Source organism: Bradyrhizobium sp. NBAIM01, from assembly GCF_020194115.1.
In the GTDB taxonomy this organism is placed as follows: domain Bacteria; phylum Pseudomonadota; class Alphaproteobacteria; order Rhizobiales; family Xanthobacteraceae; genus Bradyrhizobium; species Bradyrhizobium yuanmingense.
Map to the genome: position 1 here is coordinate 1 of NZ_JADYVU010000008.1, position 113,222 is coordinate 113,222.

Genomic DNA, 113,222 nt, shown 5'->3' on the forward strand with positions numbered 1-113,222 from the left:
CCCCGCCACCGGCGCTTCCTCCCCCGCCGCCACCTCCCTGCCCGAATGCCGCTCCGGCGGAGGCGGTCACCAGCACGGCGAGCAGCACCAGACCTGTCCTGCTCATCGACTGTCTCTTGGTGCATCTGTTGAGGTCGAGCATCATCGATCCTGCTGGTAGCCCTGGTTGGTCGTGTTCTGCTTGATGTTGCCGTGGCGGCCCTGGGTATCGAAATTCTCGCGGCCCGGCTCCCGTTCTGTCGGCTCGACGGCCGGATCGGAACCGGGTCCCTTGTTGCTCCGCTGTTCTTCGGGGACTGGAGGCATCTTTGACATGTGCTGCTCCTGTGTCGATGGTTCGCAATGTCGAAATAGAACAATGAGTTGTCGCAGGGGTCGTTCCTGCGCCGATCGCCGCAGCGCGAGACAGGGAACACCGCGCTGCGTCCCGGGTTGATCAGAGGGTGCTGCCGCAGCCCATCCTGCGAGCTCGACAGGGAAACTCTCGACGGGGAAAGACATGCCAAAGGCGACTGAACCTGAAACCGATCCGCGAGAGACACCGCTCGACGATCCGCGCCGGAAGACCGATATGCCGACGCACCGGCAGACGGATAAGCCTTGGCAAGGCAATCCCGAGAAGGAACAGATCGATCCGGAACGGCCGCCGCTGGATCTGGAGCGGTGGCAGAAATCGAAGACGCACTAGCAGCGGAGGCCTGCTGGCGTGTCGAGATCGTGAATGACCGGCCGCAGCGGCCCGCCGGAGTGCAGTTCCATCGTTGCCAGCGTAATCGGCAGCTTGAAGCGGCGCTTCCCTGCGCTGCCTGGATTCAGATAGAGCACGCCGTTGACGGTTTCGATCCGCGCGCGGTGGGAATGCCCTGAGACCACGACATCGATCCCGAGCTCGGCAGGATCGATCGTCAGCTCGTTAAGGTCGTGCAGGACGTGGAAGCTGCGGCCGCCGAGGCGCAGCGTTTGTGTTTCGGGAAAGCGTTCAGCCCACGTGCCCCGGTCGACATTTCCCCTGATCGCGGTGACGGGTGCGATGCGGCAAAGCCCGTCCATCACCGCCTGGGCGCCGATGTCGCCGGCGTGGATGATGTGCGAGACGCCGGCGAGGCAGCGCTCCGCCTCGGGCCTCAGCAGTCCATGCGTGTCGGCGATCACCCCAATCATGAACGTCATGTCAGATCACGGCTTCAGTGCACTACATCCAGCGGCATCCGGCCGATTTCCTCACCATCCTCATTCGTGACGAGGATCGAGAGGTGGCGGCCCTTGAGCTCGGGACGCTCCTCGAGCAGGCGCCGCGCAATCTCTTCGGCGACATCCAGAGCCTTGATGTCGTCCGGCAAATCGGCGCCTCCCTCGTCGGCTACGGTTTCAGAATCCACCAAATCAAAATGATAGCGCGGCAACGTCTGGTCCTCGGGTGTTCCCGCAGGAACGCGCGGTCTCAGGGCTTCGTTCCGGCGCCGGAGCCATCTGCGGTCCGGCAGGCGGGCATCGCCGTCGGTCCTCGGCGCGAGATTGCCGCGGACTCACGCGCGGCGCCGCCGCGTCCTCGCGCGGGGTCTGGAACGGCCCGCCATCGATGCCGCGAATGCCAGGCCGGCAGCGATCCCGAGCACCACGAGCCCCTTGCTGAGCACAGCGGCCGGCGGAACCTGCTTCCGCACCAGCCAGCCGCCGTCGACGGACGTGCCCTGCGGACCCGCTTCGAGCAAGGTGCCTTCGTTCCTTGCTGCTGGACGCGCGCGCGACAGCAGCCAGCGGAATGCGGCTCCGATGACATTCTCGGTGATCTCAGGGGCAATCGCATAGGCCAGTTGCCCGGCGCGCGCCGGCCACCCCACGGCCACCTCGTCACGCGGCGCGCGGACGAGGCTCAGGAGGGTCTGGGCTACATCTTCGGATTGATAAAGCAGCGGGCCAGGATCGAGCCTTCGTCCGGAAACGTTGGCGCCGTGGACGAAGCCCGGCGTATCGATAATGGACGGAAAGACGCCACAGACGTGAATGTCGGGATGAGCCCGGAGCTCCTGACGCAAGCTTGCGGTGAAGCCGCGCAGGCCGAACTTGCTGGCGGTGTAGGCTGCGGCAAAGGGCGTCGGCGCCCAGCCGCCGAGCGAGATGTTGTTGATCAGGACACCGCGGTTCTGGCGGAGGAAGATCGGAAGCACCGCGAACGCGCCATGCATGGGGCCGAGCAGATTGACCTCGATGGTCCGGCGATGGAGCGCGATGTCGGCATCCTGATAGGCCCCGAACACGCCCGTGCCGGCGTTGTTGATCCAGACGTCGATGCCGCCGAAGGCCTCATCCGCCTCACCGGCCAGACGCTGCACCGCCTCCGCGTCAGTGACGTCGGTCGGCACGGCCAGGGCCCGGCCTCCGAGCGCCTCACAATCCGCAGCAAGCCGCATCAAGACCTCGCCGCGGCGTGCGGCGAGGACCACGCTTGCGCCCTCGCGGGCAAAGGCCAGCGCCGCGGCGCGGCCGATTCCACTGGAGGCGCCGGTGATGACGACGCGCGTGCCGACCATCTGCCCGTGCTCGCGTCCCGAGACGTCCGCGGGAAGCAGCCAGCGCAGGGATCGCCGCAGGCGTGCCGTTCCCTGTGTTTCGAACCAGTCGCCATGCGCAAAGATCACCCGCTCCGGAGCCAGCTTCACGAGCCGCTCGCCCGCAGCCCGCGCCGAACGGCCGCCGAGGCGGAGCAGCAGCCGCAGATAGACCGGGGCCTTCCCGTCCGGCTTGGCAATGCCGAGCAGGCTCGCCGCGGCTGTATTCGAGGCGCTGAGGTGGTGGGGATCGAGGTTCTGCACGATATCCGTCAGAACCAGCGTCCGGCTCCGCCTGTCGAACAGTTCGACCTCCGAGAACATCGGAGCATTCACCGACACCGTTTCGAGGTCGGCGGCCCATTCCTCCGGCGTCGTGTCTCCAAGCTCGCGATCGACGCGGAGGCCGGCCGCCCGCACCTGCCTGCGCGCCGCAAGGCCGCGCGCAGCAAAGATCGCGGCCTGCGGCAGCTGCCTTTGCCATTCTGGCAGGAACATCCAGTGCGCAATATTCGGCGCCAGCAGGTATCTGATCGTGCCCAGCCGCTCCAGCTCTTGGCGCAAAGCCGGCGAATATCTCACCGGCGAATGCAGCACGAGGTCGCCGTTCGACAGGCGGATGACAGTCATCCGCACGGGCAGTTGCAGGCCGGCGGCGTTGATCGGCTTGTCGTTCACGATCCAGATATCGTCGGTCACCTGCGACAGGCTGGCAGTCGACACACCGGCGTCGGAACTTTGCATGAGCGTCTTTCCATTGCGAGGGCGTTGCACCAAAGCGCGTGGGCGGCGCTCGTTCCTCATCAATGTCTTGGAAAGAACGTCTGGAAATCACATCGCCGCGGTCGTTCGACCTCCTTCGAGCCGCACCCGTAGCGCGTTGCGGGCGTCGGCGATGACATCGACCCAATCGCCCGGCCGTGTTTGATGAAACAGCCGCAGGCTCGGGTACCAGAACGAACGCGCACCGGATTGGGGCCAGCGCCAGTCGCAATCGGCATGCAGCAAGACCCAGGCCTCGCATCCCAGCGCGCCCGCAAGGTGTGCCACCATGGTGTCGACACAGATGACGAGATCGAGCTGCCGCAGGCGATGGCCGAGAGCGACGATATCAGGCGTGCTGATGTCCCGTGCCCCGATCGCCGCGAGCACTTCGGTGCTGGCGCCGCGCTGGAGCGAATGGAGCGTCACGCCGGATCCAGCGAGATTGCGCAGCAAGACGGCCGGAACCTCCCGCCGCTTGTCCCACTCACCGACTTTCCAGACCAGGCCGACGGCCAGCCCTTGTTCTCGCCGAAGCGGCTGAAGGGCGATTGGAGGCAGCCCCAGATAAGGAACGCGGATCTCGACCTGGTCGCGGCGCGCTCGGATGGCGTGCGGCACCTCCATGATCTCGATGTCGACCTCGAAAGCGCTCTCGGGCGCACCATCATGCAGCGGGATGGCGCGATCGACGCCCGCTGCGCCCTCGACCATCGGCAGCAGCTCGGGTTGACACCACAGGGTGACGCTGCGCGCAATCGCGCGAAGCGGCTTCATGAAGCGCAGGAACTGGATGGTGTCGCCGAGCCCGTGATAGCAGCGCACCAGCACGTGCTTATCTTTCAGGTCCTCGCCGCGCCAGATCCGCTGGAGGTGGCGCGGGCCAGTGTGCTTGGGCGGATGCGCGATCTCCAGCAAATCACCATCGTTGATGGTCCAGGCGCGTGCGAAATCGCCCGCCCTGATCGCTTCCGCCCAGCCGCCCGCCATCTCGCGCGGTCGCTAGTGTCGCACGAACTTGTGGAATCGACTGAGCTTGCCGTCCTTGGTTCGATCCTGATGCAGGAACGCGATGCCGGCTTCATCGAACTTCTCGAAGAACGCGTCCCAGCTGATGCGATCCAACGCTTCATCCGGCGGATCGAAATCAATACGCAGGATTCCGGCGTGGCCACCCTCCTCCGTCGCCTTCACGGTCGCCGGTTTCCCGCCGCGTTCTTCGGCCCATTTCTGGATGACGTTGTGATCGGTGGTCTCGTGGGCTTCGCTGTTCTGTGCCTTGGATGTCATGTCACACCTCGTTCACTAGGCGGGCGATGAACGCCGCACCGCATCGAACCATTGGCCGACAAACGCGGGCCGGAGTGATTGGTTCTTCGCGGCAGATACGAAACGGTCCGCGTGAGGCGAGCATCATCTTCTTCATCTTCATCATGAAAGCCGTTCGTTCCGAGCAGGCGGTGCGGGATTTTATCCCATGTTAAGCGCGTCGCATTTTCTCGCGATGAATCGGCCGAGGCGTGCCGCCCGCCATCTCCTTTCCAGGAACGAACATACCTTCCACACGTTCGCCGACGTACTTACACCGACTCTTGCACCGACGCCGCGCGTTTTCCGGAGGGCTTCATTCCATGCATTCTCGTCTCCAACACAGGCGCCGCGTGCGCGTCGGACTCGTCGGCGTCGGCAATTGCGCGAGCTCCTTCGTCCAGGGCCTCACCTACTACCGGAACGCCAAGTCGAACGAGCCGGTCCCGGGGCTAATGAACGCGGATCTCGGCGGTTACCATATCAGCGATATCCAGATCGCTTCGGCGTTCGACGTCAACGCCAACAAGGTCGGCCGCGACGTCGCCGATGCGATCTTCGCCTCGCCCAACAACACGCACCGTTTCTCCGACGTCGCGCCGACAGGCGTGATCGTGCAGCGCGGACCGGTCCTGGACGGCATCGGGCATTATCTCACCGACGACGTTCCGATTGCGGACGTGCCGGAGGCCGACGTGTCCGAAGTGCTGGCGATGTCCCGCACCGACGTTCTGGTCTCCTATCTTCCGGTCGGCTCGCAGCGCGCCAGCGAATGGTATGCGGCGCGCGCCATCGAGGCCGGCTGCGGCTACGTCAATTGCATTCCGGTCTTCATCGCCTCCAATCCCGAATGGCGGCGCCGCTTCGAGGAGGCCGGCCTGCCGATCGTCGGCGACGACATCAAGAGCCAGGTCGGTGCCACCATCCTGCATCGCGTGCTCGCTAACCTGTTCCGCGAGCGCGGGGTGCGGCTCGACCGCACCTACCAGCTCAATGTCGGCGGCAACACCGATTTCAAGAACATGCTCGAGCGGGAGCGGCTGGCCTCGAAGAAGATCTCCAAGACCCAGGCCGTGACCAGCCAGTTCGACGTCCCCATGGACCCCGACAACATCCATGTCGGACCGAGCGACCACGTGCCGTGGCTCACCGATCGCAAGCTCGCCTTCATCCGCCTGGAGGGAACGACCTTTGGCGGCGTTCCCCTGAGCGCCGAGGTCAAGCTCGAGGTCTGGGACTCCCCGAATTCGGCGGGCGTCGTGATCGACGCGGTGCGCTGTGCCAAGCTCGCCATGGACCGCGGCCAGGCCGGAGCGCTGACCGGCCCTTCGAGCTATTTCATGAAATCGCCGCCGCAGCAGTTCACCGACGAGGAGGCCGGACGGCGGACGCGCGCCTTCATCGACGACAAGGCGTTTGCGTGATGGCTGGGATCATCCATCTCGTCCGCCACGGTCATCATGCCCTGCTCGGCCGCATCCTGTGCGGCCGGATGAAAGGCGTCGCGCTCGACGATCTCGGCTGTGAGGAAATGGCGCGCTGTGCCGGCACCATCGCGGCGCGGCCATCGCTCATTCAGTCCAGCCCGCAACGGCGCTGTATGCAGTCGGCATGCATCCTCGCGGCGCATTTCAGGCTGCCGGTCGAGATCGTTCCTGCCCTCGACGAACTCGATTATGGCGAATGGACCGGGCGATCGTTCGACGAGCTGGCGCCGGATCCCCGATGGTCGCGCTGGAATGGGCGACGCGGCACCAGCCGCCCGCCCGGCGGCGAGAGCATGCGGTCGCTTCAGAACCGCATGGTCGCTCATCTGGAGCAGCTGCGCGGCGACCGCAATCTCGACGCGGTCGTCCTCGTCAGCCACGCCGAGCCGATCCGTGCCGCGCTGCTGCACTATTCGCGCATGCCGCTCGATCAGTTTCTTTCGATCGAGATCGATCCTGCCAGCATCAGCACGCTCCGCGCCGACAGAAGGGGCATGAAGATCACCGGGATCAACCAGCGGGTGCCGGCGTGAAGATCGTCATCTTCGGCCTGACAATCTCGTCTTCCTGGGGCAACGGTCACGCCACCTTGTGGCGCGGCCTCTGCAAGCATCTCGCGCGTTCGGGACACAGCGTCGTCTTCTTCGAGCGCGACGTGCCCTATTATTCCGGTGCCCGGGATCTCTACGAGCTGCCGGGCGGCGCGCTCCGACTGTTCGCGAACTGGGACGATGTGCGGCAGGCGGCAAGCGCGGAGGTCCGTGACGCCGACGTTGCGATCGTGACCTCCTATTGCCCCGATGCGATCGCCGCGACCGAGCTGATCCTTGCTGAGGATCGTGCCGTTCCCGTGTTCTACGACCTCGATACTCCGGTCACGCTGGCAAGGCTCATCGCCGGCGAGGCCGTTCCCTATATCGGCCCGCGCGGCCTGCGGGACTTCGCGCTGGTGCTCAGCTTTACCGGCGGGCCTCACGTTGCGGACGAATTCCGCAACAGGCTCGGCGCGCGCGACACGCGGCCGCTTTATGGGCATGTCGACACAGACATCCACCATCCGGTCGCGCCGCAGCCGCATTATCGCGCCGATTTGTCCTATCTCGGCACCTACTCCGAAGACCGCCAGCACACGCTCGAGGCGCTTTTCGTTGCGCCCGCGCGGGCGCGCCAGGATCTCCGCTTCCTGATCGGCGGCGCGCAGTACCCGGACGATTTCCCATGGTCGCCCAACATTTATTTCGTGCGGCACCTGCCGCCGTCCGAGCACGCGCCGTTCTTTGCCTCATCGCGGCTGACCCTCAACGTCACCCGCCGGGCCATGGCGGAGATGGGCTGGTGCCCGTCCGGCCGGCTGTTCGAGGCCGCGGCCTGCGGTGCCCCGCTGCTGAGCGACGACTGGCCCGGAATAGCGGACTTCTTCGCGCCCGGAGAAGAGATCCTGATCGCACGCGACGAGCACGACGCGCTTGCCGCACTCGCGATGCCGGATGCCGAGCTCAGGCGCATGGCCCTGCGCGCCTATGAGCGCACCATGGACCAGCACACATCCGACAAGCGGGCGCGTGAACTGATCTCGATGCTCGAGCAGATTGCGTCGAGCCGCATCAGCCGGCAACAAATCGAGGAGGCCTGATCATGTGGGGCATCGTTCCGGCCGCGGGCCGCGGCAGCCGTATCCAGCCGCTTGCGTTCTCGAAGGAATTGCTGCCGGTCGGCAGCCGGCATGACGACGGTACCGACCGTCCCTGCGCGGTCTCCGAATATCTGCTGGAGCGCCTCATCCTCGGCGGCGCGGACAAGATCTGCTTCGTGATCTCGCCCGGCAAGTCCGACATCCTCGAATATTTCGGCGACCATTACGGCAGCGCCGAGCTCGCCTATGTGGTGCAGCCCGAAGCCTCCGGCCTGTGCGACGCGGTGTTCAGGGCAAGCACCGTCGTCGGGCGGCACGAAGACGTCATGGTCGGCTTGCCCGACACGGTGTGGTTTCCCAAGGCGGCCCTGCAATCCCTGCCCGAGGCAGACCTCTCGTTCCTGCTGTTCCCGGTCGAGCACCCCGAATTCTTCGATGCGGTGGTGCTGGACGGCGAGCAGGTGACGGAGATCCAGGTCAAGCAGCCGAATGCAGCCTCGCGCTGGATCTGGGGTGCTTTCAAGATGTCGGCCCACGGCTTCCGCCAGCTCCAGGCGCTGTGGCACGCACGCGAACGCCGCGACGAATATTTCGGGACGCTGGTCAATGCCTACCTTTCGGCCGGCGGCAACGGCATCGGGGTCAAGGCCGGCGAATCCTACGTCGATGTCGGCACCATCGACGGCTATCGCACGGCAATGGCCCTGCTCGCCGAGGGCGTCGAGGGCCGTTCCAAGTCGCGGACCCGCGCCTCATCGGACGGGGCCCGGCCGGTCTCAATGAATAACGGAGCGATTGCATGACCAGAGGCGCCCTCTCCCGCGAGGAAATCCGCCAGCGCGTCGATGCGCTGGGGCCATGGTTTCACAATCTCGACCTCAAGGGCGTGCCGACAGCGCCGTCGCACTTTCTCGGCGACTACCCCAATGTGAAGTGGCAGCGCTTCTCCGGCATCATTCCGGACCGGCTCGAAGGCAAGACCGTGCTCGATATCGGCTGCAATGCCGGCTTCTACGCCATGGAGATGAAGCGGCGCGGCGCCGAACGCGTGCTCGGCCTCGACACCGACGAAGAATATCTGGCCCAGGCCCGCTTCGCGGCCGAGGTGAACGGGCTCAGGATCGAATTCCGCAAGATGTCGGCCTATGATGTCGGGCAGCTCCGCGAAAAGTTCGACCTCGTGATCTTCATGGGCGTGCTCTATCATCTGCGACACCCGCTGCTGGCGCTGGACCTGATCCATGAGCACGTCGCCGGCGATCTCCTCCTGTTTCAGTCGATGCTGCGCGGCGACAGCCGGGTCGATGCGATCGAGAAGAATTACGACTTCTGGACCACCGACCAGTTCGATTCCTCCGGCTACCCGAAGCTGCACTTCATCGAGCACAAATATGCCGACGACCCCACCAATTGGTGGGTGCCCAATCGCGCCTGCGTCGAGGCCATGCTGCGCAGCGCCGGCTTTGCGATCGCGGCCCATCCGGAAGAGGAGGTCTATCTGTGCAAGCGCACGGTACGGCCGCAGGCTGACGGACCGGTTTATCCATCACGGGAGGCGGGTCGATGATCGAGGCTGCCAAGATCTGGAACGAGCCCAACAACAAGTCGCATTGGGACCTGCTGATCGACCCGGACTGGGCGATGTTTGCCAACTTGGCGCTCGCGGCCGGCAAGGCCATCCGCAGCGCGCATCCGACCTTGCCGCGCGTGCTCGGCGGCATTTCGCCGATCGACCCGTCCTTCATGCGCAGCATGCAGGCGCGTGGCGTGCTCGATCACGTCGACGCCGTCGCCGTGCACGGCTTTCCGCTCGACTGGAATTTATGGCAGATCGGAGAATGGCCGGCCAAGATCGAGGAGATCAAGGCTGTTACCTCGCTCCCGGTCTGGGTGACCGAGGTCGGCGTCTCCTCGTTCGGCGCCGAGGAGGTGCAAGCCTGGGGCCTGTCGCGCACCGCCGACCTTCTGATCGGCCGCGCGCCGCGCATCCACTGGTACAGCCTCTATGATCTCCCTTCGGCCTGGGAGGCGACCACGCGGCACAAGGAGGCCGAGGGGTCCTCCTATTACCGGCATTTCCACATGGGCCTGCTGCGCGAGGATGGAACGCCGAAAGCCGCGGCGGAGCTGTTCGGCCAATACGCCGCCGACATGGGCCTCTGCCAGTGGTTTCATTTCGAGGACCATCGTCTCGATGACGCCGTGCGCTGGATGCGACGGTTCGGCGTGCGGCACTTGCGGACCGGCCTGTCATGGGCCGACAGCTTCCGCCCCAACGCACTGGACTGGTTCGACCGCCAGATGGATGCGCTGGCCGAGTTCGAGATCACTGTGACGTTCTGCTTCACGCCGGAACACCGCGGTCTCGAACCGCATCACACCAGCCCGCCGCTCGACGTGAACGAGTTCGCCGATTTCTGCGCGCAGATGGTCGAGCGCTATTGCACGAAGACCGGTCTCGCCTCCTCTAGTGGCGTCTCCCCGCCGATCAGGGAGCCGACATGCGTGCCCTGATCCTGGTGATGGATTCCGTCGGAATCGGCGCCGCGCCCGACGCCGCCAATTACGGCGACGAAGGTGCCGACACCATCGGCCACATTGCGGATGCATGCATGGCCGGGCGTGCCAATAGTCCGCAGCGGGAGGGGCCGCTGTGCCTGCCAAATCTCGTGGTGCTCGGCCTCGGCGAGGCCTGCCGCCTTGCGACGGGGCGCGTCCCGCCCGGGCTCGACGGCCGGGTTCAGGGTGCGCGCCATGGATGCGCCAGCGAGATATCGAGGGGCAAGGACACGCCATCCGGCCATTGGGAGATCGCCGGCGTGCCTGTCGCGTTCGACTGGGGCTATTTTCCAAAGATCCAGCCCTGCTTCCCGCGCGATCTCGTAACAAAGCTGTGCGAACAAGCCGGACTGCCCGGCATCCTCGGCAACTGCCACGCCTCCGGCACCGACATCATCGCCGAATTCGGCAAGCGCCACATGCGCAGCGGCGAGCCGATCTGCTACACCTCGGCCGACAGCGTGTTCCAGATCGCGGCGCACGAGGAGACGTTCGGGCTTGAGCGGCTTTACGACGTTTGCACGATCGCGAGACGGCTGGTCGATCCCCTGAACATCGGCCGCGTCATCGCGCGTCCGTTCGTCGGAACGGACGCAGGCAATTTCAAGCGCAGCTCGCACCGGCGCGATTTCTCGGTTCCGCCGCCCGAGCGAACCATCCTCGACCTTGCAGAAACTGCCGGCCGCGACATCGTCACGATCGGCAAGATCGACGACATCTTCGCTCATCGCGGCACCGGGAGAAACCTGCGCGGCGACGGCAATGCAGCGCTGTTCGATGCCACGCTCGATGGGCTTGGAGGCCTTGCAGAAGGCGGGCTTTTGTTCGCCAACTTCATCGATTTCGACACGCTCTACGGCCACCGCCGCGACGTCGCCGGCTACGCAGCGGCGCTCGAAGCTTTCGACGCCCGCCTCCCCGAGCTGCTGAGCCGGCTGCGAAGCGACGATCTCCTCATCATCACCGCCGATCATGGCTGCGATCCGACCTGGAGCGGCACCGATCATACGCGCGAGCAGGTCCCGATCCTGGCGTGGACCGCGCAGTCAACGGCTCCGATCAGCCGACGCGCCGGCTTTGCCGACATCGGCGCGACGGTTGCAAGACATCTCGACCTGCCGGCGCCACTTCATGGCGCGCATTTCTAGCCGGGATTCTAGCTGGGATTCACTTGGGTTATTGATCCAGGTTAGAGAAACTTTCGTTTGTAGGTTTCGCAGGAACGAACATTCCTTGCACCGCTTCTAACTCCCAGACGTGACTGGCGCGCAGGTCGCCCGACCAAGCAAAGGCGCGCTTCAACTCTCATCATCGGCTGGTCCCGAACGGATCGGTCCCATGCGGCACGGAGCGGTGAATGACGCGAGTATTGATTACCGGAGGCGCGGGATTCATCGGTTCGCATACGGCCGACGTGCTGCTTGCGGCTGGCTATGAGGTCCGCCTTCTCGACAATCTCTCTCCGCAGGTCCATGGCGGCAACCGTCAGCGGCCCGCTTATCTCGCGGACGATGCCGAGCTCGTGGTCGGCGACGTCACGGACAGCGTCGCCGTCGAACAGGCCTTGCGCGGCGCCGACATGGTCCTGCATCTCGCCTCCGCCGTCGGCGTCGGCCAGAGCATGTACGACATCGAGCCCTATGTCAGGACGAACGAGCTCGGCACCGCCGTGCTGCTGCAGGCGCTGGCGAAGCGACCGGTCGCACGGCTGGTGGTGGCGTCCTCGATGAGCATCTACGGCGAGGGCCTGTATCGTGATGCCGTCGGCAACGTCGTGGCTTGCGACGAACGACCGATCGGGCAGCTTCGCCAAGGAGAGTGGGAACTGCGGGATCATGCAGGCCATACGCTCGATCCCGTGCCTACGCCTGAGACCAAGCAGCCGTCTTTGAGCTCGATCTACGCGCTGAACAAATATGCGCAGGAGCGGATGTGCCTGATCACGGGCAAGGCCTACGGCATTCCGACGGTCGGCTTGCGCTTCTTCAACGTGTTCGGTCCGCGGCAAGCGCTGTCGAATCCCTATACCGGGGTGCTGGCCATCTTCGCCGCGCGGCTGCTCAATGGCCGGCCGCCGCTCGTCTTCGAAGACGGTCTGCAGCGGCGCGACTTCGTCCACGTGCACGATGTCGCCCGCGCCTGCCGCATGGCGCTCGAATCCGACCACGCCCAGGACGTCTTCAACGTCGGCTCGGGCCAGAGCCGCACCATTCTGTCGGTAGCCGAGGATCTTGCCCAGGTGATGGGACGGTGCGAGATCGCTGCCGAGATCACACGGAAATACCGTGCTGGCGACATCCGGCACTGCTTCGCCGACATCGGCAAATCACGCGACCTGCTCGGCTTCGAGCCGCATGTCGCGTTCAAGGACGGGCTCGAAGAGCTCGCCGGGTACCTCGCCGACCAGATCGCCGACGATCAGGCGGAGCGGGCGACCCGTGAGCTGCTGCAACGAGGGTTGGTCGCGTGATGAGTGAACAAGACAACAGACCCGTCCTGGTCACCGGCGGCTGCGGCTTCATCGGCTGCAATCTCGCCGACCGTCTGGCCGAGCGCGGCGACCGTGTGCTGGTGCTGGACAATCTCGCCCGCGCCGGCGTGCGCGAGAACGCGCAATGGCTGAAATCCCGGCATGGCGACCGCGTCGCGATCACGGTGGCCGATATCCGCGACCCCATTCCGGTGATCGACGCCGTGCGCGAGGCACGCGCCGTGCTGCACCTCGCGGCCCAGGTCGCCGTCACCGACAGCGTCAGCGATCCCTCGGCCGATTTCGAGATCAACGCCCGTGGCACGCTGAACGTGCTCGAAGCCGTCCGCCTGCACAACGCCTCGGCCCCGGTGATCTTCGCCTCGACCAACAAGGTCTACGGGCGCCTGATCGAGGACAGCGAGATCGCGCTCACCGGCCGTCGCTACACGCCGGTCAACGATCTGCTCGCCGGCGGCATTTCGGAGAACGCCCCGCTCGATTTCTACAGCCCCTATGGTTGCTCCAAGGGCACCGCCGATCAATACGTCCACGATTATGCCCGGGTGTTCGGGCTGCAGACCGTGGTGATGCGCATGAGCTGCATCTACGGGCCGCGGCAGTTCGGCACCGAGGACCAGGGCTGGATCGCACACTTCCTGCTCAGCGCCATAAGCGGCAATCCGCTGACGATCTATGGCGACGGCAAGCAGGTCCGCGACGCGCTGCACGTGTCGGACGCGGTGAGCGCCTGGCTCGCGGCGCTCGACCACATCGCGCTGGCGCGCGGGCGCGTCTTCAATCTCGGCGGCGGTCCGGCGAATGCGATCAGCCTGCTCGAGTTGATAGACCGCATCACCGAGCTGACGGGCCGCAAGGTCAGCTATCGCTTTGCAGACTGGCGACCGGGCGATCAGCCCTGGTACGTGACCGACACGCGGGCGCTCGCCACCGCGCTCGGCTGGACGCCGCAAATGCCTCTCGCCGATGGCCTGCGCTCGCTCCACACCTGGCTCGACAGCCGCTTCGGATCACAGGACAGAAGCGAGGCCCTGGCATGACGCGGGTCGCCCTCATCAATCCGAACTGGGACTTTTCGGGCAGCATCTATTTCGGCTGCCGCTCGCCTCACCTGCCGCTCGAGCTCGGCATCTCCCAGCACTATCTGAAGGCGGCCGGCCACGACACGTTGCTGCTCGATGCGCATATGTTCGATCTCTCCCTCCGCGACATCGAGGCCGAGCTGCGCGCCTTTCGTCCCGGCCAGATCGTCTTCACCACCGCACCGACCTATCTGTTCTGGCGCTGCGCGCCGCCCGAGCTGCGCGTGCCGCAGCAACTCGCCATCGCGGTGCGGGACCTTGCGCCGACCCTGATCGCGGTCGGCCCGCATGGTTCGAGTACGCCGAAGACCGCCCTGAGGAAGCTTGGCGTCGATATCGTCGTGATGGGCGAGTGCGAGGCGTCCCTGCTGCGTCTCGCCAATGGCGAGCGAGACTTTCCCGGCCTGTGCTTCGCCGACGGTGCTTCGCTCCGGGTCAATGGCGGTCCGCAGGCGGTCGCGTTCAGCGATCAGCCAGCGCTCGACTGGCCTGACGAGATGATCCGGCGTCACCATCACCATCATCACCGCTTCGAGGCCGAGCCGACGGCGCCCGGCGCCGAGGTGGAGGCCTCGCGCGGCTGTCCCTTTAACTGCACGTTCTGCGCCAAGGAGAATTTCCGCAACGCCTATCGCAAGCGGCCGCCCACCGTCATTCTCGACGAGATCGATCGTCTGCGCCGCCATGGCATCGAGTACGTCTACTTCATCGATGAGATCTTCCTTCCGAACCGCGAGCTGCTGGAGGGCTTGACGACGCGCGGGCTGAAGTTCGGCGTGCAGACGCGGATCGACCTCTGGAAGCCCGACATGCTCGCCCTGCTCGGGCGCGCCGGCTGCGTCTCGATCGAAGCCGGCATCGAGAGCCTCACCGTGGAAGGGCGCGCGGCCCTCGCCAAGAATTGCAAGATGACGACGGATCAGCTCGCCGACCGGCTGGTCGAAGCCCGCCGCCACGTCCCCTTCGTGCAGGCCAACCTGATCGAGGTGCCCGAGGACGACGATCCCGTGGTGCAGCGCTGGCGCCGCACCATGCAGGATGCCGGCGTCTGGGCCAACGATCCGGTGCCGCTCTATCCCTATCCCGGCTCTCCCGACTACCGCAGGCTCTGGGGCGAGCCCGACGACGTCGCCTGGGAGCGCGCACACCGGCACTATCTCGCGATGTTCGACCAGTTCAGCGACGTGCAGAACGATCGCCCGGTCCCGCTCGACAGCCTCGAACTCCAGGTGGCCTCATGAGCCGTGGCGCCGACATCAGGATGATGATGACGACCGACACGGTTGGCGGCGTGTGGACCTATTCCTGCGCCCTCGCCGCCAGTCTCGCTGCGTCCGGGGCCGACGTCACGCTGGTGACGCTGGGCCCGCGGGCACGGGCCTATCAGCGTCAGATGCTGCACGAGACCACCGTTCACCTGATCGAGACGGACCTCGCACTCGAATGGCAGGACCCGGAGGGCCAAAACGTTTCCGACGCAAGGCGCGTGCTTGCAAACCTGGAAGCCAGATTGATGCCCGACGTTGTGCATCTCAACAGCTTCCGCGAGGCGACCTTTGCCTGGCAGGCCCCGACAGTGCTGGTGGCGCATTCCTGCGTAAATTCGTGGGCACTCGCCTGCCACGATACGGCCTGGCTTGGCGAGCCCAAATGGCGCCGCTACAGCGAGCGGGTCGCCGCCGCGCTCGACGCGGCGCAGGCCTGGGTCTGTCCGAGCCGGGCCTTCCACGACGACATCACGGCGATCTACCAGCCGCGATCGCGCGGCGCGGTGATCTGGAACGGAATTTCGCCACGCGCCCCGTCTGGGCGAAAGCAGGACCTGATTTTCGCGGCAGGACGGCTGTGGGACCGAGCCAAGAACATCGAAGCGCTCGCCGCCGCCGCGCCCAGGCTGGATTGGCCGGTCGAGGTGGCCGGTCCTATCGAAGCACGCCTGCCAGCGGGTATCACCTGGCTCGGAGAGCTGCCGCACGCGGCGCTGGAGACGCGCCTGCAGCATGCAGCGATCTTCGTCAGCCCCGCACTCTATGAACCGTTCGGTCTCTCGGTGCTGGAAGCCGCCGCCGCCGGCTGCGCGCTGGTCCTCTCTGACATCCCGACCTTCAGGGAATTGTGGCGCGGCGCCGCCTTGTTCGTCGATCCCGCCGACAGCGAGGCGCTGCACCGGGCTCTGGCAGATCTTTGCGCTGACGAGATGGGCCGCGCAAAGCTGCAGCGGGCCGCCTATGAGCAATCCCTGACCTATTCGCTGACGCGCATGACGAGCGCCTATCTCGGTCTCTACCAGGATCTGATCGCATCGCGCCGGACGAGCGCCGCGGCCAGCCAAATCGAGGTGCGCGCATGAAATGCGTCCTGTTCTATCATGCCTTCACCTCCTGCTGGAACAACGGCAACGCGCATTTCCTGCGAGGCTATGCACGCGAGCTCCATGCGCTTGGGCACGAGGTGGTCGTGTTCGAGCCCATCGACGGCTGGAGCCGCCTGAACGCCATTCGCGAAGGAGGGAGTCATGCGATGGAGGACATTCCCGCCCTCTTCCCCGGCATCGACATCCGCCGCTACGACACCAGCCTCGATCTCGAGCGGGCGCTTGATGGCGCGGATCTCGTCATCGTGCATGAATGGAATTCGCCCGATCTCATCGCGCAGATCGGGCGCAGGCGGGTGCAAGGCGGGTCCTTCACCCTGCTCTTTCACGATACCCATCACCGTGCGGTCAGCGCGCCCGACGAGCTTGCGCAATTCGATCTCGACGGATTCGACGGCGTGCTCGCCTTCGGCGAGGTGCTTCGGCAGATCTATCTGAAGCTCGGCTGGGCAGACCGGGTCTTCACATGGCACGAGGCAGCGGACGTTGCGCTGTATCACCCGTTGCCCCAGGTCGAGCGGACCGACGATCTGGTCTGGATCGGCAATTGGGGCGACGGCGAGCGCAGCGCCGAGCTGAACGAGTTCCTGGTCGAGCCCGTGGCGGAGCTGAAGCTCCGCGCGAGCGTCCATGGCGTCCGCTACTCGGATGACGCACTCCACACCATCAGGAGCGCAGGCATCCGCTATGGCGGTTGGCTGCCGGCGCACTGGGCCCCCGTCGCGTTCGCTAGCGCGCGCGCGACCATCCATGTGCCGCGCGGGCCTTACGTCGCCCTGCTTCCGGGCATCCCGACCATCCGCGTGTTCGAGGCGCTGGCCTGCGGCATTCCCCTGGTCTCGGCACCCTGGTCGGATGAGGAAGGCCTGTTCCCCGAGGGCGCTTATCTCAGCGTTGCCGACGGCGCGCAGATGAAGCATGCGCTTCGTATCATCATCGACGATCCGGAATTCTCTGCCGCGATGGTGGAGACCGGACTGAAGGTCATCCGGGATCGTCATACCTGCCGCCACCGCGCCGAGCAGCTCATCGACATCGTCACCGACCTCAGGGATTCCAGCCGTTCGGCACGGCCTCAGCACGACATCGGAGCCGTTGCATGAAGATCTGCTTCTTCGGATCCAGCCTCGTCTCGTCCTACTGGAACGGCGCTGCCACCTACTATCGTGGCATGCTGAAGGAGATCGCGGCGCTCGGCCACGAGGTCACCTTCTACGAACCCGACGCCTTCGACCGCCAGTCGCATCGCGACATCGACGAGCCGGATTGGGCCAGGGTGGTGGTGTATCCCGCGACTGCGGACGGCTGGCGCCGCGCGCTCGACACCGCCGCACAATCGGCCGACATGCTGGTCAAGGCCAGCGGCGTCGGCGTCTTTGATCTCGAGCTGGAGAACGCCGTCGCCGCGCTGCCCTCGCGGCTGACGCGGATCTATTGGGACGTCGATGCTCCCGCCACGCTCGAGGCGATGGAAAGCGATCCGCAGCATCATCTGCGTCGCGCGATCCCATACTACGACATGGTCCTGACCTATGGCGGCGGCGAACCCGTCGTCTCCGCGTATCGATCGGTGGGCGCGCGGGACTGCGTGCCGATCTACAACGCACTCGATCCCTCCACGCATTTTCCGTCACCGCCCAATCCGCGCTTTGCCTGCGATCTCAGCCTGCTGGCGAACCGCCTGCCCGACCGCGAGACGCGCGTCGAGCATTTCTTCCTCGACGTTGCACGCCATCTGCCCGAAAAGTCCTTCGTGCTCGGCGGCTCCGGCTGGGACGACAAGGACGCCTCCGCCAATCTGCGCAAGGTCGGCCATGTCGGCACCGCCGATCACAACGCGTTCTTCGGCTCCGCGCTCGCCACGCTCAACGTCAATCGCGACAGCATGGCGCGCTATGGCTTCTCACCGCCGACGCGGGTGTTCGAAGCGATCGGCGCCGGCGCGTGCCTGATCACTGACGAGTGGGCCGGCATCGATCATTTCCTCGAACCCGGCCGCGAGGTGCTGGTGGCCGCCGACGGAGCCGAGGTGGCCGAGCACCTCACCGCGCTCGATCCCGAGCGGGCCCGGTCGATCGCCCGCCGCGCCCGCGCACGCATCCTCAGCCAGCACACTTACCGGCAGCGCGCCCGCCAGTTCAACGATCTCTTCGTCGCCCACAGCTCCCGAATCGAGGCAGCAGAATGAACCTCTCCATCGTCGTCATCGGTCTTTCGGTCACTTCGTCCTGGGGCAACGGTCATGCGACGACCTACCGCGCCCTGATCGAAGCGCTGGCGCGACGAGGTCACCGCGTCACGTTCCTGGAGCGGGACGTGCCCTGGTATCGGGATCACCGCGACCTGACCAAGCCCTCTGCCTGGACTGTCGAATTGTACCAATCTTCGAAAGATGTTCCGCGCCAGTTCGGCAAGCTGATCCGCGGTGCCGATCTGGTGATCATCGGCTCTTATGTTCCTGACGGGATCGCGCTCGCCGAATGGACCACGACGCACGCGAGGGGCATCACCGCGTTCTACGACATCGACACGCCAGTCACTCTGGCGCGGCTCGAGCAAGGCCTCGACTATCTCTCGGCGGCAATGATCCCGCGCTTCGATCTCTATCTGTCGTTCACCGGCGGACCGGTGCCCGGCATGATCGAGCAGAGCTACGGCAGTCCGCTCGCGCGTGTGCTTTACTGCAGCGCAGACGCGGAGATCTACGCGCCGAAGCAGGCGCCGCCGAAATGGGCGCTCGGCTATCTCGGGACCTACAGCGAGGACCGGCAGCCCGTTCTCGAGGAGCTGCTGCTGGCACCGGCGCGCACGCTGCCGTCGGATCAATTCGTCGTCGCCGGCGCGCAATATCCGGACAATATCGCCTGGCCCGCCAACGTTACGCGGATCGAGCACCTCTCGCCGAAGCAGCACCCGGAGTTCTACGCGGCGCAGCGTTTCACGCTGAACGCCACCCGCGCCGACATGAAGGCGCTGGGCTTCTCCCCGAGCGTGCGGCTGTTCGAGGCGGCGGCCTGCGGCACGCCCGTGATCTCGGACCGCTGGCCGGGGATCGAGACGATCTTCGCGCCCTCGAAGGAAATCCTGCTGGCAGCCAGCCCGCGCGAGGTTGTCGAGATCCTGCGCGACATGCCGGACGAGCAACGGCGCACGATCGCCCACAACGCGCGGCGGCGGGTGCTCGCCGACCACACCCCCGACCATCGCGCGCGGCAGCTGGAGACCTATTACGCCGAGGCAGCCGCGCGGCGCCGCCGCAAGACGGCGCCACTCCCCGTCGTTCGCCCCATGCAGGTCGCCCAACTCTGAAAGGCCACGTCATGACGCTCCAGACCCGCATCCACGCGTCCCGCCGCTCGCCGACGGTCCTGGTCGCCGGCGGCGCCGGCTTCATCGGATCGCATCTCTGCGACGCGCTCCTGCAACGCGGCAGCATGGTGATCTGCCTGGACAATTTGTTCACGGGAACCACCGACAACATCCGGCCCCTGCTCAACCATCCGAACTTCCGCTTCATCGAGCATGACGTACGCGATTCCATCGAGATCGAGGGCGAGATCGACCGGATCTACAGCCTCGCCTGCCCGGCCTCGCCCCGCCATTATCAAGTCGATCCGGTCGGAACGATGAAGACCTGCGTGCTCGGCTCGATCAACCTGCTCGAACTGGCGCGGCAGAAGGGCTCCCGGATTCTTCAGGCCTCCACCAGCGAGGTCTACGGCGACCCGGAGGTGCATCCGCAGCCGGAATCCTATCTCGGCAACGTCAATCCCGTCGGGCCGCGGGCCTGTTACGACGAAGGCAAGCGGGCCGCGGAGACGCTGATGTTCGACTATCGGCGGATGCACGGGACGGAGATCAAGGTCGCGCGCATCTTCAACACCTACGGCCCGCGCATGCTCGAGAATGACGGCCGCGTCGTGTCCAACTTCATCGTGCAGGCGTTGCGTGGCGAGCCGATCACGATCTACGGCCAGGGCACGCAAACCCGCAGCTTCTGCTTCGTCGACGATCTTGTGCGGGGGCTTCAGCTCCTGATGGAGAGCCCCGCCTCGGTCAGCGGTCCGTGCAATCTCGGCAATCCGCACGAGGTCACGATCGAGGCCATCGCCCGTGAGGTGCTCGCATGCACCGAATCTGCGTCCCCGCTGCGCTTCGAGCCCCTGCCGAAGGACGATCCCAGGCGGCGCAAGCCTGTGATCGACGCCGCCGAGAATATCCTGGGATGGCGTCCGAGGGTGGCATTGAAGGACGGCCTTCAAGCGACCATCGCCTACTTTGCGCTCCGTCTCGCCGGGGAATCGCCCACGCTCGTGCCGGCCATCGCCGCGCGCAGGACGCGCCCTCCAGCACGCGGCCGCCTGACGATGTCCGAGCAACCGTGAAGGCAAATCCTTTGACAGGCTAGCCCAGTGTGCTCGCGCAACAGGCCTAAAACATTCCGGCCACAGTGACCCGAAACGCCATCGGCTCGACCGGGTGCAGCACATAGTCCATCACGCCGTTCCCGCAGACTGCGGCCGGTGCGGCATTGGCGGCGCAGAGATTGTAGAGCGCATCGGTCTTCAACAGCGAGCCATAGGCATAGGTGATCTGGTTCGCCTTGCTGTTGAACAGGTTGAGCACGTCGAACTGGATGCGCCAGCCGTTCTCGCTGCGGTAGCCGAGCCGCGCGTTGGCGATGCCGGTCGGCCGCGAGCGGAACGCATTGTCCTCGGTCAACGGGCTCGCGCCGATGTAGCGCCAGCGCGCGCTGCCGAACCAGCCGGTCTTCTCGCCAAGCGTTATTCCGGCCGATGCCACCATCGCCGGGGCGTTGGGAATGTAGTTGCCGGGCGCATTGCCGATTTGCGCCTCGGGATAGCCGGCGAGCGAGGCATAGACCGCGGCCTGCTCGCCGTCATGGCCACGGAAGCGCGCATGCGTCATTGCAAGATCCACATCGATGTCGATCCAGGACCGCGGCCGGTAATGATTGGTCCACTCGAAGCCGTAGCGGCGGCTGGCGCGGGTTGCCGAGGTATCGCCGGCATCGCCGGAGAACAGGATCTCGGAATCCTGGTCCAGGATGAAGAGGCTGAGAGAGCTCTCGAGGCCGGGAACGATCCTGCTGCGAACCCCGACCTCCGCGCCTCTGGTGCGCACCAGGAGCGGCGACGGCGTGAGCCTTGTCGCGGGATCGGTGGGATCCTCCGTCGTGGTCGCACCGCGGGCATCGTTCGAGTGCATGCCGTAGCCGGCGCCGAGGAAGAATTCCGTATGATTGAACGGACCAAGCACCATCCTGAATTTCGGGCTGCCGAGCGCGGCATCGGCGCGACCGGAATTTGCGGCGTTGAACAGAGAGATGACGTCGGCGGCGTAATAATCGCCGCGCCAGCCCAACGTCGTCCTGAGCCAGTCGGTCCAGCGCACCGTGTTTTCGGCAAAGACCCCGACGCTGCCCTCGCCGACCTTGTCGCTGCGGATATTGCCGATGAAGCCGCGACGGAACGTATTGGTGAGCGCGAGGTCGATCGCATCATAACGCGATTGCAGACCGAAGGTGGTCTGCATCGGCAGGCCGGCCAAGGAGCCGTCCAGCGTGCGCGAGACATTGGCGCCCGCCATCAAGCGGTCGTCGTGCTGGTGGAACTGGTCGCCGAGCACGGGATCGTCAAGGAAGTAAGTGAAATTATTGAAGAGGTCGAGTTGGCTCTTCACCAGATAGGCGTTGGCCTTCCATGAACCGATGTCGTCGGTCTGCGCGATGCGCCCGGACAGCGCAAAGCGGTTGGCATGACCGCCGTCGCTCGGATCTTCCGAACCGTACCGGCCGAGCAGGCCGCTGGTGACGGCGCGCTGCGGCACCTGGTCGGTCGCATTCCATTTGTTGACGTAGGCCATGCCGGTGAGCGACATGCCGTCGGTCGCGGTGCCCTGGCTGTAGCGCACGAGGCCGTTGAGCTTTCGCAATTTGTCCGGATTGTCCCACGGGCCGTCGTAGGTACCGATCTCGCCGGCCACCAGCAGCGAACCGTCGCCAACTTTCGCGGAATCCATGCCGAGCAGACGGCGGTAACCGAAGCTGCCGGCGCTCACCTGCGCCAGCCGCCTTGTGCTGTCGATCAGGCCGATGTGAACGCTTCCGACCGAGGCGAAGTCGCCTTCGTCGGCGAAGTAAGGTCCCTTGCGCACGTCCATTGCGGCGATGGTTTCCGGGATCAGCCAGTTGAGATCGGCATAGCCCTGGCCATGTGCGTGGGTGCGCATGTTGACGGGGACGCCGTCGACGATGATCGCCAGATCGGTGCCGTGGTCGAGATTGTACCCGCGCAGGAAATACTGGTTGGCTTTGCCCTCGCCGGAATGCTGCGTCACGATCAGACCGGGCACGGCTTCGAGCGCCTCGCCCGGCCGTGTGAAAGGGCGCGCGTTGATCTCGTCGCCGGAGACAGTGATCTCGCTGGCCATGCCGGCTGCGGCCCTTGCACCCGAGCCGGCACTGCGCGGATCCGACGCCTGCGCCGTCGCGGAAGACACGAAGATCCGGCGGCCGGCCGCGGGCGATCTGGCGGCACGGCGCGATGCGGCCGTCATCTTGCGCCCGGACGCGGCGCCACCACTGACCTCGACCGGCGGCAGTTCGCGTGAGGCGTCATTGCTCTGTGCAAAGGCGCGGCCGTCATCCGCGAGCAGCGCCAAGACCGAGAGTGCCGTCAAAGCGCCGCCGTGACGACCGTGCTCAGGCCGCCTCGGTCGCATCGGTGCATTCCAAAACTTTCGTGTCGGCGCGGCGAGGCTCGTTCCCGAACATGCGGCGATAGAGCACGACCGAGACGAGCCATGCGACCGCAAACAGCGCGATCACGACAAAGCCGACATTGGCAAGCGACTCGTTGAGGTCCTCGACCAGCACCCATGCGCCGCCGGAGAGACCGAGCCGCTCGCCGATCAGGCCGAGCGCTTCGATCCCGCCGATGAACAGTGCAACCGCGACGGAGGCGCCGGTGATCGTGAGATTGTACCAGAGCTTGCGCAAGGGATCGACGAAAGCCCAGCGATAGGCGCTCACCATCAGCGCGGAATCGGCAGTGTCGACCAGCGCCATGCCTGCAGCGAACAGCGCGGGGAAAACCAGCACATCGGCGAGCGAGGCGCCGCGCGCGGCTTCGCTGGCGGAGATGCTGAGCAGGCTGATCTCCGTCGCGGTGTCGAAGCCGAGGCCGAACAGGAAGCCGAGCGGGTACATGTGCCAGGGCTTCGTCACCAGGCGGAACATCGGGCCGAGCAGCCGGGCCAGAATACCGCGGCTGGCAAGCAGCGCATCGAGCTGCGCAGCATCGTGAACGCCCTGGTCCCGCGCCGCGCCAAACGTCCGCCACAGGCCGACGAAAATGACGAGGTTGATCGCGGCAACCGCAAGCAGGAACAGCGCCGAGACTGAGGTGCCGATGAGACCGCCGATCTCCTTGAGCAGGCTGTCGCCGCCGAGGCTCACGACGCCCAGTGCCAGCAGCATGGTCGCCACCACGACGACGGTGGAATGGCCGAGCGCGAAATAGAGGCCGACGCTGCGCGGCGTCTCGGCGCCTTGCATCAGCTTGCGCACGACGTTGTCGATCGCGGCAATGTGGTCGGCATCGACGGCATGACGCAGGCCGAACACCCAGGCCAGCAAGGCCGTCGCCATCACCGTCGGCCGGTCGCCGAACAGCGTGAAGGCCCAGGCCCATGCGGCGATGTTGGCGGCGACGAGCCCGCCAAGCAGCGCCACCGTTCCGGGCTCGACCGCCCGCAAAGTCCGCATCGCTGCTCGTTCCATTCGCTCGCCCTTACAGTATGACGTTTATCAAAATTTCTCATACTGGCAAGAGCAAGAGCCGGACCAGTTTCGGTCTGCCCCCTGACGAGCCGACGGAATGCGAGCCAAATGGCGGGCCTGATGGAGGAATTCCGCGTCAGCGGGATCACCGCGCCGATGCGGGATGGGCGCTCGCATTGGCAAGCAGATATCCAGTTTGACGCCGAAGTTGACGGTCGTCAGGGGGAGCTCGACCCACGCAACTGGAACCCGTTGCTGTGAAGCCGCTCACATCCGATTCGACGATCCCGATGTATTCATCGTGCCGGGTGGAGATGGCAGACGGAGACGCGCATGAAATTCCTCATGCTCTCGCTAATCGCAGCCATGCTTCTCGCCGGTGCGGCCAATAGCGTGTTCAGGCCGCATGCAGTACCTCACTTCGGTCAGCCCGGCATGGCGTCCATTCAAGACATGCAGACGGGCCAAGCCGACAAGCTTCCCGAGCAGGAGCTGCAGGACCGCTCCGTCTTGTTTGCGAAAGAGCCGCGGTAGGCCGGCAGGTCCGCTTTATTCGGCCGCTGCGGTCGCGGGTTGCCGCTGCCCGTCGTTCGGTCCCGTTCGCGCCATCTGCTCGTCGAGCCAGAGGCTGTGGTGCTCGCGCGCCCAGTTGACGTCGACTTCGCCCGAGCCCATGGCCGCGAACGCACCTTCCATGCCGATGGTGCCGATATAGATGTGCCCGATCATCGCCGCGACGAACAGGACCGCCACAATGGAGTGGACGATCTGGGCCATCTGCATGCTTTCGATACCCGTGCCGTAGAACGGGAACATCAGCGCATAGCCGCTCGCCGCGACGAGCCCACCACCGATCACGACGATCCAGTAGATCATCTTCTGGCCGCCATTGAAGCGATTGGCCGGCGGATGGTCATGCCCGATCAGGCCGCCACCCCGCTTGGCCCATTCGATATCCACCTTGCTGGGAATGTTGCCGCCGATCCACATCAGGAAGATCAGCACGACCCCCAGCGTGAACGGGAAGCTCAGATAATTGTGGGCGTATTTGGCCCATTGCGACCATTCGGAAAAGGCCTCGAAACCGATCAGCGGCAATAGCAGTTGCCGGCCAAAGGTGACGTTGAGGCCGGAGATCGCCAGGATGATGAAGCAGGTTGCCGTCATCCAGTGCACGAAACGTTCGAAACCGTTGAAGCGCACGATGGTGCGGCCCGAGTGGCCGCTTTCCAGCCGAACCATGCCGCGGGTGAGATAGAAGATCATGATCAGGGCGATCATGCCGATGATGGCAACGCCGCCGATCCAGGGCAGCGTCACCATGCGGAATTCCCGCCATTCCCGCCCCTGCGGCTGCTCGAGAACGCCGGACCGCTGATCCGGAATGCTGACACGCCCTTGAATCCGGTTCAGCTCCTGCAGAAGCTGCTGCTCCTTGACCGAGCTTGCAGTCGGATTGACCTGCTGAGCACTCGCAGGCGCCGCCATCGCCAAGAGAAGCAGCGTGCAAACGCCGAACGCCAGGCGAATGAACCTTCCAAATGACGCCATCACGTCCTCCCCGGTATTTGCGCGCCCTTCTGTTGCCACCTCAGGACTCGATCGCCTCGCGATAAGCGGTCTTCCAGCCCCATGCACCCGAGCCATAGCCGCGCTTCATGACGCGCTCCTTGTAGATCTGTGCGATGATCTCGCCGTCGCCCGCAAGCAACGACTTGGTCGAGCACATCTCAGCGCACAGCGGCAGCTTGCCTTCGGCCAGCCGGTTCGCACCGTACTTCGCATATTCCTCCTTGCTGCCGTCGGCCTCAGGGCCGCCGGCGCAATAGGTGCACTTGTCCATCTTGCCCCGCGAGCCGAAGTTTCCGACCTTTGGATATTGCGGCGCGCCGAACGGACAGGCGTAGAAGCAATAGCCGCAGCCGATGCAGAGGTCCTTGGAGTGCAGCACCACGGCATCGGCCGTGGTGTAGAAGCAGTTCACCGGACAGACCGCCGCGCAGGGCGCGTCCGTGCAGTGCATGCAGGCCATCGAGATCGAGCGCTCGCCCGGCTTGCCGTCGTTGATGGTGACGACACGCCGCCGGTTGATGCCCCAGGGCACCTCGTGCTCGTTCTTGCAGGCGGTGACGCAGGCGTTGCACTCGATGCAGCGATCAGCGTCGCAGAGAAATTTCATCCGAGCCATGTGCGTGCTCCTCTCAGGCTGCGACGATCTGACAAAGCGTGACCTTCGGCTCCTGCATGCCGGTTGCAGGATCGTAGCCGTAGCTCGTGATCGTGTTGGCGCTCTCGCCCAGCACGATCGGATCGGTGCCGGCAGGATAGTTCTTGCGCAGGTCGTTACCGCCGAGCCAGCCGCCGAAATGGAACGGCATCCAGGCGACGCCCTTGCCGACGCGTTCGGTCACCATCGCCTTCATCTTGGCCCGCGAGTTGTTCTCAGCGCCGCTCACCCAGACCCAGCCGCCGTCCTTGATGCCGCGATCGGCGGCATCAGCCGGGCTGATCTCTATGAACATGTCCTGTTGCAATTCGGCGAGCCACGGATTGGTGCGGGTTTCCTCGCCGCCGCCTTCGTATTCGACAAGACGCCCGGAGGAGAGGATCAGCGGGAACTGCTTGGCGATTCCCTTCTCCACCGCCGCCTTCTGCACCGAGAAGCCGATGTTGGGCAGACGGAACTGCTTGGCATCGGGCAAGGTCGGATACTTCTCGACGAGGTCGACGCGCGGCGTGTAGATCGGCTCGCGGTGCACCGGGATCGGATCCGGTAGACCGAACGCATTCATGCGCGCCTTGCCGTTGCCGAAGGGCACGCAGCCATGCTTCAGCGCGACGCGCTGGATGCCGCCGGAGAGGTCGAGCGCCCAGGACACCGCATCCGGATTGGCCGGGTTGACCCGCTGGATGGTCGCCATCTCGGCCTCGGTGAGATCCGTGTCCCAACCGAGCTTCTTCAGGCTCGCCAGCGTGAACTCGGGATAGCCGTCCTCGATCTCCGATCCCTTGGAGAAGGACTTGTCGGCGAGCAGGCTCACCTTCCGCGTCGTGCCGTCGGGCAGCTTCTCCTCGCGCTCGATGCCGAAGCGCGGACGGAATGCGCCGCCGCCGTCCATGACGTGCAGATTGTTGTTGTAGAGCAGCGGCGAGCCGGGATGCTTCACCTCGGGCGAGCCCCAGCACGGCCAAGGCAGGCCATAATAATCGCCGCCGACTTCCGGATCGTCCTTGGGGGCGCGCATCGTCACCAGGTCGAACTTGTGCTGGTTCTTCATGTGCGCCTTGATGCGCTCCGGCGACTGGCCGCAATAACCGGTCGACCAGCTTCCACGGTTGATCTCGCGCAGCACGTCCTCGGGGACCGGAAGGTTGTTCTCGACCTTGATGTTCTTGAACATCTTGTCGGCGAAGCCGAACTTCTTCGCCAGCAGATAGATGATCTCGAGGTCGTCCTTGGATTCGAAGATCGGCTTGACGATCTGCTCGCCCCATTGCATCGAGCGGTTGGAGGCGACGCGCGATCCCGCGCATTCGAACTGCGTCGCCACGGGCAGGATATAGACGCCGTCCTTGCGTCCGGCCTCGACCGCCAGAGACGCCCAGGTGGTCGGGTGCGGATCGGCGATCACCAGCAGCTCCAGCGCCTTCAGGCCCTTCAGCGATTCGGGAATGCGCGTGATGCTGTTGCTGGCGTGGCCTTGCACGAACACGGCCTTGACGTTGTCCTTCTGTGCGACGTCGGCCTTCGGCAACAGCGCGGCATCGAACCAGCGCGTCAGCGGGATGCCTGGCGTCTCCATCTGCTTCTTCTCGTCGAAGCGCGAGACGAGATAGTCGTAGTCGACCTCCCAGACCCGGGACCAGTGCTTCCAGGCGCCCTCCGCGAGGCCGTAATAGAACGGCAACGTCACGATATCGAGGCCGACATCGGTCGCGCCTTGCACGTTGTCATGGCCGCGAAGGATGTTGGCGCCGGCCCCGGCCTTGCCGACGTTGCCCGTCATCAGCAGCGCGATGCAGCTCGCCCGCACGTTGGCGGTGCCGACCGTGTGCTGGGTCTGGCCCATGCACCAGATGATGGTCGCGGGCTTGACCGTCGCGAACGTCTTGGCGACACGCTCGAGCTGCGCGGCGGGCACACCGGTGACGCGCTCGACCTCCTGCGGATTCCATTTCTCGACCTCTTTGCGCAGGTCGTCGAAGCCGTAGACGCGCTGGGCGATGAATTCCTTGTCCTCCCAGCCGTTCTTCAGGATGTGCCACATCATGCCGTAGAGCACGGGAATGTCGGTGCCGGGACGGATGCGGACATATTCGGTGGCATGTGCCGCGGTGCGGGTCAGGCGCGGATCGAAGACGATGAAATTCGCCTTGTTGAGCTCCTTGGATTCGAGCAGGTGCTGCATGCTGACCGGATGCGCTTCCGCCGCGTTGCTGCCGATGAACAGCATCGTCTTGGAGTTGCGCATGTCGTTGATGCTGTTCGTCATCGCGCCGTAGCCCCAGGTATTGGCGACGCCGGTGACGGTGGTGGAGTGGCAGATCCGCGCCTGGTGATCGGTGTTGTTGGTGCCCCAGAACGCGCCCAACTTGCGGAACAGGTAGGCTCCTTCGTTGGTCATCTTGGCCGAGCCGAGCCAATAGACCGAATCGCTGCCCGACTTCTCGCGAACCTGCAGCAGCTTGTCGCCGATCTCGTTCACCGCCGTGTCCCACGACACGCGCGTCCACTGCCCGTTCACCAGCTTCATCGGATAGCGCAGGCGGCGATCGCTGTGCACGAGCTCGCGCACCGAGGCGCCCTTGGCGCAATGCGAGCCACGGTTGATCGGGGAATCCCAGCTCGGTTCCTGCCCGATCCAGACTCCGTTGAGGACTTCCGCCGTCACCGTGCAGCCCACGGCACAATGCGTGCAGATGCTCTTCTTGACGGTGGCGCCGGCCGCGAGCGGGCCGGCGGCGGCCGCCTCCGCCTTTCGCACGTTGCCGACCGGCATGGCCCCGAGCGCGGCGAGCGCGCCGCCGGCCAGGCCGGACTTGCGCAGGAACGTGCGGCGATCAAGTCCCCCGCCCTGTCCCGCAAGGGATTCGGCGACGGAACCGCGGCGATCGGAACGCTGGTGTGTTCGCTTGATAAGCACGGGCAGCCTCCCTCTCAGGCCGGATAACGATTGACGCGGTAGAACGTCTTCACGTGATCGGATTCCTTGTAGCGCGCCTTGCGCTTCTCATCGTTGGTTTCACTGTCGGCCTGGGCGGACCCGACCAACGGTGTTGCAAGCGCCGCGCCGGCACCGGCGGTACCCAAGCCGACCTTGCGCAGGAAATCGCGGCGTCCGACCTTTGCTTTCGTCTCGTCACTCATCGCATCTCTCCCGGACCGAAGCGCCTCGGTCAGCTGGCGAATGTAAATGCTTCCGTCTCGATTTCGATGAAAGTGCGGCCGAGCGCGCCGACTGCGCGATAGAAACGGGCAGTCCCCGCGTTCTCGATGTCGGCGAACAATCGCCCCATCCATGGCGACACGTGCTTTTCGAAGAAGGCGCGCTGCGCCTCGTGCGAGGCATCGAAGCGGCCATCGGCAAGGCCCGACATGATCTCGCACAGGATGGCAGCGTGATCTTCGGGTTCGGAATCGTTGGCGATACGCTCGATGCCGAGCGTCATCAGGTCGCCGCGCAGGCGCGACAAGGGCCGTTCGTTGAGAAAGCCCGTGAGATAATAGGAGGCATAAGGCAGCAATTCGCCGCGGCCGAGCCCGACGAACAAATCGAAATACTCCCGCTCAACCTTCGCTGGGACGGCGCTCGAGGCGGCCTCGGCAAGCGCCGCATGCGCGCGACCGAGCGGCGTCGCGTCTCCGCTGAGCGCGGCGAGCTGATCGAGCAGGCGCTTCGACGGAGGCGCAGACAGCAGCGCCGCGAGCAAGACGTATTCCTGCGCGCGCGCCGCATCGATGGGATCGACGAGTTCGGCGGAGCCGGCTTGCTCACCGTAAAGATCGGGCCGCAGATCGTTTCGGGAGACGCCAGTCGCCGTTTCGACTGCAACCACCCGTTGTGCGGGCACACGGGTCCAATTCGAGACGGAGGGCTGGCTGATGCCTATTTTGCGTGCAAGCTGAGCGATGCCGCCTGCGGCATCGATCGCTCGATCAAGTCCGTCATCGCGCACGTGGACCTCCCATCCCAGTCCCGTCTGCTTGATTATCGCTTTTGTTACAAAGCAGTAGGTAGCGTAATCCGGGTTCCAGCAACGGTCAATCGCCTGCCATAGCCTGTACCTATAGTCTTTGGTCGTGGTTCAGCGCGGCAGTGCACCACCATGCGTGCGGGACCTCACAGGCTCTGCAGAATCCGCAGGTCTTTCACCCACTGTCGGTTGCACTGCAGCAGGGATTGCCAGGTGCCGCGTCTCATCGGGCGGCTCGACGACGTTGGAAACAAGTGCCACATCGGCTTGATGCGATTCCGCCGGAGAATCCGCCGTTCCGATCGACGCCTCAGCAAGAGTCTGGGCCGCAGACTTGGCCGCCTCGCGCACGCCGCCGACAATGCGATCGACCAGTGCGGCCAGCTCCTCCGAGGAACAATCCAGCGGGCCAAATCCCGGCATCGCCGTCGGGTCGTTGAAGTCCCATGCATTCTCCGCGAGCCCGACAAAGTCGCGAATCGCGGGATCGGTCGCCCAAGCGCGGCGAAGAGCCGCAAGGCTCAACTCGCGAGGAATCCCCTTGCCGAGGAAGGCCGTGATGTCGGTGGCAGCATTGATCTCGTCGATCGACGGCAGGCTCGACAGATCGAACTCCGTCTCGTCCTCTTTGTCCTCGGACGGCGGCGTCGGCTGCGCCGGGGCAGGTTTCGCCGGCTCCGCTCGCGACTGCTGTTTGCGGCGGGACCAACGCGCAAGGAAGTCCTCCTCACTCATTCCTTTCCGCCTTCATGTTCGCGCCGCGCCAGCGCCTCCGGATCGGCACGGCGCCGCTTGCGTTTGACGAATTCGCGCTCGACATGGTGCTCGGCCACGAAGCTTTCAATCGCCTCGCGCAGCACTTCCGGCATCGGCACGGCCTCGACGAGATTGTCGGCGGCTTCGGTAAAGCCTTCGCCCTCGGCGGGGTCGGCGGTCACCGCGGTGACTGCATAGGGCCAGACGCCTTCCGCAGGCGACAACACGACCCAGATGCTCGGACCGCCGGAGGCGAGATTGTCGCGATAGCGCGCCGTCTCCGACGGATAGAGATCGATGGTCGCACTTCCGGCATAGAACAGGGTCGTGCCGTCCTGCTCGCGAAGCACGGTCCATGGCTCGGTCGACGGCTCGTCCGGCAGGACAGCAATTCCGCGCCAGATGAAATCGACCCAAGGCGAGTCGGCCTTGCGCCGCTCGACTACGACGCCGACGGCAATCGAGAGGGACGGCAATGCCGCGGGGCTCACGTCGCCATCTCCAGCCGCTTCACCGGCAACCCGGTCAGCAGATTCTGCGGCTTCATCCGCAGCTTCTGATCCGCCGTCATCGACAGGATCAGGTAGACCGGCTCATCCCCGACATCGTCGAGGGCACGGCTGGAATCCGCAAACGTCAGCCGGAACAGCGCCAGCACGCGATCGGCGTCGCGCTCGCCGAGCTCTTCGCCGTGCCACAGACGGTCGCCGAGCCTCGTGGCATCGGCATCGAGCCCGACATACCAGCTCAGCTTCGCCTCGTGCAGCGCCCGTAGCGGCTCGATCACGACATCGATGCCGAGCAGATGGGAGACCCAACGCGTCATCGCCTGCGCCAGCGCTACAGGTCCGCGGCCGTCGGCGGTCAGGTCGAGGGCCATGTCGAACTGGTCGCTCCGGTGCCAATAGGCCTCGGCATTCTCCTCGCCCAACACCTCGACCACCGCATCGGTGGTGGCGCCGAGCATCGACATCAGCGAGAGCACCGGGGTCGGGCTCCGGCCGCCGACGACCTCCTCGTCTCCCAGCAACAAAGCGTGCTCATGTGGGAGAACGCGCTGGATCCGGAAGAACAATTCGGCCGCGCGCAGCACGAACGGGTCGTCGCAGCCGTCGAGCGCGTTGCGCAGGATGACGTGCACGAGCTGGTTGACGAACAGCGGCGGCAGATCGTTCGCCCCTGAGCGGAGCCAGGCAAGATAGGCCGCTTCGAGCGTCGGATGCCGCAGCAGAAGATCGCGGAACGCCAGCACGAACTGCCAATTCTCCCTGGCATCAGCATCGGCAATCGCGGCGATCTCGCCGGCGCCGACGGCCTGGCGCGGGTCGGCGAGCAGATCGCGGTGCAGCCGGCGTTCGACCGGGCACGCGTCGTCCGGCGGCATCAGCTCGGGACGGGCAAAATAGGCTTTGAGAAATTCGTCCGTGACACGCAGGCCGCCGCCCTCGTCGCGATCGAGCAGGTGGTGACCACAGGAGATCCAGAAATCGTTCATCGGACGGTCGGCTCCCGGCCGAGATCCGCAAGCCTGAGATCGCCGTCCGGCTCGACGTCGTCCTCCATCTCGATGAACGAGAACGCCTTGCCATGCCCCTGGCCTTCCCGAAGCTGCAGCCGGCGGAACGACTCGCGGACCTCCCCGTCGCTCGAGGTGCGGTGCACTGCAATAAGCGAGCTGATGGGATGGCTGCAGAGCGACTGGGCAAAAGCGACCTCCTCTTCGGCCGCCGTTTTCGCCGCCGCCATATCCGGCGCGCCGAAACGATCGACCAATTGCCTCGCCAGCAGATCGACCAGGCCGTGGTAATCGTCCGCGGTCGCCGGAACGATCTGCGCCAGCGTCGACCAGCCCCAGGATTGCACCCCGAGGAACCCACCGCGAAACGCCGCGCGGGCCTTGCCCTCGAGCTTCGCGCCATCGCAATCCCAGAAGCGGAAGGCGCCGGAAACGGCCCATTCGCCCGGCTCTGCCGCCACGTCGAACACGAAAGTGTCCGAGGGATCGAGCGCGATCGTGCGCAGGAGTTTCACAGGCGCGGTCCTCCGAGGGCCGGATCGAGCCAGGACGGCACCGCGAGCGCCCGGACCAGGTCGCTTCGTTCGATCGTCTCCGTCCCGATGCGGCGCGTCAGGAGGTCGCCGCAATCATCTATGCGCTGTATCGTCTGCCTTTCACGCGGCATCCGCGTGAGATAGTCGCGCGCGACGCTGTCGAAGCCGTCGACCCGCCAGCCGTCCAGCGCCAGCATCAGATGCCGGGCGAAGCTTTCCGTGATCTGCGCCGCGCCCGCCTCGCCAAAGCCTTCCTGGTCAAGCGCCGAGGCCAGCGGGTGGACGCCTGGATCGTCATCGTTCATGGCAACCGTCCGTATCATCGCGCCGAAGACCAGCCAGGGCGGCGGCGCGTCCTCGTCAGCTCCGGAACACCAACCCATCCGTCCGCCGCCGACCAGCCCCCCGTCGATCCTGACCGCATCCGGCCAGCCGATCGTGATCGGCTTGCTCGGCGGTGCATAGGCGCGAAGCGCGTCGGTGAGCGCGACCATGCCTGCGTAGAACGCACGCCGCGCGCTGCGCAACGGCTCGGCCGGCTCGAGCACCACGGCGAACTCGGCGAGGTCGAAGCGGCCGACATAGACGAGCGTTCCGGCGCCGCTCTCCGGTGCGATGCGGCATGCATGGGCAAAAGCGTCGCCGCTCTCGCGCAATCGCACCAATGTGAACGGCGGCGGCAGGTGGATCGGTTCCGCCGCGGAAACATGGCTCACTGGGATCGACGGCAGACCGTCCTCCGCTTTCCTTTTCTTCCCGACGGATAATGTCTATACGAGGCGAAGGGCCGGCGCGAGTCCGTCGTCGTCGTCCGAAAGGCGGAGGAGTTAACCTGGAGCAGCCGTCGAAGACCATCCTGATCTGCTCGTGCGAAGACACGATGCGCCTCGACGTGGCTGCAATCCGGCGCGCATGTCCGAACAGCGAGGTCAAGAGCTTCCGCCACCTCTGCGGGGCGGAGCTCGATCATTTCCGCAACATGGCCGCGACAGAAGGCGTGTTGACGGTCGCCTGCACGCAGCAGGCGGCGCAGTTTTCGGACGAGGCCGGCGAGCGGCCTGACGCGATCGGCTTCGTCAATATCCGCGAGACGGCTGGCTGGTCCCGCGACGGCGCGCACGCCGGCGCAAAAATGGCCGCCCTGCTCGCATCCGCCTCCATCCCCGCCCCGGACTATCCGCTCGTCACCTTGTCGAGCGAGGGCGTCATCCTAATCTACGGGCGCGATGAGGCCGCGATTGAGGCCGGCCGCCTGCTTGCCGATCACCTCGACGTCACCGTAATGCTGAAGCAGCTCGATGACACGGTGCCGCCGGTTGCCACGGTGTTCCCGATCGTGAAGGGCACGATCCGCTCCGCGAAGGGACATTTCGGCGCGTTCGAGCTGGTAATCGACGATTATGCGCGTCCCCGCCCCTCCTCGCGCGATCACTTCGTGCTCGACTCGCCGCGAAGCGGGGTCACCTCGCGCTGCGATATCGTGCTCGATCTTTCCGGCGGTCTGCCAATGTTTCCCGCCCACGACCTGCGCGACGGCTATCTCCGCGCCGACACGAAAGATCCCGCCGCGGTGCTGCGCGCGGTGCTGACCGCGCGCGATCTCGTCGGCAGCTTCGACAAGCCCAGATATGTCGAGGTTGCGCCGGCGCTTTGCGCCCATTCGCGCTCGAAGCGTACGGGCTGCCATCGCTGTCTCGATCTTTGCCCGACCGGGGCAATCACGCCCGTCGGCGATCATGTCGCAATCGATCCGAATATCTGCGCGGGCTGCGGCCAATGCGCGGCGGCCTGCCCGACCAGCGCGGTCTCCTACGCGCTGCCGCCCGCCGATACGCAGCTCCATAAACTTCGCGCCATGCTGCTCGCCTATCGCGAGGCCGGCGGCGCGAATGCGGTGCTGCTCTTTCACGACAGCCCGCACGGCACGCCGTTGATCGACTCCCTCGCGCGGCATGGCGACGGCCTGCCGGCGAACGTGCTTCCCTTTGCCGTCAACGAGCTCACGCAGGTCGGGCTGGAGGCGATCGTCGGCGCCTTCGCCTATGGCGTCTCTGCCGTGCGCTTCCTGCTCCGTGGCAAGCCGCGCCACGACGTGACCGGATTGACGCAGACGATCGCGATGGCTGAGGCGATCCTCGGCGGCCTTGGATTTGCGGGCCGTCGCCTCGCCACCATCGAAACCGACGATCCCGACGCGCTCTGCGCGCATTTGACTGATATCGGCACGCTCGCCGCGGTCCCGACGCCGGCAACTTTCAAGACCGTCGGCAAGCGGCGCGACCTCTTGCGGTTCGCCCTCAGCGAGTTGCATCGGCTGGCGCCGCAGCCGGTCGACGTCATCGCGCTGCCGCAAGGTGCGCCGGTCGGCGCAATCAGCGTCGAGGCCGATGGCTGCACGCTGTGCCTGTCCTGCGTCTCGGCCTGCCCGACCGGCGCGCTGCGCGACGATCCCGAGCGGCCGGTGCTGAAATTCATCGAGGATGCCTGCGTGCAGTGCGGCCTGTGCCAGAGCACCTGTCCGGAAAAGGTCATCAGCCTCAAGCCGCAGATCGATTTCCGGGCGGCGCGCGCGCCCGCCGTTGTCATCAAGGAAGAGGAGCCCGCGCTCTGCGTCCGCTGCGGCACGCCCTTCGGCGTCAAGAGCACGATCGACCGCATCGCCGCCAAGCTCGAAGGCCGGCACTGGATGTATCCGGCCGGCGACAAGCGAATCGAGGCGCTCAGGATGTGCGCGGACTGCCGCGTCGTGGTCATGAGCGAACAGCAATTCGATCCGTTCAAGGGCGTTCCGGAACGAACGCCGCCGCGAACGACGGATGATTATCTCCGCGAACGCAATGGCAAGGACTAAAGCGGACGCCGTCGAATCGACGCAAGGCAATCATCTCGACGTCGCGCGGGCCAGAAATTCGGTCAGCGCGCGTCGGTCCTCGGCCGAGCCGATGCGCTGCTCCGGCATCTTGGTGCCGGGGGTGTAGGCATTCGGCCCGATTTCGAACAATCGTGCGACGGTTTCCGGCGTCCAGACGATGTCCATCGTCTTCAGTGCATCAGAGAAGCGATATCCCGGCACCGAAGCGATCTTGCGGCCGTAGAGTCCCGCAAGTGTGGGACCCGCGCGCTGCACCTCCTTGTCCGAGAGCGTGTGGCAGGCAACACAGGCCCGAAACACATCGGCGCCGTGATCGCCGGCATAGGCCGCAAGCGGGTCGGCCGGTGTGCCGACCAGGCTTGAACCGATGGGATTGCCGGTGCGGGCATTCCAGCGCCTGATCCTGCCGTCCGCACCACCCGTCATCAGTGTCTCGCGATCGGCAAGGAAGGCGACCGCCCACACCGGCAGCCCGGGCCCAACCAGGGTGCGCAGCAGGTTGCGCGACTTGCGATCGATGATCGCCACCGTGCCGCCGATCCCGGCCGCAGCGACCAGCGCACCGTCCGCCGACATGGCCAAGGCCACCACCGGCGTCGGACTGGCCGCGACCTCGCCGCTGACCTTGCCGTCCGTTGTCAGCATGCGCAGCCTGCCATCGACCGCGCCCGTGACGATTTCACCATCCGGCGCGACAGCCACCGCGTTCAGCGGCGCCGGCAAAGTCACGATGTCAGGTTGGCCATCCGGCAAACGCCAGATGCGCAGCGCAAGATCGTAGCCGACACTGACGAGCCTGCCGTCCGGCAGGAAAGCGACCCCATTGACGTTCTGCGTATGCCCTTCGAGCACGCGGGATGTGCCGTCCGACAGCGACCAGAGCCGCACTGTCTGGTCCCATGACGCCGATGCGAGAAGCGTCCCATCGGACGACACAGCAAGCGCCGCGATCTGTGCGACATGTCCCTCCAGCACCCGGTCCGGCTCCGGCCGGCCCGCCGTCCACACCGCAATGCGCGCATCGGCTCCGGCCGTGATCATGCGGCCATCTTTGAGAAAGGCAACGGCGTTGACGCCATCGGCATGATACCGCAGCACCTGCTCTGCCGTATCTGTCCTGAGCGACCAGCGGATGACGGCGGTGTCGAAGCTGCCGGAGAGAAGGCTGTCGTCATCGGGCGAAATGGCGAGAGCCCGTATCGGGCCGCCGTGTCCGACCATGTCGGCATGCACCGTCGATGCGGCAAACATGGTCCACAGCACTGCGGCCACCTTCGTGCACAGAGCCGATCTGTTCATTCCTGGCCGCCCGCTGACATTCACCCGCTCGAGATTGCCAGAAGAGGCAACGGAAATGAATATCCTGGAACGGTCTACTTGAAACAGTCTACTTGGCCGGTGCCGTCGTGGTCTTGGACGACCCCTCCGGCGCGGGCTGCATTCCGGGCGGACTCTGGCCCTGGGGGCTTTCGGGCGGCGCACCACCCGAGCCGGTATTGATCGGACCCGTCCAACCTTGCGGCTGGAGCTGGCCCTTGTCCTCGGGAGGCGTTTGCCCCGTCGGCGAGTTGGTTTGCGCCGGCTGGGCCAGGGCGCCCTCGACAATGCAAAGTGCTACGAAGCACAGGATCGTTCTCGGTAATTTCACGCAAAGCCTCCGATGCGCTCACCAGGCCTGCAGAAAACTTGCAAGACCCGCATCCGTTCCGGATCGTGCAGCGCAGCAGCGCCGAGCTCCGGTCCCTTGGCTCGATGATGCGTCTTTCCGCCGATCCTGTGTTCAAAAGCCCATAGCGGGCGGATGGCTGATGCGATCGACGAGCTTGCTCGCCGCAGGCCCTGTCGTATAGATGGCGTGGTCCAATCGAGGGAGGCTGAGGATGAAGGCTTTTTTGCTTGGCTGCGTCGCGGCCGTGGTGATCGCGGTTGGTGGGATGGTGATCCTCGATCGCGTGCAGGAGCCCGCCGCGCACGCGTTTGCCACCACCGGGGTGCGGCTCTAAGAAGTCTCACTCGCGCTTGAGCCCGATCGGCCCGAGGATCGGAGCGGAGGGAACGAGCTCGACCTTGCGAACCATAGCTTTCCTGCAGCCGAGGATCGTAGATCATTGCCTGCGCCATGCAGACGATGGCGCCGCGCAAGGTGCGCTCCATGCGCCATTTCGGCCTCCGGCTTCAGAATTTGGTAACCATACGAGCATGGTTGAACGCATTGGCGCAAATCGCGCGGCGGCAGTGTCTGACCTGTAACGGCCTTGGTATAAGCGCAGCTACGGTTCGAACGACGTTCGCGGATGATCCGGTTTCCTTGTGCGCATGAATAAGCCCAGCAATACGTTCGAGATCGCCATCGAGCCGTCGTTCGACTTTCTGTCTCCGGAATATGCAGAGCTGTTCGATCGTTCGGCTGCCACTGCCTTCCAGCATCCGGTCTGGTTGCATAGCCTCTACACCAGGCTCGCGCCGGAAACGGATGCAACGGCTCTGGTCGTCGTGGTGCGCTACCGCGACACCGGCGCCCTTGCCATGGTGCTGCCGCTGCTCCGGATCCGGCGCGGTCCGATACGGACCGTCGAGTTCGCCGACTTGCGCGTTTCCGACTATCTGGCACCGGTTTGCAGCCCGGACGTGTTCTCGCAATTGCTCCATGATGCGGCTGCATGCGCGCAGATTCGGCGCCTTGTCCGCCCCTTCGATCTGCTGCGAATGGCCAAGCTGCCTGACGGACGGCTTCCGATCGAGGACCTCCTCGCCACGTCCCGCCGTGTCTCGATGAACACCAATGCTTATGCCACGGTTCTGGTCGCGCCGTACGAGCAATGGCGGGCCAGTGCGATGGATCGCTCCTACCAGAAGGAGCTCGCCAAGAAATATCGCCAGCTGCAGAAGAAGGGCGCGCTGAGCTTCTCATGCTGCAGCGACAGCGCCGCCGTGCTCGAGACGATGGAGGTGATGAGGAAGTTTCGCGGCCCGCGCTTTCACGCACAAGGCGACGGAGACCTGCTGCAGCGGCCCGAATATTACGGCTTCTATTCCGGCGTCGCCCTTCGGGGCCTCGGGTCCTTCGTTCGCCTCTATGCCATGAAGATGGACGGCGAAGTGATCGCCGCCGTGCTCGGATTGTGCCACCGCGACAGCTTCCTCGTCATCATGAGCGCCTTCGACATCGCCGGCTACAAGAGCCAGTCCATCGGCGCGCTGATGTTCGAACAAGTGGCGCGGGATTGTATCGAGCGCGGAGATCAGATGCTCGACTTCACCATCGGCGACGAGCCATACAAGAAATCGTTCGGCGCACAGGCTTCACCGATGTGGGAGGTCACGCAGGTCGGCAGCGCCGTAGGCGCAATCGCCCTCTTCGCGCTGAAGCAGGCGCCCTGGCTCAAGCTGGCGGCCAAGCGGCTCTCCGATTTGAAGGTTCAGCCCGCCCACACCGCGAGGCCCACGCGCTGACCGGCGGGGGTCGCAGAGATCAGGCGCGCAATACGCCGCGGACGCGGCCAAGCCAGCCCGGATGCATCTGATCGACGCGGTGTGCAAGACTGCGCCGCAGGAAGTGCAACCGTCGCCGCACGTCCCAGCCGATATCGTTGCGCGAGGTCAGCGCCTGGCGGAAGCGTGCCATCTTCAGCGATTGCTGATCCGCCGCGATCTTGTCGCGATCGGCATAGAATTGCGAGATCTTCTCCAGGCCCATGCCTGCAGTCATGAGCCATCGCGGCACATATTCGGTGCAGAGACGGTCGACGTCCACGAGCAGGCGGGCGACACCCGTGCCGGCCGCGGGACAATTGGTCTGGAACGCATCGCCGATGAGTACGATTCCGGGCCGGAGATGCCCCTCGACGACGGTCAGATCCATCACCCAGTTCTGGACGCGATCGGTCACACGGAAATCGCCGAGGTAGCTCCGCAATCCCGGCAGCAGGCGCAAAACTGTCGCCTCCGGTTCGCGGCGCAACTCGCGCATAACAGGATCGGTCGGATCGCGGAACATGAAGAGATTGGCACGCATTCCGGCGTGGACGGGAAACAGGCTGAGATAGTCGATGCCATCGGCGGTGCGTTCGCCGTAACAGGTCAACGCCTCGAAATCGAACGGGATGCCATCCTTGCGCGCGATCGTGAAACCGAACGACACCGAATGGCGCTCGGCAAGCACGCGCCGCCTGATGCCGAGCTTGTAGCCCAGGGCTCCCGCCATGCCGGTGGCCAGAACGACGAGGCGCGCCGCCACGCGCCGTCCGGAGGCGAGCTCGAGATGCTGGACATCGCCGCTGCTGCCAATCGCTGTGACCTCGTCGACGATCAGGTTGGAAGGATCCGGAAGCTGGCGACGCGCCATTGCGACGAGATCGGCATAGGCAAATCCGTAAGCCCTGCCGACGCTGACATCGACCACCTTGCCCTCACGGATGTTGAGCACTTGATCATATCGGCACGCGACATCTTCGAGCGCATCGAGAAAGCCGAGCTTACCGAACAGCTCCAGCTGATGGCCGCCGATCTTCTCGACCCGAAACTCATCCGGATGGACTGCCCGCTTGTCGATCAGAGCGACGCGACGCCCTGCCCGCGCCAGCACGGCCGCCGCAAGCGATCCCGCAAGACCGCCACCGACGATGGCGACGTCCGAGTCGATGGTTGCGGTCTCGTCCCCGTCGACCGGCTCGGTCACGGTTCTCGTCATGGCTCCGGCTCCCACGGTTAACAGCGTCTGCAGTGCAATTCCCTCGCCTGATGTCGCATCGCAGGGCCGGGTGCGAACATTTCCTGAGATTGAGGTTAATGACCGCAGGTGCCCAGTTCGCCGACTCGCCGCGGCACGCGTCTTGCTGTCCCGAAACCATTCTGCACGCGAGCCCCGGATCTCGCCTTCTCAGTCGTCGATGCGGCGTTATGCCGTCCGTCGCGCGAGTTGAAACTCGCAGATGTTGGACAATGGAGACAGCGATGTTCCAGAACGAAGCAACCCGTATCACCGCGATCGCCGAAATCCTCCAACTCGTCCATTAACACTCGCGATTGCTCGACATGCTAGGTTCTCGCCGGTATCGGAACATGTCTCGTCAGGGGAGCGCGGCTCCCTTAACCCTTCCATGATCGCATCCATTCTCCAGTTCATGCGGCGCGACGTCACGCGCGGCGTTGCCGGGACCATCCTGCTCAAGGTCGGCAGCGGCGTGCTCGCGTTCGCGTTGTTCTCGCTGGCTGCGCGGACGATGTCGCCTGACGGCTTCGGCATCTTTGCGACCTGGCTGTCGGTCGCGCAGATCGCAGCCGTCGTGGGACTGGTCGGCCAGGAATCCCTGCTGGTGCGATTCCTGAACGAATATCAGGTCGGCGAAAGGCCGGACCTTACCAAAGGCGTGCTGCAATCGAGCTTGAAGATCGCCTCGGTCGCAATGCTGATCGTGATCGGCGGGATCGCGATCGTCGCGAGCATGAGAGGCGACTGGTGGCTGCTGATCCTTGCGGTGTCGGCCTACACGGCCGTCAATGCCGGATTGATGCTCGGCAGCCAAATCGCGCGCTCGCTGGTCAGCATTCTCATGGGCGAAGGAAACCGCGAGTTCCTTTGGCGGGCCCTCGTCGTCGTGTTCCTGCTCGTCATGCTGCTCGCCCATCGCCAACTCGATCCGGCCGAGCTGTTCGCGGCGATGACGGTCGCCATGTCGGTTGGCCTTGTTGCGCAGATCGTATCCGTCGCGCGCGTGCTGCCGGATCTGCGCAGTACGCCGGCGCGCTCGGAGACGTCACGCTGGCGATCAAGTGCCCTGCACTTCTGGCTCGCATCGATCCTCGAAGTCGCCAATCAGTATCTCGACGTCATTCTGGTCTACTGGATGCTGGATCCGACGACCGCGGGAATCTACTTTGCCGCCTCGCGCCTCGCCAACATTTTCGCCATGGTGTCCGCGGCGCTTTACACGTTCGGTGCGCGCCGGCTCCCGTCGCTCTATTTCAGCAAGAACCACGGGGAGTTCGAGCGGACCTCGCGCTTGATGGCGGAAGTGACTGGGCTCTGCGTCGTCGCCGGTCTCGCCACGATCTGGATCGGCGGCCCCTATCTCCTCAACCTGTTCGGACCTCATTTCGCCGAGCAGCATTCGGTCCTGATCGTGCTTGCAATCGGAACCGCCATTCAGGCGGCGGGCGGCCCGGCTGCTGCGATCCTGCAGCTGACCGGTCATGAACGAATCTATGTGCCGGTGGTCGCTGCCAACGTCGGGCTGCGGCTCGTCGGATTTCTCGTCCTGGTCCCCTTCCTCGGCGTGCTTGGCGCGGCGATTTCGACGACCGTGTCGCTCGCGCTCGCGACCATCGCCCTGAACGTCCTCTGCCGCCGGCGCAGCGGGGTGGATCCTTCCGTTCTGGTGCTCTTGCGCTTCCCAGCATCGAGGCGCGGCAATTATGCCGTTCGTAGCGCGGACTCGCGTGACTAGGTGTCAGCACGCGCCGCCGGGGTGAACGCGCAGGACCGATTGGTTAACGCGCCAGCCGGGAACCAGCGGAAATGCTGCGCCAACGACACCGGCCATCGCGCCGCATTAACTCCGTTTGTTGCTAGCCGGTGTCCGCGGGATGCCCGCATGATAGGTACGGAGTTAAGAAGGTGAAGATTTCGTTGCTTTAGCGGGTCGGGATCCGTGCTCCATTATCAGCCGAACAAAGACCTGGACGAGACGAGCGCGACGGCACCTGCGCGGCCGAACGGCAGTGGGCGAAAACTCCACGTGCTTCTTGCGCAAACCCAGGCCGAGAACGCCGGTGCACAGGAGATCTCGCGGCTGCTCGGCGCCGGGCTGACCGCGCGCGGTCACCGGGTCACCAATCTGTTCTTCTTCCGCAAATCGGACTCCTTTGACGAACCGCCCGCCACGCTCTACTGCGCGCCGAGCCGGCCGGGCAATCCGCTGGCGCTGCTGCGGATGCTGTGGACGCTCGGCCGCCACATCAGAACCACCAGGCCCGACGCCGTCCTGACCTTCCAGCATTTCGGCAACGTCATCGGCGCCGGCGTCACGCGCCTCGTCAGCCGTGCACCCGTCGTCGCCAATCAGGTTTCATCCGCGCTGGCGATGAGCTGGCCGGTCCGCACCGCCGACATCGCCATGGGCAGCCTCGGCTTCTTCGACTGCATCACGCTCAATTCGCAGGACATGGAGCGCGAATATTCGCGCTACCCCGCGGCCTACCGGTCGCGCATGGTGCATGTGCCGCACGGCTTCGACGACAAGGCCCTTACCCTGTCGAAGGAGGCGGCACGAGGTCAATTCAACCTGCCACCGGACCGCGTCCTGCTCGGTTGCGCGGCACGGCTGCATCCGCATAAGCGGCTCGATCTGGCGATCGGTCTGCTGCCGGATCAACCGTCCTGGCATCTTGCGCTGGCCGGCCAGGGAGCCGACGAGGCCCGGCTGAGGCAGCTCGCGAACGACTTGAACGTCGCGGACCGTCTGCATTTGCTGGGAGAGATTCCTCCTGGCCGGATGGCGGACTTCCTTGCTTGTCTCGACGTGTTCGTCTTTCCGACCCAGGCCGAGACCTTCGGTCTGGCCGCGGTCGAGGCCGCCAACGCCGGTGTTCCCTCCGTCGTGACCGATCTTCCCGTCCTGCGCGAAGTATTGTCCTACGAGGGCAGACCGACGGCGCTCTTCGTCGATGCCTCCGATCATGCGAAGCTCTCCGCGGCGGTCTCCAGACTGGTAACCGACAAGCAATTACGTGACGAGCTGCGACAAAACGCCAAAGGCCTGCGGCTGCGCTATTCGGTAGATGCCATGGTCGAGGAATACGTCCGGATTCTCGACCGGGTCGTTTGACCTGATACGTCGGAACAGATTGGCTCGACATGATCATCGAGTTTCGCTGTGAACGTGACTATGCGCGGCGCTGGATGGACCGCAGGACGCTGTCGGTCGACGGCCGGGACATGCCGGTGCAAGTTGCATGGACGGCAACGGCGGAGCCGCGGCCGGCAGGTCTCGATGCGCTGTTCGAGCTCGAACGCATCGTGTTGCACAAGGGCAAGCACAGCGCCGCCGACAGGCTGACGATCAGCTCCGAACCAGCACGGGTCAGCATCGGCACCGCCGACGTAATCGTCGATTTCACGAATGCCCCGCGCGATCCGGCGAGCCCGGCCCGGCTGTATCTCCGGCCGCGGTTCAACGGCGTCGCAGGCGAAAACGCCGCGCTCGGCGCCATCCTCGCCGGCGACCTGCCCGTGATCGAGATCGTCAACGAGATCGACGGTTCGGTCCTCGACCGCGGCCATCCGTCCGGTGAGATTGCTGCGGGCCTCAGTGGTGCGCTCGAAACGGTCATAGCACGGACCCTGACCATGCTGGCGGCGATCCTGTCGGGAAGGCCGCGCATCGTGCCGCACCTGCCGCGCCCCGCTTCAACTGTCCCGCACCGCGGACCCGTTGGCTACGTGGCGCGCGGCCTTGCCGTATCGATCGCCAAGGAGATCTATCGCCTCTGCTGCTATGCTCCGCATTGGCATGTCGGATGGCGCTTCAACGACGGCCCGGGCGTCTGGCAGACCGGAGACCTGTCAGGTCCAAGCTGGAACGTTCTGGGAGATCCTGGAAACCACTTCTACGCCGATCCCTTTGCCGTCACGTGGCAGGGACGGACCTTCGCCTTCTTCGAGGATCTCGATCACCGCGTCGGAAAAGGTATCATTTCCGCGATCGCGTTCAACGACGCGGGGCCGATCGGCGAGGTGATGCCGGTGCTGGAGGAGCCCTGTCACCTATCCTATCCGTTCCTGATCGAGGACGATGGCGAGCTGTGGATGATCCCGGAGAGCTCGACCCGCGGGGACGTCGCCCTCTACAAATGCACTCGGTTTCCGGACAAATGGGAGCGATACGCAACGCTCCTTTCCGGCCTCGAGCTGGCCGACGTCACGATCACGCGCCACAACGGTCTGTATTACCTGTTTGGCGCCTGGCGCGACGGAACGGGTGGCTATTCGGATTCGCTGGCGATCTATTACGCCGATCGGCTCTTGGGGCCTTGGCTTCCCCACGCCAGCAATCCCGTCTTGATCGACCGCGCCAGCACGCGGCCGGCAGGAAACTTCGTCACGCTCGATGACAGACTGTGGCGACCCGTCCAGGATTGCACCGACGGATACGGCGCAGCGCTTGCCTTGGCGGAAGTGGTCGAGCTGTCGCCGACGGTATTCAAGCAGGTCGTCCGCCACACTCTGAAACCCGGACCGGCATGGCCGGGCAGGAAGCTGCACACCTTGAATCGCTGCGGGCGGCTCGAGCTGATCGACGGATCGCGCGTCCAGCCCAAGACCAGTCTCTTTACGAGCGCAATTCCATCGGCCGTGTCACCTGCGCGAACCAATCCCTCCACCGCCGGCTAGCAGCCGCGCGTCTTCGCGCCCGAGTACGCGGCTAAGAACGCGTGCGATCGTTCCGGCCTGCGATGCGTTGCCGCGCCAAGCCACGATCTGGTCGGGACGTATCAGGGCGAGATCCGCCTCATAGAGATCGCGCAACGATCTGGGTAGCGTGACGAGCTTTACGTCGGCCCCGATCGCGCGAATGGTGTCAGCGAATGACGCATGGGCCGACATGACGTCCCCAAACTGAAGCAAGGTCCATTCGAATCCGAACTGGTCGTATAGCGACATGCCGTCCTCCAGCCACGCATGCGGTGGGCGGCCACCGGGAGAGGCGGTGGGAACGTAGACGTTGGCAGCATCCGGCGGCGGCTCGCTACCATCGGGGACGATGATTGGGGAGCCGTCGTAGCGTCCGCCGAAGGTGACGCCGGGGATGTTGAACTCGGCACGGGCGTGCTGATTGAGATAGGCACCCGCGATTCGCCGCGCCTTGTGGCCGGCCTCCGTGGCATCCTCGATCTCCGGCGCCGGCGCGAAGAGGCCAAGCGAATCGGCGAAGCGGCGCGCATGATCGGTGTTGCGGAGCGCCACCGGACGCCGCTCGACCTCGTAACTATTGAGCAGTGCCGCCGGGCTCACGCCCTTGACGACGCTTGCGAGCTTCCAGCCGAGATTGACCGCATCCTCGATGGCGGTGTTGTAGCCGAGCCCGCCGGTCGGCGTGAACAGATGCGCCGCGTCGCCGCCGAGGAAGACCCTGCCCCGCTGCATCCCGCTTGCCACCAATGCGTGACCGGCGGTCCAGGTCAGGAAGGACAGAACTTCGCAATCGATCGGCGCACCGCAGGCGCGCTGGAACGCGGCTTTGGCCTGGTTGATCGTGATCGCAGTTTCGTCCTCGCCCGGTCGCAACTGGGTGTGGAATGCAAACTCATCACGACCGTTCACCGAGGCCATGAAGGCGCGGCGGTCGCCGTTGAAGCAATTGTACATCCACGCTTTCGCGTGGGGAACGCGCGCGTAGAAATCGGGCGAGCGGAGATAGACCGCCAGCATGCGGCCGCCCATGAAGTCGCGCTGCGTCCCGCTCTCGCCGCCATAGACGATCCCGAGCGATTGCCGGACCATCGAGCGCGGCCCGTCGGCCCCGACCAGGAAGTCGGCGCGGACCCGAAAGCGGCTGCCATCGTCGAGACATTCGATATTGCCGGCGATACCGTCATCACTTTCCGTGTAGCCGATCAGCCGGTGACTGTAGTTGAGCTGGATTCCGGGCAGCCGTTCAGCGTGGCGGCGCAGCACCGCCTCGACATATTTCTGCGAGACCCGCTGCGGCAGCTCCGCCGCGCTCCAGGAGCCTGACATGCCCTTGATCAGCTCACCCGCCCGCGACGCTGACGGCAGCGCGAACCGCGCCAGCTCGTATCCGGTATAGCGCGTGAAATATGCGACATCGGTCGGGTAGTCCGCGGGCAGACCTTCGCGCCTGATCTCGTCGGCAAAGCCCAGCCGCCGATAATGCTCCATCGAGCGCGCCTGCGTCGCATTGGCTTGCGGGTTGAAGGCCGTGCCCGGCTTTTCGTCGACCAGGATCGCGGACACGCCGCGGCGGCCGAGCTCGTTGGCCAGCATCAGCCCGCAAGGGCCCCCGCCAACGATGAGCACCGCGGCCGTCAGACGAATTTCCAAGATGCTTCTCCCTACCAATACCAACCTGCATGGTAAGGACACCTGACTATTTCGTCAAGCTGCCTGACTAATCCGGGTCATCGAGCGTGTCGAATTCCGTGCCATACACCGCGAGCCCCTTCAGGATTGCATCCATCGTGGCCTTGCCGAGCTCGACGCGCATCTCTCGCTCGGCGATGTCGACGGCATCACGGAACGCATCGAGCCATTTGCGCCCCGTGGACGTGAACACGACGATGCGCGCGCGCCGGTCGGTCGGATCGGCGATGCGATCGACGAGGCCGAGCGCGGCGCATTGGTCGACCAGCTCGCCCATCGCCTGCTTGCTCATGGAGGCGCGGCGGGCGAGCTCGGTGAGCCGCGTCCCCTCCACGTCCAGATTGCGCGTGAGGCTGACATGGGCGATGCGCGTCTCGTCGTGGCCCCGCTCGGTCATCAATTCGAGCACACGGCCTTCGAAGCGCCGCACCGCGTTATTGAGCAGGCGGCCGATATTGGCATGCCGCCACGCGGTGCCTGACGTCGTGGATTTCACCGGATCTGCTTTCCGAATCGACCGAACGAGATCGTGGAAAGCTAGCACAGGCATTGCTGCGTGCTACTGGTGAGCACGCGAGGTATCGGCGGCGGGCGGCGCGATCGAACCGCCACCCGCCATCTCTCGTGCTTCGAACGCCCCGATGCCTTACTGCGAGCGATCCGAGGTCCAGCCCTTGTACGCGGCAACGTTGTCCCTGGTCACCAGCTTGGACGGCAGCAGCTCGACGGTCGAAGCCGGCTTCTGGCCGTTGAGAATGCCGACGCCGACCTGCACGGCCCGCCGCGCCATGAAGAACGGATCCTGCGACGCGGACGCCTGAATCTGCGGCGACTGCGGATCTTTCAGCGCGGCCTCGATATCGGGCGCGCCGTCGACGGCGGTGATGATCATGCCGGTTCGGTTCTGCTGGCGTGCCGCAAGGTCGGTGCCGATCGCCTGCGGATCGTTGATGGCGAAGATGGCGTCGATCTTGGGGAAGCGGGTCAGATAGCCCTGCGCGACGGTGAGGCCGCCCTCGCGCGAGCCCTTGCCGTCCTGGTCGCTCGACAACACCTTGATGCCGGGATTCTTCGCGAACACGTTCTTGCAGCCGACCACACGGTCGATCACGGCGGAGACCTGCGGCCCGTTCTCGATGATGACGTCACCCTTGCCGCCCAATTTGTCGACGATGTACTGGCAGGAGATCTCGCCGGCCTGCACGTTGTTCGTGGTCACGGTGGCATCGGCGCCCTCGGCCGCGGTGTCGACCGCAACGACGACGATGCCTGCGGCTTGCGCCTTCTTGATGGCCGGCCCGATCGCCTTGGGATCGCCGGGATTGAGCAGGATCAGGTCGACGCCAGCGGCGATGAAATTGTCGATCTGGGTGACCTGCTTGCCGAGGTCGTATTCGAAGCCGACCGTCGTGATCTTCACGTTGGGATTGGTCTTCTTGGCCTCGAACTCGGCGCCCTTCGACAGCGCGACGAAGAACGGATTGCCCATCGATCCCAGCGAGACGCCGATCGACTTGAGCTCCTTGGCGAAGGATGGTGCGGTGGTGAGGGCAAGCGCCATGGCGGCGCCGGCGAGCATGATCGTCTTCAACATGGACTTCCTCCCTGGTCTGTCTTCGTCCCCGGCGCGGCAGACCAGTTGCCGCAACGGAATCTCGTCTCAAGCCATGCGCACCCGCTGCGCGCCAGGCTTCAAGTCCTCGCGGAGCCTTGCAGCCGATAGCGGTCCAGCGCCACGGCACCGATGATCACCAGGCCCTTGATCACATATTGCCAGATGTCGGAGACACCGATCAGGATGAGCCCGTTCGAGAGCACGGCGATGATGAGCGCACCGACCAGCGTGCCCCAGATCGAGCCGATGCCGCCGACGAACGAGGTACCGCCGAGGATCACGGCGGTGATTGCATCGAGCTCGTAGGACTGGCCGAGCTGGAGGCCGTTGGCCGCATAGAGCCGCGCCGCCTGCATGGCGCCGCCGAGCCCGGCAAAAAGTCCGGAGATGCCGTAGACGAAGATCAGGACGGCCCAGACCTTGATGCCGGCCAGCCGTGCTGCGCTCTCGTTTCCGCCCACGGCATAGATATGCACGCCGAGCACGGTTCGGCGCAGCACAAGCCAGGAGACGAGAATGACGAGCAAGGCGATCACCGAGAGCCACGGGATCGACGCGACGCCAGGAATGAGCGTCAGCGAGCCGTTGCCGATGAAGGCATAGGGAATGGAGGGATTGAACACGGTGGTGTCAGCCCCGAGCAGCCGCGCCAGGCCGCGCACTGCGGTGAGCGAGCCGAGCGTGACGATGAAGGGCGGCAGGCGCAGCAGCGCAATCAGCGCGCCGTTGACGATGCCGAAGACGAGGCCGGTGAGCAGTGCGGCCGGCAGCCACAGCAAGCCGAGCTCCGGCATCTTGGAGAGCGTCAAACCCGCCATCGCGGAGGCCGCCAGGATCGAGCCGACCGACAGGTCGATGCCGCCGGTGAGGATGACGAAGGTCATGCCGGCGGCGAGCACGGTGTTCACCGCGGCCTGCTGCAATACGATGCCGAGATTTTGTCCGGTGAAGAAGCGGCCTTCCGACAGCACGTTGAAGCCGATGCAGAGGATCAGCAGCACCGGCAACATGCCGAGCGCGCTGATCAGCATCCTCATCCGCTGGCGTCTTGTCTCCGCGGCAGCGCCGTTGGTCGTCGTCGATGCCGGCTTTGCCCCCACAGCACCATTGTCAGGCATCGAGATGCTCCATCCCCGTGGCAAGCCCCATGATGTCTTCCTGCGCCAGCGGCGAATGCGGACCGCGGCTGACCTCGCCGGCGATGTGCCCGGCACGCATCACGATGACGCGGTCGCAGATGCCGATGATCTCGGGCAAATCGGACGAGATGACGAGGATCGCGGTGCCGGCCTTGGCGAGATTGTCGATGATCGAATAGATTTCCGACTTGGCCCCGACATCGACGCCGCGCGTCGGCTCGTCGAGAATGAGGACCTTCGGCGCGATGGCGAGCAGTCGCGACAGCAGCACCTTCTGCTGGTTGCCCCCTGACAGGCCGCCGGCGGGAACGCCGGCATTGGCGGCGCGGATGCTGAGGCCTGCAAAGGCGCGGTCGGCGCGCTCGCGTGCCTTGTCGCGGTCGAGAAACCAGCCGAGCTTCGCATCGCGGCCGAGCACGGCGAGGTTGATGTTGTCCAGACACGACATGTCGAGAAACAGGCCGAGCGCTTTCCTGTCTTCCGTCAGATAGGCGATGCCGGCCTCGAGCGCCTCGCCCGGCGTGCGGATCTCGACCGGACGTCCCTCCAGCTCGAGCCGGCCGGAGGTTTTCGGTGACGCGCCGATGATGAGATGCGCAAGCTCGGTGCGACCGGCGCCGATCAGGCCGGCAAGGCCGACCACCTCACCCGCATGCACGGTGAGAGAGCAGCCCTTGACGCGGCCGCCATCGGCCATGTCGATCGCCGCGAGCACGGGATGCCCCCGCCCCGCCTCCGGATCATGGTCCTTCTTGTAGAACGAGGAGACGTCGCGACCGACCATCAAGCGCACGATGGTGTCGGCGCGGATCTCGGGCTTGTCGAGCGAGCCGACCAGGCGGCCGTCGCGCAGCACGGTGACGCGATCGCCGAGCGCATAGACCTCGTCCATGCGATGCGAGATGTAGATGATGGCAAGGCCCTCGGCGCGAAGCTGGCGGATCAGCGCGAACAGCCGCTCACTTTCGGCGGCCGACAACGAGGTGGTCGGCTCGTCCATGATGAGGATTTTCGATCTGACGTGCAGCGCACGGGCGATCTCGACCAGCTGCCGCTGCCCCATGGACAGATGCGCCACCAGCGTCGAGGGCAGGAAGTCCGCGCCCAGGCGCTTCAGGATCGGGCCGACGCCCTCGCGCATTGTGCCGCGCGCCAGCAAGCCTGACCGCGATATCTCCCGTCCCAGATAGATGTTCTCGGCAACGCTGAGATTGGGAGCGAGCGACAGCTCCTGGTAGATGATGGAGATGCCCGCCGCGCGGCCGCCGAGCGGGCCTTCGATCCGCACCGCCCTGCCCTCGATGCGGATCTCGCCGCCCGGGTCGGGCCGGTAGGCGCCGGACAGGATCTTCATCAGCGTCGACTTGCCGGCGCCGTTCTCACCCATCAGGGCGTGAATTTCGCCGGGATAGACGGTGAGATCGACGGCCCGCAGCGCCTTGATGCCGAAGAAGGTCTTCGAGACCCCGCGCATCTCGAGGATCGGATCGTTCATCGTGCCTCCCGGCGCACAATGCGTTTCCCACCCGCGTCTCGTTTCTCGGCAACGCGGTTTGGTCATTAAACAAAAGCGGGTGACGCAGGGCAATACCGAAGGCGAATATACTGAAGTATGCAAACCAGATTGGGCCAGCTAGTGGCGCGGCCGATACAGGTCGCGCCAGGCGGGAAGCCGTTCAGCGTAGGCATCGACCAGTGCAGCGTCGGGCTCGAATGTTTCGATGCGCTGCGGCTGCATGCATACGTCACCGATTGACTCACCCGTGACAGCAAGCCGCCCCAATCTCGCCGCACCGAACGCGGCGCCGGTTTCACCTCCGGCAAAGCGATGGATCGGAATGCTCAGCACGTTCGCCAGCACCGAGAGCCAGAAGGTAGAGCGTGAACCGCCGCCAATCACGTCGGCCTCCGCAATCCCGATGCCGGCATCCGCGAGCGCATCGCGGCAATCGGCAAGCGCGAAGGCAACGCCTTCGAGCACCGCCCGCACGATCGCCGCGCGATCGGTGCCATGGCTCAGGCCATCCAGCATGCCGCGCACAACGGGATCGTCGTGCGGCGTCCGCTCACCGGCGAGATAAGGCAGGAAGCTCACGGGCGACGGCGCCTGCGGTCGTGCTCCAAGCGGCGCCAGCAGCTCGGCCTCGGCGGCGCCGAACAGGCGCGCGAGCCAGGCAAGGCAGGAAGCGGCCGAGAGGATCGCGCCGGCCTGAATCCACATCCCTGGAATGGCGTGGCAGAACGTGTGCACGACACGGTCGGGATTGGCGGCGATCCGGTCGGTCGGGACCATGAGCGCACCCGAGGTTCCCAGCGACACGAAAGCGGCTCCCGGCCGGATTGCGCCGATGCCGATGGCGCCCGCGGGATTGTCGCCGGCCCCACCCGCGATCACCGGCTGCCTGATCATCCCCCAGCGCCGCGCGAGTTCGCTGCGCAGCGTGGTTGCGGGCGCGCATCCCTCGACCAGGCGCGGCATGTGCTCGCGCGACAAGCCGCTCGCTGCCAGCGCTGCGTCCGACCAATCGCGGCGCGCGATGTCGAGCCACAGGGATCCCGAGGCATCCGAGACATCCTCGACGGCCTCGCCCGATAGCACCAGTCGCAGATAGGCCTTTGGCAGAAGAACGAGTTTCGTCGCCGCAAAGATCTCGGGCTCGTGCGCGGCGATCCAGAGCAGTTTTGGCGCGGTGAAGCCCGGCATCGCCTTGTTGCCCGTCACCTCGCGCAAGGCGGGCCAGCGTTGCTCCAGGACACGGCACTCAGTCGCAGAGCGTCCGTCGTTCCAGAGGATGCAGGGCCGCAGCGGCCTCAAGCTCGCATCGAGCAGCGTGGCGCCATGCATCTGGCCGGACAGCCCGATGCCTGCGACCGCTGTCAATGCATCGGCATGCGACGCCTTGAGGGCATCCAGCGTGGCGAAGGTCGCATCGATCCACTGCGCCGGATCCTGCTCGGAATAGCCCGGTTGCGGCGAGACGGTCGCGAGCGACCAGCTCTCGCTTGCGATCACGCGCTGGGCATCGTCGACGAGAACCGTCTTGACCGCCGACGTGCCGAGATCGATGCCGAGATACATGCTGCTTCCGCTCACTTCGCCGCGTCGATCCAGATCCCCGGCTCTGAATGCTCCCGGATGTAGCTGACGAGGAAGTCGGAGAACACCCTGATCTTGGCGGGCAGCCTGACGCGGTTCTGATAGGCGATGTTCATGGTGAGCAACGGCAGCTGCCAATCACTCAGGACAGGCACCAGCCGGCCAGCCGCGATATCGCCCTGCACGATATAGAGCGGCTGGATCAGGATGCCGAGCCCCGCGCGCGCCGCACCACAGATGATCTGGCCGTCGTTGCTGTCGAGCGTCGGCGCGATCCGGATCGTCTGCGTCGTGCTGCCCTGGCTCAGCCGTAGCGAATAGGGATCATTGGCGAGATTGTAGATCAGCATGTTGTGCCGGGCGAGATCGGCGGGATGCTCGGGCCGGCCGTGCTTCTCCAGATAGGACGGAGCGGCCGCGAGCACGCGGTGCATTTGCCCGATGCGCCGGACGATGATGTTGGAATCCGGTTCGTGCTCGCGGGTACGAATCGCAACGTCAATGCCGGCTTCGATGAAGTCGAGGTAGCGGTTCGCGCTGATGATCTGCACGCTGAGATCAGGATAGAGCGCACGGAAGGCTGGCAGCATCGGTGCGAGGTAGATCATCGCAAAGGAGAGCGAGCTCGTCACGCGCAGCATGCCCTTCGGCGACAGCGCGCGGTCGGAGACGGCGTCCTCAGCCTCGGCGAGCTCGTTCAGAAGCGTGCTGCACCGCTGCAGCAGTTCCTGTCCCGCTTCGGTCAGCCATTGCCGGCGCGTGTTGCGCTCGATCAGCCGGACCGCAAGCCGCTCCTCCAGCGCACTGAGATGGCGGCTCGCAGCGGCGTTCGACATCCGCAGGATTTCGGCGGCCTTGGAAAGGCTGCCGAGCTCAGCGGTTTTGGAGAACACCTCGAGTTGAAGCAGCCGGTCCATTTTTGCATAAAGAGGAAAAGAGACTTACAAATTTTGACCTTTATTTCCGTTTTCTGCAAGGCAAAATGGCGCCAACAAAGCACCATTGCAGGCGAGGAAATCAGGAAATGTCGGGCCCGATCAGGCACATCGTGATGTGGCGACTGCGCGGGGAGAGCCCTGAGGAGCGCTCGGCCGCCCGGCTCAAGGTCAAGACCCTGTTCGAGGGCCTCAAGGGCCGGATCGACGGCCTCACCCATATCGAAGTCGGCATGGACGTCAGCGCGGTTGATTATGCCTGCGACGTGGTGCTGTTCTCCGAATTCACCGACCAGGCGGCGCTCGCCGCCTATGCCAACCACCCGGAGCATCTGCGCGTGCGCGAGGCGCTGGGCGACTTGCGGATCGGGCGCTTCCAGGTCGATTATCCCATCAAAGAGACCGGCGCATGATCGGCTCGTTCACCTTCGAAAACCTGCCCTGCCGCGTCGTGTTCGGCAGCGGCACGCTTGCCTCAGCCAAGGCCGAGGTCGAGCGGCTCGGCGGCAAGCGTGCGCTGGTGCTGACGACGCCGCAGCAGGAGGCACAAGGCAAGAGCTTGGGAGCCGCGCTCGGCCCGCTCTATGCCGGCATCTTTTCCGGCGCCACCATGCACACGCCGGTCGAGGTCACGGAACGCGCGCTCGCGGCAATGAAGGCATGCGAAGCCGATTGCGTCGTTTCGCTCGGCGGCGGCTCGACCACCGGGCTCGGCAAGGCCTTGGCCTTGCGCACCGGCGTCAACCAGCTCTGCATTCCCACCACCTATGCCGGCTCGGAGATGACGCCGATCGTCGGCCAGACCGAGAACGGACTGAAGACCACGGTGCGCGATGCAGCCGTGTTGCCGGAGACCGTGATCTACGACGTCGACCTGACGCTGACGCTGCCGGCGAGCCTCGCCGCAACCTCCGGCATCAACGCGATCGCCCATGCCGTCGAGGCGCTTTACGCGCGCGATGCCAATCCTGTCACCTCGCTGATGGCCGAAGAAGGCATCCGCGCGCTGGCGCGCGCCCTGCCCGCCATTGCCGCGAAGAGCGACGATCGCGAGGCCCGCACCGAGGCGCTCTATGGCGCCTGGCTGTGCGGTGTCTGCCTCGGCACGGTCGGCATGGCGTTGCATCACAAGCTCTGTCACACGCTCGGCGGCACTTTCGACCTGCCGCACGCCGAAACGCACACCATCGTGCTGCCGCATGCGCTGGCCTACAACGCGCCGGCCGTGCCCGACGCGATGGTGCGGATCGCGCGCGCGATCGGGGCAGCCGATGCAGCTCGGGGGCTTTTCGAACTTGCGAAACGGCTGGGTGCGAAGGTCGCGCTACGCGACGTCGGCATGCCCGAGGGCGGGATCGACAAGGCGGCTGACCTCGCAGTCACGAATGCCTACTGGAATCCGCGGCCGCTCGAACGAGGCGCCATTCGCGAGTTGATCGCGCGCGCCTGGACCGGCGAGCCACCCGGCGCCATCAAAGCGGTAGCTTGAAGCGATGCGGCGCACCCTGATCAGATCCGCCACCGTCATCAGCATGGATGACGCGATCGGCGATCTCTCGACCGGCGATGTGCTGGTCGAGGGCAGCCGGATCGCCGAGGTGCGCCCGTCGATCGACGCTGCGGCCGACACGGCGGTCGTCGACGGCACGGGCCGCATCGTCATTCCCGGCCTGATCAACGCACATATGCACACTTGGCAGACCGGCTTGCGCGGCTTTGCCGCGAACTGGACGCTGCTGGAATATTTCCGCCGCATGCATGCGGGCCTCGCCACCGTGTTCCGGCCCGACGATATCTACATCGCAACCCTCGTCGGCGCGCTGAACCAGATCAATCACGGCGTCACCACGCTGGTCGATTGGTGCCACAACAACCCGACGCCGGATCATACCGACGCCGCCGTGCGCGGCCTGATCGAAAGCGGCGTCCGCGCCGCGTTCTTCCACGGCTCACCGAAGCCCGAGCCGAAGCCGGGCGAGCCGCATTTCTCGGAAGTGCCGCATCCGCGCCGTGAGGTCGAGCGGCTGCTGGCCGGGCCCCTCGCCGACCGCGACGGCCTCGTCACGCTCGGGCTCGCCATCCTCGGTCCGCATTATTCGACGCTCGACGTCGCCATGCACGATTTCCGCCTGGCGCGGGAGCTGAAGCTGATCGCATCGATGCATCAGGGCGGCGGTCCGGCCAAGACGCCCGGCGGCTGGGAGAAGCTGCTCGAGGCCGGCCTCGTCGGCCCCGGCATTAACATCGTCCACGGCAACGATCTGCCGGATGATCTGCTCGATCGTCTCGTCGATCTCGGCGTATCGTTCTCGGTGACGCCCGAGAACGAGATGATCCAGGGCCATGGCTTTCCGATCACCGGCCGCCTTCTGAAGCGCGGCGTGCGGCCGACCATCGGCATCGACCTGGAGTCCGTGCTGGCCGGCGATCTCCTCTCCGCCGCGCGCGTTGCGCTGTCGATGCAGCGGGCACTGGACAATGTGGAATCGCGCAAAGCAAGTGGCGCCATTCCGGCGACGACCACGATTCCCGTGCGCGAAGCGCTGCGCTGGATCACGACGGAAGGCGCCCGCATGCTCGGCCGCGAGCACCAGATCGGCTCGCTGACGCCGGGCAAGCTCGCCGACCTCGTGATCATCAACGCCTCCGACCTCAATCTCCATCCAGTGCATGATCCCGTCGCAACCGTCGTGATGCAGACGAGCCTCGCCAACATCGAGGCCGTCATGATCGGCGGTGCCTGGAAGAAGCAGAACGGGCGGCTATTGGTCGAGGGACTCGAGACGAAGAAGGAGCTGCTGGCGCAATCCGGCCGGCGGCTGGTGCAGGATATTGAACGACAGGGACGCGCCGCCTGAGGCGCCAATGGACAAGAACAATGACTGACGCTCTGAAAACAGTTGGTTTCATCGGGATCGGCAAGATGGGCCTGCCGATGTCGGTGCTCGTCGCCAAGGCGGGCTTCGCCGTTACCGCGTTCGACCAGAGCGCGGCGCGCATCGACGAGGCACGCGCGCAGCGCATTGCGATTGCCGCCTCGCCGGCCGAGGCCGTGAGCGGCAAGGCCGCTGTGATCACGTCCCTGCCCGACGACGCCGCTTTGCGCGGCGCATTGCTCGGCTCCGCCGGCCTGATCGCCGCGATGGCACAAGGTGCCGTCTTGATCGAAACCAGCACCGTGAGTGTCGACGCCTCGGCTGAGGTTGCGGCCGCCGCGCAGGCGCGTGGCATTGCCTATTTGCGCGCGCCGGTCTCCGGCAATGCCAGCATCGTGCACACAGGCGCGCTGACCTGCTTCGTGTCGGGGCCGAAGGACGCCTTCGAGAGCGCAAAGCCGCTGTTCACCGCATTCACCCGCGCCCAGACCTATCTCGGCCCGGCCGAGGAAGCGCGCTACGCAAAACTCTCGGTCAACCTGATGATCGCGGTGTCTGCGGCGATGATGGCCGAGAGCCTGGCGCTGGCGCGCAAGGGCGGCATCGCCTGGCAGGACATCCTAAAAGTGCTCGACGACAGCGCGATCGCCTCTCCCATGGTGAAGTACAAGACCGCGCCGCTGCGGACTCGCGACTTCGAGTCCACCTTCTCCTGCAGGCAGATGGCCAAGGATCTCGACCTGATCCTGGGCGCCGGCCACGCCGTCGGCGTGCCGTTGCAGCTCGCCGCGCAAGTGCGCGAGACCTATGGCGCGCTGGTCGCGCAGGGCGACGGTGATACCGACTTCATCGCGACCGTCAAGCATCTCGAACGGCTGTCCGGCCTCGGCGAACCAAAACCCTGATCGCGGAGATACCCATGCGTAACTTCAACGAAAACACGATCACGGGCGCCGTTCTGGAGCGGATCGCGGGCGCGACCGATCCACGCATCAAGCAGGTGAGCGAAGCGCTGGTGCGGCACTTGCACGCCTTCGTCCGCGAGGTGCGGCCCACCCAGAAGGAGTGGGAGTTCGGCATCGATTTCCTGACCCGCACCGGGCACATGTGCAACGACAAGCGCCAGGAGTTCATCTTGCTGTCGGACACGCTCGGCGTCTCCATGCTGGTCGACGCCATCAACCATCCGGTGCCCGAAGGCGCGACCGAGACCACGGTGCTCGGGCCGTTCTTCGTCCAGGCCGCGCCGGAGAAGGACAGCGGCGCTGACATCTCCGGGCCGATGGATGGCGATCCGATGCTGGTCACCGGCTCGGTCGCGACCGTGGACGGGAAGCCGCTCGTGGGCGCGGTGGTCGACGTCTGGCACTCCGACGACGACGGCTATTACGACGTGCAGCAGCTCGACAAGATCGGCGATCTCGCGATGCGCGCCCGCTTCCATACCGACGCCAACGGCCGCTTCCATTTCTGGTCGATCAAGCCGGCCGCCTACCCGATTCCGCATGATGGACCGGTCGGCGAGATGCTCGAGGTGCAGGGACGCCATCCCTGGCGCCCGGCGCACGTGCACTTCATGATCTCAGCGCCCGGTTTCGAGCAGCTGGTGACGCACGTCTTCGTTGCCGGCGACCAATATCTCGACAGCGACGTGGTGTTCGGCGTCAAGGACAGCCTGATCCGGGAGTTCGTCCGTCATCCCGCCGGCCGTGCGCCGGATGGTCGCATGGTGGAGCGCGACTATTTTCATCTCAACTATGACTTCGGCCTGAAGCAGCTCGCGAGCAACGCAAGAGCCGCTTAAGCTGAACGACGGACCAACAAGAGTCCGGAGACAGGGAGCAAACGGGAGCTTACGGATGGGACCGCGGGTCAGCACGGACATATTGGCCGAGCGCCTCGCCGGCATGATCGGACCGCGCGCGAGCGTCGCGCGCGGCGTGCTCGATCAGCATGGGCAGAGCGAGTCGCATTATCGCAGCCTGCCGCCGGACATCGTCGTCTTCCCTGAGACGACGCAGGAGGTCGCTGAAATCGTCAAGCTCTGCGCCGGCGCGGGCATGCCGATCGTCCCGTTCGGCGCCGGGACCTCGCTCGAAGGCAATGCGGCCGCGGTCGCCGGCGGCGTCTGCTTCGACTTCGCGCGCATGAACAAGGTGCTCAGCCTGCACGACAGCGACATGGACGTCGTGGTGCAGCCCGGCATCACGCGCAAGCAGCTGAATGCGGAGCTGCGCAACACCGGCCTGTTCTTCCCGATCGATCCCGGCGCCGACGCCTCGATCGGCGGCATGACTTCGACGCGCGCCTCGGGCACGATGGCGGTGCGCTACGGCACCATGAAGGACAATGTCATGGCGCTGGAGGTGGTGTTGGCCGACGGCCGCGTGATCCGTACCGCCCGGCGCGCGCGGAAATCGGCGGCCGGCTACGACCTGACGCGCATGTTCGTCGGTGCGGAAGGCACGCTCGGCGTCATCACGGAGATCACGCTGAAGGTACACCCGGTGCCGCAGGCGATCTCGGCGGCAGTCTGCAGCTTCGACACCCTGCACGATGCGGTGGACACCGCGATCTCCGTGATCCAGTCCGCGATCCCCGTGGCCCGCATCGAGCTGCTCGACGATGTCATGATGCGCGGCATCAATGCCTACGCAAAGCTCGGCTATCGCGAGGCTCCCACCCTGTTCTTCGAATTCCATGGCTCAGAGACTTCCGTCGCCGAGCAGGCCGAAGCCGCGCAGGCGGTCGCGGCCGATCATGGCGGCCATGGCTTTGCCTGGGCCAAGGCGCAGGAAGACCGCAGCCGGCTCTGGCATGCCCGCGATAACACGCTCTATGCCGGCCTCGGCCTGCGCCCCGGCGCGCGCGCTGTGATCACCGATGTCTGCGTGCCGATCTCGCGTCTGGCGGAATGCCTGACCGAGACGCGACGCGATGCGGACGAGCACGGCTTCACCGCGCCGATCGTCGGCCATGTCGGCGACGGCAATTTCCACATGCTGATCCTAATCGACCCGACAAAACCGGAGGAGGCCGAAGGCGCCAAGGCGCTGCAGGCCCGCATGGTCGCGCGTGCCATCGCCATGGACGGCACCTGCACCGGCGAGCACGGCATCGGGCTCGGCAAGATCGACTATCTCACCGACGAGCTCGGCGAGGCCGTGGACGTGATGCGATCGATCAAGGCGGCGCTCGATCCCGACGGATTGATGAACCCCGGAAAGATCTTTGCTGGCAGAGCCACAACATGAGCAACAAGCCATGAGCGACGCGCTCCCGATCGAGGTCACCTCGCCCACGCCGCTGCTGGAACTGCGCGGCATCAGCAAGGAGTTTCCGGGCGTCAAGGCGCTCGACGACGTGTCCTTTGCCGTCTACCCCGGCGAAGTCCATATGCTGCTGGGCGAGAACGGCGCCGGCAAGTCGAGCCTGATGAAGGTGCTGTGCGGCGCATATCGCGCCGACGCGGGCGAGTTCTATTACAACGGCGAGCGGGTCGCGATCTCCTCGACTGCCGATGCGCAGAAGCTCGGCATCGCCGTAATCTTCCAGGAATTCTCGCTGGTCCCCCATCTCGACATCGCCCAGAATATCTTCCTCGGCCGCGAGCCGAAGGGCCGCATTCCCGGCACCATCGACCGCCGCAGGATATTGGCTGACGCAAGGCGCGTGCTCGACACCATCGGCTTCGACATCGATCCCGCCACCACCGTCGACAAGCTCGGCGTCGCCCAGCAGCAGATGGTCGAGATCGCCAAGGCGATCAGCCAGAACGCCCGCATCCTCGTCATGGACGAGCCGACCGCGGCACTGTCCGACCGCGAGACCGAGCTCTTGTTCGCGCTGATTGCGCGGCTGAAGGCCGACGGCGTTTCGATCGTCTATATCTCGCACCGCATGGCCGAGGTGTTCGCGCTCGGCGATCGCATAACGGTGCTGCGCGACGGCCGCCGCATCGACGGCGTCCGGCCCGCCGACGTCACGCCGGACCAGCTCGTGCGCATGATGGTCGGCCGCAACGTCGACATGACCTATCCGCGCCATTTCGCCGACAAGCCCGGCGAGGTGCTGCTCCAGGTCAAGGGCCTCTCCGCGCCCACCGGCATCTCCGACATCAACATCGAGGTGCGCCGGGGCGAGATCGTCGGGCTATGCGGCCTGGTCGGCTCCGGCCGCAGCGAGGTCGCCCGCGCCATCTTCGGCGCCGACCCCGTGACCTCGGGCGAGATCATCTTCGATGGTAAGAGCATTTCCGGCGAGCCGGATCTCGCCGCCCGTCGCGGCATCGCGCTGATCCCCGAAAGCCGCAAGAGCGAAGGCCTCGCGCTGCTGCGATCCGTCAGCGACAATTTGGTGGTGTCGGCGCTGAAAAAGCTGTTTCCGAGCGGGCTATTCGACCAACGCTCGGCCCAGCGTACCGCTGACGGTCTGATCCGGCAGCTCCGCATCGCGACACCAAGCGCACGCCAGACCGTCGGCCTGCTCTCGGGCGGCAACCAGCAGAAGGTCGTGATCGGCAAATGGCTCGCCGCCGGCTCAAAACTCTTCATCTTCGACGAGCCGACGCGGGGCATCGACATCGGCGCCAAGTCGGAGATCTTCGCGCTGATCGACCGCCTCGTGGCGGACGGCGCGGCGGCCCTGATGATCTCGTCCGAGCAGGTCGAGATCTGCCATGTCTGCGACCGCGCCTATGTGATGCGCGAGGGACGCATCGCCGGACATCTGACACGCAGCGAATTGACCGAGGAGAATATCGTGCGATTGGGGATGCATCATGCGTGAGGCCGCGGTCGTCGCTCAACCAAATCCACTGCAGCGCATTCCCGGCGTTGCCATGGTGCTGGTGCTGCTGATCGCGCTGTTCAGCGCGATCGCGCCCGGCTTCCTATCGGTCGCCAACCTCTCCAACGTGCTGGTGCAGTCGACCATCCTGACCATGCTCGCGCTGCCGATGACGCTGATCATCATGACGGAGGGGCTGGACCTGTCGATGGGCGCGGTGCTGACGCTGACCTCGCTCTGCGTCGCTATCGTGTCGCTTGCGACCAAGTCGATGCTGCTGGGCCTTGGCGCCGGCCTTCTGGTCGGTACGGCCTTTGGTGTTGCGAACGGCTGGCTGGTCGCCATTCTGGGCATACCGCCCTTCGTCGCGACGCTCGGCACGCTCGGCATGGCGCAGGGCCTGTCGCTGATCGTCAGCGACGGCCAGAGCGTGGTCGGCATTCCCCACAGCGTGCGCGACATCTACTCGGCGACGCTGCTCGGCATTCCCGTGCCGATCGTGATGGCGCTGGTGACATATGCGGCCTTTCACGGCCTGCTCTATCACACCCGCTTCGGCACCTACATCTTCGCCCTCGGCGGCAACCGCGAGGCGCTGCGCTATGCCGGGCTCTCGCCCAACAGGCTGCTGATCGCGGTCTACGCGATCGGTGGCGCCATGGCCGGAATCGCAGGCCTGTTGATGACCGCACGCATGAACTCCGGCCATCCCACCGCCGGCCTCGGCCTGGAATTCGATGCCATCGCGGCCGTCGCCGTCGGCGGCACCTCGTTCGAGCGGGGCAATGGCTGGCTACTCGGTACGCTGCTCGGGGTCCTTTCCGTCGGCGTGTTGCGCAACGGCCTGAACCTGATCTCGCTCCCCTCCTCGGTGCAGGTCGCCAGCGTCGGCGTGCTCGTCATCGTTGCCCTGTTCCTCGACGGCCTCAGGAGCCGCACATGACCGACATCACCAAGGGCGCCATGGCGCCGCCCCGCTCCTTCCTGTCGCAGGACGCGGTCCAGCTATTCTATCGCCTGCTCGCGGCTTTCCTGATCTGCGCGGTGCTGGCCGTGCTCAGCGATTCCTTCCTGAGCCTCGGCAACATCCTCAACGTGCTGAGGCAGGCAAGCTTGACCTTCTTCATCGCCTCCGGCCTGACGCTGGTGGTGCTGACCGCAGGCCTCGATCTCTCCGTCGGCGCCAATGTCGCGCTGTCCGCCTGCCTCGCCGGTACCGTGATCCACACGACCGGTTCGCCTGCGCTCGGCATCCTCACCGGACTTGCCTGCGGCGGGCTCGTCGGCCTGATCAACGGCGTCATGGTCACGGCGCTCCGCATCCCCTCCTTCATCGCCACCTACGGCATGCTCTGGGTGCTGAACGGCCTCACCTATTGGTACATGGCGGGCGAGACCCTGCACGGCTTCCCGGCCGGCTTCCGCCAGATCGGCAGCGGCTATCTGTTCGGCCTGCCCATTCCGGTCTACCTGCTCCTGGTGTTCCTCGGCATCGGGACGTTCTTCGCGCAGCGCACGGTCTGGGGCCAGGAGATCTACGCGATCGGCGCCAATCCTGTCGCCGCACGACTATCAGGCATTCCCGTCGCGCGCCGCCTGCTGCTGGTCTACGCGGTCTCAGGCACCATGGCGGGACTTGCCTCGATCATCTTCCTGTCGCGGCTCAATTCGGCCGAGGCCGATATCGGCGAGAGCCTGACGCTGCCGGCGATCGCGGCCGTTCTGATCGGGGGCACCTCGCTGTTCGGTGGCGTCGGCACCGTGTTCGGCACCTTCATCGGCGCGCTGATACTGACCCTGGTGCTGAACGGCATGAACCTGCTCGCGGTCAGCGCCAATTGGCAGCCGCTCGTCACCGGCGTCATCGTCATTCTCGCGGTCTGGCTCGACATGAAGACCCGCCGCCGCGCGCAATGAGTTCCAGCAATCCAACAAGCAAAATGAGGGATGGAGGCAATATGAGAAAGACAATTGGCTATGTGGCGCTGCCGCTGCTGATGGCGACTGCGCTCACCACTGCGGCGCGTGCCGACGGCGAGACCATCGCCGTCTTCACCAAGAACCAGACCAATCCGTTCTTCCAGACGGTGCGGGTCGGCGCCGACAACATGGCGAAGGTGCTGAACGCGAAGACGCTGCAATACATCCCGACCAAGCCGGACTCGATTCCCGAGCAGCTCAGTCAGATCGAGGACGTCGTGGTGAAGAAGCCGAGCGCGATCGTGTTCACGCCGGTCGACTACAAGGCGATGGTGCCGGGCGTCGAGAAGATCAACGAAGCCAAGATCCCGGTCGTCAACATCACCGACCGTTCGGCCGGCGGCAAGTTCCTGTCCTTCGTCGGCGCCGACGATTACAGCCTTGGGCTGGAGACCGCGCGCTTCCTGCTGAAGACGCTCGGCGGCAAGGGCAACATCGTCATCATCGAAGGCGTCAAGGGCTCGCTAACCAATGTCGACCGCGTCCGCGGCTTCAACGACGCGCTGAAGGAAGCCCCCGGCGCCAAGCTTTTGGCTTCGCAGCCCGGCAATTATCAGCGGCTGCAGGCGCTCCAGGTCATGGAAAACCTGATGCAGTCGAATTCGCAGATCGACGGCGTGCTCGCCGCCAACGATGCCATGGCGGTCGGCGCGATCGAGGCGCTCGACGGTGCCAACCGCAAGGCGCAGGTGATCGGCATCAACGGCACCAAGGAGGCGATCGACGCGATCAAGTCCGGCAAACTGCTGGCGAGCGGCGACTACAACGGCTTTGCGCAAGGCTGCCTCGGCACCATGATGGCAATCCGCTCCCTGCGGGGCCAGCCTGTCATCAGCGAGATCGTGCTGAAGCCGACGGTGATCACCAAGGACAATTACGGGCCGTTCGACGTGCCGCTGGAGCAGCGGACCTGCCCCACCTTCGAGGACGCCGGCAAGCTCAGCGCGAAGTAGGCCATCCCCCCACATCAGGACCGGACGGCCGCAGCCCGCGGCCGTCCCAAGAATGAAGCCAAGAAACGGAGACAGCATGCTGTTCGCCATTCACGCCCTCGACCGCACCGGCGCGTTGCCGACGCGGCTCGCCAATTACGACGCCCACAAGGCTTTCCTCAGCGACACCTCGCGCTTCGGCGTCAAGATCGTGATGTCCGGTCCGCTCGTCTCCGACGACGGCCAGACCATGATCGGCAGCCTGTTCCTGATCGAGGCCCCTAGCCGTAGCGAGGTCGAGGCCTTCAATCGCGCCGATCCGTTTGCCGCGGCCGGCATCTGGGACAAGGTGACGATCACCGGCTTCCTGCGCCGGCAGGGTTGAGGGTCCGCCACGACAAAGTGCGAAAACAACCCCATGCACAGTAGAACGGGGCTTGTTTTCGCTTACGAATTTCCGATGCACCGCGCGACCTCGCATCCGAGGCCAATGCCGACCCGGATCGGCGGTGGATTTTGACTCGTCGGGCAAAACAGGGGCATAATGTAATCATCACCCGATGTCAGTTGCGCCCGCCATCCAGGCACCTGCCCAGCGTCGGCGCGGTGTGCGACGCGGACTGGCGTCAGGTCCCTAACCGCTGACTGCCGGCGCAGCCTCTTCCAGGTGACACGCCACCCACTGCTCGGGTCCCGTCGCGCGCAGCGTCGGCTCCTCGGTCCGGCAACGATCGAACACGAACGGGCAACGGGTGTGAAAGCGGCATCCCTTCGGCGGATTGATCGGGCTCGGCACGTCGCCCTTGAGGATGATGGGATTGCGCTGGGCTCCGGGCTCCGGCAGCGGCACGGCCGAAAGCAGCGCCTTGGTGTAGGGATGCCTTGGCGCGGCAAAGATCTCGCGGCGCGGAGCCACCTCGACGATCTTGCCGAGATACATCACGGCGACGCGATGGGTCATGTGCTCGACGATGGCAAGATCGTGGCTGATGAAGAGCAGCGCGAGCCCGAACTCGCGCTGCAGATCCTGCAGTAGATTGACGAGCTGCGCCTTGACCGAAACGTCCAGCGCGGAGACCGCCTCGTCGCAGACGATCAGCTCGGGCTCGGCAGCCAGCGCCCGCGCAATGCCAATGCGCTGACGCTGGCCGCCGGAGAATTCGTGCGGCCTGCGGTTCAGCGCCTCGCGCGGCAGGCGCACCGTGTCCATCAGTGATGTGACACGGACCTCGAGATCCTCTGCGGACTTGGCGAGGCCGAAATTGCGGATCGGCTCGGCGAGAATGTCGCGCACACGCATGCGCGGATTGAGGCTGGAGAACGGGTCCTGGAACACGACCTGCACGCGGCGGCGCATCTGGCGCATCGTGCCAGGTGCTGCGTCGTCGATCCTCTGGCCATCGAGGATGACCTGGCCCGAGGTGATCTCGAACAGTCGCAGGATGGCGCGGCCGACCGTCGATTTTCCGCAGCCGGACTCGCCGACCAGGGACAGCGTCTCGCCGCGCGCGATCTCGAAGGAGACGCCGTCCACCGCGTAGACGAATTCGGTTTGCCGTCCGAAGAGGCCCTTGTTGATCGGAAAGTGCTTCTTGAGGTCGTTGACCTGGAGCAGCGGAACACTCATGCCGCGATCGCTCCCTTGGCGGCGTAATGGCACGCAGCGATGTGGCGGGGGCCCTTCTCTTCCAGCCCCGGCGCATACTGGCGGCACAGATCGGTCGCGAGCGCACAGCGCCCGGCAAAGACGCAGCCCGTGATCGGCTTGCGCAGATCAGGCACCTGCCCGGGAATCTCGGCGAGCCGCGTCGCGGTGCCCGCAAGCGAAGAGCCGAGCTTCGGCACCGCGCCTAACAGGCCCTGCGTATAGGGATGGCGCGGGGAACGGAACAGCTCGGCCACCGGCGCCTCCTCGACCTTGCGGCCGGCATACATCACCATGACACGCTCGGCAATCTCGGCGACGACGCCGAGATCGTGGGTGATCAGGATGATGGCGGCGCCGACCCGGCGCTTCAGGTCCAGCATCAGCTTGAGGATCTGCGCCTGGATTGTCACGTCGAGGGCGGTTGTCGGCTCGTCTGCAATGAGAAGCTTCGGATTGCAGGCCAGCGCGACCGCGATCATCACGCGCTGGCGCATGCCGCCGGACAGCTGGTGCGGATATTCGCCGACGCGCCGTTTCGGCTCGGGAATGCCGACCAGTGTCAGCATCTCGACCGCATGCGCCTCCGCCGCCTGCTTGTCGAGGCCTTGATGGATCATCAAGGTCTCGCGGATCTGGCGGCCGACGGTGAGCACCGGGTTCAGGCTCGTCATCGGTTCCTGAAAGATCATCGAGATGTCGTTGCCGCGGATCGCGCGCATCTCGCGATCGGACAGTTTCAGCAGATCCCTGCCCGCGAAGCGGATGCTGCCTGCGATCCGGCCCGGCGGCTCCGGAATCAGCCGCATCAAGGACATCGACGTCACCGACTTGCCGCAACCGGACTCGCCGACGATGGCGAGCGTCTCACCCTCGTTGATATGGAAGGATACCCCGTCGACCGCGCGGTTGATGCCGCCGGGCGTGCGGAAATGGGTCTGGAGGTTCTCGACTTCGAGCAAAGCCATCGCAATCAGCCTCGATCCATCACAGACAACATCACAGGCTTTTGGCCATGCGCGGGTCCAGCGCATCGCGAAGACCGTCGCCGAGCAGATTCACGGCGAGCACGGTGACGGACAGGAACGCCGCCGGGAAGAACACGATGTAGGGCTTCACCTGCCAGAGCGCGCGGCCCTCGGCCATGATGTTGCCCCAGGACGGGATGGTCGGCGGCGTGCCGGCGCCGATGAAGGACAGGATCGCCTCCGTGATCATGGCGCTGGCGCAGATGTAAGTTGCCTGGACCAGCATCGGCGCAACCGTGTTGGGCAGGATGTGGCGCAGGATGATCATCGGCGTGCGCGTGCCGCAGGCCACGGCCGCGTCCACATAGGGCTGCTCGCGCAAGGACAGCACGACGCTGCGGACGAGGCGCGAGACGCGCGGAATCTCGGCGATGGTGATCGCCAGGATGACGTTGCCGACGCTGCCGCGCGTCAGGGCCATGAGCGCGATCGCCAGCAGGATCGGCGGAATCGACATCAGCCCGTCCATGAACCGCATCAGGATGCCGTCGGCCCAGCGGATGAAGCCGGAGACCATGCCGATGGCAAGGCCGATCGCCGAGGCGCAGATCGCGACCGACAGGCCGACCGTGAGCGAGACGCGCGCGCCGAACAGCACGCGCGAATAGATGTCGCGGCCGAGCACGTCGGTGCCGAACCAGAAATCGGCCGACGGCGCGCGGGTGCGCTTGGCGGGCGCAAGCGCGGTCGGATCGACCGTGCCGAGGTATGGCGCAAAGATCGCGATCAGCACCAGCATCAGCAGCAGCGCGCCTCCGATCGCGACCGTCGGGTGGCCGCGCAGGAGGCCGACGAAGCCGCGCCGTATCCTGACCGGCCGCAGGATCTCGGGCAGTTGCGGCGCAAGGACGAGGCCGGCCGGAAGCGAATGCGGATTAACGGTGGTGTCGGTCAATAGCGGATCCTCGGGTCAACGAGCGTGTAGACGACGTCGATCATCAGATTGACGAGGACGTAGACGAAGCTGAACAGCAGCACGATGCCCTGGATCACCGGATAGTCACGGCGCAGGATCGCATCGATGGTGAGGCGGCCGAGGCCGGGGATCGCGAACACGCTCTCGGTAACGACCGCCCCGCCGATCAGCAGCGCGATGCCGATCCCGATCACGGTGACGATCGGCACCGCCGCGTTCTTCAGCGCGTGAATGAACAGGATGCCGCCCTGCCCGAGGCCCTTGGCCTTGGCGGTGCGGATATAGTCCTGCTGCAGCACTTCGAGCATGGCTGCCCGCGTGATGCGGGCGACCAGCGCGATGTAGACGCAGCCGAGCGCGATCGCCGGCAGGATCAGGTTTTCCAGCCATGGCCAGAAACCCTGGGCCAGCGGCGTGTAGCCCTGCACCGGCAGCCATTCCAGCTCCAGCGCGAAGATGTAGGCGAGCATGTAGCCGACCACGAAGACGGGCAGCGAGAATCCGAACACGGCAAAGCCCATGATGACGCGATCGATCAGGCTGCCGGCCTTCCATGCCGCCACCACGCCGAGCGGCACCGCCACCACGATCGTCAGCAGCAGCGTGACGATCATCAGCGACAGCGTCGGTCCGAGACGCTGCCCGATCATCGTCGAGACCGGCAGGTTGGTGAAGATCGAGGTGCCGAGATCGCCGTGCAGGATGCGCCAGACCCAGCCTCCGAACTGGACCAGGAAGGGCCGGTCCAGCCCGAGGCTCTGGCGGATGCGCTCCACATCCTCCGGGCTTGCCTGATCGCCCGCGATCACCACGGCCGGATCGCCGGGCGCGATGTAGAGCAGGCTGAACACGAACAGCGCGACGATGGCCATGACTGGCAAGGTCGCGACGATGCGACGGAGGATGTAGGAGAGCATCTGGCCTCAGCGCACGATCATGCGGACTTCGACACGCCCCAGAAGAACGGCAGCGGTCCCTTGGCAACGCCGGAGACGTTCTTGCGCCAGGCGGTGTAGCTCAGGAAGAAACCCGTGGGCGCGTAGACGACGTCATCGATCGCCGCCTTGTTGAGGCGGCCCATGGCGGCCTTCTCTTCGTCGACGTTCTTGGCCTCGAACCACGAGGCGACCTCCTTTTCGGTGGCCGCGCTGGTGGGCCAGCCGAACCAGGCCTTGTCGCCGTTGGCACGGATGGCGGTGTAGGGAGCCGGATTGACGCAATCCGCGCCTGCGTGCCAGGTGTGGAACATGTTCCAGCCGCCCTGTCCCGGAGGCGTCTTCTGTGCGCGGCGGGAGCCGACGGTGCCCCAATCGGTTGCGACGAAATCGACATTCATGCCGAGCTTCTTGAGAAGGTCGGCGGTGACGTCGCCCATTGCCTTGGTGATCGGTTGGTCCTGCGCGACGAGGCAGGTCACCGGCTGGCCGGAATAGCCGCTCTCGGCGAGCAGCTTCTTGGCGGCGTCCAGATCGCGCTTGCCCTTCAGGATCTCGCCGCCCACTTCGGTGTAGAGCGGCGTATCCGGCGTGAAGAAGCCGGGCAGCGGCTTCCACAGCGAATTGTCGTCGCCGACGATCGCGCGCATGTAGTCTTCCTGGCTGAGCGCCATCAGCACCGCACGCCGCGCCTTGACGTCATTGAACGGCGGATAGAGGAAGTTCATGCGGAACGAGCCGATATTGCCGAGGGGATCGCCGATATCGACGCTGATATTCTTGTTCTTCTTCAGAACCGGAACGAGATCCGCGATCGGGTTCTCCCACCAGTCGATCTCACCGTTCTGCAACGCGGCCGCCGCGGTTGCCGGATCCGGCATGATCACCCACTCGACGCGGTCGACCATCACCTGCTTGCCGCCAGCAAGCCAGGACGCCTTCTCCTGCCGCGGTGAATAGTCGGCGAATTTCTCGAACACGGCCTTCGCACCGGGGACCCACTCGCTCTTGGCGAACTTCAGCGGACCGGAGCCGATATATTCAGAAATCTGCTTGAACGGATCGGTCTGCGCGATGCGCTCCGGCATGATGAAGCTGCAAGGCGAATTGTTCTTGCCGAGCGCATAGAGCAATTTCGGGAAAGGCTGCTTCAGCACCCATTTGAAGGTGCGGTCGTCGACGGCCGTGAGCTCCTGCTGGAGCGCCTTGATCATCAGGCCCATCGGATCGCGCGCCGACCAGCGCGTCAGGCTTGCCACGACGTCCTTGCTGAGCACCGGCTCGCCATCGTGGAATTTGAGGCCGGGCCGCAGCTTGAACGTCCAGGTGGTGCCGTCGTCGGTCACTTCCTCGGACTCGACCATCTGCCGCTGCGGCCGGAACGAGGAATCGATGCCGTAGAGCGTGTCCCAGACCATCGCGGCGGCATTGCGCACGACATATTGCGTGCCCCAGATCGGGTCGAAATTGGCGAGATTGGCCTGGGGCACGAATCGCAGGGTGCGCGCCGCCGCACCCTGGGCGATCGCCGGGGCCGACAGGCCACCCGTCAACGCCAGACTGCCCGCGCCAGCCAGTCCCTTCAATACCGTCCTGCGATCCATGAAGTCCTCCCAGAGATGCCGTGATGCCAGCTATTCATTGGCAAAGGGCAAGTGAAACCGAACCCATTTGCAAGCAAATGGTATGCCACTAAATGCGGCTTCGCCAGCGGGATCTCGCCATTTGGCGGCCCAGGAATACGAGTTCGGGGTTCACAGAGCGGCCGCCAGCGTCGGCCCGGTCTCGATATGCGGGATCGCCTCGACCAGTTTGCGCGTGTAGTCGGTCTTTGGATTGTCAAACAGCGCCCGGCTCTCGCCCTGCTCCACGATGCCGCCGTTGCGCAGCACGATGGTGCGGTCGCACAGCATGCGCACGACATTGAGATCGTGGCTGACGAACAGCAGCGCAATGTCGTTCTCGCGCCTGAGGCGATCGAGCAGCTGCAGCACAACCGCCTGCACCGAGACGTCGAGCGCGGCGGTCGGCTCGTCCAGCACCAGCAGCCGCGGCCGGCAGGCGATGGCGCGGGCAATGCCGACGCGGGCCTTCTGCCCGCCGGAGAGCTGATGCGGAAACCGCGGCAACAGATCGAGCGGCAGTCCGACCCGCTCGGCGCACTCTTCCACCCGTTTGCGCAGGGCCTCGCCCGCGCGCATGCCGTCGAGCCGCATCAAGGGATGGGCGATGCAATCGAACGCCGTGAAGCGCGGGTTGAGGCTCTCGTTCGGGTCCTGAAAGACCATCTGGATGTCTTTGCGCAACGGCGAGCGGTGGAAATCGCGCGCCGCCACGTGCCCGATCGACTGCCCGTCGAACACGATGTCGCCCTCGCTCGGATCGATCAGGCGGCAGATCATGCGCGAGGTCGTGCTCTTGCCCGAGCCGGACTCGCCGACCAGCCCGACACTCTCGCCGCCCGCCATGGTCATCGAGAAGTCGGCAACCGCGGCGGAGCCCTGATCGAAACGCTTGGCGAGCTTGCGCACTTCCAGGAGCGGCGGCGTGCCGTGCGCTCGCTCCTGCCTGGGTCTGGTGACGACGTTGGCGTAACGCTCTCTGTCCTCCTCCGTCACGAGATCTTCGATCCGTGACGTCGCCGTCGGCGACGCCGCAACCAGGCGCCTCGTATAGGCGTGCTGCGGCGCGCTGAAGAGAATGCCGGGGCTCGCCTCCTCGACGATGCGGCCGCGCTCCATCACGGCGATGCGGCGGCAGTAGCGTGCCGCAAGGCCGAGGTCGTGCGTGATCAGGATCGTGGCCATGCCTCGCGCGGCGGCAATGTCTGCCAGCAGATCCATCACCACCTTCTGCGTGGTAACGTCGAGGCCGGTGGTCGGCTCGTCCGCGATCAACAGCGCAGGATTGCAGGAGATCGCGATCGCGATCATGACGCGCTGGCACATGCCGCCGGAGAGCTCGTGCGGATAGGCGTTCATCCGCGCCTCGGGATCGCGGATCTGAACGGCGCGCAGCAGGTCCAGCGCCTCGGCACGCGCGGCCTCTTTCGAGATACGCTTGTGGGTGAGGATCGCGTCCGCGATCTGCAGGCCGATCGCGCGGATCGGATTGAGCGCCGCCCGCGGATTCTGGAAGATCATCGACATCGCGGCGCCCTGCAGCTGTCGCAAATCATCGCCGCGGAGCTTGGTGACGTCCTGCCCACGGAACAGAATCTTGCCGCCGGTGACGCGGCCGGCTGCATCGAGCAGCCGCGTCGTCGCAAAGCCGGTAACCGACTTGCCCGAGCCGCTCTCGCCGACGAGGCCGAGCATCTCGCCGGCCTTGACGGTGAGCGTGACGCCGCGCACGGCCTCGACCATGCCCCGCCGCGTCGAGAACGCGACGTGGAGGTCGTCGATCCTGAGCAGATCCTCGCTCATGTGCGCATCCGGGGATCGAGAATGTCCCGCATGCCGTCGCCGAGGAGGTTGAAGCACAGCACGGCCAGCATCAGTGCGAGGCCGGGAAAGGCCACCAGCCACCAGCGTCCGGTGGAGATGAAGCGCGCGCCTTCCGCGACCATGATGCCCCATTCCGGCGTCGGCGGCTTGACGCCGAGACCGATGAACGACAGGCCGGCGGCATTGAGAATGGCCCAGCCGAGATTGAGCGAGATCTGCACCGCCATCGCCGGCAGGATGTTCGGCAGCAGGAAGCGCAGCACCACCGAGAAATGGCTCTCGCCGCAGGCGCGCGCAGCCTCGACCCAGCCGACATTGCGGCGGACGTTGACCTCGGCGCGCGCGAAGCGGATGTAGAACGGAAGATTGATGATCGCGGTCGCGATCACGATGTTCTCGATCCGGTTGCCGAGCGCGGCGACCATCGCCATCGCTAGCACGAACAGCGGAAACGCCATCATCACGTCGACGAAGCGGCCGACGGCGCGATCAAGCCGTCCGCCGGCATAGCCGCAGAACGCGCCGACCACGGCCCCGATCACGAAGGAGATTCCGACCGCGGAGACTGCGATGGCAAGGTCGAGCCGTGCAGCGATGATGAGACGGCTGAACACGTCGCGGCCGAGCTGGTCCGTACCGGCAATGTGCGCCGCACTCGGTGGCAGCAGGGCCTCCGACACGTTCGAGGCCACGGGATCGTAGGGCACGATCCACGGTCCGAAGATCGCGACCAGGACGAACAGCGTCACCCCGGCCGCGGCCACCGCCGTGAGCGGATTGCCGCGCAGGATCCAGACCGAATGGCGAAGTGTGGCGCTGGTCATTCGATCGACACCCTGGGATCGGCGATGCCGTAGCAGATGTCCACGACGAGATTGACCAGCACGAACAGGCTGGCCATCAGCAGCACGAAACCCTGCACCGGCGCATAGTCGGAGGACAGCAACGCGTCGAGCGCATAAGAGGCCACGCCCGGCCAGGAGAACACTTTCTCCACCAGCACGTTGGCGCCCAGCATGGTCGAGAACACGATGCCGGCGATGGTGATGACGGGCAGGATCGCATTGCGGAGCGCATAGGTGACGACCACCTTGCGCCAGGACAATCCGACCGAGCGCGCAGTGCGCACGAAATCGCTGCCGAGCGAGACCAGCATCGAGGCCCGCGTGATCCGCGCCAGCGGCGCGATCACGAACAGCGCCATGCTCACCGCCGGCAGGATCAACTGCCTGCAGGCCGCCCACCAGCCCTCGACGTCGCCGGCGAGCAGGAAATCGATCGAGAGGAAGCCGGTGCGCTGCGGCGGCAGCGAGGTGAAGACGTCGATGCGCCCGGTCGGATCAGGGGCCAGCCCGAACAGATAATAGAAGACATAGATCAAGAGCAGGCCCGAGACGAAGGTCGGCACGCAGACGCCGAGTGCGCAGAACAGCCGCACGCCGTGATCGATGATTGATCCCGGCCGCAGCGCCGCCAGCACCCCAAGCGGCACTGCCGCGATGAGCGCGATCAGCAGTGCGGTGAAGGTGAGCTCCAGCGAAGCCGGCAATCGCTCGCGCAGGTCCTTCAGCACCGGCTGTCCCGTCATCATCGAGCGGCCGAGATTGCCGTGGCCGATGTCGGAGAGATAGAACACGAGCTGCTCCGGCACGGATTTGTCGAGCCCCATCTGCTTGCGGATCTGCTCGATCTCCTCCTTGCCGGCATTGGGCCCCGAGGCGAAGAACACCGCGGGGTCGCCGGGCAGGACGCGCATCAACAGGAAGGTGAAGACCAGCACACCGAACAGTGCCGGCAGCGACGACAAGAGCCGCCTGCCCGCCCGCACCATCGTTGCACCAAGACCGGTCGTCACCATTCAGCGTCCCTGCTCGCCGCGGATGTCACTTGCGGCTGACATCGCGATAATCCACCTGGCGGTGGAACTCATAGGTGTAGCCTTCGATCGACGGCGCCATCACCGCGTCCTGATTGGGCTGCCACAGCATGATCTGCGGCATCAGGTCGACATGCATCGCGTTGAGCTTGCGGCCGGCTTCCTCGTACTTGGCCTTATCGGGCTCGAAGCGGGCCTCCTGCGCAATCGCGGCAAGGTCCGGATTGTTGATCGAAGAGTAATTCCAGCGCTGAGTGCCGGTGTAGAAGTTGCGGTAGAAATAGTCGGTCGACGGCAGCCAGGCGACGATGCCTTCGGTGAAGAACGGCAGCTTCTTCTCGTTGATCTGCGTCGACATCTGCGCGTCCGGCAGTTTCTGGATGTCGACCTTGATGCCGATCTTGCCAAGAGACTCCTTGACGAGGGCGGCCATCGGCTCGGCCGTCGAGGCCTGGCCGACATTGAAGCTGAAGGTGGTCGAGAAGCCTTCGGGCAGACCTGCAGCCTTGAGGTATTCCCTGGCCTTGTCGAGATCCATCTTCACCGGCTGTTGGAACGGATAGATGCCGTTCGCCGGCTTGCCGTCCGGCCAGGTCGCGCCGAACAGCGGCGCGCCGCGGCCGAACAGGGCCGCCTTGAACATGTCCTCATAGGGCAGCGCGGAAGCGATGGCGCGGCGGACATTGACGTTGTCGAAGGGCGGGATCTGGTTGTTCATCGAGACGTAGGTGACCGCATTGTATTGCGGCGTCGAGATTACCTTGAGCTTGCCCTTGGCCTCCAGCGACTGCACGTCGCTGGCCTGCAGGTCGAGCACGAGATCGGCATCGCCGCGCTCGACGAGGTTGGCGCGGGTCGCCGGCTCCGGCACCGATTGCACGATGACGCGCTTGAAGTACGCCGGCTTGCCGGGCGATCCCCGGTTCCAGGCCTCGTTGCGCTTGATGATCACCTGCTCGCCCGGCTTGAAGCTCTCGACCGCATAGGCGCCGCTGCCGGCGGTGTGCTCCTTCAGCCAGGCCGTGGCCCAGGGATCGTCAGCCGTCGCGTGCTCTTTCGCCACTTTCGAGTTGATGATCATCGGGTACACGGTGGCAAGATTAGGCAGCGCAAGCTTGTCGGGTTTGGGAAGCGTCACCTCGATGGTGAGGGGATCGATCACCTTGAACTGATCGGCCGACGTCAGCGAGCCCGTGAGCAACTGCGCCTTGCCGAGGATCGGCGCGGTGACGCAGCGGTCGAGCGACCACTTGACATCCTCGGCCGTAACAGGCGAGCCGTCCTGGAACTTTGCATCCTTGCGCAGGCGGAAGGTGATCTTCAGTCCGTCGGGACTGACGTCATAGGATTCGGCGAGCTCGCCGGTGATCGTGTCGAGGTCGAACACCCATTTGCCGTTGAGCTGCTTGCGGCCGAATGCCACCAGCCGGTCATAGGTGCTCATGCTCAACGCGAAGGATTCGCGGGTCGAGCCGGGGATGTTGGGATCGAGCGTGTTGACGGAGGCGCCGGTGACGTAGCGCAAGGTCTCTGCCCTGGTTTGCGCTTGCGACGGCGCAGTGGCGATGAGCAGCAGCGCAGTGGTGGCGAGAACTGAGGTCGCCAGTCTGAAAGACACAAAACGCATTGGTTTTTCCCTGAATTTCGAACGAGAACGCCAGCAAGGCAGGTTCAGAAGGAAGCAAGTTGCGCGCCAGTCCGATCGGACATTTCGGGGGACGCGAGGTCGTGACGGCGCATGGGTGATCACAGCGATTCCCCCATTTCTCGCGCCTGACGCGTCACCACCGCCTGCGGCACGTCATAGGCGCTGAGCGAATCCCAGTGCCGTTCGACATCGGCGCGAAACAGGCCGCGCGTCAGGCCGTGGACCAGCTTTGGAACGGCCGTCGTCATCGCATTGATCGACGATCCCGACGGACCGAAGCTCATGGTCGAGGCGATGGCGAACAGATGGATGTCGGCGATCCACGGCGTCATTCCCTGCTCGCGCTCGGTGAAGGCATAGTCGTCGGCGAGATAGGGAAAGCGGCCGAGCCGTTCGTTGCGTTCGTCTTCCGGCGGCTGGTAGCGGTCGGCCCAGGTCGCGATGTTGCCGGCACATTGGGCGAGCTCGCCGCGGCCGGCAAAGTCCATGTCGATGCCGGTGCCGCAGATGACGAAATCGGCGGTGATGGCGCCGCGCGGCGTCTGGAGTTCAACGCCGTTATCGGTCTTGCGCGCGGCTTCGACCGGCGCGCCCTCGTGCAGTGTGAAGTTGGCGTGACGCGCACAGCGGTCATAGGTCGGCTGCGGAAATCCTTCCCGCATCTCGAGGATCTTGCGCATGAAGCGCCAGCGCCAGGCATCGTCGAGATCGCTGAGATGGCGCAGGAAGCCGCGAAAGGTCAGCCAGCGATAGGGCTGGATCACCTGGATCTGCGCGCGTCGGCACAGCAGGTGCACTTCAGCGGCACCGGCCTCCAGCGCAGTCGCCGCATTGTCGAAAGCGGAGGCGCCGGCACCGATCACGGCGACGCGCTTGCCGCGCAGGCTTTCGAAATCGATGTCGTCGGCGACGGTTGCAACAGAGCTCGCCGGCAGATGCACCAGCTGCTCCGGAATCATCCAGCCGCCCATGCCCTCCTGCCCTGTCGCCAGCACGATTTTGCGGGCATAGAGCGTTTCGACCTCTGCTGCCCGTTTCACGCGCGCAGCGAGCAGGCCGTCAGCCGCCGGCGCGATCTCCTTGAGCTCGCAATCGTTGCGCACCGGCAAGCCGACCGCGCGCCGCAGCCAGAGCAGATACTCCGCCCAATGCTCGCGCGCGATCAGGCCGAGCTCCTGCCAGCTCGCCTTGCCGAAGCGGGCCTCGTGCCAGGACTGGTACGTCAGGCCGGGGATGTCGAGGTCGGGCCCGGTGTAGTCCTTCGGGCTGCGGAGCGTCGGCATCCGGGCGTAGGTGAGCCACGGGCCCTCCTTGCCCTCTTCGACCTTGTCGATCAGCAGGATGTTGCTGACGCGCGAGCGCAGCAGGCCGAAGCCGATGGCGATGCCGGACTGGCCGGCGCCGACGATGAGAACATCCAGCGCCGGCTTGCCGTCTGGCCCCGCTTTCGGTTCGAGCCACGCCGCGCCGGGATGCGCGATCATCGCGAGATCGGCGCGAATGTCGGCTTCGAGCTGGGCCAGCGCCTCACTCATGCGGCGAGCCAGCCTCCGTCAACCACCATCACGGTGCCGGTCGTGAACGACGAGGCATCGCTGGCGAGATGCAGCGCGGTCTGCGCGATCTCCTCAGGCACGCCAAACCGCTTCATGGCGTGGCGGTTGCGCGAGGCCTCGCGCACTTGCTCGGAATTGGCGTGACGGGCAAAGCTGCGGCGAAGCATCGGCGTGTCGATCGCGCCGGGCGCGATCGCGTTGACGCGGATGCCGTCGGTGGCGAAGTCGACCGCCATGGTCCGCGTCAGGCTGACGATCGCGCCCTTGGCGGCGATATAGGCGCTGTTACCCTTGCCGCCGGCAATGGCGAGCTGCGATGCCAGCGTGATGATCGAGCCGCTGTTCTGCCGCTGCATCTGCGGCACCGCGGCCCGCGCCCACAGCCAGGTGCCGCCGACATTGGCGCGGAACACCGCGTCCCAGTCGTCCAGGCTCGTCGTGAGCACCGTGCCACCACAGGAGAAGCCAGCCGCCGTCATGAGGATATCGAGCCGGCCATGCCGGGCCACGACGTCGCCGACGACGGTTTCGGCGAATGCGCCATCGCCGACGTCGCCGATATGCGTCGTCGCTTCGCCGATAAGGCTCAGCGTTTCCTCGAGGCCCGCGGCGTCACGATCGACCAAAGCAAGGCGCGCGCCCTCCTCCGCGAACAGTTTTGCGCTGGCGCGGCCGATGCCCGAGCCTGCGCCGGTGATGATGGCCGTGCGCCCCTGCAGCCGCATCTCAGATCCCCTCCTTGTGCTGCATCCACCAGGCGCTCATCGCGGCAGCCGACTCCGCACAGCCGAACCGCGCGCGCCAGCCGAATTCGTCGGCCATTCGCGTTACTGAGAGCGGCGCGCGATCGCCGCCATGAAGCTTGATGAAGGTCTTCTCGCCCGGCTCCGCCAGCCGACACTCCAGCCCGGGATGCAGGGCCGCAAAAGCCTCGCCCCATTGCAACGCCGACCAGGCCGTGCCGCTGGAGATGTTGTAGAGCCGGTGGCGCGGTCGCTCAGCTTCGATCAGCACAGCCACGGCCTCGGCAGCGTCCGGCGCGTAGGTCCAATCCTTGATGCCTGGCGCCGGCAGCAGCGCCGGTTCGCCGCGAGCGAATGCGGCTAGAATCTGAAACTGGAGGCTTGGCGTATCGCGCACCTTCCCGATGCGTTCCCACGGACCGAACACTGCGCTTAAGCGCACACTCAGAAAATCGCCTCCCCACAACTCGGCAAGCCGCGCCACGGATCTCTCTGACGTGAATTTGCTGATGGCGTAGAAGGAGACGGGATCGCACGGCGTCTCCTCGTCCAATATCGGATAGCGTTGCCCCGCGGCTCCATAGGCAGATGCTGACGACAGATTGATCACACGCCGAACACCGCGGCGGATCGCAGCGCTCAGAATCGGGAACTGAGCCATCACATTGATCTCGAGAATGCTCGAGGTCGTGGACCGCTCGAGCTGATCCCCGGCAGTTATGGCAGCGCCAAGGACAATCGCGTCAAAGCCCTGCTTTACAAGCGTTTCGATCCTCTCGACGTCCGAGATCTCGCCCTGAATAATCGTGAGCCGCTCCCGGTAGTCGGCAAAGGATCGCTCCGCTCCAGCCGGCAGTTGCTTACGATCATACAGCGTCACCTCATGCCCGCGCGCGAGCAGCACCTCAGCCAGATTGAGGCCGACAAAGCCGGTGCCGCCGAAAATGACGATCCTCATCGCGCGCGATCCACCGTCACAGCAGCTTTGCTCCAAAATTCCGTTCCGGATCCATGTCGGCAACGAGCCGGCCGGTGGGCCTGGCCGCCTCGCCGCCGCTGCGCGCCAGGAATTTTCCGCTGCCGGCACTCGCGAGGCACTTGTTGCCCTCGACGATGACGCGGCCGCGCGAGAGCACCGAGACCGGCCAGCCCTTCAGCTTGCGGCCGGCAAACGGCGTGTAGCCGGTGAGGTCGTGCATCATCTCGTCGGCGATGGTGACCTCGCGGTTCGGATCCCAGATCGCGATATCGGCGTCGGCGCCGACCGCGATCGAGCCCTTGCGCGGATGCAGGTTGTAGATCTTTGCCGGGGCGGTCGCGGTCAGCTCGACGAATTTTTCCAGGCCGAGCCGGCCCTTCGACACCATCGCATCGAACAGCAGAGGCAGCCGCAGCTCCAGGCCCGGCAGCCCGTTGGCGACCTGCTTGAAGTTGGGATTGGGGCCGGCGCGCAGCTTGCCGGTTTCGTCGTAGCGATACGGCGCGTGGTCCGACGAGATGGTCTGGAGATCGCCGAGCGAGAGCGCCTGCCACAGCGCCTCCTGGTCGGCATGCGTGCGCGGCGGCGGGCTGCACATCCACTTGGCGCCTTCGGCGCCGGGCTTATCCAGATCATCGGCCGTGAGGAACAGGTATTGCGGGCAGGTCTCGGCAAAGACCTTCAGCCCCTGTCCTCGCGAGTCGCGGATCACCTTGGCGCCCTCGGCGGTCGAGACATGGAAGATCATGATCGGCTGATCGATCAGCGCCGCCATGCCGATCAGCCGGGTGAAGGCTTCCGCCTCCGACACGCGGGCGTGGCTGACGGCGTGGTATTTCGGCATGGTGTAGCCGCGCGACAGCAGCCGCTTCACCATCCAGGCGATGATGCCGTGGTTCTCGGCATGGGCGCACAGCATCGCACCGGACTGGCGCGCCGCGAGCAGGATGTCGAGCAGCGGCTCGTCGTCGACCTTGAGGCGGTCATAGGTCATGAAGATCTTGATCGAGGCATGGCCCTGCTTCACCAGTGCGGGAATGTGTTCCTCGACCGTCTCCTTGGTCGCGTCCGCAATGATCATGTGAAAGGCGTAGTCGATCACCGCACCCTTCTTCGCCAGTGCGTGATAATCCTCGACGACCTCAGGCAGCTTCATGCCGACATGTTGAGCCGCGAACGGAATCACCGTGGTGGTGCCGCCGAAGGCGGCAGAGACGGTCGCGCTCTCGAACGTATCAGCGTTCATGATCCCGGCGGCCGACAACTGCTCGATATGGGCATGGCTGTCGACCCCGCCGGGCAGCACCAGCTTGCCGCGTGCGTCGATCTCGCGCTTTGCGGGCGAAAGCCCGCGGCCGATGGCCGCGATGGTCTCGCCGGAGATGGCGACGTCGGCCTCGAAGACGTCGGTCGTGGTGGCGACGCGGCCGCCGCGGATGATCAGGTCGTAAGCTGGTTCAGTCATGAGGCACTCCGTGATAGGCTCAAGGCACGTTCTCTCAATTTCGCAGGAAGTCCATCATGTCCCGGCCGCGCATTCTCGTCATCAACCCGAACTCCAACCACAAGGTCACGCAGGGGCTGGAGGACGCGTTGAAGCCGCTCGATTTCGAGGGCGGGCCGGAAGTGGTCTGCCAGACGCTGGCCGAGGGTCCGTTCGGCATCGAAAGCCAGGCGGACGCCGATAGCGTTGCGATCCCGCTGCGAAAGCTGGTCGAAAGCGACAACAGCTCGGCCGCCTTCGTCATTGCCTGCTACAGCGATCCCGGGCTTCAGGTCTGCCGTGAAGGCACCGACCGCCCCGTGTTCGGCATCGCCGAGTGCGGCGTGCTGACGGCGCTTTCCCGCGCGGAGACTTTTGGCGTCATCGCGATCGCCCAGCGGTCGATCCCGCGTCACATGCGCTATCTCAGGCAGATGGGCCTGACCGACCGCTTCTCCGGCGAGCGGCCGCTGAACATGAGCGTCGCCGAAACCGCTTCGGGCGAAGGTACGCTCGCCAAGATGATCGAGGTCGGCCGCGCGCTGCGCGACGAGGACGGCGCCCGCGCCGTCGTGATGGGCTGCGCCGGCATGGCGCGCCACCGCCGTGCGCTGGAAGACGCGCTGCGGATTCCCGTCATCGACCCGACGCAGGCGGCCGTTACCATGGCGCTGGGTACGGTGCAGTTCTCGGCTCACTAGGCGTCCTTCAGCTCTTTGGCACCCTGGCGCGCGAGCCATTGCGCATGGCTCTCGCGGACAAGGGCAAACGTATCCCGCTGAGTGGTGTAGAGATTGCCGAACATGCGGCCAATCGGCCGATAGGCGTCGAGATCGACATACATGCTGGCGGTATCGACCAGGCCCTCGCGGGCGTGAACCCGCAAGATCTCGCCGACCAGGAGCTCGCGATCGGGCGAGAAGGTCAGCACGACATGGCGCCGGCATTCCAGCGCAAAGGGCGCCGCGGCGAGACGCGGCGCCTTCACGTCGACGGAGGGAAGCGTCGCCAGGCCCGTCGCGGCGACCTCGCTGTCTCCGGAGGGGAAATCGACCGCGCAGTCGTTCATTGCGACCGACAGCGCCTCGTCCACCATGTGCACCACGAACTCGCCGTCGCGATGGATGTTGCGGGTGGTGTCCTTCGGCGAGTGATCCGGCTTGTGCTGCAGGCCGAGCACGATCAGCGCGGGGCTTTCGGAGAACACGTTGAAGAAGCTGAACGGCGCGGCATTCACCGCCCCGTTCTCATCCAGCGTCGTCACCAGCGCGATCGGCCGCGGCACTACCACGCCGCACAGCAGCTTGTAGCGATCGCGCGGATCGAGCTCACGCAAGGAAATGCCTTTGTCGGCCATCGGCGTCACTTCTCCGGCGGCGGCACCGCGCCGGTCTGGCTGGTGATCAGACCGTAATGCTCGATGCGGCGATGCCGGGCGAAATCGAAGATGGTGGTCTTGCCGAAGGAGGTGGCATCGAGGTCGCAGGCGTGGACCAGCACCTCGTCGTCCTCGCTCTTGGCTTCGGCGACGATCTCGCCATTGGGATCGACGATCAGGCTGCCGCCGAACAGGGGATGACCGTCCTCGACGCCGGCCTTGGCGACGGCGACCACCCAGGTCGCGTTCTGATAGGCGCCGGCCTGCACCGAAAGGCGGTTGTGGAACAGGCGCTTCTCGACGCCCTCCTCGCTCTTCTCCGCATTCACGGACGGCGTGTTGTAGCCGATCAGAACCATCTCGACGCCCTGCAGGCCCATGACGCGATAGGTCTCGGGCCAGCGGCGATCGTTGCAGATCGCCATGCCGATGATGCCGCCGAGCTCGCGCCAGACCTTGAAGCCGAGATCGCCCGGCTCGAAATAACGCTTCTCCAGGTGCTGATGCGAGCGCTTGCTGTCGTATTCCACATGGCCAGGCAGATGCACCTTGCGGTATTTGCCGACGATCCTGCCGGTTCTGTCGGTCAGGATCGCGGTGTTGAAGTGGTGGCCATCGGGCGTCAGCTCGGCATAGCCGAAATTCATCGCCATTCCGTGCTGCGCCGCGCGCTCGAACAGCGGCCTGGTCGCCGCGTTCGGCATTTCGCGCTCGAACCAGATGTCGAACTCGGCGCGGTCCTCGACGTACCAGCGCGGGAAGAACGTCGTCAGCGCCAGCTCGGGATAGACGATCAGGTCGGCACCCTTGCTCTTGGCTTCGTCCATCAGCGCGATCATGCGCTTGACCACGGCCTCGCGGCTGTAGGCTTTCTGAATCGGGCCCATCTGGGCGGCGGCGACATTGACGATGCGCATCAGCGAGTTCCTGGTGATGTCTGAGGGGAAGCGTCGGCTTGCAGGATCTTCCGCGGCGCCGAGCATAACGCGGCTCCGTGCCGATATTCCAGCCAAGCAGCTTTCATGCCGTCCGCCCCCATTCGGCATCCTGCAACAGCCGCCAGTTGATCTTGTTGCTGGCGGTGCGCGGCAGGGACTCCACGAAGACGACGGCGCGCGGCGCCTTGTAGCTCGCCATCGCGCTGCGCGCCCAGCCGACGATGTCGCCCTCCGACGTCGTCGCGCGCGCGGCGTCATCGAGCACCACTAGCGCCTTGACGGTCTCACCGCGATAGCCGTCCGGCGCTGAAACGATGCAGCATTCCCGGATGGCGCGGTTCTGGTACATCGCCGCCTCGACCTCGGCCGGCCACACCTTGAAGCCGCTGACATTGATCATCCGCTTCAGGCGGTCGACGGCGAAGAAATAGCCGCCGGCATCGCGGTAGCCGAGATCGCCCGTGCGCAGGAACCGCTTGCCGTCCCGTTCGATGAAGGCCTCAGCATCCGCCTCCGGCCTGTTCCAGTAACCCTGCAGCACCTGCGGCCCGTGCACGATGATCTCGCCGACGACATTGTCGTCGAGCTCGACCAGGCTTTCGGGATCGATCACCCTGGCGTCGGTCTCGTGCACGGCGATGCCGAGGCACTGCCGCTTCGGCGCCGCCATCGGATTGAGGTGCGTCGGAGACATCGTCTCGGTCATGCCGTAGCCCTCGACGAAATCGAGCCCAAACCGCCCCTTCAGCCGTTCCGCGACGGCGGTCGGCATCGCCGCGCCGCCGCCGGTCAGCACCTTGAGCTTCGCAAAACATTTGTCGCGGAAGCTGGCGCTGGCGAGCACATCCACGATCATGGTCGGCGCAGCGTTCCAGAACGTGACGCCATAGGTCTCGAACAAATCCGGCAGCAGATCCTTGTCCCAACGCGCCATCAGCAGCAGCGTGGCGCCGGCGACGATGGCGGCATTCATCGAGCCCTGCATGCCCGCGACATGGAACAGCGGCATGAAGCCGGTCATCACGTCGCTGCCATTGAGCCCATACCAGCGCGCTTGCAACACGGCGGTGAACAGCGCGCTGCGATGGGTGTGCATGCACGCCTTGGGCTTACCCGTCGTGCCGGACGTGTAGGGCAGGATCATGAGATCGTCCGGCCCCGCCTCCATCGCACCCGGCTGCAGGCCCTGCACTATCGCGGGCGACCACGAATACCAGCCCGGCGATGAAGGCGGCTCCAACGGCGCCTCGGTCATGCATGATGGCAGCGTGTAGGGCGTCGCGGCTGGAACTTCGTCGCGGTACTGCGCGACAATCGCATGCGTAATCGCCTTCCCCACCAGCGGTGCAAACACATCGCTTAGCTCGCTGCCGATGATCGCAACTTTTGCGCCGCTATCCGCGGCGAGATACGCGATCTCGGCGGTCTTGTTCATGGGATTGACCGGCACGATCACGGCATCCGCCCGCATCGTCGCATAGTAAGCGATGACGTATTGCGGCGAATTCTGCAGCGCGATCATGACGCGGTCGCCGCGCTTCACGCCGCAAACGCCTTGCAGAAAGCCGGCCATGGCATCGACCCGGTCGCGCAGCTCGGCGTAGCTCAGGCTCGCCCCGTAGAACATTGTCGCCGGATGCGAGGGACGTTCACGTGCAGCACGCGCGAGCGCGTCGTAGAGCGTCCCCTCCGGCATCGCGAGATGCCAGGGCTCGTCCGCCGGCCAGGCCGGTGACCTCAGGGACGTTGTGTGATTCACCCGTGCTCCTCGTCGGCGATATCAAGACCGTGGTCGAGCGCGTCCAGAAGCTGGTTAGCCTCCCACTCGGAAATCACCAGCGGCGGCGCCAGGAACAGCGAGGTCTGCTCGCCGCTAGTGCCGATCACGGCGCCGGCTTCCAGCGCGCGCTCCGCGACGCGCGAGGCGATCGGCACCTCGGTGGTGTCGGCGTGCCAGCTGCGCCAATCCGGGCCATGCAGCTCCACCGTCCAGTGCAGCCCCTGCCCGGCCACGCGGCACACGCTCGGGTGCTTTTGCGCGATTGCGAGGAGGCGGCGGGTGAACAGCTTCTCTAGATTGTGCACGTGGTCCAGAATCCTGTCCTCACTGATGACCTTCAGATAAGCGCTCACCGCCGCCATGCTGATCGGATGGCCACGCAGCGTGCCGTAGTTCTGCCAGCTCGTGCCCTTCAGCCGCTCGACGATGTCTTTGGACACCACGACAGCGGCCACGGCCGCCGCGCCGCCGCCGAGCGACTTTCCGAGCGTCACGATATCGGGCCGGCTCTGCGCGCCCTGGAACGCGAACCAGCGGCCCGCGCGGCCGGCGCCCGTGACGACCTCGTCCGCGATCCAGTACGAGCCGGCCTGCCGGGCGCAGCGCGCGACCTCATCCTGATAGGCACCGTCGTAATAGATGCCGCCTTGCGTGTAGTCGATGATCGTCGCCGCCGTGTCCGAGAGCAGGCGCGGGGCGTCCGCGAGATATTCGCTCGGCGGCGCATTGTTGGCCGGCGCGCCATAGATCGCCCCATCCGGCGCCGGCAGGATCCGCACCGGCGCCATCGGTGCCGGCAGTTTTGAGCCGCCGACGTGCACGGCGAGGCCGCCGTGCCATTGCGGCTGCACCGTCATGCTGCGCGACAGCCCAGTGATGCCGTGATAGGCGCGCTCGCGCGTCGCCAGCGCCGAACGCTGCGTCAGCGCCTGGCACAGCGACAGCGCCATGTCGTTGGCCTCGCTACCGCTGATGCAGAAGCGCACCGCGCCGACCCAGTCCTCTTCGCCCCTGAAGGCGATAGCCATCAGATCGTCGGCGGCCTGCTCGCGGCCGACCCAGGTCCACCCCTCATTGACGACGGGCGTGTCCGCCGCGCGGTGGATCGCCTCCACCATTGCGGGATGGCGATGGCCGAGACCGCCGCCGGTGTTGCTGCCGTCGATCAGCTTGCGGCCGTCCGCAAGGTGAAAGTAGACGCCCTCGCCGCCGACCACGGCCATCGGCGCAGCCTCGCCCGCATTTAGCCCGGTTCGCAACAATCTGCTCATCGCCAACTGCCTCACTCCGCCGGAACGGCGCCGTAGCCACCGCCACCGCACATCTCGATCGTGACGAGATCGCCTTGCTGCAACACCAGGTTCGACTTGCCGTCGATGGCGACGTTCGCGCCCTGCCTGACCAGCGAGATGCGGCAGGCCTTGCCGGGAGAGCCGCCCTGCATGCCCCACGGCGCCATCACCATGCGTTCGACGCAGGTGGTCAGGTGCATCGAGGGCGCCAGAATGCGGTAGGTGCGGACCGAGCCGTCACCGCCGCGATGCGCGCCCGCGCCGCCGGAATTCCGGCGGATGGCCTGCTGCTCGAGCCGGATCGCGTAATTCGCCTCGATCACCTCGACCGGCGTGTTCGAGGTGTTGGACAGATGCACGCGGGTTGCGGACGTGCCGGCGCGATCGTGCCGCGCGCCTTCGCCGCCGCCATGGACTTCATAGAGCATCTTCCAGGAACCGTTCGGCCGCGGCTCGGCGAAGAACAGCACGCCCGCGGTGGTTGCCCCGCCCGCCGACAGGCGCTCGGGAATGGTGTCCTGCATGGCACGGAAAATTGCATCGACGATGCGCATGGAGGTCTCGTGATTGCCGGCGGCAACGGAGGCGGTCCAGCCGGGCTCGAGGATCGAGCCCGGGCGCGTGATGATGGTCAGCGGCCGCAGCGCGCCGGCATTCTGCTGCATGTCGCGCCCACTCATGATGCGCGCGGCATAGGCGACCGCCGAGCGCGCCATGAATGGCGTCGTGTTGCAGAAATTGGAGACGCGGTCGCAACTTCCGGAAAGGTCGAAGGTCGCTTCGTCGCCGCGGATGGTGATCTTGACATGGATGCGCGCCGGCGCGTTGTTTGCGCTGCCGTCGTCGAGATAATCCTCGCCCTCATAGATGCCATCCGGCAGATCGCGCAGCGCTTCCCGCATCTCGATTTCGGAGAGGTCGTGCAGGCGCGACTGCGCCGCCATGAAGACCGCCTTGCCATGCTCGCGGCAGAGCTCGACGATGCGCTTCTCGCCGGCCTTGGTCGCCGCGATCTGGGCAAGAAGGTCGCCCTCGCAGGATTCGGCATCGCGGACATTGGCCTTGAGCAGCTGCACGATCGGCGCGTTGAGGCCGGCTGCGGTTGCGATCAGCACCGGCGGAATCCGCATCGCCTCCTGGAACGTATCGACCGCCTTGGCGAAATAGCTGCCGGGCCAGGTGCCGCCGATGTCGGGCCAATGCGCGAGGCTGACTGCAAAGGCGACGATCTCGCCGTCGAGGAAGACGGGCCGCACGACCTTGACGTCGTTGAGATGATTGCCGCCGAGCGCGCCGACATTGTAGATCACGACGTCGCCGTCGTTCAGGCCATCGCGCGGCATCACCTTCAACAGTTCGGGGATGGTGTAGGCCATCGCGCCGAGGTGGATCGGGATATCGCGGCCCTGCCCGACCAGGCCGCCGTGGCCATCGGTGATCGCCGACGAGAGGTCGCCGGCCTCGCGCAAGAGCGGCGAGCGCGCCGAACGCGTCATGACGAGGCTCATCTCCTCGGCCGCGGCGGAGAGCCCGTGCCTGATGACCTCGACGACGAACGGATCGAGCTTCATGCCGCCCTCCGCGTCAGGAACAAATTGCCTGATGTATCGGGCTTTGCCTGCCAGCCCGGCGGCACCACCACGGTCGACCAGGCGTCTTCGATGATGGCGGGACCATTGATGGTCTCGGTGAGTGAGGCGCGGTCGAAGATTGCGGTTGCGATGTCGTGGAAGCCGTCGAACGAGCAGGTGCGCGTGGTCATAGACACTGCCCTCGCCGCAGTCGCCGGCCGGCTGACAATTGTCGTCGACGGGCGACGCGCCTGCACCCGAACCGACTCGATAACGCAGGGTTCGCCGGTCGCATAGCCGAACAGCTCGTGATGCCGCGTCAGGAAGTCCTGCTTCAGCCTGGCAACGTCGAGCGGCAGCGTGAAGGAGACCGGAATGGCGTCATTCTGCGCCGCGTAGCGCATCAAGGCCACCAGCTCGACCTGGATCTCGGCCTTCGCAACATTGTTGGCGAGAAGCGGCGCCGAGGCATCGGCAATCAGGGCCTCGATCCATTCCGAAACGCGCGCGAAATCGATGCCGTCGAGGGCAGCGCGAAGGGTCTGCTGCTGCAGGAAGCTGAAATCGGCGGTGAGACAGCCCAGCGCCGAGAATGCGCTCGAGGCACTGGGCACGACCACCTCCGCAATGCCGTAGAGATCGGCAAGGCCCGCGGCATGCATCGGGCCGCCGCCGCCGAAGGCCAGCAGCGTGCAATCGCGCCCGTCGATGCCGCGCTCGACCGTGACGCGGCGGAGCGCGCGGGCCATGGTCGCGTTCGCGACCTTGATGATGCCGAGCGCCGTCTCCGTCAGGCTCAGCCCGAGCGCGCGGGCAATCGGCGCGATGACGCGCTTTGCGGCCGCGATGTCGATGCCGATGCGGTCGCCAAGCTTGGTCTCAGGATTGAGATAGCCGAGCACCGCATTGGCATCGGTGATGGTCGGCTCCGTGCCGCCACGGCCATAGCAGGCCGGGCCCGGCTCGGAGCCGGCGCTCTCCGGCCCGACCGTCAGCCCGCCGGGACCGTTGCGCACGATCGATCCACCGCCGGCGCCGATCGAGTGCACCGCGAGCATCGGCTGGCGCAGCGGCTTGTCGCCGAGCATGCGGCCGTCGGTCATCTCGGCCTGGCCGTCGACGATCAGGCACACGTCCGTCGTGGTGCCGCCCATGTCGAAGGTCAGCATCCGCGCGCAGCCGAGTTGGCGCGCGATGCTGACCGACGCCGAGACGCCGGCCGCCGGGCCTGACATCGCCATCACCAGCGGACGCTGCTTCACCGCCGAAATCGGCACCATGGCGCCGGCGGAGTGAAACACCTGCAGGCCGGGCCCGATCGGCAGCCGCTGCTCCAGCTCGCTGAGATATTCCACCGCGATCGGCATCGCGGCCGCGTTGAACACGGTTGCCGAGGTTCGCTCATATTCGCGCGCCTCGGGATTGACCTCGTGCGAGAGCGAGACGTGGGCGACGACGCCCCTGAGCCGCTCGCCCAGCATCTTTTCATGCACCGGATTGGCATAGGCGTGAAGCAGGGCAACCGCGACGCTCTGCACGCCGGTCCCCTTCACCCACGCCACCAGGCGTTCGACCTCCGCTTCCTCGAGCGCCTTCAGCACCCGCCCCTCATGATCGAGGCGCTCGGCGAGCCCAAAGCAGCGTTCAGGCGGCACCAAAGGCGGTGATTTCGGCGGAATGTCGAGCCGGTAGAGGTCTCGGCGGCGATAGCGCGCGATCTCGAGCACGTCGGCAAAGCCTTCGGTCGCGACCAGCGCCACCTTCGGCAGCCGGTTCTCGACGATCGCATTGGTCACGCGCGTGGTGCCGTGGACGAAGCGCTTGACCTCGCTCTTGCGCAGGCCGACCGCCTCGATCGCCTCCAGCATCGCTTGCACCGGTGCGTCGGGGCGCGACGGCACCTTCGCAATTCGCGCTTCCGCGGAATCGCGCCGGATCGCGATGATGTCGGTGAAGGTGCCACCGATATCGGTGCCGACCTCCCAATGATTGCCGGGATCGCTCATCTGCACAATCAGCTACGCGTGACGTTCATCATCATTCCCTGTCATGCCATCACGTGCGAGCGTGCGACAGAGCGATGGCCGCGGGATAGGGTCAGAGTTGTCGCAAACCAAAGCGCTAGCAAGCCACCGGCCTTGCGCGGCGCAGCATCGGCTGCACGTTTCCGTGCAGCGCTGCTCGCGCAGAGAGCAGAAGGCCGCGAAGTCAAAATGTGCAGCGCACCCTTGGATTCTTCGAGGCAAATAGAAGCACCCGTTGCACTGCAATCGGATCGCACAAGGCCGTTTGTCTAATTTGCAGGCGATCGGTCGGCGGTGCGGGAGACAGCACTGACCAAGAGCTATGCACGCAGGTCGGCTCAGCCTCTCTTTATTGTACGGTCGGTAAGCGAGGACATCACCGGCCGCTGGTGGATAACCGGGCGCGCCGAACGGGTCGCGCCGGGTACGGAGATTTCGCGACTGGCTATGCGCTCGCCAGCCATGCCCGCAAGCGCCGCCAACCGATGACGATGCCGGTGATGGAGAAGATCAGCCCGAGCGTACAGAGCCCGACAATGAGAGCGTCACGCAGCCGCGCATGAGCCAGCAGAATCGGGAAATCAAGCGTGTGCAGCGCACTGTAGAGCCAGCGATAGACGCGGCGCGACGGGTCCAGCCTTTGCAGCAGCTTGCCATCGGCGGCATCGACATCGAACCAGAGATCGCCGCAGGTCGTGCGGTAGACTGGAGCCCCCGGAAGTGCGGATTGCGCCGGATAGTCGTCGTTGCCGGCGAGCAGGAACGGTGCGGCACAGCCGGCGCCAAGGCGCGCCGTCAGGTCGCCGATCTCCTGCCTATCCAGGTATGGCGCCGGTCCATCGCGCGGCGCGTCCCCTGCCCTGATCAACGCCTGACGGCCGAGACCAACCCGGTCGCGCCGATAGACATGGCCGTTGAAGGCGAACCATTCGACCTCGCGGGCCAACGGCGATATTGGCTGCGGATCGAGCGACGACGCGTCTCGCCAATCCGGGGCGGCATCGACCACGCCGGCCTCTGTCGGAGTCAGTTGCCCGCGCGAGAACAGGCGGCCGTGATCCATCGACAGCCAGCCGCTGAAGATCCAGGTCAGCACAAACACGGTCGCGACGAGACCGATGATGTGATGCAGGGCGTGCCAGCCACGATAGGGCGACGAGAGCTGGCGTCCCCGTATCTTCACACGCACGATTCCGAGCACCGCACCAAGCAATGCCGCGATTAGGGCCAGCAGCGACAGCGTCCAGACCACGCGATCCCACAGCGCCCAGCTGCTGCGCAGAATTGTCGGATAGATCCAGTGCAGCACGCTGCCGGCCCAGTTCCACGCGCGCTCGCTGCGCGTCGTATCCAGGACGACTTCGCCGGTCAGCGACGAAACGTAGACCTCCGTTCCAGGGGCATCGCCGAGAGCGGCGCGAGACAAGGGGCGATGGCGATCAAAACCGTTCGGCACGCTCCATTGATCGTAATCCGACCGCGCGACGATCGCGGCGCGCGGCGCCTCAAGCCCGCGCTGACGTGAATAAGCTTGCACGATGGTGAGCGCGACATCGGCTGATGTCACCGACGCGTCTCCTCCATCGGAGGCGCGAACCGCTCGCGAACCTGTGGAGCCCGAGACGACGTAGACCGGTCCATCGCTCCGCTGGATCAGCCGAACACGCGTGGCATCGGCAATCCCGCTCGCCGCAACGGCGTCCGCGACCGAGATCTTCGTCCCGTCGCGATCGACCGGCACAAGTCCGGCAAATCGCTCCGCTTCCGTCAGCGACGGAAACGGGACGAAGTGCATCACGATTCCCGTCGCGAACCACATCGCGAACAGCAGGCAGAACGCGATGCCGAGCCAGCGATGCGTGATGACGATCGCGCCCATCATGCGCTCAGGGCCTCACCATTTGAACGCGGCCGAGATCTCGTAGGTGCGCGGCGCGCCCAGGAGGATCTGGTCCGGATAGAACGGATCGCCCCAGATCGCATAGCGCTTATCAGTGATGTTGCGGACACGGAAGGTCAGGCGGGCCTGGTCGACCGCATTGAACGCCGTCTTGGGGATGTCGACGAAGGCGTAGACGTCGGCCACGGTGTAAGCCTTCATCGTCACGACGTCGGCATCGGTGTTGTAGCGGTCGCCGACATGACGGCCGGTGATGCCAAGCTCCACCGGCCATGGTGTGAAGAAGCGATACGACGCGCCGGCATTGGCGACGATACGCGGCACGTTTGGCGGCGTGTTGCCGGAGAACGAGCCGCCGGCAAAATTGTAGTCGGCATAGCGCGCATCGACATAGGCGATGTTGCCCCACAGCCGCAGCGGCTCGATCGGGCGTATCGAGGCGGCAAGCTCGACGCCTTTCGACTCCTGTCGTCCGGCGATGTTGAGTTGCATGCCGCCGGCGGCCGCATAGACGTTCTTGCGCAGGATGTCATAGGCCGAGAACGACCACTCCGCCCGATTGTCCCAGAACAGGTGCTTGACACCGGTCTCATAGGTGCGCGCGGTGGTCAGATCGAGCGGCTGGGTGGGCGAGAGCAGGAAGATGTTGTTGGCTGCGACGTCGGCGCCGGTGGCGTATTGGCTGAAGAAGGTGAGGCCGGGAACGGCCTCCCAGGTGTAGCCGATGCGCCCCGTGACCGGTGCCCAGTCTTTCGTGAATGGAAAGCCCGCCTTCTCCACACCGTTCTTATCGGTCGAGTTGCGGTCGAGCCCGATGTGCTCGACACGAAGGCCGCCGATCAGCGCGAAGCTGCGCGTCAGCTTGAGCCTGTCCTCGAATGACAGCGCCTCGTTGTCGATGCGCGCGGTCTGCTGCTGCGTCGTGAGCAGGCCGTAGAAACCGCGGTTGGGGTCGACCAGCGAGACGGAATCGCCGGGAAAGTTTGCCGCGCCGGGCCTGACGAAATCGAGATAGCTCGACGACAGCGTCGTGACCAGCCGGTTGTCGAAGCCCGCAATATTTGTATCCCAGATCAGGTCGGTGATGTTGCCGACCAGTCGCTGACTGTGGGCGACATAGAAACGCTCGCGATCGACCAGGTTCGTGGTGGAATTGAACGCCTCGATCTCGTTATTGAACCAGGTCCGTTCCGCGCCATAGCCATAGGCCTGACTTTTCAGCGTGAGGTCAGGCGCGAGCTTCAGCTCGAAGCCGCCACGCAGCCACACTTCCTGCGCCACGTTGCGGTTATCGAGAACGTTGTAATTGGTGTTGAAGGTGCGGTCGTCGATGGTGACGGCACCGAGATTCGTTCCGTTGTAATTCGAGACGTAATTGCCGGAGACGATCCCCGTCGTCGCATGCGAACCGCTGAAGGCCACCGGCACCAGCGGCGCGCCCCAATAGGCCTTCGAGCGGTCTTCACGATATTCGACCGCACCCCAGATCCTGAGGCTGTCGGAAACACGGTAGTTGAGCTGGCCGGACGTGCCGAACGTCTTGACATTGGTGTCATCGGCAAAGCCGTTGAGGGCGGAACGGCTGATGTCGAAGCGATAGTCCAGGCCTTGCACATTGGTGCTGCCGCCGGAGCCGTAATGGGCACGGAACGAGTTCAGCGAATCCCAGGAGAAATTGGCATCGTTACGGACAGGTCCGGTGTGGGGCTGCTTGGTGACGAAGTTGATGGCACCGCCCGCGGCGCCCTCGCCCGAAATCAGCGAGGCCGGGCCCTTGAGGAATTCCACAGCCTCCAGATTGGCGGTATCCACGATCCGCGAGGTCATGTTCTGCGGACCGATCTTGATGCCGTTGTAGAGCGTGTTGATCTGGCTGTTGGTGAAGCCGCGCATGGAGAAGGCGGAAGGTTCGGCCGGGTTGTCGCCGGAGGTGACGCCGACGGCGCCCTGCGCCACCTCGGACACGGTGCGATAGCCCTGCTCGCGCATGGTTTCGGCGGAGACAACTTCGACGGTCGCGGGCGTCTGCCGCACCGTCAGGCCGAGCCGCGAGGCGCTTTCGGCAACGGCGTTGGAGTTGAGCGGCGTTTGCGGCGTCGAATCCGGCGTGACGGGTCTTGGCGCTGCGGATACAGCCGCCGGCCTGCGCGCTGCCGCGCGGCGCGCGCCCTGCGCCGTTCCTGCTGCCGGTTTGGCCGGCTTGCGTACCTGGGCGGGCGACACCTCGACGGGTGGCAGCGGCTCTCGGGCCTGCTGCGCCAGAGCGGCCGGCAGACCAAGAGCGGCAAAGGACGTGAACGCGGCGGAGGCAAGCAGGACGCGGCGCGGTCGTGCGATACGGATGGAAGACACAGGTGAAAACCTCGGTATGACGTCAGTGGCACGTCACAGCGAACGAGGTCTCACCTTTGGCCTTGCAGCCGTCCGATGAAGCAATGTCTGTACTCCCCGACCGACATCTTCGCGTGTGACCACGGCTGACGGCAGGTCTCCTGGCTCGCGGGTCGTGACCGCTTCGTCGCCTTCCCGGGACCGAGGACCCAGTGGCTCGTGACGAAGGATTCACCGCTTACAGTTGCGGGGGCAGCCGCGGCATTGGGGACAATTTTCCCCGCACCGCATTCCCTTTTCATTCCCTCTCGGGAAAACCGTCGCGAGCATCTAGGATTACCACCAAGACAGAGTCAATGTGCCAGTTGCGGCGTTGGGGCCACAGCAACCAACTTCCTTGGAGATGAGCATGGAAGGCGAGACCTTCCTCTGGTTGATCAGGCATGCGGCCGTCGCGGGCGTGCCCGGGACGATCCATGCGGCCGATGCGCGGGCCGACCTCGGCGATCACGCTGCATTGGCGGCCCTAAGGCAGCTGTTGCCCGCGGATCTCGCCGGCTATGCCAGCCCGTCGCGGCGCACGGTCGAGACGGCGCGCGCGCTGGGGCTCGAACCGGAGCTGATCAGCGAGTTTCGCGAGCAGGATTTCGGCGACTGGACCGGCCATCGGCATGACGAGCTCGCCGCGACCGGTGGCGAGGCCTACGCGCAGGTCTGGCGCGATCCGGCGCACGGACGGCCGCCGAATGGCGAGAGCTTTGCGGATCAGGTCGCCCGCGTCCGCCTGGGCCTGGCCCAGATTGGCGCAGGCTCCGCAGCACTGGTCGTCCATTCCGGCACGATACGCGCTGCGCTCTGCATCGCGCTCGATCTCACACCGGAAGCCGCGCTGCGCTTCGTCGTCGATCCGCTGTCGCTGACCCGGATCGACCGGCTGGCGGGCGGTTGGCGCGTCGTGTCGGTCAACCAGCGCGTGGCTTGAGCCGCATCAAGAAGACCGATCCGGCACATTGGCCTGCGCGAACGTCGCCATGCCATTGTGAAGTGCGCACGCCGAGCGCACCAGCGGCAGCGCGATGGCGGCGCCCGATCCCTCGCCGAGCCTGAGATCGAGGCTGATCAGCGGCTGCACGTTCAGCGCGCGCAACACCAGCCGATGTCCCTGCTCGGCCGATTGATGCGAAGGCAACAGGAACGGCTGGCAGGACGGGTTGAGGCGCACCGCCGTCAGCGCCGCCACCGAGACGATAAAGCCGTCGATCAACACGGGGATGCGGCGTTGCGCGGCCGCGATGATCGCACCCGAGATCGCCGCAATCTCGAGGCCGCCGACCGCGCACAGGATTTTTTCGGGTGACGCCCCCGCAACGCCGTGATGCGCGATCGCCGCATCGATCACCCGCACCTTGTGCGCGCGGCCCGACGCATCGACGCCGGTGCCGCTGCCCGCGATCTCGTCGGCACTCACACCGAGCAGGCTCGCAGCAATCGCTGCTGAGGTCGTGGTGTTGCCGATCCCCATCTCGCCGAAGATCAAGAGATCAGGCCGGCCGGCCTCGGCGCGCACCACCGCGCGCTGCCCGGCCTCGAAGGCGAAGGCCAATTCCGCCGGCGTGAGCGCGGCCTCGACACTGAAATCGCGGGTGCCGCTGCGCGGCTTGTCGGTGACGATTCCCGCGATCTGCGCCTCGGCCAGCGTGCCGGCGTCGACCACCTCGAGGCTCGAACCCAGCTCGCGCGCCAGCACCGAGATCGCGGCGCCACCGGCGGCAAAATTCGCCATCATCGCGATGGTGACGGCTTGCGGATAGGCCGACACGCCCTGCGCGACGATGCCGTGGTCGCCGGCGAAGATGATGATCGGCACCCGCGCGGCGCGCGGCTGCTCGGTGGCCTGCAAGCCCGCAAGCTCGATTGCGAGCTGCTCGAGCCGGCCGAGCGCACCGGTCGGCTTCGTCAGTTGCGCCTGCCGCGCTATGGCCGCCTCACGATGAACAGCGGAGACCTCTGGGCAGTTCTGGGTAACCCATTCGGGAAGCATGCTGCTCAACGCCTGCGTTTGATGATGTAGCTGTCCATGATCCAGCCGTGCCGCTCGCGTGCGTCCTGCCGCACGGCGGCAATGCGCGCGCCCAGTTCAGCCAGCGCGCCGGACATGATGATCTGATCGGGCATGCCGAGATAGGCACCCCACCAGATCTGCAGGCCTTCTGGATCCAGCGATTGGAACGCCGTGCCGCCATCGAGCATCACGACGACGGTGTCGACGCCCTGCGGCCAGCCGCCTTCGCGCAAGCGCCGCCCTGTCGTGACCAGGAACGGCTCGCCGATGTCGTTGAGCGGCAGCGCATGCGCCGCGCACAGCGCCTGGATCGAGGTGATCCCCGGCACGACCTCGATTGTCGGCAATGGATCGAGCCGCCGCGCAATGCGCAGCGAAGAATCATAGAGCGAAGGATCGCCCCAGATCAGCAGCGCGACCTTGCCCTCATCTTCGAGATGCCCAGCGATCGTCTGCGACCAAATCGCGGCCACCGCATCGTGCCAATCGTCGACGCCCTTGCGGTAGTCCGCCTCGGTCGCATCGCGCACGGGAAGATCGAATTCGGCGATGCGCGTCGTTTTGTTGGTGAGCACACCGGCGCAGATCGTTCGCCTGAGATCTGCGAGATCGGATTTCGCCGTTCCCTTGCGCGGGATCAGGATGAGATCGGCGGCGTTGATGGCGTCAACGGCGGCGCGCGTGAGCTGCGCGGGATCGCCGCAACCGATGCCGATCAGGGAGAGCGTTAGCATCGCGAGCGCGATGGGCGGCCACACCGGCGGCCCATCGCTGATCTCTTACGCCGCGTTGTGCAGGCGCGGGGTGACGAGGCCGGGCGCGGTGACGCCGCGCAGTGACTTCGCCAGCGCCAGCACCGCGAGATCGGCGAGCGGTTCGATCACGATCACCAGCGCATAAGCGGCAGCGAACGTCCCGACGCTGGCGAGATTGCTCATCGCAAAGCCGGAGCCATAGAGCGCCCAGAACGCCACCCATGCGATCACGCCGGCCTGGTAGGTCGTCGAAAGCGCCAGCGCCTGACCGTACTTCAAATCGACATAGGCGGTGTTGCGGGCAATGATCCGCTTGGCGATCGCCTGGATCGCGAACAGCGGCACCAGAAGCGTGGTGACGTTCATGCCGTATTGCGGCAGATCGACTGGCTCCAGCAGCATGCCCTGAAGCAGCAGGCCAAATGCAAGGCCGAAGGCGGCGGGCGCAGCACCAAAGAGCAGGAACAAGGTCGAGCCGAGGATGAAGTGCACCTCTGATACCCCAACCGGAAAGTGCGGCAGGATCTCGAAGAAGACGAAGACGAGAGCGGTGGTGGCCAGTGTCCGCGCCGCGAACGAGCCGGCGCCCTGCTCGCGCATGGTCTCGACCGCGAGCTTCAAGGCAACGCCGCCTGCGGCGATGCCGGTTGCGTAACTCAACACGAGCTTGGCGCCCGTCACGATCCCGGGTTCGATATGCATGGCTCAATTCCTTTCCGCCGTCACACCCGACGGCCTTGGCCTCAATACGTGCACGGCCGGTCTCCTGGCTCGCGGTTCACTGGGTTCTCCGGCCTTCCCGGACCTTGCGGTCCAGTGGCGGTTCGGAGGCCCTCACCGCTTACAGTCGCGGGGGCGGCTGGGGTTTTGGGCGCCGCAACTGGGTCCGCCCATCCCCATTCCCGATTATGCTCCGGCGCTTTGCGCCGCGTCGAGCACCATGCCGCTCTTGTGTGCCCCTTTCGTATCGCGGGCGTCAAGGGGCGAACCGCTGCCGGAGCCGTCATGCCGGATATTCTCCCGCCAGCGCGCCGAACAGGATGACGGCCGCAGTGGAAGCGGCGCCGCCGCGCCCGAGCTGCTCGGCGAGCTCGGCAATCGTGGTGCGGACCAGCCGTTCGTCGGGACGCCCGAGAGATTCGGCGAACAGCGCCGGAGTGCTGGGAGCGAGGCCGTGCGCGATCAATTTTGCGGCAAGCGCCGGAAAGGTGCGCCGGCCCATATAGACCACGGTCGTGGCCTCGGGGTCGGCCAGTGCCGCCCAATTCAGATTGGGCGGCAGCTCGCCCGTGACGTCAGCGCCGGTGATGAACTGCACCCGGCGGGAGGTATACCGGCGGGTCAGGGGAATGCCGGCCTGGGCGGCGGCGACACAGGCGGAGGTGACGCCGGGAACGATCTCGTAGCCGATGCCGGCCTCGCGCAGCGTCTCGATCTCCTCCTCCAGCCGGCCGAAAATGCCGGCATCGCCGGACTTGAGCCGCACCACGCGCGCGCCGGTTGCGGCATAGTCGACCAGGAGACGGTTGACGTGGTGCTGCTTGGTCGAAGGACGCCCGGCCCGCTTTCCCACCGCAACGAGATTGGCGCCGGGCCGTGCGAGATCGAGGATCGCGCCGGAGGCAAGATCGTCATAAAGCACGACGTCGGCCTCGCGCAGCCGCGTGGCGCCCTTCACCGTGAGGAGTTCGGGATCGCCCGGACCGGCGGAAACGAAAGAGACAAAACCGCTCACCGGTCCTCCGCGATCAGATGGAAGAACGTGCCGGTGGCATGGCCACGGCGCGAGCCGGTTTCGGCAATGACCGCGCCGGTGGCATCGTGCACGACCGCGAGCGGCGTATCGGGCTGGGCGAGGATCGTCGAATAGTGGAACTCGTGGCCGCGCAGGCGCGCGCCAGGCTGATGCCCCGGCATCGGCGCAGCCAGTTCAGCAAGACGATAGCCGAGATGCATGCGGCGCTTGGCAAAGCTGGTCTCGAGGCCAAGCAGCCCCGCCATCTCATGGCTGATACCGTCGGCGTCGGTGAGGCCTGCGCCCAGCACCATATAGCCTCCGCATTCACCATGCACCGGCCGGGTCTCGGCGAAAACGCGCAAGCCGCTGCGAAAGCGCGCATTGGCCGCGAGCTTTGCCGCATGCAGCTCGGGATAGCCGCCGGGCAGCCAGCACACGTCGGCGCTCGCATCGGGTGCTTCGTTGGCCAGCGGCGAGAACGGCACGATCTCGGCGCCCGCGGCGCGCCAAGCTTCCAGCATATGCGGATAGACGAAGGAGAACGCCGCATCGCGCGCCAGCGCGATGCGCTGGCCGGGCGGCGTCACGTTCAATCCGTTCGCCGCAGCTTGCGGCGACCATTGGCCTGCCGAGTGGAGCACCGCATCGAGATCGACGTGCTCGGCGACAAAGCGCGCGGCCTCGTCGATCAGCTTGCCGATCTCGGCCTGCTCCTCGGCCTGCACGAGACCGAGATGCCGCTTCGGCAGGCTGATCTCGGCATGGCGCGGCAGCGCGCCGAACACTTTGATGCCGGCCTCGTTCAGCGCGCGCCGCACCAGATCCTCATGGCGGGGGCTGGCGACGCGATTGAGCACGACGCCGCCAAGGCGCACGCCGGCGCGGTAATCGCGAAGGCCGGCGGCGATCGCTGCCGCAGTCTGCGCCTGGCCGGAGGGATCGATCACCAGAACCACTGGCCAGCCCAGCATCTCCGCGATATCAGCGGTCGCTCCGGTGCCGGAGACACCGCGCGCGGCGACACCGTCGAACAGGCCCATCGATCCCTCGGCGAGAACGACATCTGCATTGCCGCCACGGCTGACGAGATGCGCGATGGTGCCGCGATCCATCGCCCAGCTGTCGACGTTGACCGAGGCGCGTCCCGTGGCCGCGGCGTGGAAGGCGGGATCGATATAGTCGGGGCCGCTCTTGAAGCACTGCACGTTCAGGCCGCGCTTGCGCCAGGCGCGGGCGAGCGCCAGCGTCAGCGTGGTCTTGCCGACGCCGGAGGCCGGCGCGGAGATGACGAGGCTCGCCGGCATCACGACGCCTCCGGAAAGCGCGGCTCGGCACCGACCGGCCGGTAGCGGCGGTCGTAATCGGCGGCATAGAGACGGCTCTCGTCAAAATCGGCAGCGCCAAGCGTCTTGCCGACCAGGATCAGCGCCGTGCGCTCCATCTCGCCACCCACGAACGCATCGAGCGTTGCGAGCGTCGCACGCACGATGCGCTGCTCCGGCCAGCTCGCGCGCCAGACGATCGCGACCGGGCAATCCGCGCCGTAATGCGGCGTCAGCTCGGCGACGACCTGGTCGAGCAGATGGATCGACAGGTGGATCGCGAGCACCGCGCCGGTCGCAGCGAACGCGGCGAGCTTCTCGCCCTCGGGCATCGCGCTGGCACGGCCCGGCGTGCGCGTCAGCACGACCGTCTGAGCAAGACCGGGCAGCGTCAGCTCAGCCTCCAGCGCGGCCGCGGCAGCCGAGAACGAGGGAACGCCGGGTGTCACCGAGTAGGGAATCCCGAGCGCCCGCAAACGGCGGAGCTGCTCGCCCATCGCCGACCAGATTGAGAGATCGCCGGAATGCAGCCGCGCGACATCCAGGCCTGCCGCATGCGCGCCTGCGATCTCGGCGATGATCTGGTCGAGCGACATTGGCGCGGTGTTGACGATACGTGCGCCGGGCGGGCAATGCGCCAGCACGCCCTCCGGCACCAGCGAGCCGGCATAGAGACAAACCGGACTGGCCGCGATCAGATCGCGGCCGCGCAACGTCAGCAGATCGGGTGCGCCCGGCCCTGCGCCGATGAAATGCACCGTCATGTGCCGTCTCCTTCGGCGATCGCCGCGGTCGCGGTGCGATCCTGCGAGACAACCCGTGCTGCAATCAACCGCGCGCGCGGACCGGCGACCGCGAGCGCAGCAGCCTCGGCTACAGATCCGGTGCCAAATTTCTCCGCGACGAGCTTCGATTGCGTGGGCGTGTCGATGCCGGCCAGTGTCGCGACCGGAACGGCCCTGATCGGCACGCCGCATTCGCGTGCGAGCTGCTTCAGCGCCTCGGTATCGGCCTTATCGCTGACGGTTGCCATCGCCGCAAGCCCTTCCGCACCGCCCGCAGCGAGCAGCGCTTCACGCAGCGAAGCCAGCGTCACATCGCGCTTGAAGCCGAGTCCGGCGACCTTCATCGCACCACACTCCACTGCACCACGGGGCGTGCTGCCTCCCACGACCGATAGCGGCCGAGCGGGGCGGCATGAGAAATTTCGGCCCGCATCAGTTCGCCGCCGTGACGCCGATGCAGCTCGCCGAGCAGAGCTTCCGTCTCCAGCGTCACAGCATGCGCCACGAGCCGCGCACCCGGCGAGAACCGCGGCCAGATCGCATCAAATAACACTTCGTCGAGACCACCGCCAATGAAGACGGCATCCGCCGCTTCCAACCCGGCAAGAGCTTCCGGTGCCCTGCCCGTGACGACTGTGATCCGATGTGCCAGACCGAAGGCGGCTGCATTCTTGCGGATGTTCGCGGCGCGATCCTCGCGCGCTTCGACTGCACTCGCCGTCCCACCACACAGCGCCCACTCCACGGAGATCGAGCCTGAACCTGCGCCGATATCCCACAGCCGCTCGCCGGCACGCGGCGCCAGCGCCGAGAGCGCAAGCGCACGCACCGGCCGCTTGGTGATCTGGCCGTCGTGAACGAAGACGTCGTCCGGCAGGCCCGAGCTGCGAGCAATGCCATGTGCGCCCCTCGCCTCCACGGCTACTGCCACTGGGTTTCCAGTGAGATCACCAGAACAATCCCTGGCGTGATACTCCTGGACACTTTCGCGCGGCCCACCGAGCGCGGCGAGAGTCCAGAATGTCGAGGAGCCCCAGCCGCGTTCCGTCAGCCATTTCGCAAGATCGCTGCCGGCCTTGCCATCGCGTACCAGGCAAATGATGCGCGCACCGTGCGCAAGATAAGGAACCAGACGTTCGAACGGGGCAGCGTGCAGGGCGAGGCAAATGGTGGACTCCAGACGCCAGCCCAGCCGCGCGGCGGCGAGCGAAAAGGTCGACGGCGCGGGGTGCGCGATCCACTCACCGCTGCCGAGCTTCTCGGCGAGGCTCGCGCCGGCGCCATGCCAGAACGGATCGCCGGAGGCGAGCACCACTGTCGGCCGACCGCGGCAGCTCAGCACAACATTCGCATCGAACGGCACCGGCCATGGACGACCGCGGCTGCCAATGTCGGCAAGCGCAAGATGACGCTCGCCGCCGAACACGGTTTCGGCCCTGGCAAGCGCCTTTCGGCTTGCCTCCGACAGCCCGGCAAGGCCATCTTCGCCGATACCGATGATGGTCAGCCAGGGCTCATTCATGATTCGCGCCCTCATTCTGGGCGGAACGGCCGATGCGAGCCTGCTCGCAGCGGAGATCGCGCGCGCCGGCATCGATGCCGTCTATTCCTATGGCGGCCGCACCCGCGCGCCCGCCGATCAGCCGCTGCCGACGCGCATCGGCGGGTTTGGCGGCGTGAGCGGGCTGGCCGACTACATCCTCCGCGAAGGCATCACGCATGTCATCGACGCGACGCATCCGTTCGCTGCCGAAATGAGCCGTCATGCGGTCGAGGCCTGCGCGGACACCAATGCGCCGCTGATCGCGCTGGAGCGCGCGCCCTGGACCAGGGTGTCCGGCGACAACTGGATCGAGGTCGCCGACGTCAACGCCGCCGTTGCGGCCCTGCCCGAGGTGCCGACAAACGTGTTCCTCGCCATCGGCCGTCAGCACATCGCGCCGTTCGCGGCCAAGCCGCAACATGCCTACACGCTGCGTTTCGTCGATCCGCCCGAAGCATCGCTGCCCTTCGCGGCCGATGTGATCGTATCGCGTGGCCCCTTCACCCTCGACGGCGAGTTGGAGATGCTGCACACGCGCGGCATCGCCTGGATCGTCGCCCGCAATTCCGGCGGCGACGGCGCGCGCGCCAAGATCGACGCGGCGCGCATGCTCGGCCTTCCCGTAATCATGATCTCGCGACCAGAGCTGCCGGAGCGCCAAAGGGTCGAGAGTGTCACTGACGTGATGCAGTGGCTCGGTCATTCTGCCCGCCTCGGCGCATAGACCCAGCGGCCGACGCGGCGCGTCTGCGAGTTGCCGAGGATCACCAGCGTGCGCATGTCGGCCATCTCGGGCGTCGCCTGGTTCAGCGTCACGATCTCGATCTTTTCATCGGCCGCGCTGATCGCGCGCGCGAAGATCATGAGACGCTCGCCGCAGCCGGCCTCGCGAAGCAGCGCCAGCGCACGGCCGAATCCTTCCGGGCGGCTGGCCGAGCGCGGGTTGTACATCGCGATGGCAAAATCGCCTTCCGCCGCGAGGCGCAGGCGCTTCTCGATCACCGCCCACGGCTTGAGATTGTCGGAGAGATTGATCGCACAGAAATCATGGCCGAGCGGCGCGCCGGCACGCGCGGCGGCCGCCAGCATCGCGGTGACGCCGGGCAGCACACGGATCGAAAGTTCACGAAATTCCGGCGCCTGCTCGAGCGCCTCGAACACGGCGGATGCCATCGCGAACACGCCGGGATCGCCAGAAGAGACGACGACGACCTGACCGCCTTCGGCGGCAAGCCGCAGGGCTTCGCTCGCGCGTTGCAGCTCTTCGCGATTGTCGGATGGATGCAGAGTGAGCCCAGGCCGCGGCGGCACGCGCGCGACATAGGGCGCATAGCCCAGAATGTCGGTCGCCGTCGCAAGCGCGGCGGAAACTTCCGGCGTCACCAGCGCGTCGCTGCCCGGCCCGAGGCCCGCGATGGTCAGTGTGCCTGTCATTCGGCGGCATCCAGATGCCGGCCCTTGCCGTGCACGAGCACGATCGCGAAATAGGGACAATCGGCCGCATCGATCTCGGCGAGCCGCACCACGCGCTCGCCTGGCATGGTGCCACGCTCAACCAGCCAGGCATCGGCGAGCCGCCCGGCGGAGCTGAGCGCGCGGCGCACTTTTGCGAGATTGCGGCCGGTCTTCATGACGACCAGTGCATCGGAATCGCGCATGCGCCGTTCGAGCTCGGCCTCGGACAGCGTGCCCATCAGCACCGTCGTCACGTCGTCGCCGAGCGCGATCGGCCGGCCGACGCCGTTCCAGCAGCCGACCATGCCGGGAATGCCGGCGATCACCTCGATCTCGACGCGGCCTTGCAGGCGCGTGTGCAGATGCATGAACGATCCGTAAAAGTAAGGATCGCCCTCGCAGAGCACGACGACGTCGACGGCGCGCGAAAGCCGCGCCAGGCGCTCGGCCCATTCGTCGTAGAAGCCGGCGAGCAGCTGGACATATTCGGGGCTGTCGAAAGCGATCTCCGTCGTAACAGGATATTCCATGGGATATTCGGTAACGCCCGCAGCCAGCATGCCATCGACGATGCGGCGCGCCTGACCGGGCCTGCCCTTCTTGCGAAAATAGGCGACGTGGCTAGCGCCCCGCACCGTACGATCGGCACGCACGCTCATCAGATCAGGATCGCCGGGGCCGAGACCGCAGCAGATGATGCGTCCCATGGCTATTCGCTCCGGCTTGCCAGCGCGTTCACGGCAGCAACCGTGATGGCGGAGCCGCCGAGGCGGCCTTCGACGGTGAGCGCCGGTGCCGGCGGATCGGCCATCAGCGCGGCCTTGGATTCGGCCGCGCCGACGAAGCCGACCGGACAGCCGATGATCGCAGCCGGCCGCGGGCAGTCGCGATCCTCCAGCATGTTGAGCAGATGAAACAGCGCGGTCGGTGCATTGCCGATCGCGATGATCGCGCCATCAAGATGCGGCCGCCACAGCTCCAGGGCCGCGGCCGAGCGCGTGTTGCGCATAGACTGCGCCAGCGCGGGCACGGCGGGATCGCCGAGCGTGCAGATCACGGCATTGGCCGCGGGCAACCTCGCGCGCGTAATGCCTTCGGAGACCATGCGCGCGTCGCACAGGATCGGCGCGCCCTTCTGCAAGGCCGCGCGCGCGGCAATCGCCATATCAGGGGTGAAACGGATATGCGCCTCGAGGCCGACCATGCCGGCGGCATGGATCATCCGCACCACCACCTGCTCCTCGTCCGACGTGAAGCGCGCGAGATCGGCCTCGGCCCGGATGGTGGCAAAGGATTGCCGGTAGATCACAGCGCCGTCGGTCTCGTAGGTGTGCGGCATCAGTTCCCTCCGACCAGGATGGAGGGATCGCTGACGATGTCGGCGCCGTTCAGCCCGCGCAGGACCGGCGCGTCGCGGGTCGAGCCGTCGCGGACGAGATCGAACCCGGCGCGCGTCGCAATCAGGGTAACCGCAGCCGCGCCGGAATGGGCGCAGCCCTTGCCGCAGCCGGAGACGTGGAGTCGCGCGTCGGCGGGGATGCGCGGCGCCAGCGCCGCGGCCAGCGCGCGCGTATCGGCATGGGCCTCGCGGCAGCGCGGCGCGCCGCTGCAGGCGATGACGCGCAGCGCCGGATCATGGGGCCTGGTGATGAGCCCCGCCGCGCTCGGCATCTCGCGCTTGCCCTCGCTCAGCACCATCCGCCAGGGCGTCATGCGCAGCGCATGGCCGCAAGCAGAGAATTGATGCAGCGTCGCGTGCAGCATCTGCCCGAACGCCACCCCGACCATTGCGCCTTGCGGATAGTGCCCGGGACGCACCGCGGCCATCACCGGCGCAGGCTCGGTCTCGCCGCGCAAGGATTGAGGCAACACGGCGCCGGATGCGATGTGGGCTGCCATGCGCCCTCGCCCGCCGTTTGCACCGCCGGAGATGATGAACCAGCTTGCGAGCGCCAGCGCCGCGCTCACGGCCTGTCCGCGTTCAACGGAACGACCGAGCTTGGCGCCATCGGCCCGCACCAGGAGACCGCCCGAGCGGTCGCGCTCGATGCGGATGTCGGCGGAATCGCCGGCGAGAACACGCGACCGCCCGTCATCGATGGCGAAGCCGAACTTGGTGGGAAGCGCCAGGCCAGAATCGGCAAGCGCCTCCTCGAGCTCCGCGGCGAGCGACTGCGTTTCGTCGCCGTTGCTCCAGAACGGCGTCACCAGGATGTTGCGCCTGGCTTCGATGTCGGCGTCGGGATCGAGCAGCGCCAGTTGCGCCAGACCATCGAGCAACGGCCGATGGCCGTCCTCCTGAACGCCCCTGATCTGCAGATTGGCCCGGCTCGTGACGTCGATTAGACCGTTGCCGAAGCGCTCGGCGAGTTCCGCAAGCCCGGAGATTTGTGGTGCTTCAAGGCGTCCCCCGAACGGACGCACGCGCACCACGAGCCCGTCGCCCGATTGCATCGGGCGCAGCGCGCCGGGACACCAACCCTTGACCGTGGTCGCGCTCATGAGGCCTCCCGCAGCGCCGCTGCAATCGAATTGCGGCGGGTTCGCCAGAGCGAGGCTTCGCGCAGGCGCGTGAAGCAGGTTTCCATCGCGGCGAGTGCGGACGGATTTTCGTGCGCCATGAAGGCGCGGACGTCGTCGTTGCCGAGTGTCGCGTCGTAATAGAGGTCGAACAGATGCGGCGGCACCGCGCCGGCGAGATGCGCGAAGGCGGCCATGTGCTCCAGCGTCGCGGTGATCTCGGCGGCGCCGCGGAAACCGTGGCGCATCATGCCGGAGATCCAGGCCGGATTGGCCGCCCGTGCGCGAACGACGCGCGAGATCTCTTCCGTCAGCGTGCGCGCATGCGGCTCGCCGGGCCGCGTCGCATCGAGGTGATAGAGCGACGGCACGCCTGCGCCGAGGTTCGCGGCTGCCGCGGCGATGCCTGCCTCATGCGCGGCATAGTCGGCGGCCAGCAGCAGATCGGTTTCGGGCAAGTCCTGGACATGGACAAAAGCATCGGCGGACGCGAGACGCTGTTCGATACCAGCGCGATCCGGCTGCATCGCGCCATCGGCAGAGAACGCCCAGGACGATGCCGACAGCCACGCTTCGCCTGCGGCCTCGCGCGTGTCCGGCGTGAAGGCATCCGGGATAGCCGAGAGGCCGACGCCGTATTGTCCCGGCCGCGGCGCGAACACGCGGGACGCACGCTGGCGATAGGGATTCTCATCGCCCTCGTCCTCGCGCGCGGCGAGCGCCTCGGCGGCGGCTTCGAACAATTGCCCGAGCCCCGCGAAGACGTCGCGGAACAGGCCGGATACCCGCAGGGTGACGTCGATGCGCGGACGGCCGAGCTCGGCCGGCGCGATGATGTCATAACCGGTGACACGGCCGGAAGCGTGATCCCAGCGCGGCGCAAGGCCCGCCAGATGCAGCGCCATCGCAAACTCTTCGCCTGCGGTGCGCATGGTCGCCGACCCCCAGAGATCGATGACGAGGCCCTTCGGCCAGTCGCCGTGATCCTGCAAGTGACGGCGCAGCAGCTCTTCGGCGAGTTTTATCCCCTGCGCATGCGCCGACGGTGTCGGCACCGCACGCGGGTCGACGGCGAAGAGATTGCGCCCGGTCGGCAGCACATCCTGACGCCCGCGATACGGGGAGCCCGACGGCCCGGGGGCAACGCGTTTTCCGGCGAGCGCGGAACGCAATGCATCGCGTTCCGCATCGGCACAAGCGCCGCGGCCGAACACGTGCAGGCCGTCGCCGAACTGGCTCTCCTTGAGATCGCAGACGAAGCGGTCGATTCGCGGGATGGCTTCGGCTGGTGCTGCCGAGGCATCGAGGCCGAGATCGTCTTCGAGGCCCGCCACTCGCGCCTCGTCGCGGATCGCCGCGATCAGGCGTTGGCGACGGGCGGGATCGAGGCCGTCAGCGGTCGAATACTCATCGAGCAACCGTTCCAGCCGACGTAGACCTTCCGGCACCGCGGATGTCTCAAGCGGCGGCGGCAGATGACCGATCGTGACCGCGCCGATGCGCCGCTTGGCCTGCGCGGCCTCGCCGGGATCGTTGACGATGAAGGGATAAATGACGGGCAGGTCGCCGATCAGCGCTTCCGGCCAGCACGCTTGCGACAGCGCCACGGATTTTCCGGGCAGCCATTCCAGCGTGCCGTGCGCGCCCATGTGCACGGCGGCATCACAGCCTTGCTGCCGGAGCCAGAGATAGAACGCGACATAGGCGTGGCGCGGCGTGCGGGCGAGATCGTGATAATCGGCATCGCGCGAGGCCGCATCGCCGCGCTCGGGCTGGACTGCGATGATCGACCGGCCGCATTGGATCGCAGCGAAGTAGAACGCGCCGTCGCGGCAGCTCGGATCGTTCTCCGGTGCGCCCCAGGCCTGCACGAGATCGTGCTGCAAGGATTGCGGCAGGCGCGCCAGCCCCGTGCGATATTCGGCGACGCTCCAGGTCAAGCTCTGCTTCAATAGTTTTGCGCCGAGCGCATCGACCGGCGCAACGTCGAAGCCGACCTCCGCGAGATCGGAGATCAACGCCTCGACCGACGCCAGCGCGTCGAGCCCGACGGCGTGCGCGATCTGATGCGGCCGGCCCGGATAGTTCGAGAGCACGATCGCCAGCCGCTTCTCGCCGGCGGGCTTCTCCGCGAGGCGACGCCAAGCCGCGACGCGCGTGGCAACGGCGTTGACGCGCTCTTCGTCGGGCCTGTGCGCTAGATGCGCGAATTGCAGATCGGGATCGCGCTGACCGGCCGATTTGAAACTCACCACGCCTGCGAACAGGCGGCCGTCGACCTCCGGCAGCACGACATGCATCGCGAGATCGCCGGGCGACAGGCCACGCAGTGATTCCGCCCAATCTTCGCGCCGCGCCGTCGAGAGCGCGACCTGGAACACCGGACAGGACGCGGCATCGAACGGCGTCGTGCCGTCATCGCCAAGGGCCGAGAACGCCGTCGCATTGACGATCGCCGCCGCAGGATGTTGCGCCAGATGCGCGCGCAGCCAGTCGGCAACGCCCGGCGCCTTCAGCGAGGTGACGAACACGCCGTAGGCGTCAAATCCCTTCTCGCGCAGCGCCGCAATCAAGGCGTCGACCGGCCCCGTATCGGCGGCCGTGAGATAGGAGCGATAGAACGTCACGAGTGCGCGCGGCTTGCCCTCGCCAACTGGCGCGGCAATGACACCGCGCGCGGGATCATAGAATCCCATCTCGGGCACGGTCATCTCGCCGATGACCGGGCCGGCATAAAGGCCTGAGGCCAGCGCGAGCTGCGCGATCGCGGCTTGCGCGGCGACCGGACCACCGGTGTCGCAGAGCACCTTGAGCCGCCGCAGCGTCGAGACCGGCAGGGTCGAGTACGCATCCAGCCGCGCGTCGTCGCGGCCGTCCGCCGGCAGCACGGCGAGCACGATGTTGCGCTCTTGCGCGAGTTGCTGGAGCGCCGCAAGCCCGTACGCCCAATAGGATTCCCCGCCGATCAGGCGCACCATTATGCCGCGGGCCTGCGACAGCGTGCGCTCGATATAGGTGTCGACCGACAGCGGATGCCGCAGCTCCGCGAGATTGGCCAGCCGCAGCGACGGCAGGCTGCCCCGACCGCGGCGCCAGCCGGCCGCAAACGCGGCCAAATCGGAATCCGAATACGAGAGCACCACGAGATCGGCCGGGTCCTGGCCGATGTCTCTTGGCGTCGCGGTCTCCTCGAGACCGCGGCTCTCGCGGAAGACGACGTGCATCAGATGCCAGATCCTGAAAGACCAAGTCCTGCCTTGATGGCGGCCTCGTCGATATCGCCATTCTCGCCGATCACGACGAGCTTCGACTGTCTGAGACCCGCGCCCCATGGCTTGTCGAACTGATGGCGCACCCGCTCGCCGACCGCCTGCAACAACAGGCGCATCGGCTTGCCAGCGACCGCGATGTACCCCTTCGCCCGCAGCACGTTCTGCTCGCGCGCCAGTTTCTGGACCGATGCGACCAGCGCGTCGATGTCGGCGACCTCCGGAAGGTCAATCACGACCGAGGCAAAATCATCGTGCTCGTGCTCCTCCTCGCCGTCATGATGCGATGGCCGCGCGGCGAGATCATTCTCGGCGGCAGCGCCGAGGCCGAGAATGACGCGCGCATCGATCGCACCGTCGGTGACCGGCAGCATCGGCACGCGGCGCGGCATCTCGGCGGTGATCGCCGCTTTTGCGGCTTCGATTCCGGCTGCGCCCGCAAGATCGGCCTTGGTCAGCAGCACGATGTCGGCGCAGGCGATCTGGTCCTCGAACACTTCCGACAGCGGCGTTTCGTGATCGAGATTGTCGTCCGCCGCGCGCTGCGCTTCCACCGCAGCCGGATCCGGCGCGAAGCGGCCGGCGGCGACAGCCTCGGCATCGGCCAGCGCGATCACGCCGTCGACCGTGATGCGCGAGCGGATCTCCGGCCAGTCGAACGCCTTCAGCAGCGGCTTCGGCAGCGCCAGGCCCGAGGTCTCGATCAGGATGTGATCGGGCCGCACCGGCCGCGCCAGCAACCGCTCCATGGTCGGAATGAAATCGTCGGCGACGGTGCAGCAGATGCAGCCATTGGCGAGCTCGACGATGTTCTCCTCCGGGCAATTCGCATCGGCGCAGGACTTCAGGATCTCGCCGTCGACGCCCTCGCTGCCGAACTCGTTGACGAGCACCGCGAGCTTCTTGCCGCCGGCATTGCTGAGCAGATGCTGGATCAGCGTCGTCTTGCCGGAGCCCAGGAAACCCGTGACCACCGTAACCGGGACTTTTGCGAGCGAGTTCATTCAGCGGCCTCCGGCACGACGGTAACAGGGGGAATACGGGCAAGCGACTGCTTGCGGAAGATTTCGGGACGGCTGCGCCATGGCACGATGCCGTCGGGCGCCGCCGCGTAGGCCGCAGCACCTGCGACCACGTCCTGCGCATTCGCATCGGACAGGCGGCCATAGACATAGGACCAGCGGCCGGGCGCGCTGAGCGCGACCGAGCAGCCCTGGCTGCACGCCGACAGGCATTCGACGGGAACCACGCTGACGCCCTCGGGCACGCCGGCCTCGAGAATCGCGCCATGCAGGCGCTTGCCGGGCGTCGTCTCGCCCTCGCCAAGCGTCTGGCCGGCGCGGCAGGTGATGCAGACATGAAGTGTGACGGTCATCGCCTCTTCCAGATAACAGCGGGAGGCGATGAGGCGCACGGACCATTCTCCTGAAGGCCCGCTTCCCCGTCGCGGAACACCCCGTCCGCCGGTCCAAAACTCGTCCGCGCTGGCAGGTCTCCCGGCTTGCGGAGCAGGGTTTTGGCCCTTCGATCCCCGCCTTCCCGATCCCAAAAGGAATCAGTGGCTTCGGGCATCTCTCCGGTCACGGTCGCGGGGGCGGCTGCAGTTTGGACCCAAATCTTTGCGGATTCGGACCCTATCGCATTCCCTCTTCGCCTGTCATAGGACAGGAACCAACGCCAGGCCACCATTTGCCGGTGGCCGCCACTTGTCAAGCCGAAGGACCGGGACCGATGACGCCTGAACCGGAAACCCACACGACCGAGGAAACCGACGCCCGCCACGCCGCCAAAATGGCGAAGAAGAAGGCCGCTCGCGACAAGATCATGGCGACCAAGAGCGGCGAAAAGGGCCTGATCATCGTCCATACCGGCGCCGGCAAGGGCAAATCCTCCTCGGCTTTCGGCATGATCGTCCGCTGCGTCGCGCATGGCTTCCCTTGTGCGGTGGTGCAATTCATCAAGGGTGCCTGGGATACGGGCGAACGGCGCCTGCTCACCGACCATTTCGGCGAACTCTGTCAGTTCCATGCGATGGGCGAAGGCTTCACCTGGGAGACCCAAGACCGCACCCGCGACATCGCTGCCGCGCGCGCCGGCTGGGAGAAAGCCAAGGAGCTGATCCTCGACGAGCGGCTGCGCATGGTCGTGCTCGACGAGATCAACATCGCGCTGCGCTACGACTATCTCGACATCGCCGAAGTCGTCGAATTCCTGACGACGCAAAAGCCTGCGATGACGCATGTCGTGCTCACCGGTCGCAACGCCAAGGACGAGTTGGTCGAGATCGCCGATCTCGTCACCGAGATGACGCTCGTGAAGCATCCGTTCCGCTCCGGCATCAAGGCGCAGGCCGGCGTCGAGTTCTGAAGTCATCATGGCACGCGCGCTGATGATCCAGGGGGCCGGCTCGGACGTGGGCAAGTCGCTCATCGTCGCCGGCCTCGCGCGCGCCTTTACGCGCCGTGGTCTGCGCGTGCTGCCGTTCAAGCCGCAGAACATGTCGAACAACGCCGCGGTCACCGTCGATGGCGGTGAGATCGGCCGCGCCCAGGCGCTGCAGGCCCTCGCCGCCGGTGTCGAGCCGCACACCGACATGAACCCGGTGCTGCTCAAGCCCGAGACCGATGTCGGCGCGCAGGTCGTCGTCCACGGCAAGCGCATCGCGACCGCACGCGCGCGCGACTACGCGGCGATGAAGCCGTCGCTGATGGGCGCGGTGCTGGAGAGCTTTGAACGGCTGAAGGCGCGGGCCGATCTGGTGCTGGTCGAAGGCGCCGGCAGTCCGGCCGAGGTGAATTTGCGCAAGTCCGACATCGCCAATATGGGCTTTGCCCGCAAGGCGAATGTGCCGGTCGTGCTGGTCGGCGACATCGACCGTGGCGGTGTCATCGCCCAGCTGGTCGGCATCAGGACGGTGATCGACCCCGACGATGCCGCGATGATCTCTGGCTTCGTCATCAACAAGTTCCGCGGCGATCCCACGCTGTTCGACGACGGCTACAGGCTGATCGAGCAAAAGACTGCATGGCGCGGCCTCGGCGTGCTGCCCTGGTTCCCGCGTGCCGGCGAGCTGCCGGCCGAAGACGCGCTCGGCCTGCGCGATGCGCGCAAGCCGGGCCAATGCAAGATCGCCTGCCTGGCGCTATCGCGCATCGCCAATTTCGACGATCTCGATCCTCTCAAGCTCGAGCCGGGCGTCGATCTCGTGATGGTGCGCCCGGGCGAGGCGATCCCGGGCGACGTGCGCCTCGTCATCATCCCTGGCTCAAAATCCACCCGCGGCGACCTCGCCTTCCTGCGCGCGCAGGGCTGGGACATCGACCTGCTCGCGCACCACCGCCGCGGCGGCCACGTGCTCGGCCTCTGCGGCGGCTATCAGATGCTGGGGCGCAGCGTCGCAGACCCCGAAGGCATCGAGGGGCCTGCGGGCGACACGCCGGGCCTCGGGCTTCTCGATGTCGAGACGGTGATGAGCCCGCAGAAAACGCTGACACGTGTTGCGGCCGTGCATGCGGCGACGGATCAGCCGATCCAGGCTTACGAGATCCATATCGGCCACACCGACGGCCCGGATCGCGCCCGCCCCTTCGCCAAGCTGGACGGCGAGGCAGAAGGCGCGATCTCCAGGGACGGCCGTGTGCAGGGCAGCTATCTGCACGGCCTGTTCACGTCGGATGATTTCCGCAAGGCCTACCTCGCCAAACTCGACATTCCCGCAGGCGACGAGCCCTATCACGCCAGCGTCGAAAGCGCGCTCGAGGCGCTGGCCGATCACATCGAAAAGCATCTCGACGTCGAAGGCCTGCTCGCGCTAGCGCGCTAGGGCCTCGGCAAGGCGCGTCCATTCGGCTTCGCTGCCGGGGAGCCCGAGGCGCAGCCATGTCGGCTGTTGCGCGAACACGCGGGACCAGATGTGG

General features: G+C 65.8%; 105 protein-coding genes and 3 riboswitches (1 of these 108 running past the window's edge). Of the genes, 40 read left to right on the forward strand and 65 right to left on the reverse strand.

Annotated features, from left to right (window positions below; translation table 11 throughout):
- Window positions 1-141 precede the first annotated feature (141 nt).
- Complete coding sequence (locus tag I6F31_RS24110; RefSeq protein ID WP_192893250.1) at window positions 142-315, reverse strand: hypothetical protein; 174 nt, start codon at window positions 313-315, stop codon at window positions 142-144.
- Between the two features lie 184 nt (window positions 316-499).
- On the opposite strand from I6F31_RS24110, the gene I6F31_RS24115 reads away from it, so the two are divergent.
- Entirely contained in the window at window positions 500-688 is a 189-nt protein-coding gene (locus I6F31_RS24115; RefSeq protein ID WP_036005037.1) for a hypothetical protein, read from the forward strand.
- Here I6F31_RS24115 and I6F31_RS24120 read toward each other — a convergent pair.
- From I6F31_RS24120 to I6F31_RS24140, 5 genes are all read right to left on the reverse strand, one after another.
- Entirely contained in the window at window positions 685-1,170 is a 486-nt protein-coding gene (locus I6F31_RS24120) for a metallophosphoesterase family protein (RefSeq protein WP_036005040.1), read from the reverse strand. The two genes, I6F31_RS24115 and I6F31_RS24120, sit on opposite strands and share 4 nt — an antisense overlap.
- 14 nt (window positions 1,171-1,184) lie before the next feature.
- Window positions 1,185-1,403, reverse strand: coding sequence for a hypothetical protein (locus tag I6F31_RS24125; RefSeq protein ID WP_036005044.1), 219 nt, complete (start codon window positions 1,401-1,403; stop codon window positions 1,185-1,187).
- Between the two features lie 123 nt (window positions 1,404-1,526).
- Window positions 1,527-3,293: an SDR family oxidoreductase gene (locus I6F31_RS24130; protein ID WP_225186214.1), complete on the reverse strand. Its 1,767-nt coding sequence runs from the start codon at window positions 3,291-3,293 to the stop codon at window positions 1,527-1,529.
- A gap of 87 nt (window positions 3,294-3,380) precedes the next feature.
- Window positions 3,381-4,301, reverse strand: coding sequence for a hypothetical protein (locus I6F31_RS24135; RefSeq protein WP_225186215.1), 921 nt, complete (start codon window positions 4,299-4,301; stop codon window positions 3,381-3,383).
- Window positions 4,302-4,313: 12 nt separating this feature from the next.
- A complete protein-coding gene (locus I6F31_RS24140; protein ID WP_057029924.1) occupies window positions 4,314-4,601 on the reverse strand; it encodes a hypothetical protein in 288 nt (95 codons plus the stop codon).
- 341 nt (window positions 4,602-4,942) lie between these two features.
- Between I6F31_RS24140 and I6F31_RS24145 the strand changes: the two genes are divergently transcribed.
- From I6F31_RS24145 to I6F31_RS24215, 15 genes are all read left to right on the forward strand, one after another.
- Complete coding sequence (locus tag I6F31_RS24145) at window positions 4,943-6,043, forward strand: inositol-3-phosphate synthase (RefSeq protein ID WP_225186216.1); 1,101 nt, start codon at window positions 4,943-4,945, stop codon at window positions 6,041-6,043.
- Window positions 6,043-6,639 (forward strand): histidine phosphatase family protein, encoded by a 597-nt coding sequence (locus tag I6F31_RS24150; RefSeq protein WP_225149758.1) that lies wholly within the window; start codon window positions 6,043-6,045, stop codon window positions 6,637-6,639. Before I6F31_RS24145 ends, I6F31_RS24150 begins: the two co-directional genes overlap by 1 nt.
- Window positions 6,636-7,739: a glycosyltransferase gene (locus tag I6F31_RS24155; protein ID WP_225149759.1), complete on the forward strand. Its 1,104-nt coding sequence runs from the start codon at window positions 6,636-6,638 to the stop codon at window positions 7,737-7,739. The genes I6F31_RS24150 and I6F31_RS24155 overlap by 4 nt, the downstream gene beginning before the upstream one ends.
- A 2-nt stretch (window positions 7,740-7,741) precedes the next feature.
- Window positions 7,742-8,542 carry a nucleotidyltransferase family protein gene (locus I6F31_RS24160; protein WP_036023674.1) on the forward strand — a complete coding sequence of 267 codons (801 nt, stop codon included), beginning with the start codon at window positions 7,742-7,744 and terminating at the stop codon, window positions 8,540-8,542.
- Window positions 8,539-9,306, forward strand: a complete 768-nt coding sequence (locus I6F31_RS24165) for a TIGR04290 family methyltransferase (protein ID WP_036005066.1) — start codon at window positions 8,539-8,541, stop codon at window positions 9,304-9,306. Before I6F31_RS24160 ends, I6F31_RS24165 begins: the two co-directional genes overlap by 4 nt.
- The gene (locus I6F31_RS24170; RefSeq protein WP_036005069.1) at window positions 9,303-10,253 is read left to right on the forward strand and encodes a beta-xylosidase; all 951 of its coding nucleotides are present in this window, start codon (window positions 9,303-9,305) and stop codon (window positions 10,251-10,253) included. Before I6F31_RS24165 ends, I6F31_RS24170 begins: the two co-directional genes overlap by 4 nt.
- The gene (locus I6F31_RS24175) at window positions 10,241-11,446 is read left to right on the forward strand and encodes a phosphopentomutase (RefSeq protein WP_225186217.1); all 1,206 of its coding nucleotides are present in this window, start codon (window positions 10,241-10,243) and stop codon (window positions 11,444-11,446) included. The genes I6F31_RS24170 and I6F31_RS24175 overlap by 13 nt, the downstream gene beginning before the upstream one ends.
- Window positions 11,447-11,655: 209 nt before the next feature.
- The gene (locus tag I6F31_RS24180; RefSeq protein ID WP_225186218.1) at window positions 11,656-12,768 is read left to right on the forward strand and encodes an NAD-dependent epimerase/dehydratase family protein; all 1,113 of its coding nucleotides are present in this window, start codon (window positions 11,656-11,658) and stop codon (window positions 12,766-12,768) included.
- Window positions 12,768-13,829 (forward strand): SDR family NAD(P)-dependent oxidoreductase, encoded by a 1,062-nt coding sequence (locus I6F31_RS24185; protein WP_225174869.1) that lies wholly within the window; start codon window positions 12,768-12,770, stop codon window positions 13,827-13,829. Before I6F31_RS24180 ends, I6F31_RS24185 begins: the two co-directional genes overlap by 1 nt.
- Window positions 13,826-15,112, forward strand: a complete 1,287-nt coding sequence (locus tag I6F31_RS24190) for a TIGR04295 family B12-binding domain-containing radical SAM protein (RefSeq protein WP_225186219.1) — start codon at window positions 13,826-13,828, stop codon at window positions 15,110-15,112. The genes I6F31_RS24185 and I6F31_RS24190 overlap by 4 nt, the downstream gene beginning before the upstream one ends.
- Window positions 15,109-16,221, forward strand: a complete 1,113-nt coding sequence (locus I6F31_RS24195) for a glycosyltransferase family 4 protein (protein ID WP_225186220.1) — start codon at window positions 15,109-15,111, stop codon at window positions 16,219-16,221. Before I6F31_RS24190 ends, I6F31_RS24195 begins: the two co-directional genes overlap by 4 nt.
- On the forward strand, window positions 16,218-17,348 hold the full coding sequence (locus tag I6F31_RS24200) for a glycosyltransferase (RefSeq protein WP_036005088.1): 1,131 nt from the start codon (window positions 16,218-16,220) through the stop codon (window positions 17,346-17,348). The genes I6F31_RS24195 and I6F31_RS24200 overlap by 4 nt, the downstream gene beginning before the upstream one ends.
- Entirely contained in the window at window positions 17,345-18,433 is a 1,089-nt protein-coding gene (locus I6F31_RS24205; RefSeq protein WP_036023658.1) for a glycosyltransferase, read from the forward strand. The genes I6F31_RS24200 and I6F31_RS24205 overlap by 4 nt, the downstream gene beginning before the upstream one ends.
- Complete coding sequence (locus I6F31_RS24210) at window positions 18,430-19,554, forward strand: glycosyltransferase (RefSeq protein WP_225186221.1); 1,125 nt, start codon at window positions 18,430-18,432, stop codon at window positions 19,552-19,554. Before I6F31_RS24205 ends, I6F31_RS24210 begins: the two co-directional genes overlap by 4 nt.
- Window positions 19,555-19,565: 11 nt before the next feature.
- On the forward strand, window positions 19,566-20,630 hold the full coding sequence (locus tag I6F31_RS24215) for a UDP-glucuronic acid decarboxylase family protein (RefSeq protein WP_225186222.1): 1,065 nt from the start codon (window positions 19,566-19,568) through the stop codon (window positions 20,628-20,630).
- Window positions 20,631-20,676: 46 nt separating this feature from the next.
- Here the strand turns inward: I6F31_RS24215 and I6F31_RS24220 are convergent, their stop codons facing one another.
- Together I6F31_RS24220 and I6F31_RS24225 are read right to left on the reverse strand one after the other, a co-directional pair.
- Window positions 20,677-22,989 (reverse strand): TonB-dependent receptor, encoded by a 2,313-nt coding sequence (locus I6F31_RS24220; RefSeq protein ID WP_036005099.1) that lies wholly within the window; start codon window positions 22,987-22,989, stop codon window positions 20,677-20,679.
- Window positions 22,970-24,049, reverse strand: a complete 1,080-nt coding sequence (locus I6F31_RS24225) for a HoxN/HupN/NixA family nickel/cobalt transporter (RefSeq protein WP_051056883.1) — start codon at window positions 24,047-24,049, stop codon at window positions 22,970-22,972. The genes I6F31_RS24220 and I6F31_RS24225 overlap by 20 nt, the downstream gene beginning before the upstream one ends.
- 108 nt (window positions 24,050-24,157) lie before the next feature.
- On the opposite strand from I6F31_RS24225, the gene I6F31_RS24230 reads away from it, so the two are divergent.
- Both I6F31_RS24230 and I6F31_RS24235 read left to right on the forward strand, forming a co-directional pair.
- Window positions 24,158-24,310 carry a hypothetical protein gene (locus tag I6F31_RS24230; protein WP_156447252.1) on the forward strand — a complete coding sequence of 51 codons (153 nt, stop codon included), beginning with the start codon at window positions 24,158-24,160 and terminating at the stop codon, window positions 24,308-24,310.
- A gap of 72 nt (window positions 24,311-24,382) precedes the next feature.
- Window positions 24,383-24,583, forward strand: a complete 201-nt coding sequence (locus tag I6F31_RS24235) for a hypothetical protein (protein ID WP_036005102.1) — start codon at window positions 24,383-24,385, stop codon at window positions 24,581-24,583.
- A 15-nt stretch (window positions 24,584-24,598) separates the two neighbouring features.
- On the opposite strand, the gene I6F31_RS24240 is transcribed toward I6F31_RS24235, so the two are convergent.
- The 10 genes from I6F31_RS24240 to I6F31_RS24285 form a co-directional block, all read right to left on the reverse strand.
- Window positions 24,599-25,600: a formate dehydrogenase subunit gamma gene (locus tag I6F31_RS24240; protein ID WP_036005247.1), complete on the reverse strand. Its 1,002-nt coding sequence runs from the start codon at window positions 25,598-25,600 to the stop codon at window positions 24,599-24,601.
- A 40-nt stretch (window positions 25,601-25,640) separates the two neighbouring features.
- Window positions 25,641-26,237, reverse strand: coding sequence for a formate dehydrogenase FDH3 subunit beta (gene fdh3B, locus I6F31_RS24245; RefSeq protein WP_036005105.1), 597 nt, complete (start codon window positions 26,235-26,237; stop codon window positions 25,641-25,643).
- Window positions 26,238-26,250: 13 nt separating this feature from the next.
- The gene (locus I6F31_RS24250; RefSeq protein ID WP_036005108.1) at window positions 26,251-29,193 is read right to left on the reverse strand and encodes a formate dehydrogenase subunit alpha; all 2,943 of its coding nucleotides are present in this window, start codon (window positions 29,191-29,193) and stop codon (window positions 26,251-26,253) included.
- 14 nt (window positions 29,194-29,207) lie between these two features.
- A complete protein-coding gene (locus I6F31_RS24255; RefSeq protein WP_036005112.1) occupies window positions 29,208-29,417 on the reverse strand; it encodes a twin-arginine translocation signal domain-containing protein in 210 nt (69 codons plus the stop codon).
- 29 nt (window positions 29,418-29,446) lie between these two features.
- Window positions 29,447-30,226 carry a molecular chaperone TorD family protein gene (locus I6F31_RS24260; RefSeq protein WP_036005115.1) on the reverse strand — a complete coding sequence of 260 codons (780 nt, stop codon included), beginning with the start codon at window positions 30,224-30,226 and terminating at the stop codon, window positions 29,447-29,449.
- A gap of 129 nt (window positions 30,227-30,355) precedes the next feature.
- Window positions 30,356-30,979, reverse strand: coding sequence for a DUF3306 domain-containing protein (locus I6F31_RS24265; protein ID WP_036005117.1), 624 nt, complete (start codon window positions 30,977-30,979; stop codon window positions 30,356-30,358).
- Window positions 30,976-31,491 carry a DUF3305 domain-containing protein gene (locus I6F31_RS24270; RefSeq protein WP_036005120.1) on the reverse strand — a complete coding sequence of 172 codons (516 nt, stop codon included), beginning with the start codon at window positions 31,489-31,491 and terminating at the stop codon, window positions 30,976-30,978. Before I6F31_RS24270 ends, I6F31_RS24265 begins: the two co-directional genes overlap by 4 nt.
- Complete coding sequence (locus tag I6F31_RS24275) at window positions 31,488-32,495, reverse strand: DUF6352 family protein (protein WP_036005122.1); 1,008 nt, start codon at window positions 32,493-32,495, stop codon at window positions 31,488-31,490. Before I6F31_RS24275 ends, I6F31_RS24270 begins: the two co-directional genes overlap by 4 nt.
- Window positions 32,492-33,031: a DUF6505 family protein gene (locus tag I6F31_RS24280; RefSeq protein ID WP_036005125.1), complete on the reverse strand. Its 540-nt coding sequence runs from the start codon at window positions 33,029-33,031 to the stop codon at window positions 32,492-32,494. The genes I6F31_RS24275 and I6F31_RS24280 overlap by 4 nt, the downstream gene beginning before the upstream one ends.
- Window positions 33,028-33,768: a biotin/lipoate--protein ligase family protein gene (locus I6F31_RS24285; protein WP_036005127.1), complete on the reverse strand. Its 741-nt coding sequence runs from the start codon at window positions 33,766-33,768 to the stop codon at window positions 33,028-33,030. The genes I6F31_RS24280 and I6F31_RS24285 overlap by 4 nt, the downstream gene beginning before the upstream one ends.
- A 164-nt stretch (window positions 33,769-33,932) precedes the next feature.
- Here I6F31_RS24285 and I6F31_RS24290 point away from each other — a divergent pair, with 164 nt between their 5' ends.
- Window positions 33,933-35,903 carry a 4Fe-4S binding protein gene (locus I6F31_RS24290; protein WP_036005130.1) on the forward strand — a complete coding sequence of 657 codons (1,971 nt, stop codon included), beginning with the start codon at window positions 33,933-33,935 and terminating at the stop codon, window positions 35,901-35,903.
- 30 nt (window positions 35,904-35,933) lie between these two features.
- On the opposite strand, the gene I6F31_RS24295 is transcribed toward I6F31_RS24290, so the two are convergent.
- Both I6F31_RS24295 and I6F31_RS24300 read right to left on the reverse strand, forming a co-directional pair.
- Window positions 35,934-37,175 carry a c-type cytochrome gene (locus I6F31_RS24295; protein WP_225146223.1) on the reverse strand — a complete coding sequence of 414 codons (1,242 nt, stop codon included), beginning with the start codon at window positions 37,173-37,175 and terminating at the stop codon, window positions 35,934-35,936.
- Window positions 37,176-37,311: 136 nt separating this feature from the next.
- Window positions 37,312-37,572 (reverse strand): hypothetical protein, encoded by a 261-nt coding sequence (locus tag I6F31_RS24300; protein WP_225133608.1) that lies wholly within the window; start codon window positions 37,570-37,572, stop codon window positions 37,312-37,314.
- Window positions 37,573-37,804: 232 nt separating this feature from the next.
- On the opposite strand from I6F31_RS24300, the gene I6F31_RS36540 reads away from it, so the two are divergent.
- Together I6F31_RS36540 and I6F31_RS24305 are read left to right on the forward strand one after the other, a co-directional pair.
- Window positions 37,805-37,927: a hypothetical protein gene (locus tag I6F31_RS36540; protein ID WP_260346694.1), complete on the forward strand. Its 123-nt coding sequence runs from the start codon at window positions 37,805-37,807 to the stop codon at window positions 37,925-37,927.
- Window positions 37,928-38,240: 313 nt separating this feature from the next.
- On the forward strand, window positions 38,241-39,377 hold the full coding sequence (locus tag I6F31_RS24305; protein ID WP_225186223.1) for a GNAT family N-acetyltransferase: 1,137 nt from the start codon (window positions 38,241-38,243) through the stop codon (window positions 39,375-39,377).
- Window positions 39,378-39,396: 19 nt separating this feature from the next.
- Here I6F31_RS24305 and I6F31_RS24310 read toward each other — a convergent pair whose 3' ends face one another.
- On the reverse strand, window positions 39,397-40,614 hold the full coding sequence (locus tag I6F31_RS24310) for an NAD(P)/FAD-dependent oxidoreductase (RefSeq protein ID WP_225145893.1): 1,218 nt from the start codon (window positions 40,612-40,614) through the stop codon (window positions 39,397-39,399).
- A gap of 409 nt (window positions 40,615-41,023) precedes the next feature.
- Here I6F31_RS24310 and I6F31_RS24315 point away from each other — a divergent pair, with 409 nt between their 5' ends.
- From I6F31_RS24315 to I6F31_RS24325, 3 genes are all read left to right on the forward strand, one after another.
- The gene (locus I6F31_RS24315) at window positions 41,024-42,370 is read left to right on the forward strand and encodes a polysaccharide biosynthesis C-terminal domain-containing protein (RefSeq protein ID WP_225141429.1); all 1,347 of its coding nucleotides are present in this window, start codon (window positions 41,024-41,026) and stop codon (window positions 42,368-42,370) included.
- 204 nt (window positions 42,371-42,574) lie between these two features.
- Window positions 42,575-43,750: a glycosyltransferase family 4 protein gene (locus I6F31_RS24320; protein ID WP_109144259.1), complete on the forward strand. Its 1,176-nt coding sequence runs from the start codon at window positions 42,575-42,577 to the stop codon at window positions 43,748-43,750.
- 29 nt (window positions 43,751-43,779) lie between these two features.
- On the forward strand, window positions 43,780-45,315 hold the full coding sequence (locus I6F31_RS24325; protein ID WP_225145894.1) for a hypothetical protein: 1,536 nt from the start codon (window positions 43,780-43,782) through the stop codon (window positions 45,313-45,315).
- Here I6F31_RS24325 and I6F31_RS24330 read toward each other — a convergent pair.
- The 7 genes from I6F31_RS24330 to I6F31_RS24360 all read right to left on the reverse strand — a co-directional run bounded on the left by I6F31_RS24330 (window position 45,280) and on the right by I6F31_RS24360 (window position 53,793).
- Window positions 45,280-46,986, reverse strand: a complete 1,707-nt coding sequence (locus I6F31_RS24330) for an FAD-dependent oxidoreductase (RefSeq protein ID WP_225145895.1) — start codon at window positions 46,984-46,986, stop codon at window positions 45,280-45,282. The two genes, I6F31_RS24325 and I6F31_RS24330, sit on opposite strands and share 36 nt — an antisense overlap.
- A 67-nt stretch (window positions 46,987-47,053) precedes the next feature.
- Window positions 47,054-47,521, reverse strand: coding sequence for a MarR family transcriptional regulator (locus I6F31_RS24335; protein WP_225145896.1), 468 nt, complete (start codon window positions 47,519-47,521; stop codon window positions 47,054-47,056).
- Between the two features lie 150 nt (window positions 47,522-47,671).
- The gene (locus I6F31_RS24340; protein WP_036023609.1) at window positions 47,672-48,619 is read right to left on the reverse strand and encodes an ABC transporter substrate-binding protein; all 948 of its coding nucleotides are present in this window, start codon (window positions 48,617-48,619) and stop codon (window positions 47,672-47,674) included.
- Window positions 48,620-48,717: 98 nt separating this feature from the next.
- A complete protein-coding gene (locus tag I6F31_RS24345) occupies window positions 48,718-49,758 on the reverse strand; it encodes a ribose ABC transporter permease (RefSeq protein WP_225145897.1) in 1,041 nt (346 codons plus the stop codon).
- Complete coding sequence (locus I6F31_RS24350) at window positions 49,751-51,274, reverse strand: sugar ABC transporter ATP-binding protein (protein WP_225145898.1); 1,524 nt, start codon at window positions 51,272-51,274, stop codon at window positions 49,751-49,753. The genes I6F31_RS24345 and I6F31_RS24350 overlap by 8 nt, the downstream gene beginning before the upstream one ends.
- 138 nt (window positions 51,275-51,412) lie before the next feature.
- Entirely contained in the window at window positions 51,413-52,858 is a 1,446-nt protein-coding gene (xylB, locus tag I6F31_RS24355) for a xylulokinase (protein WP_225186311.1), read from the reverse strand.
- Window positions 52,859-52,869: 11 nt separating this feature from the next.
- The gene (locus tag I6F31_RS24360) at window positions 52,870-53,793 is read right to left on the reverse strand and encodes a LysR family transcriptional regulator (RefSeq protein ID WP_036023604.1); all 924 of its coding nucleotides are present in this window, start codon (window positions 53,791-53,793) and stop codon (window positions 52,870-52,872) included.
- 107 nt (window positions 53,794-53,900) lie between these two features.
- Between I6F31_RS24360 and I6F31_RS24365 the strand changes: the two genes are divergently transcribed.
- From I6F31_RS24365 to I6F31_RS24415, 11 genes are all read left to right on the forward strand, one after another.
- Window positions 53,901-54,224, forward strand: coding sequence for a Dabb family protein (locus I6F31_RS24365; RefSeq protein ID WP_036005173.1), 324 nt, complete (start codon window positions 53,901-53,903; stop codon window positions 54,222-54,224).
- Entirely contained in the window at window positions 54,221-55,300 is a 1,080-nt protein-coding gene (locus I6F31_RS24370) for a maleylacetate reductase (RefSeq protein ID WP_036005176.1), read from the forward strand. The genes I6F31_RS24365 and I6F31_RS24370 overlap by 4 nt, the downstream gene beginning before the upstream one ends.
- A 4-nt stretch (window positions 55,301-55,304) precedes the next feature.
- Window positions 55,305-56,669: an amidohydrolase family protein gene (locus I6F31_RS24375; protein WP_225186224.1), complete on the forward strand. Its 1,365-nt coding sequence runs from the start codon at window positions 55,305-55,307 to the stop codon at window positions 56,667-56,669.
- A 20-nt stretch (window positions 56,670-56,689) separates the two neighbouring features.
- Window positions 56,690-57,592 carry an NAD(P)-dependent oxidoreductase gene (locus tag I6F31_RS24380; protein WP_225186225.1) on the forward strand — a complete coding sequence of 301 codons (903 nt, stop codon included), beginning with the start codon at window positions 56,690-56,692 and terminating at the stop codon, window positions 57,590-57,592.
- Window positions 57,593-57,606: 14 nt separating this feature from the next.
- The gene (locus tag I6F31_RS24385) at window positions 57,607-58,491 is read left to right on the forward strand and encodes an intradiol ring-cleavage dioxygenase (protein WP_225186226.1); all 885 of its coding nucleotides are present in this window, start codon (window positions 57,607-57,609) and stop codon (window positions 58,489-58,491) included.
- A 55-nt stretch (window positions 58,492-58,546) separates the two neighbouring features.
- Window positions 58,547-59,941: an FAD-linked oxidase C-terminal domain-containing protein gene (locus tag I6F31_RS24390; protein ID WP_225186227.1), complete on the forward strand. Its 1,395-nt coding sequence runs from the start codon at window positions 58,547-58,549 to the stop codon at window positions 59,939-59,941.
- 10 nt (window positions 59,942-59,951) lie between these two features.
- Window positions 59,952-61,475, forward strand: coding sequence for a sugar ABC transporter ATP-binding protein (locus tag I6F31_RS24395; RefSeq protein ID WP_225186228.1), 1,524 nt, complete (start codon window positions 59,952-59,954; stop codon window positions 61,473-61,475).
- Window positions 61,468-62,418: an ABC transporter permease gene (locus I6F31_RS24400; protein WP_225186229.1), complete on the forward strand. Its 951-nt coding sequence runs from the start codon at window positions 61,468-61,470 to the stop codon at window positions 62,416-62,418. Before I6F31_RS24395 ends, I6F31_RS24400 begins: the two co-directional genes overlap by 8 nt.
- A complete protein-coding gene (locus I6F31_RS24405; RefSeq protein ID WP_036005199.1) occupies window positions 62,415-63,392 on the forward strand; it encodes an ABC transporter permease in 978 nt (325 codons plus the stop codon). Before I6F31_RS24400 ends, I6F31_RS24405 begins: the two co-directional genes overlap by 4 nt.
- Window positions 63,393-63,433: 41 nt before the next feature.
- Window positions 63,434-64,408 (forward strand): sugar ABC transporter substrate-binding protein, encoded by a 975-nt coding sequence (locus tag I6F31_RS24410; RefSeq protein WP_036005202.1) that lies wholly within the window; start codon window positions 63,434-63,436, stop codon window positions 64,406-64,408.
- A 76-nt stretch (window positions 64,409-64,484) separates the two neighbouring features.
- Complete coding sequence (locus I6F31_RS24415; RefSeq protein ID WP_036005205.1) at window positions 64,485-64,772, forward strand: YciI family protein; 288 nt, start codon at window positions 64,485-64,487, stop codon at window positions 64,770-64,772.
- A 249-nt stretch (window positions 64,773-65,021) separates the two neighbouring features.
- Here I6F31_RS24415 and I6F31_RS24420 read toward each other — a convergent pair whose 3' ends face one another.
- The 13 genes from I6F31_RS24420 to hydA form a co-directional block, all read right to left on the reverse strand.
- Window positions 65,022-66,014: an oligopeptide/dipeptide ABC transporter ATP-binding protein gene (locus I6F31_RS24420; RefSeq protein ID WP_225186230.1), complete on the reverse strand. Its 993-nt coding sequence runs from the start codon at window positions 66,012-66,014 to the stop codon at window positions 65,022-65,024.
- Window positions 66,011-67,000, reverse strand: a complete 990-nt coding sequence (locus I6F31_RS24425) for an ABC transporter ATP-binding protein (protein WP_225186231.1) — start codon at window positions 66,998-67,000, stop codon at window positions 66,011-66,013. Before I6F31_RS24425 ends, I6F31_RS24420 begins: the two co-directional genes overlap by 4 nt.
- Before the next feature lie 31 nt (window positions 67,001-67,031).
- Window positions 67,032-67,955: an ABC transporter permease gene (locus tag I6F31_RS24430; protein ID WP_036034858.1), complete on the reverse strand. Its 924-nt coding sequence runs from the start codon at window positions 67,953-67,955 to the stop codon at window positions 67,032-67,034.
- Window positions 67,952-68,893, reverse strand: a complete 942-nt coding sequence (locus I6F31_RS24435) for an ABC transporter permease (RefSeq protein WP_225186232.1) — start codon at window positions 68,891-68,893, stop codon at window positions 67,952-67,954. The genes I6F31_RS24430 and I6F31_RS24435 overlap by 4 nt, the downstream gene beginning before the upstream one ends.
- Before the next feature lie 17 nt (window positions 68,894-68,910).
- Window positions 68,911-70,515: an ABC transporter substrate-binding protein gene (locus I6F31_RS24440; protein ID WP_109145850.1), complete on the reverse strand. Its 1,605-nt coding sequence runs from the start codon at window positions 70,513-70,515 to the stop codon at window positions 68,911-68,913.
- Window positions 70,516-70,665: 150 nt separating this feature from the next.
- Window positions 70,666-72,336 carry an ABC transporter ATP-binding protein gene (locus I6F31_RS24445; RefSeq protein ID WP_225186233.1) on the reverse strand — a complete coding sequence of 557 codons (1,671 nt, stop codon included), beginning with the start codon at window positions 72,334-72,336 and terminating at the stop codon, window positions 70,666-70,668.
- Window positions 72,333-73,181, reverse strand: a complete 849-nt coding sequence (locus tag I6F31_RS24450; RefSeq protein ID WP_036005271.1) for an ABC transporter permease — start codon at window positions 73,179-73,181, stop codon at window positions 72,333-72,335. Before I6F31_RS24450 ends, I6F31_RS24445 begins: the two co-directional genes overlap by 4 nt.
- A complete protein-coding gene (locus I6F31_RS24455; protein ID WP_036005288.1) occupies window positions 73,178-74,212 on the reverse strand; it encodes an ABC transporter permease in 1,035 nt (344 codons plus the stop codon). Before I6F31_RS24455 ends, I6F31_RS24450 begins: the two co-directional genes overlap by 4 nt.
- A gap of 28 nt (window positions 74,213-74,240) precedes the next feature.
- Window positions 74,241-75,860: an ABC transporter substrate-binding protein gene (locus I6F31_RS24460; RefSeq protein ID WP_036023574.1), complete on the reverse strand. Its 1,620-nt coding sequence runs from the start codon at window positions 75,858-75,860 to the stop codon at window positions 74,241-74,243.
- Between the two features lie 119 nt (window positions 75,861-75,979).
- A complete protein-coding gene (locus tag I6F31_RS24465; protein WP_225186234.1) occupies window positions 75,980-77,416 on the reverse strand; it encodes an NAD(P)/FAD-dependent oxidoreductase in 1,437 nt (478 codons plus the stop codon).
- Window positions 77,413-78,162, reverse strand: a complete 750-nt coding sequence (locus I6F31_RS24470; protein WP_225186235.1) for an SDR family oxidoreductase — start codon at window positions 78,160-78,162, stop codon at window positions 77,413-77,415. Before I6F31_RS24470 ends, I6F31_RS24465 begins: the two co-directional genes overlap by 4 nt.
- A gap of 1 nt (window position 78,163) precedes the next feature.
- Window positions 78,164-79,138 (reverse strand): NAD(P)-dependent oxidoreductase, encoded by a 975-nt coding sequence (locus I6F31_RS24475; protein WP_225186236.1) that lies wholly within the window; start codon window positions 79,136-79,138, stop codon window positions 78,164-78,166.
- A 16-nt stretch (window positions 79,139-79,154) separates the two neighbouring features.
- Window positions 79,155-80,624, reverse strand: coding sequence for a dihydropyrimidinase (hydA, locus tag I6F31_RS24480; protein WP_225186237.1), 1,470 nt, complete (start codon window positions 80,622-80,624; stop codon window positions 79,155-79,157).
- Between the two features lie 56 nt (window positions 80,625-80,680).
- On the opposite strand from hydA, the gene I6F31_RS24485 reads away from it, so the two are divergent.
- Window positions 80,681-81,343: an aspartate/glutamate racemase family protein gene (locus tag I6F31_RS24485; RefSeq protein ID WP_036005298.1), complete on the forward strand. Its 663-nt coding sequence runs from the start codon at window positions 80,681-80,683 to the stop codon at window positions 81,341-81,343.
- Here the strand turns inward: I6F31_RS24485 and I6F31_RS24490 are convergent.
- From I6F31_RS24490 to I6F31_RS24525, 8 genes are all read right to left on the reverse strand, one after another.
- Complete coding sequence (locus I6F31_RS24490) at window positions 81,340-81,999, reverse strand: flavin reductase family protein (protein ID WP_225186238.1); 660 nt, start codon at window positions 81,997-81,999, stop codon at window positions 81,340-81,342. The two genes, I6F31_RS24485 and I6F31_RS24490, sit on opposite strands and share 4 nt — an antisense overlap.
- 5 nt (window positions 82,000-82,004) lie before the next feature.
- On the reverse strand, window positions 82,005-82,937 hold the full coding sequence (locus I6F31_RS24495) for an N-carbamoyl-D-amino-acid hydrolase (protein WP_225186239.1): 933 nt from the start codon (window positions 82,935-82,937) through the stop codon (window positions 82,005-82,007).
- A 103-nt stretch (window positions 82,938-83,040) separates the two neighbouring features.
- Window positions 83,041-84,717: a long-chain-fatty-acid--CoA ligase gene (locus tag I6F31_RS24500; RefSeq protein WP_225186240.1), complete on the reverse strand. Its 1,677-nt coding sequence runs from the start codon at window positions 84,715-84,717 to the stop codon at window positions 83,041-83,043.
- Window positions 84,714-86,009: an aminotransferase class III-fold pyridoxal phosphate-dependent enzyme gene (locus I6F31_RS24505; RefSeq protein ID WP_225186241.1), complete on the reverse strand. Its 1,296-nt coding sequence runs from the start codon at window positions 86,007-86,009 to the stop codon at window positions 84,714-84,716. The genes I6F31_RS24500 and I6F31_RS24505 overlap by 4 nt, the downstream gene beginning before the upstream one ends.
- An 11-nt stretch (window positions 86,010-86,020) precedes the next feature.
- On the reverse strand, window positions 86,021-87,601 hold the full coding sequence (locus tag I6F31_RS24510; protein ID WP_225186242.1) for a hydantoinase B/oxoprolinase family protein: 1,581 nt from the start codon (window positions 87,599-87,601) through the stop codon (window positions 86,021-86,023).
- Window positions 87,598-89,607: a hydantoinase/oxoprolinase family protein gene (locus tag I6F31_RS24515; RefSeq protein ID WP_225186243.1), complete on the reverse strand. Its 2,010-nt coding sequence runs from the start codon at window positions 89,605-89,607 to the stop codon at window positions 87,598-87,600. Before I6F31_RS24515 ends, I6F31_RS24510 begins: the two co-directional genes overlap by 4 nt.
- Window positions 89,608-90,070: 463 nt before the next feature.
- Complete coding sequence (locus I6F31_RS24520) at window positions 90,071-91,507, reverse strand: PepSY domain-containing protein (protein ID WP_225186244.1); 1,437 nt, start codon at window positions 91,505-91,507, stop codon at window positions 90,071-90,073.
- Between the two features lie 12 nt (window positions 91,508-91,519).
- Window positions 91,520-93,877 (reverse strand): TonB-dependent receptor, encoded by a 2,358-nt coding sequence (locus I6F31_RS24525; RefSeq protein WP_225186245.1) that lies wholly within the window; start codon window positions 93,875-93,877, stop codon window positions 91,520-91,522.
- A 112-nt stretch (window positions 93,878-93,989) separates the two neighbouring features.
- Window positions 93,990-94,193, reverse strand: a riboswitch (cobalamin riboswitch).
- 72 nt (window positions 94,194-94,265) lie between these two features.
- On the opposite strand from I6F31_RS24525, the gene I6F31_RS24530 reads away from it, so the two are divergent.
- Window positions 94,266-94,838 (forward strand): histidine phosphatase family protein, encoded by a 573-nt coding sequence (locus I6F31_RS24530; protein ID WP_225111830.1) that lies wholly within the window; start codon window positions 94,266-94,268, stop codon window positions 94,836-94,838.
- Window positions 94,839-94,844: 6 nt separating this feature from the next.
- Here the strand turns inward: I6F31_RS24530 and cobT are convergent, their stop codons facing one another.
- The 8 genes from cobT to I6F31_RS24570 all read right to left on the reverse strand — a co-directional run bounded on the left by cobT (window position 94,845) and on the right by I6F31_RS24570 (window position 102,040).
- The gene (cobT, locus tag I6F31_RS24535; protein WP_225141388.1) at window positions 94,845-95,897 is read right to left on the reverse strand and encodes a nicotinate-nucleotide--dimethylbenzimidazole phosphoribosyltransferase; all 1,053 of its coding nucleotides are present in this window, start codon (window positions 95,895-95,897) and stop codon (window positions 94,845-94,847) included.
- Window positions 95,898-95,902: 5 nt separating this feature from the next.
- Window positions 95,903-96,652 (reverse strand): precorrin-6A synthase (deacetylating), encoded by a 750-nt coding sequence (cobF, locus tag I6F31_RS24540; protein ID WP_225141387.1) that lies wholly within the window; start codon window positions 96,650-96,652, stop codon window positions 95,903-95,905.
- Between the two features lie 45 nt (window positions 96,653-96,697).
- On the reverse strand, window positions 96,698-97,375 hold the full coding sequence (locus tag I6F31_RS24545) for an energy-coupling factor ABC transporter permease (protein ID WP_036005330.1): 678 nt from the start codon (window positions 97,373-97,375) through the stop codon (window positions 96,698-96,700).
- A gap of 36 nt (window positions 97,376-97,411) precedes the next feature.
- Window positions 97,412-97,631: riboswitch (cobalamin riboswitch) on the reverse strand.
- A 45-nt stretch (window positions 97,632-97,676) separates the two neighbouring features.
- Window positions 97,677-98,408: a uroporphyrinogen-III C-methyltransferase gene (gene cobA, locus I6F31_RS24550; protein WP_036005341.1), complete on the reverse strand. Its 732-nt coding sequence runs from the start codon at window positions 98,406-98,408 to the stop codon at window positions 97,677-97,679.
- Window positions 98,405-99,715, reverse strand: a complete 1,311-nt coding sequence (locus I6F31_RS24555) for a cobyrinate a,c-diamide synthase (RefSeq protein WP_036005344.1) — start codon at window positions 99,713-99,715, stop codon at window positions 98,405-98,407. The genes cobA and I6F31_RS24555 overlap by 4 nt, the downstream gene beginning before the upstream one ends.
- Entirely contained in the window at window positions 99,715-100,497 is a 783-nt protein-coding gene (gene cobM / locus I6F31_RS24560) for a precorrin-4 C(11)-methyltransferase (RefSeq protein ID WP_036005348.1), read from the reverse strand. The genes I6F31_RS24555 and cobM overlap by 1 nt, the downstream gene beginning before the upstream one ends.
- Complete coding sequence (locus tag I6F31_RS24565; protein ID WP_036005351.1) at window positions 100,494-100,862, reverse strand: cobalamin biosynthesis protein; 369 nt, start codon at window positions 100,860-100,862, stop codon at window positions 100,494-100,496. Before I6F31_RS24565 ends, cobM begins: the two co-directional genes overlap by 4 nt.
- Entirely contained in the window at window positions 100,859-102,040 is a 1,182-nt protein-coding gene (locus I6F31_RS24570) for a bifunctional cobalt-precorrin-7 (C(5))-methyltransferase/cobalt-precorrin-6B (C(15))-methyltransferase (protein ID WP_036005354.1), read from the reverse strand. The genes I6F31_RS24565 and I6F31_RS24570 overlap by 4 nt, the downstream gene beginning before the upstream one ends.
- Here I6F31_RS24570 and I6F31_RS24575 point away from each other — a divergent pair.
- Window positions 102,039-102,785 carry a cobalt-precorrin-6A reductase gene (locus tag I6F31_RS24575; RefSeq protein ID WP_036005357.1) on the forward strand — a complete coding sequence of 249 codons (747 nt, stop codon included), beginning with the start codon at window positions 102,039-102,041 and terminating at the stop codon, window positions 102,783-102,785. The two genes, I6F31_RS24570 and I6F31_RS24575, sit on opposite strands and share 2 nt — an antisense overlap.
- Here the strand turns inward: I6F31_RS24575 and cobJ are convergent.
- From cobJ to I6F31_RS24610, 7 genes are read right to left on the reverse strand one after another with little or no spacing between them, the layout of a single operon-like run.
- Window positions 102,761-103,495, reverse strand: a complete 735-nt coding sequence (gene cobJ / locus I6F31_RS24580; protein ID WP_225145927.1) for a precorrin-3B C(17)-methyltransferase — start codon at window positions 103,493-103,495, stop codon at window positions 102,761-102,763. The two genes, I6F31_RS24575 and cobJ, sit on opposite strands and share 25 nt — an antisense overlap.
- The gene (locus I6F31_RS24585; protein ID WP_225145928.1) at window positions 103,492-104,223 is read right to left on the reverse strand and encodes a precorrin-2 C(20)-methyltransferase; all 732 of its coding nucleotides are present in this window, start codon (window positions 104,221-104,223) and stop codon (window positions 103,492-103,494) included. Before I6F31_RS24585 ends, cobJ begins: the two co-directional genes overlap by 4 nt.
- A gap of 2 nt (window positions 104,224-104,225) precedes the next feature.
- Complete coding sequence (locus I6F31_RS24590) at window positions 104,226-104,855, reverse strand: precorrin-8X methylmutase (protein ID WP_036005374.1); 630 nt, start codon at window positions 104,853-104,855, stop codon at window positions 104,226-104,228.
- On the reverse strand, window positions 104,855-106,018 hold the full coding sequence (cobG, locus tag I6F31_RS24595) for a precorrin-3B synthase (RefSeq protein WP_225128907.1): 1,164 nt from the start codon (window positions 106,016-106,018) through the stop codon (window positions 104,855-104,857). The genes I6F31_RS24590 and cobG overlap by 1 nt, the downstream gene beginning before the upstream one ends.
- Window positions 106,015-109,260 (reverse strand): cobaltochelatase subunit CobN, encoded by a 3,246-nt coding sequence (gene cobN, locus I6F31_RS24600; protein WP_225145929.1) that lies wholly within the window; start codon window positions 109,258-109,260, stop codon window positions 106,015-106,017. The genes cobG and cobN overlap by 4 nt, the downstream gene beginning before the upstream one ends.
- A complete protein-coding gene (cobW, locus tag I6F31_RS24605; RefSeq protein ID WP_225186246.1) occupies window positions 109,260-110,309 on the reverse strand; it encodes a cobalamin biosynthesis protein CobW in 1,050 nt (349 codons plus the stop codon). The genes cobN and cobW overlap by 1 nt, the downstream gene beginning before the upstream one ends.
- Window positions 110,306-110,680: a DUF1636 domain-containing protein gene (locus I6F31_RS24610; RefSeq protein WP_036005458.1), complete on the reverse strand. Its 375-nt coding sequence runs from the start codon at window positions 110,678-110,680 to the stop codon at window positions 110,306-110,308. The genes cobW and I6F31_RS24610 overlap by 4 nt, the downstream gene beginning before the upstream one ends.
- 93 nt (window positions 110,681-110,773) lie before the next feature.
- Window positions 110,774-110,996: riboswitch (cobalamin riboswitch) on the reverse strand.
- A 40-nt stretch (window positions 110,997-111,036) separates the two neighbouring features.
- Between I6F31_RS24610 and cobO the strand changes: the two genes are divergently transcribed.
- Window positions 111,037-111,672: a cob(I)yrinic acid a,c-diamide adenosyltransferase gene (cobO, locus tag I6F31_RS24615; RefSeq protein WP_036005397.1), complete on the forward strand. Its 636-nt coding sequence runs from the start codon at window positions 111,037-111,039 to the stop codon at window positions 111,670-111,672.
- Window positions 111,673-111,679: 7 nt separating this feature from the next.
- Complete coding sequence (locus I6F31_RS24620; RefSeq protein WP_225186247.1) at window positions 111,680-113,128, forward strand: cobyric acid synthase; 1,449 nt, start codon at window positions 111,680-111,682, stop codon at window positions 113,126-113,128.
- Here I6F31_RS24620 and cobD read toward each other — a convergent pair.
- Window positions 113,117-113,222, reverse strand: the 3' end of a protein-coding gene (gene cobD, locus I6F31_RS24625) for a threonine-phosphate decarboxylase CobD (RefSeq protein WP_225145932.1). It continues 860 nt past the right edge of the window; only the last 106 of its 966 coding nucleotides appear in the window; the start codon falls outside the window, past its right edge; the stop codon is at window positions 113,117-113,119. The two genes, I6F31_RS24620 and cobD, sit on opposite strands and share 12 nt — an antisense overlap.

What these genes read in the sequence shown, in the direction of transcription:
- I6F31_RS24110 (WP_192893250.1), bottom strand. Translation starts at nt 315, where the DNA reads ATGTCAAAGATGCCTCCAGTCCCCGAAGAACAGCGGAGCAACAAGGGA.
- I6F31_RS24115 (WP_036005037.1), top strand. Translation starts at nt 500, where the DNA reads ATGCCAAAGGCGACTGAACCTGAAACCGATCCGCGAGAGACACCGCTC.
- I6F31_RS24120 (WP_036005040.1), bottom strand. Translation starts at nt 1,170, where the DNA reads ATGACGTTCATGATTGGGGTGATCGCCGACACGCATGGACTGCTGAGG.
- I6F31_RS24130 (WP_225186214.1), bottom strand. Translation starts at nt 3,293, where the DNA reads ATGCAAAGTTCCGACGCCGGTGTGTCGACTGCCAGCCTGTCGCAGGTG.
- I6F31_RS24135 (WP_225186215.1), bottom strand. Translation starts at nt 4,301, where the DNA reads ATGGCGGGCGGCTGGGCGGAAGCGATCAGGGCGGGCGATTTCGCACGC.
- I6F31_RS24140 (WP_057029924.1), bottom strand. Translation starts at nt 4,601, where the DNA reads ATGACATCCAAGGCACAGAACAGCGAAGCCCACGAGACCACCGATCAC.
- I6F31_RS24145 (WP_225186216.1), top strand. Translation starts at nt 4,943, where the DNA reads ATGCATTCTCGTCTCCAACACAGGCGCCGCGTGCGCGTCGGACTCGTC.
- I6F31_RS24150 (WP_225149758.1), top strand. Translation starts at nt 6,043, where the DNA reads ATGGCTGGGATCATCCATCTCGTCCGCCACGGTCATCATGCCCTGCTC.
- I6F31_RS24160 (WP_036023674.1), top strand. Translation starts at nt 7,742, where the DNA reads ATGTGGGGCATCGTTCCGGCCGCGGGCCGCGGCAGCCGTATCCAGCCG.
- I6F31_RS24165 (WP_036005066.1), top strand. Translation starts at nt 8,539, where the DNA reads ATGACCAGAGGCGCCCTCTCCCGCGAGGAAATCCGCCAGCGCGTCGAT.
- I6F31_RS24170 (WP_036005069.1), top strand. Translation starts at nt 9,303, where the DNA reads ATGATCGAGGCTGCCAAGATCTGGAACGAGCCCAACAACAAGTCGCAT.
- I6F31_RS24175 (WP_225186217.1), top strand. Translation starts at nt 10,241, where the DNA reads ATGCGTGCCCTGATCCTGGTGATGGATTCCGTCGGAATCGGCGCCGCG.
- I6F31_RS24180 (WP_225186218.1), top strand. Translation starts at nt 11,656, where the DNA reads ATGACGCGAGTATTGATTACCGGAGGCGCGGGATTCATCGGTTCGCAT.
- I6F31_RS24185 (WP_225174869.1), top strand. Translation starts at nt 12,768, where the DNA reads ATGAGTGAACAAGACAACAGACCCGTCCTGGTCACCGGCGGCTGCGGC.
- I6F31_RS24190 (WP_225186219.1), top strand. Translation starts at nt 13,826, where the DNA reads ATGACGCGGGTCGCCCTCATCAATCCGAACTGGGACTTTTCGGGCAGC.
- I6F31_RS24195 (WP_225186220.1), top strand. Translation starts at nt 15,109, where the DNA reads ATGAGCCGTGGCGCCGACATCAGGATGATGATGACGACCGACACGGTT.
- I6F31_RS24200 (WP_036005088.1), top strand. Translation starts at nt 16,218, where the DNA reads ATGAAATGCGTCCTGTTCTATCATGCCTTCACCTCCTGCTGGAACAAC.
- I6F31_RS24205 (WP_036023658.1), top strand. Translation starts at nt 17,345, where the DNA reads ATGAAGATCTGCTTCTTCGGATCCAGCCTCGTCTCGTCCTACTGGAAC.
- I6F31_RS24210 (WP_225186221.1), top strand. Translation starts at nt 18,430, where the DNA reads ATGAACCTCTCCATCGTCGTCATCGGTCTTTCGGTCACTTCGTCCTGG.
- I6F31_RS24215 (WP_225186222.1), top strand. Translation starts at nt 19,566, where the DNA reads ATGACGCTCCAGACCCGCATCCACGCGTCCCGCCGCTCGCCGACGGTC.
- I6F31_RS24220 (WP_036005099.1), bottom strand. Translation starts at nt 22,989, where the DNA reads ATGCGACCGAGGCGGCCTGAGCACGGTCGTCACGGCGGCGCTTTGACG.
- I6F31_RS24225 (WP_051056883.1), bottom strand. Translation starts at nt 24,049, where the DNA reads ATGGAACGAGCAGCGATGCGGACTTTGCGGGCGGTCGAGCCCGGAACG.
- I6F31_RS24230 (WP_156447252.1), top strand. Translation starts at nt 24,158, where the DNA reads ATGGCGGGCCTGATGGAGGAATTCCGCGTCAGCGGGATCACCGCGCCG.
- I6F31_RS24235 (WP_036005102.1), top strand. Translation starts at nt 24,383, where the DNA reads ATGAAATTCCTCATGCTCTCGCTAATCGCAGCCATGCTTCTCGCCGGT.
- I6F31_RS24240 (WP_036005247.1), bottom strand. Translation starts at nt 25,600, where the DNA reads ATGGCGTCATTTGGAAGGTTCATTCGCCTGGCGTTCGGCGTTTGCACG.
- fdh3B (WP_036005105.1), bottom strand. Translation starts at nt 26,237, where the DNA reads ATGGCTCGGATGAAATTTCTCTGCGACGCTGATCGCTGCATCGAGTGC.
- I6F31_RS24255 (WP_036005112.1), bottom strand. Translation starts at nt 29,417, where the DNA reads ATGAGTGACGAGACGAAAGCAAAGGTCGGACGCCGCGATTTCCTGCGC.
- I6F31_RS24265 (WP_036005117.1), bottom strand. Translation starts at nt 30,979, where the DNA reads ATGAGTGAGGAGGACTTCCTTGCGCGTTGGTCCCGCCGCAAACAGCAG.
- I6F31_RS24275 (WP_036005122.1), bottom strand. Translation starts at nt 32,495, where the DNA reads ATGAACGATTTCTGGATCTCCTGTGGTCACCACCTGCTCGATCGCGAC.
- I6F31_RS24290 (WP_036005130.1), top strand. Translation starts at nt 33,933, where the DNA reads ATGCGCCTCGACGTGGCTGCAATCCGGCGCGCATGTCCGAACAGCGAG.
- I6F31_RS24295 (WP_225146223.1), bottom strand. Translation starts at nt 37,175, where the DNA reads ATGTTTGCCGCATCGACGGTGCATGCCGACATGGTCGGACACGGCGGC.
- I6F31_RS36540 (WP_260346694.1), top strand. Translation starts at nt 37,805, where the DNA reads ATGAAGGCTTTTTTGCTTGGCTGCGTCGCGGCCGTGGTGATCGCGGTT.
- I6F31_RS24305 (WP_225186223.1), top strand. Translation starts at nt 38,241, where the DNA reads ATGAATAAGCCCAGCAATACGTTCGAGATCGCCATCGAGCCGTCGTTC.
- I6F31_RS24310 (WP_225145893.1), bottom strand. Translation starts at nt 40,614, where the DNA reads ATGACGAGAACCGTGACCGAGCCGGTCGACGGGGACGAGACCGCAACC.
- I6F31_RS24315 (WP_225141429.1), top strand. Translation starts at nt 41,024, where the DNA reads ATGATCGCATCCATTCTCCAGTTCATGCGGCGCGACGTCACGCGCGGC.
- I6F31_RS24325 (WP_225145894.1), top strand. Translation starts at nt 43,780, where the DNA reads ATGATCATCGAGTTTCGCTGTGAACGTGACTATGCGCGGCGCTGGATG.
- I6F31_RS24340 (WP_036023609.1), bottom strand. Translation starts at nt 48,619, where the DNA reads ATGTTGAAGACGATCATGCTCGCCGGCGCCGCCATGGCGCTTGCCCTC.
- I6F31_RS24345 (WP_225145897.1), bottom strand. Translation starts at nt 49,758, where the DNA reads ATGCCTGACAATGGTGCTGTGGGGGCAAAGCCGGCATCGACGACGACC.
- I6F31_RS24350 (WP_225145898.1), bottom strand. Translation starts at nt 51,274, where the DNA reads ATGAACGATCCGATCCTCGAGATGCGCGGGGTCTCGAAGACCTTCTTC.
- xylB (WP_225186311.1), bottom strand. Translation starts at nt 52,858, where the DNA reads ATGTATCTCGGCATCGATCTCGGCACGTCGGCGGTCAAGACGGTTCTC.
- I6F31_RS24360 (WP_036023604.1), bottom strand. Translation starts at nt 53,793, where the DNA reads ATGGACCGGCTGCTTCAACTCGAGGTGTTCTCCAAAACCGCTGAGCTC.
- I6F31_RS24365 (WP_036005173.1), top strand. Translation starts at nt 53,901, where the DNA reads ATGTCGGGCCCGATCAGGCACATCGTGATGTGGCGACTGCGCGGGGAG.
- I6F31_RS24370 (WP_036005176.1), top strand. Translation starts at nt 54,221, where the DNA reads ATGATCGGCTCGTTCACCTTCGAAAACCTGCCCTGCCGCGTCGTGTTC.
- I6F31_RS24375 (WP_225186224.1), top strand. Translation starts at nt 55,305, where the DNA reads ATGCGGCGCACCCTGATCAGATCCGCCACCGTCATCAGCATGGATGAC.
- I6F31_RS24380 (WP_225186225.1), top strand. Translation starts at nt 56,690, where the DNA reads ATGACTGACGCTCTGAAAACAGTTGGTTTCATCGGGATCGGCAAGATG.
- I6F31_RS24385 (WP_225186226.1), top strand. Translation starts at nt 57,607, where the DNA reads ATGCGTAACTTCAACGAAAACACGATCACGGGCGCCGTTCTGGAGCGG.
- I6F31_RS24390 (WP_225186227.1), top strand. Translation starts at nt 58,547, where the DNA reads ATGGGACCGCGGGTCAGCACGGACATATTGGCCGAGCGCCTCGCCGGC.
- I6F31_RS24395 (WP_225186228.1), top strand. Translation starts at nt 59,952, where the DNA reads ATGAGCGACGCGCTCCCGATCGAGGTCACCTCGCCCACGCCGCTGCTG.
- I6F31_RS24400 (WP_225186229.1), top strand. Translation starts at nt 61,468, where the DNA reads ATGCGTGAGGCCGCGGTCGTCGCTCAACCAAATCCACTGCAGCGCATT.
- I6F31_RS24405 (WP_036005199.1), top strand. Translation starts at nt 62,415, where the DNA reads ATGACCGACATCACCAAGGGCGCCATGGCGCCGCCCCGCTCCTTCCTG.
- I6F31_RS24410 (WP_036005202.1), top strand. Translation starts at nt 63,434, where the DNA reads ATGAGAAAGACAATTGGCTATGTGGCGCTGCCGCTGCTGATGGCGACT.
- I6F31_RS24415 (WP_036005205.1), top strand. Translation starts at nt 64,485, where the DNA reads ATGCTGTTCGCCATTCACGCCCTCGACCGCACCGGCGCGTTGCCGACG.
- I6F31_RS24420 (WP_225186230.1), bottom strand. Translation starts at nt 66,014, where the DNA reads ATGAGTGTTCCGCTGCTCCAGGTCAACGACCTCAAGAAGCACTTTCCG.
- I6F31_RS24425 (WP_225186231.1), bottom strand. Translation starts at nt 67,000, where the DNA reads ATGGCTTTGCTCGAAGTCGAGAACCTCCAGACCCATTTCCGCACGCCC.
- I6F31_RS24435 (WP_225186232.1), bottom strand. Translation starts at nt 68,893, where the DNA reads ATGCTCTCCTACATCCTCCGTCGCATCGTCGCGACCTTGCCAGTCATG.
- I6F31_RS24440 (WP_109145850.1), bottom strand. Translation starts at nt 70,515, where the DNA reads ATGGATCGCAGGACGGTATTGAAGGGACTGGCTGGCGCGGGCAGTCTG.
- I6F31_RS24445 (WP_225186233.1), bottom strand. Translation starts at nt 72,336, where the DNA reads ATGAGCGAGGATCTGCTCAGGATCGACGACCTCCACGTCGCGTTCTCG.
- I6F31_RS24450 (WP_036005271.1), bottom strand. Translation starts at nt 73,181, where the DNA reads ATGACCAGCGCCACACTTCGCCATTCGGTCTGGATCCTGCGCGGCAAT.
- I6F31_RS24460 (WP_036023574.1), bottom strand. Translation starts at nt 75,860, where the DNA reads ATGCGTTTTGTGTCTTTCAGACTGGCGACCTCAGTTCTCGCCACCACT.
- I6F31_RS24465 (WP_225186234.1), bottom strand. Translation starts at nt 77,416, where the DNA reads ATGAGTGAGGCGCTGGCCCAGCTCGAAGCCGACATTCGCGCCGATCTC.
- I6F31_RS24470 (WP_225186235.1), bottom strand. Translation starts at nt 78,162, where the DNA reads ATGCGGCTGCAGGGGCGCACGGCCATCATCACCGGCGCAGGCTCGGGC.
- I6F31_RS24475 (WP_225186236.1), bottom strand. Translation starts at nt 79,138, where the DNA reads ATGAGGATCGTCATTTTCGGCGGCACCGGCTTTGTCGGCCTCAATCTG.
- hydA (WP_225186237.1), bottom strand. Translation starts at nt 80,624, where the DNA reads ATGACTGAACCAGCTTACGACCTGATCATCCGCGGCGGCCGCGTCGCC.
- I6F31_RS24485 (WP_036005298.1), top strand. Translation starts at nt 80,681, where the DNA reads ATGTCCCGGCCGCGCATTCTCGTCATCAACCCGAACTCCAACCACAAG.
- I6F31_RS24490 (WP_225186238.1), bottom strand. Translation starts at nt 81,999, where the DNA reads ATGGCCGACAAAGGCATTTCCTTGCGTGAGCTCGATCCGCGCGATCGC.
- I6F31_RS24495 (WP_225186239.1), bottom strand. Translation starts at nt 82,937, where the DNA reads ATGCGCATCGTCAATGTCGCCGCCGCCCAGATGGGCCCGATTCAGAAA.
- I6F31_RS24505 (WP_225186241.1), bottom strand. Translation starts at nt 86,009, where the DNA reads ATGAGCAGATTGTTGCGAACCGGGCTAAATGCGGGCGAGGCTGCGCCG.
- I6F31_RS24510 (WP_225186242.1), bottom strand. Translation starts at nt 87,601, where the DNA reads ATGAAGCTCGATCCGTTCGTCGTCGAGGTCATCAGGCACGGGCTCTCC.
- I6F31_RS24515 (WP_225186243.1), bottom strand. Translation starts at nt 89,607, where the DNA reads ATGAGCGATCCCGGCAATCATTGGGAGGTCGGCACCGATATCGGTGGC.
- I6F31_RS24520 (WP_225186244.1), bottom strand. Translation starts at nt 91,507, where the DNA reads ATGATGGGCGCGATCGTCATCACGCATCGCTGGCTCGGCATCGCGTTC.
- I6F31_RS24530 (WP_225111830.1), top strand. Translation starts at nt 94,266, where the DNA reads ATGGAAGGCGAGACCTTCCTCTGGTTGATCAGGCATGCGGCCGTCGCG.
- cobT (WP_225141388.1), bottom strand. Translation starts at nt 95,897, where the DNA reads ATGCTTCCCGAATGGGTTACCCAGAACTGCCCAGAGGTCTCCGCTGTT.
- cobF (WP_225141387.1), bottom strand. Translation starts at nt 96,652, where the DNA reads ATGCTAACGCTCTCCCTGATCGGCATCGGTTGCGGCGATCCCGCGCAG.
- I6F31_RS24545 (WP_036005330.1), bottom strand. Translation starts at nt 97,375, where the DNA reads ATGCATATCGAACCCGGGATCGTGACGGGCGCCAAGCTCGTGTTGAGT.
- I6F31_RS24555 (WP_036005344.1), bottom strand. Translation starts at nt 99,715, where the DNA reads ATGCCGGCGAGCCTCGTCATCTCCGCGCCGGCCTCCGGCGTCGGCAAG.
- cobM (WP_036005348.1), bottom strand. Translation starts at nt 100,497, where the DNA reads ATGACGGTGCATTTCATCGGCGCAGGGCCGGGCGCACCCGATCTGCTG.
- I6F31_RS24565 (WP_036005351.1), bottom strand. Translation starts at nt 100,862, where the DNA reads ATGAAGGTCGCCGGACTCGGCTTCAAGCGCGATGTGACGCTGGCTTCG.
- I6F31_RS24575 (WP_036005357.1), top strand. Translation starts at nt 102,039, where the DNA reads ATGATTCGCGCCCTCATTCTGGGCGGAACGGCCGATGCGAGCCTGCTC.
- I6F31_RS24570 (WP_036005354.1), bottom strand. Translation starts at nt 102,040, where the DNA reads ATGAATGAGCCCTGGCTGACCATCATCGGTATCGGCGAAGATGGCCTT.
- cobJ (WP_225145927.1), bottom strand. Translation starts at nt 103,495, where the DNA reads ATGACAGGCACACTGACCATCGCGGGCCTCGGGCCGGGCAGCGACGCG.
- I6F31_RS24585 (WP_225145928.1), bottom strand. Translation starts at nt 104,223, where the DNA reads ATGGGACGCATCATCTGCTGCGGTCTCGGCCCCGGCGATCCTGATCTG.
- I6F31_RS24590 (WP_036005374.1), bottom strand. Translation starts at nt 104,855, where the DNA reads ATGCCGCACACCTACGAGACCGACGGCGCTGTGATCTACCGGCAATCC.
- cobG (WP_225128907.1), bottom strand. Translation starts at nt 106,018, where the DNA reads ATGAGCGCGACCACGGTCAAGGGTTGGTGTCCCGGCGCGCTGCGCCCG.
- cobN (WP_225145929.1), bottom strand. Translation starts at nt 109,260, where the DNA reads ATGCACGTCGTCTTCCGCGAGAGCCGCGGTCTCGAGGAGACCGCGACG.
- cobW (WP_225186246.1), bottom strand. Translation starts at nt 110,309, where the DNA reads ATGAACTCGCTCGCAAAAGTCCCGGTTACGGTGGTCACGGGTTTCCTG.
- I6F31_RS24610 (WP_036005458.1), bottom strand. Translation starts at nt 110,680, where the DNA reads ATGACCGTCACACTTCATGTCTGCATCACCTGCCGCGCCGGCCAGACG.
- cobO (WP_036005397.1), top strand. Translation starts at nt 111,037, where the DNA reads ATGACGCCTGAACCGGAAACCCACACGACCGAGGAAACCGACGCCCGC.
- I6F31_RS24620 (WP_225186247.1), top strand. Translation starts at nt 111,680, where the DNA reads ATGGCACGCGCGCTGATGATCCAGGGGGCCGGCTCGGACGTGGGCAAG.